At 45.4% G+C, this 115,343-nt stretch carries 90 protein-coding genes, 4 tRNA genes, 1 other RNA gene and 3 pseudogenes (1 of these 98 running past the window's edge); 71 read left to right on the top strand and 27 right to left on the bottom strand.

Features of this window, described 5'->3' with window-relative positions:
- Window positions 1-150: 150 nt before the first annotated feature.
- The 28 genes from KSP24_RS18365 to KSP24_RS18500 all read left to right on the top strand — a co-directional run bounded on the left by KSP24_RS18365 (window position 151) and on the right by KSP24_RS18500 (window position 25,655).
- Window positions 151-223 (top strand) — tRNA-Phe (locus KSP24_RS18365).
- Between the two features lie 9 nt (window positions 224-232).
- A tRNA-Tyr gene (locus tag KSP24_RS18370) sits at window positions 233-318 on the top strand.
- A gap of 7 nt (window positions 319-325) precedes the next feature.
- Window positions 326-398: transfer RNA gene (locus KSP24_RS18375), tRNA-Lys, on the top strand.
- 157 nt (window positions 399-555) lie between these two features.
- On the top strand, window positions 556-1,698 hold the full coding sequence (locus tag KSP24_RS18380; RefSeq protein ID WP_216976162.1) for a PucR family transcriptional regulator: 1,143 nt from the start codon (window positions 556-558) through the stop codon (window positions 1,696-1,698).
- A gap of 103 nt (window positions 1,699-1,801) precedes the next feature.
- The gene (locus tag KSP24_RS18385; RefSeq protein ID WP_019685783.1) at window positions 1,802-2,926 is read left to right on the top strand and encodes an ABC transporter ATP-binding protein; all 1,125 of its coding nucleotides are present in this window, start codon (window positions 1,802-1,804) and stop codon (window positions 2,924-2,926) included.
- 349 nt (window positions 2,927-3,275) lie between these two features.
- A complete protein-coding gene (hprK, locus tag KSP24_RS18390; protein ID WP_013308232.1) occupies window positions 3,276-4,214 on the top strand; it encodes an HPr(Ser) kinase/phosphatase in 939 nt (312 codons plus the stop codon).
- Window positions 4,215-4,257: 43 nt separating this feature from the next.
- On the top strand, window positions 4,258-5,313 hold the full coding sequence (gene lgt, locus KSP24_RS18395; RefSeq protein ID WP_216976164.1) for a prolipoprotein diacylglyceryl transferase: 1,056 nt from the start codon (window positions 4,258-4,260) through the stop codon (window positions 5,311-5,313).
- Window positions 5,310-5,963 (top strand): pyrophosphatase PpaX, encoded by a 654-nt coding sequence (gene ppaX / locus KSP24_RS18400; protein ID WP_013368792.1) that lies wholly within the window; start codon window positions 5,310-5,312, stop codon window positions 5,961-5,963. Before lgt ends, ppaX begins: the two co-directional genes overlap by 4 nt.
- Window positions 5,960-6,457 carry an acyltransferase gene (locus KSP24_RS18405; RefSeq protein ID WP_013368793.1) on the top strand — a complete coding sequence of 166 codons (498 nt, stop codon included), beginning with the start codon at window positions 5,960-5,962 and terminating at the stop codon, window positions 6,455-6,457. The genes ppaX and KSP24_RS18405 overlap by 4 nt, the downstream gene beginning before the upstream one ends.
- A 143-nt stretch (window positions 6,458-6,600) precedes the next feature.
- A complete protein-coding gene (locus KSP24_RS18410) occupies window positions 6,601-7,737 on the top strand; it encodes an acyltransferase (RefSeq protein WP_216976166.1) in 1,137 nt (378 codons plus the stop codon).
- A gap of 241 nt (window positions 7,738-7,978) precedes the next feature.
- Window positions 7,979-9,184 (top strand): ATP phosphoribosyltransferase regulatory subunit, encoded by a 1,206-nt coding sequence (locus tag KSP24_RS18415; RefSeq protein WP_216976167.1) that lies wholly within the window; start codon window positions 7,979-7,981, stop codon window positions 9,182-9,184.
- Window positions 9,181-9,825 carry an ATP phosphoribosyltransferase gene (gene hisG / locus KSP24_RS18420; RefSeq protein WP_013368797.1) on the top strand — a complete coding sequence of 215 codons (645 nt, stop codon included), beginning with the start codon at window positions 9,181-9,183 and terminating at the stop codon, window positions 9,823-9,825. Before KSP24_RS18415 ends, hisG begins: the two co-directional genes overlap by 4 nt.
- A 63-nt stretch (window positions 9,826-9,888) precedes the next feature.
- A complete protein-coding gene (hisD, locus tag KSP24_RS18425) occupies window positions 9,889-11,202 on the top strand; it encodes a histidinol dehydrogenase (protein ID WP_216976169.1) in 1,314 nt (437 codons plus the stop codon).
- Complete coding sequence (gene hisB, locus KSP24_RS18430; protein ID WP_216976274.1) at window positions 11,186-11,794, top strand: imidazoleglycerol-phosphate dehydratase HisB; 609 nt, start codon at window positions 11,186-11,188, stop codon at window positions 11,792-11,794. Before hisD ends, hisB begins: the two co-directional genes overlap by 17 nt.
- 3 nt (window positions 11,795-11,797) lie before the next feature.
- Window positions 11,798-12,427 (top strand): imidazole glycerol phosphate synthase subunit HisH, encoded by a 630-nt coding sequence (gene hisH / locus KSP24_RS18435; protein WP_129548524.1) that lies wholly within the window; start codon window positions 11,798-11,800, stop codon window positions 12,425-12,427.
- A gap of 92 nt (window positions 12,428-12,519) precedes the next feature.
- Window positions 12,520-13,251 (top strand): 1-(5-phosphoribosyl)-5-[(5-phosphoribosylamino)methylideneamino]imidazole-4-carboxamide isomerase, encoded by a 732-nt coding sequence (gene hisA / locus KSP24_RS18440; protein ID WP_216976171.1) that lies wholly within the window; start codon window positions 12,520-12,522, stop codon window positions 13,249-13,251.
- An 11-nt stretch (window positions 13,252-13,262) separates the two neighbouring features.
- Window positions 13,263-14,021, top strand: coding sequence for an imidazole glycerol phosphate synthase subunit HisF (hisF, locus tag KSP24_RS18445; RefSeq protein ID WP_016820119.1), 759 nt, complete (start codon window positions 13,263-13,265; stop codon window positions 14,019-14,021).
- Window positions 14,018-14,758 carry a bifunctional phosphoribosyl-AMP cyclohydrolase/phosphoribosyl-ATP diphosphatase HisIE gene (gene hisIE, locus KSP24_RS18450; RefSeq protein WP_058711444.1) on the top strand — a complete coding sequence of 247 codons (741 nt, stop codon included), beginning with the start codon at window positions 14,018-14,020 and terminating at the stop codon, window positions 14,756-14,758. The genes hisF and hisIE overlap by 4 nt, the downstream gene beginning before the upstream one ends.
- 36 nt (window positions 14,759-14,794) lie before the next feature.
- The gene (hisJ, locus tag KSP24_RS18455) at window positions 14,795-15,619 is read left to right on the top strand and encodes a histidinol-phosphatase HisJ (protein WP_216976173.1); all 825 of its coding nucleotides are present in this window, start codon (window positions 14,795-14,797) and stop codon (window positions 15,617-15,619) included.
- Between the two features lie 224 nt (window positions 15,620-15,843).
- Window positions 15,844-17,613, top strand: coding sequence for a tetratricopeptide repeat protein (locus KSP24_RS18460; protein WP_216976175.1), 1,770 nt, complete (start codon window positions 15,844-15,846; stop codon window positions 17,611-17,613).
- Between the two features lie 39 nt (window positions 17,614-17,652).
- Window positions 17,653-18,606 carry a thioredoxin-disulfide reductase gene (trxB, locus tag KSP24_RS18465; RefSeq protein ID WP_013368806.1) on the top strand — a complete coding sequence of 318 codons (954 nt, stop codon included), beginning with the start codon at window positions 17,653-17,655 and terminating at the stop codon, window positions 18,604-18,606.
- Window positions 18,607-19,012: 406 nt separating this feature from the next.
- On the top strand, window positions 19,013-19,963 hold the full coding sequence (locus tag KSP24_RS18470; RefSeq protein WP_013368807.1) for an ROK family glucokinase: 951 nt from the start codon (window positions 19,013-19,015) through the stop codon (window positions 19,961-19,963).
- Between the two features lie 63 nt (window positions 19,964-20,026).
- Complete coding sequence (rapZ, locus tag KSP24_RS18475) at window positions 20,027-20,926, top strand: RNase adapter RapZ (RefSeq protein ID WP_013368808.1); 900 nt, start codon at window positions 20,027-20,029, stop codon at window positions 20,924-20,926.
- 12 nt (window positions 20,927-20,938) lie between these two features.
- Window positions 20,939-21,925, top strand: coding sequence for a gluconeogenesis factor YvcK family protein (locus tag KSP24_RS18480; protein ID WP_013368809.1), 987 nt, complete (start codon window positions 20,939-20,941; stop codon window positions 21,923-21,925).
- Between the two features lie 5 nt (window positions 21,926-21,930).
- The gene (gene whiA, locus KSP24_RS18485) at window positions 21,931-22,875 is read left to right on the top strand and encodes a DNA-binding protein WhiA (RefSeq protein ID WP_013368810.1); all 945 of its coding nucleotides are present in this window, start codon (window positions 21,931-21,933) and stop codon (window positions 22,873-22,875) included.
- Between the two features lie 135 nt (window positions 22,876-23,010).
- Window positions 23,011-23,280 (top strand): HPr family phosphocarrier protein, encoded by a 270-nt coding sequence (locus KSP24_RS18490; RefSeq protein WP_013368811.1) that lies wholly within the window; start codon window positions 23,011-23,013, stop codon window positions 23,278-23,280.
- A gap of 272 nt (window positions 23,281-23,552) precedes the next feature.
- Entirely contained in the window at window positions 23,553-24,308 is a 756-nt protein-coding gene (locus tag KSP24_RS18495; RefSeq protein ID WP_040102396.1) for an SIMPL domain-containing protein, read from the top strand.
- A gap of 237 nt (window positions 24,309-24,545) precedes the next feature.
- Window positions 24,546-25,655, top strand: a complete 1,110-nt coding sequence (locus KSP24_RS18500) for a PdaC/SigV domain-containing protein (protein ID WP_216976177.1) — start codon at window positions 24,546-24,548, stop codon at window positions 25,653-25,655.
- A 112-nt stretch (window positions 25,656-25,767) separates the two neighbouring features.
- Here the strand turns inward: KSP24_RS18500 and clpP are convergent, their stop codons facing one another.
- Complete coding sequence (gene clpP, locus KSP24_RS18505; RefSeq protein ID WP_013368815.1) at window positions 25,768-26,364, bottom strand: ATP-dependent Clp endopeptidase proteolytic subunit ClpP; 597 nt, start codon at window positions 26,362-26,364, stop codon at window positions 25,768-25,770.
- A 211-nt stretch (window positions 26,365-26,575) separates the two neighbouring features.
- Window positions 26,576-26,647 (bottom strand) — tRNA-Arg (locus tag KSP24_RS18510).
- A 259-nt stretch (window positions 26,648-26,906) separates the two neighbouring features.
- Here KSP24_RS18510 and KSP24_RS18515 point away from each other — a divergent pair.
- The 21 genes and pseudogenes from KSP24_RS18515 (at window position 26,907) to KSP24_RS18615 (ending at window position 49,229) form a co-directional block, all read left to right on the top strand.
- Window positions 26,907-27,944 (top strand): sugar-binding transcriptional regulator, encoded by a 1,038-nt coding sequence (locus KSP24_RS18515; protein WP_013368816.1) that lies wholly within the window; start codon window positions 26,907-26,909, stop codon window positions 27,942-27,944.
- Window positions 27,945-28,036: 92 nt separating this feature from the next.
- Window positions 28,037-29,047: a type I glyceraldehyde-3-phosphate dehydrogenase gene (gene gap, locus KSP24_RS18520; protein WP_013368817.1), complete on the top strand. Its 1,011-nt coding sequence runs from the start codon at window positions 28,037-28,039 to the stop codon at window positions 29,045-29,047.
- A 123-nt stretch (window positions 29,048-29,170) separates the two neighbouring features.
- Window positions 29,171-30,352, top strand: coding sequence for a phosphoglycerate kinase (locus KSP24_RS18525; protein WP_044786793.1), 1,182 nt, complete (start codon window positions 29,171-29,173; stop codon window positions 30,350-30,352).
- A gap of 59 nt (window positions 30,353-30,411) precedes the next feature.
- Window positions 30,412-31,164: a triose-phosphate isomerase gene (tpiA, locus tag KSP24_RS18530; RefSeq protein WP_013308264.1), complete on the top strand. Its 753-nt coding sequence runs from the start codon at window positions 30,412-30,414 to the stop codon at window positions 31,162-31,164.
- A 1-nt stretch (window position 31,165) separates the two neighbouring features.
- Window positions 31,166-32,710 (top strand): 2,3-bisphosphoglycerate-independent phosphoglycerate mutase, encoded by a 1,545-nt coding sequence (gene gpmI / locus KSP24_RS18535; RefSeq protein WP_013368820.1) that lies wholly within the window; start codon window positions 31,166-31,168, stop codon window positions 32,708-32,710.
- A gap of 63 nt (window positions 32,711-32,773) precedes the next feature.
- Window positions 32,774-34,060, top strand: a complete 1,287-nt coding sequence (eno, locus tag KSP24_RS18540; RefSeq protein ID WP_013368821.1) for a phosphopyruvate hydratase — start codon at window positions 32,774-32,776, stop codon at window positions 34,058-34,060.
- A 318-nt stretch (window positions 34,061-34,378) separates the two neighbouring features.
- Complete coding sequence (gene secG, locus KSP24_RS18545) at window positions 34,379-34,612, top strand: preprotein translocase subunit SecG (RefSeq protein ID WP_013368823.1); 234 nt, start codon at window positions 34,379-34,381, stop codon at window positions 34,610-34,612.
- A gap of 188 nt (window positions 34,613-34,800) precedes the next feature.
- A complete protein-coding gene (rnr, locus tag KSP24_RS18550) occupies window positions 34,801-37,410 on the top strand; it encodes a ribonuclease R (protein ID WP_064962680.1) in 2,610 nt (869 codons plus the stop codon).
- Between the two features lie 263 nt (window positions 37,411-37,673).
- Window positions 37,674-38,153 carry an SsrA-binding protein SmpB gene (gene smpB, locus KSP24_RS18555; RefSeq protein ID WP_007428162.1) on the top strand — a complete coding sequence of 160 codons (480 nt, stop codon included), beginning with the start codon at window positions 37,674-37,676 and terminating at the stop codon, window positions 38,151-38,153.
- Between the two features lie 259 nt (window positions 38,154-38,412).
- Window positions 38,413-38,777, top strand: a transfer-messenger RNA (tmRNA) gene (gene ssrA / locus KSP24_RS18560).
- Window positions 38,778-39,398: 621 nt separating this feature from the next.
- Window positions 39,399-40,706, top strand: coding sequence for a DUF6270 domain-containing protein (locus tag KSP24_RS18565; RefSeq protein WP_129548532.1), 1,308 nt, complete (start codon window positions 39,399-39,401; stop codon window positions 40,704-40,706).
- 388 nt (window positions 40,707-41,094) lie between these two features.
- Window positions 41,095-41,586 (top strand): GNAT family N-acetyltransferase, encoded by a 492-nt coding sequence (locus KSP24_RS18570; RefSeq protein WP_064962682.1) that lies wholly within the window; start codon window positions 41,095-41,097, stop codon window positions 41,584-41,586.
- 553 nt (window positions 41,587-42,139) lie between these two features.
- Window positions 42,140-42,814, top strand: coding sequence for a hypothetical protein (locus KSP24_RS18575; RefSeq protein ID WP_040102391.1), 675 nt, complete (start codon window positions 42,140-42,142; stop codon window positions 42,812-42,814).
- Entirely contained in the window at window positions 42,811-44,226 is a 1,416-nt protein-coding gene (locus tag KSP24_RS18580) for a contractile injection system protein, VgrG/Pvc8 family (protein WP_216976179.1), read from the top strand. The genes KSP24_RS18575 and KSP24_RS18580 overlap by 4 nt, the downstream gene beginning before the upstream one ends.
- A gap of 77 nt (window positions 44,227-44,303) precedes the next feature.
- Complete coding sequence (locus KSP24_RS18585) at window positions 44,304-45,554, top strand: pentapeptide repeat-containing protein (RefSeq protein WP_216976181.1); 1,251 nt, start codon at window positions 44,304-44,306, stop codon at window positions 45,552-45,554.
- Between the two features lie 14 nt (window positions 45,555-45,568).
- On the top strand, window positions 45,569-46,090 hold the full coding sequence (locus KSP24_RS18590; RefSeq protein ID WP_025677133.1) for a hypothetical protein: 522 nt from the start codon (window positions 45,569-45,571) through the stop codon (window positions 46,088-46,090).
- Complete coding sequence (locus KSP24_RS18595; protein WP_025677132.1) at window positions 46,091-46,507, top strand: DUF4280 domain-containing protein; 417 nt, start codon at window positions 46,091-46,093, stop codon at window positions 46,505-46,507.
- Window positions 46,508-46,617: 110 nt separating this feature from the next.
- The gene (locus KSP24_RS18600) at window positions 46,618-47,103 is read left to right on the top strand and encodes an antitoxin YezG family protein (RefSeq protein ID WP_216976183.1); all 486 of its coding nucleotides are present in this window, start codon (window positions 46,618-46,620) and stop codon (window positions 47,101-47,103) included.
- A 404-nt stretch (window positions 47,104-47,507) separates the two neighbouring features.
- Entirely contained in the window at window positions 47,508-47,735 is a 228-nt protein-coding gene (locus tag KSP24_RS18605; protein WP_216976184.1) for a DUF896 domain-containing protein, read from the top strand.
- A gap of 69 nt (window positions 47,736-47,804) precedes the next feature.
- Entirely contained in the window at window positions 47,805-48,203 is a 399-nt protein-coding gene (locus KSP24_RS18610) for a DoxX family protein (protein ID WP_013368890.1), read from the top strand.
- Window positions 48,204-48,278: 75 nt separating this feature from the next.
- Window positions 48,279-49,229, top strand: a pseudogene (locus tag KSP24_RS18615) (ring-cleaving dioxygenase).
- Window positions 49,230-49,450: 221 nt separating this feature from the next.
- Here KSP24_RS18615 and KSP24_RS18620 read toward each other — a convergent pair.
- Entirely contained in the window at window positions 49,451-50,602 is a 1,152-nt protein-coding gene (locus KSP24_RS18620) for a glycosyltransferase (protein WP_216976186.1), read from the bottom strand.
- 316 nt (window positions 50,603-50,918) lie between these two features.
- Here KSP24_RS18620 and KSP24_RS18625 point away from each other — a divergent pair, with 316 nt between their 5' ends.
- From KSP24_RS18625 to KSP24_RS18660, 8 genes and pseudogenes are all read left to right on the top strand, one after another.
- Window positions 50,919-51,641 (top strand): GntR family transcriptional regulator, encoded by a 723-nt coding sequence (locus KSP24_RS18625; protein ID WP_013368893.1) that lies wholly within the window; start codon window positions 50,919-50,921, stop codon window positions 51,639-51,641.
- Between the two features lie 303 nt (window positions 51,642-51,944).
- Window positions 51,945-54,329: a phosphoketolase family protein gene (locus KSP24_RS18630; protein ID WP_216976188.1), complete on the top strand. Its 2,385-nt coding sequence runs from the start codon at window positions 51,945-51,947 to the stop codon at window positions 54,327-54,329.
- 280 nt (window positions 54,330-54,609) lie between these two features.
- Window positions 54,610-54,810, top strand: a pseudogene (locus tag KSP24_RS25735) (aldo/keto reductase); the annotation flags it as partial.
- Window positions 54,811-55,140: 330 nt separating this feature from the next.
- The gene (locus KSP24_RS18640) at window positions 55,141-55,800 is read left to right on the top strand and encodes a PspA/IM30 family protein (RefSeq protein ID WP_216976190.1); all 660 of its coding nucleotides are present in this window, start codon (window positions 55,141-55,143) and stop codon (window positions 55,798-55,800) included.
- Between the two features lie 26 nt (window positions 55,801-55,826).
- Complete coding sequence (locus tag KSP24_RS18645) at window positions 55,827-56,861, top strand: TFIIB-type zinc ribbon-containing protein (RefSeq protein WP_216976192.1); 1,035 nt, start codon at window positions 55,827-55,829, stop codon at window positions 56,859-56,861.
- Window positions 56,858-57,652, top strand: a complete 795-nt coding sequence (locus KSP24_RS18650; protein ID WP_129548540.1) for a TPM domain-containing protein — start codon at window positions 56,858-56,860, stop codon at window positions 57,650-57,652. Before KSP24_RS18645 ends, KSP24_RS18650 begins: the two co-directional genes overlap by 4 nt.
- A 21-nt stretch (window positions 57,653-57,673) precedes the next feature.
- The gene (locus KSP24_RS18655; RefSeq protein WP_058831129.1) at window positions 57,674-58,666 is read left to right on the top strand and encodes an SPFH domain-containing protein; all 993 of its coding nucleotides are present in this window, start codon (window positions 57,674-57,676) and stop codon (window positions 58,664-58,666) included.
- Window positions 58,667-58,926: 260 nt separating this feature from the next.
- A complete protein-coding gene (locus tag KSP24_RS18660; protein WP_216976194.1) occupies window positions 58,927-62,667 on the top strand; it encodes an alpha-L-arabinofuranosidase C-terminal domain-containing protein in 3,741 nt (1,246 codons plus the stop codon).
- A gap of 147 nt (window positions 62,668-62,814) precedes the next feature.
- Here KSP24_RS18660 and KSP24_RS18665 read toward each other — a convergent pair whose 3' ends face one another.
- Both KSP24_RS18665 and KSP24_RS18670 read right to left on the bottom strand, forming a co-directional pair.
- Window positions 62,815-64,212 carry a phytase gene (locus KSP24_RS18665; RefSeq protein ID WP_216976195.1) on the bottom strand — a complete coding sequence of 466 codons (1,398 nt, stop codon included), beginning with the start codon at window positions 64,210-64,212 and terminating at the stop codon, window positions 62,815-62,817.
- A gap of 99 nt (window positions 64,213-64,311) precedes the next feature.
- Window positions 64,312-65,187 carry a helix-turn-helix transcriptional regulator gene (locus tag KSP24_RS18670; RefSeq protein ID WP_064962695.1) on the bottom strand — a complete coding sequence of 292 codons (876 nt, stop codon included), beginning with the start codon at window positions 65,185-65,187 and terminating at the stop codon, window positions 64,312-64,314.
- A 193-nt stretch (window positions 65,188-65,380) separates the two neighbouring features.
- On the opposite strand from KSP24_RS18670, the gene KSP24_RS18675 reads away from it, so the two are divergent.
- The 3 genes from KSP24_RS18675 (at window position 65,381) to KSP24_RS18685 (ending at window position 70,390) form a co-directional block, all read left to right on the top strand.
- Entirely contained in the window at window positions 65,381-67,324 is a 1,944-nt protein-coding gene (locus tag KSP24_RS18675) for a glycoside hydrolase family 127 protein (protein WP_216976198.1), read from the top strand.
- 27 nt (window positions 67,325-67,351) lie between these two features.
- Window positions 67,352-68,722 (top strand): glycoside-pentoside-hexuronide (GPH):cation symporter, encoded by a 1,371-nt coding sequence (locus tag KSP24_RS18680; protein WP_025675835.1) that lies wholly within the window; start codon window positions 67,352-67,354, stop codon window positions 68,720-68,722.
- Between the two features lie 276 nt (window positions 68,723-68,998).
- Window positions 68,999-70,390, top strand: a complete 1,392-nt coding sequence (locus KSP24_RS18685) for an MATE family efflux transporter (protein WP_064962697.1) — start codon at window positions 68,999-69,001, stop codon at window positions 70,388-70,390.
- Window positions 70,391-70,476: 86 nt separating this feature from the next.
- On the opposite strand, the gene KSP24_RS18690 is transcribed toward KSP24_RS18685, so the two are convergent.
- Window positions 70,477-71,466 (bottom strand): zinc-binding dehydrogenase, encoded by a 990-nt coding sequence (locus KSP24_RS18690; RefSeq protein ID WP_064962698.1) that lies wholly within the window; start codon window positions 71,464-71,466, stop codon window positions 70,477-70,479.
- Window positions 71,467-71,600: 134 nt separating this feature from the next.
- On the opposite strand from KSP24_RS18690, the gene KSP24_RS18695 reads away from it, so the two are divergent.
- Window positions 71,601-72,473 carry a LysR family transcriptional regulator gene (locus tag KSP24_RS18695; RefSeq protein WP_064962731.1) on the top strand — a complete coding sequence of 291 codons (873 nt, stop codon included), beginning with the start codon at window positions 71,601-71,603 and terminating at the stop codon, window positions 72,471-72,473.
- Window positions 72,451-73,599, top strand: coding sequence for an RDD family protein (locus KSP24_RS18700; protein WP_064962699.1), 1,149 nt, complete (start codon window positions 72,451-72,453; stop codon window positions 73,597-73,599). The genes KSP24_RS18695 and KSP24_RS18700 overlap by 23 nt, the downstream gene beginning before the upstream one ends.
- Window positions 73,600-73,716: 117 nt before the next feature.
- On the opposite strand, the gene KSP24_RS18705 is transcribed toward KSP24_RS18700, so the two are convergent.
- The gene (locus KSP24_RS18705; RefSeq protein ID WP_216976200.1) at window positions 73,717-75,972 is read right to left on the bottom strand and encodes a glycoside hydrolase family 127 protein; all 2,256 of its coding nucleotides are present in this window, start codon (window positions 75,970-75,972) and stop codon (window positions 73,717-73,719) included.
- Between the two features lie 130 nt (window positions 75,973-76,102).
- On the opposite strand from KSP24_RS18705, the gene KSP24_RS18710 reads away from it, so the two are divergent.
- From KSP24_RS18710 to KSP24_RS18725, 4 genes are all read left to right on the top strand, one after another.
- On the top strand, window positions 76,103-76,996 hold the full coding sequence (locus KSP24_RS18710) for a helix-turn-helix transcriptional regulator (RefSeq protein WP_064962701.1): 894 nt from the start codon (window positions 76,103-76,105) through the stop codon (window positions 76,994-76,996).
- A 115-nt stretch (window positions 76,997-77,111) separates the two neighbouring features.
- Window positions 77,112-78,050 (top strand): YwqG family protein, encoded by a 939-nt coding sequence (locus KSP24_RS18715; protein WP_064962702.1) that lies wholly within the window; start codon window positions 77,112-77,114, stop codon window positions 78,048-78,050.
- Window positions 78,051-78,285: 235 nt separating this feature from the next.
- Complete coding sequence (locus KSP24_RS18720) at window positions 78,286-78,804, top strand: RNA polymerase sigma factor (RefSeq protein ID WP_058831139.1); 519 nt, start codon at window positions 78,286-78,288, stop codon at window positions 78,802-78,804.
- The gene (locus KSP24_RS18725; protein ID WP_064962703.1) at window positions 78,788-80,404 is read left to right on the top strand and encodes a DUF4179 domain-containing protein; all 1,617 of its coding nucleotides are present in this window, start codon (window positions 78,788-78,790) and stop codon (window positions 80,402-80,404) included. The genes KSP24_RS18720 and KSP24_RS18725 overlap by 17 nt, the downstream gene beginning before the upstream one ends.
- A gap of 173 nt (window positions 80,405-80,577) precedes the next feature.
- Here KSP24_RS18725 and lacZ read toward each other — a convergent pair whose 3' ends face one another.
- The 8 genes from lacZ to KSP24_RS18765 form a co-directional block, all read right to left on the bottom strand.
- Window positions 80,578-83,622, bottom strand: a complete 3,045-nt coding sequence (gene lacZ, locus KSP24_RS18730; protein ID WP_216976202.1) for a beta-galactosidase, LacZ type — start codon at window positions 83,620-83,622, stop codon at window positions 80,578-80,580.
- Window positions 83,623-83,673: 51 nt separating this feature from the next.
- On the bottom strand, window positions 83,674-84,498 hold the full coding sequence (locus tag KSP24_RS18735; RefSeq protein WP_013368914.1) for a carbohydrate ABC transporter permease: 825 nt from the start codon (window positions 84,496-84,498) through the stop codon (window positions 83,674-83,676).
- Window positions 84,495-85,391 (bottom strand): carbohydrate ABC transporter permease, encoded by an 897-nt coding sequence (locus tag KSP24_RS18740; RefSeq protein WP_013368915.1) that lies wholly within the window; start codon window positions 85,389-85,391, stop codon window positions 84,495-84,497. The genes KSP24_RS18735 and KSP24_RS18740 overlap by 4 nt, the downstream gene beginning before the upstream one ends.
- A 101-nt stretch (window positions 85,392-85,492) precedes the next feature.
- Window positions 85,493-86,782 carry an ABC transporter substrate-binding protein gene (locus tag KSP24_RS18745; RefSeq protein WP_013368916.1) on the bottom strand — a complete coding sequence of 430 codons (1,290 nt, stop codon included), beginning with the start codon at window positions 86,780-86,782 and terminating at the stop codon, window positions 85,493-85,495.
- 293 nt (window positions 86,783-87,075) lie between these two features.
- Complete coding sequence (locus KSP24_RS18750) at window positions 87,076-88,890, bottom strand: cache domain-containing sensor histidine kinase (RefSeq protein ID WP_216976204.1); 1,815 nt, start codon at window positions 88,888-88,890, stop codon at window positions 87,076-87,078.
- A 39-nt stretch (window positions 88,891-88,929) separates the two neighbouring features.
- Window positions 88,930-90,495: a response regulator transcription factor gene (locus KSP24_RS18755; RefSeq protein WP_216976206.1), complete on the bottom strand. Its 1,566-nt coding sequence runs from the start codon at window positions 90,493-90,495 to the stop codon at window positions 88,930-88,932.
- Between the two features lie 236 nt (window positions 90,496-90,731).
- A complete protein-coding gene (gene udk, locus KSP24_RS18760) occupies window positions 90,732-91,367 on the bottom strand; it encodes a uridine kinase (protein WP_013368919.1) in 636 nt (211 codons plus the stop codon).
- Between the two features lie 75 nt (window positions 91,368-91,442).
- Window positions 91,443-91,964: a ClbS/DfsB family four-helix bundle protein gene (locus tag KSP24_RS18765; protein ID WP_216976208.1), complete on the bottom strand. Its 522-nt coding sequence runs from the start codon at window positions 91,962-91,964 to the stop codon at window positions 91,443-91,445.
- Window positions 91,965-92,304: 340 nt separating this feature from the next.
- On the opposite strand from KSP24_RS18765, the gene KSP24_RS18770 reads away from it, so the two are divergent.
- Window positions 92,305-94,398: a pectate lyase family protein gene (locus KSP24_RS18770; protein ID WP_216976210.1), complete on the top strand. Its 2,094-nt coding sequence runs from the start codon at window positions 92,305-92,307 to the stop codon at window positions 94,396-94,398.
- 92 nt (window positions 94,399-94,490) lie between these two features.
- On the opposite strand, the gene KSP24_RS18775 is transcribed toward KSP24_RS18770, so the two are convergent.
- From KSP24_RS18775 to KSP24_RS18815, 9 genes are all read right to left on the bottom strand, one after another.
- Complete coding sequence (locus KSP24_RS18775) at window positions 94,491-94,835, bottom strand: hypothetical protein (RefSeq protein ID WP_016820169.1); 345 nt, start codon at window positions 94,833-94,835, stop codon at window positions 94,491-94,493.
- 147 nt (window positions 94,836-94,982) lie between these two features.
- Window positions 94,983-97,946: a DEAD/DEAH box helicase gene (locus KSP24_RS18780; RefSeq protein WP_216976212.1), complete on the bottom strand. Its 2,964-nt coding sequence runs from the start codon at window positions 97,944-97,946 to the stop codon at window positions 94,983-94,985.
- Window positions 97,943-99,598: an SWIM zinc finger family protein gene (locus KSP24_RS18785; protein WP_025674309.1), complete on the bottom strand. Its 1,656-nt coding sequence runs from the start codon at window positions 99,596-99,598 to the stop codon at window positions 97,943-97,945. The genes KSP24_RS18780 and KSP24_RS18785 overlap by 4 nt, the downstream gene beginning before the upstream one ends.
- A 189-nt stretch (window positions 99,599-99,787) precedes the next feature.
- Window positions 99,788-100,906 (bottom strand): GerAB/ArcD/ProY family transporter, encoded by a 1,119-nt coding sequence (locus KSP24_RS18790; RefSeq protein ID WP_025674310.1) that lies wholly within the window; start codon window positions 100,904-100,906, stop codon window positions 99,788-99,790.
- Window positions 100,907-102,061: a Ger(x)C family spore germination protein gene (locus tag KSP24_RS18795; RefSeq protein ID WP_216976213.1), complete on the bottom strand. Its 1,155-nt coding sequence runs from the start codon at window positions 102,059-102,061 to the stop codon at window positions 100,907-100,909.
- 4 nt (window positions 102,062-102,065) lie between these two features.
- Window positions 102,066-103,544, bottom strand: coding sequence for a spore germination protein (locus KSP24_RS18800; protein WP_216976215.1), 1,479 nt, complete (start codon window positions 103,542-103,544; stop codon window positions 102,066-102,068).
- 165 nt (window positions 103,545-103,709) lie between these two features.
- Window positions 103,710-104,375, bottom strand: coding sequence for a beta-phosphoglucomutase (gene pgmB / locus KSP24_RS18805; protein ID WP_014599390.1), 666 nt, complete (start codon window positions 104,373-104,375; stop codon window positions 103,710-103,712).
- Between the two features lie 24 nt (window positions 104,376-104,399).
- Window positions 104,400-106,682: a glycoside hydrolase family 65 protein gene (locus tag KSP24_RS18810; protein WP_216976216.1), complete on the bottom strand. Its 2,283-nt coding sequence runs from the start codon at window positions 106,680-106,682 to the stop codon at window positions 104,400-104,402.
- A gap of 154 nt (window positions 106,683-106,836) precedes the next feature.
- The gene (locus KSP24_RS18815) at window positions 106,837-107,844 is read right to left on the bottom strand and encodes a LacI family DNA-binding transcriptional regulator (protein WP_013368935.1); all 1,008 of its coding nucleotides are present in this window, start codon (window positions 107,842-107,844) and stop codon (window positions 106,837-106,839) included.
- A gap of 244 nt (window positions 107,845-108,088) precedes the next feature.
- Between KSP24_RS18815 and KSP24_RS18820 the strand changes: the two genes are divergently transcribed.
- The gene (locus KSP24_RS18820; protein WP_058831154.1) at window positions 108,089-109,753 is read left to right on the top strand and encodes a PTS transporter subunit IIBC; all 1,665 of its coding nucleotides are present in this window, start codon (window positions 108,089-108,091) and stop codon (window positions 109,751-109,753) included.
- A gap of 5 nt (window positions 109,754-109,758) precedes the next feature.
- A complete protein-coding gene (locus tag KSP24_RS18825) occupies window positions 109,759-110,580 on the top strand; it encodes an endonuclease/exonuclease/phosphatase family protein (RefSeq protein ID WP_216976218.1) in 822 nt (273 codons plus the stop codon).
- A 25-nt stretch (window positions 110,581-110,605) separates the two neighbouring features.
- On the opposite strand, the pseudogene KSP24_RS18830 reads toward KSP24_RS18825, so the two are convergent.
- Window positions 110,606-111,645: pseudogene (locus KSP24_RS18830) on the bottom strand (MFS transporter).
- Between the two features lie 191 nt (window positions 111,646-111,836).
- Complete coding sequence (locus tag KSP24_RS18835) at window positions 111,837-112,334, bottom strand: DinB family protein (protein ID WP_064962715.1); 498 nt, start codon at window positions 112,332-112,334, stop codon at window positions 111,837-111,839.
- 309 nt (window positions 112,335-112,643) lie between these two features.
- Between KSP24_RS18835 and KSP24_RS18840 the strand changes: the two genes are divergently transcribed.
- Window positions 112,644-114,143, top strand: a complete 1,500-nt coding sequence (locus tag KSP24_RS18840) for a monooxygenase (protein ID WP_216976220.1) — start codon at window positions 112,644-112,646, stop codon at window positions 114,141-114,143.
- A 97-nt stretch (window positions 114,144-114,240) separates the two neighbouring features.
- Window positions 114,241-114,723: a MarR family transcriptional regulator gene (locus KSP24_RS18845; RefSeq protein WP_013368941.1), complete on the top strand. Its 483-nt coding sequence runs from the start codon at window positions 114,241-114,243 to the stop codon at window positions 114,721-114,723.
- Window positions 114,724-114,825: 102 nt separating this feature from the next.
- Here KSP24_RS18845 and KSP24_RS18850 read toward each other — a convergent pair whose 3' ends face one another.
- On the bottom strand, window positions 114,826-115,343 hold the 3' portion of the coding sequence (locus KSP24_RS18850) for a response regulator (protein ID WP_013368942.1). 412 nt of this gene lie beyond the right edge of the window; 518 of the gene's 930 nt are visible here — the last part of the coding sequence; its start codon lies off the right edge, out of view; it ends in the stop codon at window positions 114,826-114,828.

Genomic DNA, 115,343 nt, shown 5'->3' on the forward strand with positions numbered 1-115,343 from the left:
CTGTGGTGTAGAGGCCTAACATGCCTGCCTGTCACGCAGGAGATCGCGGGTTCGAATCCCGTCAGTTCCGCCATTTTTCAGTTTAATATTTTCACCGTACTAAAGTGGGAAGGGGTATCCCTCCGCACTTTATTTTTTTGCAATGGATATGGCTCGGTAGCTCAGTCGGTAGAGCAGAGGACTGAAAATCCTCGTGTCGGCGGTTCGATTCCGTCCCGAGCCACCTTTATATGGAGGATTAGCGAAGTGGCCAAACGCATCAGACTGTAAATCTGCTCCCTTACGGGTTCGGTGGTTCGAATCCATCATCCTCCACCAGTTTTATGAGCCATTAGCTCAGTTGGTAGAGCACCTGACTTTTAATCAGGGTGTCGAAGGTTCGAGTCCTTCATGGCTCATCAGAAGTCATCAACTATAAGTTGATGGCTTTTTTTGTATTGTTTTAAGTTATGTTTTTATATAGCTTTTTGTTTTAAGGTATCGACGGGTTATAATAAGTTCATTATGTTCGCTTAGTGTTTATCTATATTCTAAAAAAAGTGAAGTGGTGATCGCGTGACTTTGGATACAGAGTGGATTCAGCAACAGCTTCAGAATATAATTCAAGCGCCTTTTACCATAGTGCCTTGGTGCCCAGAAATGATGGCAGAAGGAGAAACAACCGATTCAGTCATACCGGATAGATCATTTGTTAGTGAGAATAAATTATATTTTCCGTTTCGTGCATCGGCAGGTGAACTGGCTGCTTTTGCAGTAGAGGCCAGATACTTGTCGGATCGAGAACGGAAGTTGATAGAAGCGCTACTGGGGAACATGGAACAAGTTTGGCACAATGGTCCAAGCTTGCCGGTCAACCGGGCTTATAGCGAGGAAGAGCGGATGAGTCGTTTTGGACAATGGCTCATACAGCAGGCAGCCAACCTAAACAGTAAAGAAGAGGTTCCTGCTGAATTAGAACTTCGTGATCCGCTATCAGCGTGTATGGTGCCTTTTTTGCTAAATGGTGAGGGAACACAGGATGGAGCTATTACCTATACGCAGCTTCATCGATTGTTAGCGAGCTATTTTGGAGGGGATGTGCTGCTTACTCCATTAGACGAACAATCTTGGCTGATTCTCGCTAAAAAGGAGCTTTTATTAGGAGCCGACGATGAACGGGATAAAGATACTGAGACCAGAGAGGCAGATTTTGCGGAACCGCTGGAGGAGGTACTTACGGCTTTTAGCTTGGGGTTATATGAACTTATCGCGAATGAATGGGTCGGTGTATTCCATTTGGCGATTTCCAAGCCCTCGATCCCTTTGCAAAGTCTTCCCCACGAGCTGAATTTATTATGGGAGACGATCCATCTTGGCAAGCTTTTTCATGTAACAGAGCACATTCACCTTTCATGGGAGCTTCATTTGGAGAGACTGTTAAATCGCATTCCCAAGGAGCAGCGTGTGCTATTTTTGGAGCAGGTAATGAAGTCATCTGTCATACTGGAAGACTCAGAAACGATGGCTACATTAGATATCTTTTTTCAACTGGATTGTAATGTGAGTGAGACAGCCAAGCGTCTGTATGTTCACCGAAATACGTTGATTTACCGTTTGGACAAGATTAAACAGGAGACCGGATTGGACGTGAGGACGTTTAATGAGGCGGTTTTGGTCAAACTATATCTGCTATTGTACAAAGTGACAAAAAGGAAATAGCATTTTTGTGCAGTTTGCGAATAGCCATGCTTTGGGTACTAGGGTAAGATACAAGTAGAAAATGTATTCGATTTCAAAACTTGACCTTGGGGAGGCAAAAGCTATGGCTGGCGTACGTTTAGAGCATATTTTTAAGAAATATCCAGGTGCAGAAAAAGCTACGGTTGTTGATGTCAATTTGGACATTCAAGATAAAGAATTTCTCGTATTGGTTGGTCCTTCCGGTTGTGGGAAGTCTACTACACTTCGTATGATTGCTGGTTTGGAGGAAATTTCAGACGGTAAATTGTACATTGGTGATCGTGTTGTGAACGATGTGGCTCCAAAAGACCGCGATATCGCGATGGTATTCCAATCCTATGCCTTGTATCCGCATATGAATGTATACCAAAACATGGCTTTTGGTCTGAAGCTTCGCAAGGTTAAAAAGGAAGAAATTGATAAACGTGTACGTGAAGCGGCTAAAATCCTTGATATTGAGCATCTGCTGGATCGCAAGCCGAAAGCGTTATCAGGCGGTCAGCGTCAGCGTGTTGCCTTGGGTCGTGCGATTGTACGTGATCCACAAGTCTTCTTGATGGATGAGCCACTGTCTAACTTGGATGCTAAGCTGCGTGGTCAGATGCGTGCGGAAATCACGAAGTTGGCTAAGCGTCTGGAAACGACCGTTATCTATGTAACACATGACCAGGTTGAAGCCATGACGATGGGTGATCGGATTGTAGTTATGAAGGATGGTATCATTCAACAAGCTGCATCTCCGGATGAACTGTACAACCGACCAGTGAATCTGTTCGTAGCTGGTTTTATCGGCTCCCCTACGATGAACTTTATCTCGGGTAAGCTGGTTGAAAAAGAAGGTGCATTGCATTTCACAGCACCAGGTCTGGATCTGTTTGTACCTGAAGGTAAGGGACAGATTTTGAAAGCGAAAGGCTACATTGGCAAAGAAGTGATCTTGGGCATTCGTCCTGAGGATATTCATGAAGAGCCTGTATTCTTGGAGGCTTCTCCGAACACGATCTTTACATCCACTGTGGATGTAACGGAAAACCTCGGTCATGAAATGCTGTTGTACCTGAGCGGTGCCGGAAACGACACGATTATTGCCCGTGTAGACGGACGTTCCAATACTCGTGATGGTGTCAAAGCGAAGTTGGCTGTTGATATGAACAAAGTTCATATTTTTGATAAGGAATCGGAATTGAGCATTCTGGTTGGCGAATAAGATCAGCCTCTGGAAGAGAGTCGCAGTTTTCCCCAAGCGGAGAACTGCGACTCTTTTGTATATGATATCCGCTACTAGCTTTGGCATTGCATTCAATGGAAAATTCCGATACGATGGGTGTACAATGGTGCAGGTCTAGACTCAGACAAGGTTCGTTGGCATAAGTCCTAGATTGGGGCTTGGGGGTTCAATTGTCGGGATAGGGATAGCCTGGAATCCTATAGTTAAATCAAGTGAAGTGTGGACTCATTCAGGATAGACTGCGTGGGTTTGTATGGTTAATAGAATAATGCTACATAAATCAAATGGCGTATAGAATCCGGTTTTTGCAGATGAAGGAGAGAATACAATGGCTAAACAGGTAAAGGTATCCGAGCTTGTACAGCAGTTTCAAATGGAGGTTATTTCCGGTGAAAAAGGTCTGCGCAGACTGATCACCGTGGACGATTTGAATCGCCCAGGCCTGGAGATGGCCGGGTATTTTGAATATCATACACAGGAGCGGGTACAGCTTTTGGGAAGGTCTGAGCTGGCTTTTCTGGGTATGCTGCCTCCTGAGGAGCGACGGGATCGGATGGAGCGTTTGTGTACAGAGCTGACTCCATGTATTATCATCACACGTGGCCTGGAGGTACCGGCCGAGTTAGTGGAGGCAAGCGCAGAGCGAGATATTCCTGTACTGCGAACCAATATGGCGACGACGATTTTATCAAGCCGGATCACAGGTTTTCTGGAAAGAAAGCTGGCACCTACGGCGACTATTCATGGTGTACTGTGTGACGTGTATGGCGTGGGAATGCTTATCACTGGCAGTAGTGGAATTGGTAAGAGTGAAACAGCACTGGAACTTGTTAAACGTGGGCATCGCTTGGTAGCAGATGATGCGGTAGAAATCCGGCAAACGTCCGACTTTCAGTTGCATGGAACAGCACCTGAACTAATTCGTCACCTGCTTGAAATTCGTGGCGTGGGCATTATTAATGTGATGACACTGTTTGGTGCTGGTGCAGTTCGTAATAATAAGCGGATTACATTGGTTGTCCGTCTGGAGGCATGGCAACAGGACAAGCAGTATGACCGTCTCGGTCTCGATGAAGAAACCACACGCATTATTGATACAGATGTTCCACTCGTTACGATTCCAGTACGTCCGGGCCGAAATCTGGCTGTTATTATCGAGGTAGCGGCCATGAACTATCGGTTGAAACAAATGGGCGTTAATGCAGCTCTGCAATTTACAAACAAGCTGACTGCGACGATTTCTGAAGATATGGAAGAGATGGATTAAGGTTCGTTCGGTTGCAAGGAAGAACAAGGAGTGAGAGAAACATATGTCAACGGCAACATTACTGCTGAATCCGATTGCTTTTTCAATCGGGGCAATCAAGGTCCATTGGTATGGGCTTATTTTGGGGCTGGCGGCACTTGTGGGTTTATATCTCGCCATCCGTGAGGGAAAAAGATTCGGTATTCCGCAGGAATTCTTTATGGATATGCTGCTTCTGGGTGTTCCATCGGCCATTATTGGAGCGCGTATTTATTATGTAGCCTTCAAATGGGAAGACTACCGAGATAATCTATGGGATGTCTTTAAAATTTGGAACGGCGGTATCGCGATATATGGTGCTTTGATTGGTGCCATTATATGTGCGGTTATTTATTTCCGCTATAAAGGGTATAACTTCTGGCGTATCGCTGATATTTGTGCGCCGGGTCTATTAATCGGTCAAGCGATTGGACGCTGGGGTAATTTTGTCAATCAAGAGGCTTACGGTGGACCAACAGAAGAGACTTTTTTGCGCAATCAGCTACATCTACCAGACTTCATTGTGAATCAGATGAACGTTAACGGGGTGTTTCACCACCCTACGTTCCTGTACGAATCGCTATGGAGTATTGTAGGCGTGATTTTTCTGCTTGTGATTCGCCGGATGAAATTTGTACGTGCAGGTGAAATGTTTGCATTTTACTTCATTTGGTACTCTATTGGTCGCTTTTTCATCGAGCGGGTGCGGACGGACAGCTTGGCCTTTCAGGGACCGGACTGGCTGGCTTCCTTTGTGAATGCTCTGTGGTCCCCTATGGTATGGCTAGGGTTTGAACCGGGGTACTTGGATCCGAATTACGGTAACGTACGGATCTCACAGTTGCTTGCTATTTTCATCATTGTAGCTGCTGTGATTTTCATCTTGGTTCGTCGTCGGAAGGGCTCAGCCGTTGCGAGATATAGCGACCCGATTGTCTCCAGCAAGACAGGGATTGATCAGGTACCTGATGTGACGCCAGAACAGGTGTCCCGTCCTGGACAGGATGCGGTTTCTCCAACTGCCACGGTGGATAAGCTATCTAAGGAAGACACGGATGAGGACAAGAAGGAGCATCTATGATAAATACGATTTTGTTTGATTTAGACGGTACCATTATGGATACGAATGAATTGATTATCAGCACATTTTTACACATTTTGAACCATCCAGATGCTGATCCGCTAACGCGGGAGCATATTATTCCTCATATGGGGGGAACACTGGACGATCAACTCCGTACTTTTACGGGATTAACGGATGTATCTGGGCTAATCAAAGACTACCGTGCTTATAATCAAATTCATCATGATCAAATGGTGAAGCCATTTCCACATGTTATTGAGGTTATTCAGGAGCTGCGCGCACGAGGAATTAAGCTAGGGGTTGTAACAACTAAAATACGACCATCCACGATGCGTGTACTTAACCTGTTTGATCTGACTTCGTCTATGGATTACATTGTGACGGTAGACGATGTGGAACATCCGAAGCCTCACGCGGAGCCAGTGCTTAAGGCCTTGGCAGGTCTGAATGCTGAAGCGGAACATACGTTGATGGTTGGAGATAGCTCCTTTGATATTTTGTCAGCTCAGGCGGCAGGTGTGAAATCTGCGGGAGTGGCCTGGTCGCTCAAGGGTGAGGAAACTCTGCGCGGATATGGACCAGACTACATGCTATATGATATGAGGGATTTGCTGAAGCTGGAGCTTCAAGGTGTCAATGTATCGTGAGAAAGGTGAACCGCTATCCTGTAGAAGGTCCCAATGCGTTGTGGCAAATTTATCGGACGGTGAGCCCTTGGAAAGGCGTTAAGAACTTCATTTTCATACAGATTGCCCGGTATTGTCCTGTGCTTTCTCTGAAAAATGTTATTTACCGCAGAATGCTGGGGATGAAGGTTGGGCAACATGCAGCCTTCGGTCTGATGGTGATGGTGGATGTTTTTTTTCCAGAGCATATTACAATCGGGAACAATTCGGTCATTGGATATAACACGACCATACTGGCTCATGAATACCTTATACAGGAGTATCGCATCGGTAAAGTTGTGATCGGGGATCGTGTGCTGATCGGCGCAAACACAACCATTTTGCCGGGTGTTACCATCGGTGACGGAGCAGTGGTAGCGGCCGGAGCGGTTGTGCATAAAGATGTACCGGCAGGTGCATTTGTAGGCGGTAATCCGTTGCGTGATTTAAGACGCTCTGGTGTGGATGAAAAGTAAATAGCACGATAAGAAAGGCCCCTTATGTATTAAGGGGTCTTTCTTGTGCTGTTTTTCTGTATAATAAGTGGGGTAATGCATATTGGTTATGTTTAAAAATTGATAATAGTTATTTTTGCAAGGCGATATGGGAGCGTGTTGATTTGGTCAAAAAAGAACGTATACCAGAGCTTGATATTTACCGAGGAATATTAATTGCGGCCGTCATTACTATTCATGCAACCTCAATGGCATTGATTGATGCGCGTCATTCTCTATTGTTTTACCCCTTTTTATTTTTAAATATGTTTAGCAGCTTTGCAGTGCCTGTATTTATTTTTGTGAGCGGTTTTGTTTTATTTTACAATTATGTCGATCGGCCACTTCGCGGAAAGAGTATGTTTTTGTTTTTTCGAAAAAGACTGATGTTTATTGTGTTACCCTACGTTTTATTTTCTCTTATGTACTATTTGACCTTGGTGACACGTGGGTTGATGCCGCTTAGTGATCTTCCGCTCGTGCTGCTAACGGGAAAGGCGTATACGCATTTGTATTATGTTATTATTATCATCCAATTTTATTTGGTCTTTCCGCTACTGTTGTGGGGAGTGCAGCGTTTACGTCATTGGATATCGAGTCCACGGAGAGCAGCTTTTGTCATTTTGGCAGTAGGGTTGCTCATTCAATGGGGGTTTGTACTGCTGAACAAATATGTTTGGCAAGAGGAGAGAGGAAGCCTTGCGATTACGTATATCAGTTACTTTGCCTTAGGTGCCGCTGTAGCGATTGGATATGAAGGGTTTAAAAAGTGGCTTTTTCCAGTCCCAGGTACGGTAATGGGTCGCGGCCAGTTGATCAGCTGGTGGGCCTTGTGGGCGGCTTGGTTATTACTCGGGATCGTTTATGTACAAATATGGTTTATAGCCTACCGCAAAGCCATTTATGCGGACTCGCTGGTCTATGAACTGCTACATAATGCATATGCTCTTGTATCTGCATTGGTGCTGTTTCAGTTATCGGTTTTATTATATCGTCATACTAGTGATAGACTGCGAATGTTCATCAGTTGGCTGGGAGCATGTTCTTTCGGTATATATTTACTTCATCCGGCGTTATTACGAGTGTATCGCAAACTGGATTTGCATGGTACACCGATAGAATATGTCTTCTCTGTTGCTGGCGGATGGGTGTTGGCGCTGTTTGGATCATGGCTGATTGTGACGTTGTTTTTTCGATATGTACCATTTTCATGGATCGGTTTGGGTACAGTTCCGAAGTTTCCGTTCCAGAGTAAAGATTAAAGAGGCAAATTGTTAAATATTTTGACTTAGACTGTTGGCTTAAGGCTGACAGTCTTTTTTTTAGGATTCATGCATTTTGCATTGGATAAAATATGGAGAGGGGCAGCGATTGTCTAAGCTGTAAAAATGGGCTGCTTCGTTTGGTTGACGTTCATAAGTAGGGCATGATAATATATCGAATATACTTTAGTTTGTTAGCACTTTACCATGATAAAGATATTGAAATCATGAGGTGATAGAGATGTCTAAGCCAAAAGGATTCGAGATTCCTATAGGGGTTCGGGATTACCTTCCACGTGCAGTGTCGAAGCTGCGGGCCATTGAACTGAATGTACTCGCTTGTATGGAACGTTGGGGTTACCGTCAGATTATGACGCCTACGATGGAATACTACGATACGGTAGGAGTAGCTAGCTCTACTTCTGATCGGAAGCTGTTTAAATTGCTCAACAACCGAGGGACTACGTTGGTACTTCGTTCTGATATGACTGCTCCAATTGCACGGGTGGTATCTTCGTTGCTAAAGGAAGAGGAAGTACCGCTTCGCCTTTCCTATCACGCCAATGTATTTCGAGCGATTGAGGAAGAGGCAGGAAGAGAGGCAGAGTTTTTTCAAACAGGCGTGGAGCTGGTAGGGGATGACTCGCCTGAGGCTGATGCAGAAGTGGTAGCATTGGCCATTGCATCATTGCAGGCAGCGGGTGTTACCTCTTTTAAAATTGCCATGGGACATGTGGGATTTCTGAACGGGTTATTTGAGGAGATCATTCCAGGTCGCCAGGCTGAACAGCAGGCGCTAAAAGAACTGTTGCTCAATCGTGATGTAGTGGGCTACCGAACGGCGATTGAAGCTTTAGGTTTGGCGCCCGAGCATCGCGATAAGCTGGAGGCCATTCTTCGGCTGCGTGGCGGGAAGGAAATTTGCGAGCAGGCTACCCGCCTTAGTGTGGAGCAGCAGACGCTTCAAACCATTGCACATTTGTGCGAGGTGTGGGAAGTCCTGGAGGCATACGGCGTATCTGAGCATGTGTTAATTGACCTTACCATGATCGGGGATTTTTCATATTATACAGGAATGACTTTTGAGGGCTATGCAGCGGAAATCGGGTTCCCGGTATGCAACGGAGGTCGTTATGACAATCTGCTTCAGCAGTTTGGGCGATCTGTACCAGCAACGGGATTCGCATTGAAGACGAACCGAATCGTCGATGGTGTGGATGGTATTGCAATTGAGACGAAGCGTCCTGTACTTATTCGTTATGACGAGCAGGAACGTCGAAAGGCGTTATCTGCAGCGGCACAGCTACGTGCAGAGGGGCTTACTGTGGTGACAGGACTCGCGGGGGGACCGGAAGATCGACGTCGTGAGCAGCAGGATCTGTACGCAGAGGTATACAGCTATACAGCTGAAGAAAGACAGCCCGTACAAAGGAGGGAATTGCCATGACGGAAACATTGAAGGTAGCCATGCCGAAGGGACGGATTTATAAGCAGGCTTCCAAGTTGTTTCGCCAGGCAGGGGTTCCAATTCCACTGGATGTGGACGAAACCCGCAAGCTGGTCATTCCATTGCCTGAACTGGGGATGGAATTTATTATGGCGAAGCCCGTCGATGTTCCTACGTATGTGGAGTACGGTGCAGCTGACATCGGCATTGTAGGTAAGGATGTGTTGCTGGAAGAAAACAAGGATGTATATGAGCTGCTGGATCTGGGGATTGCCCGTTGCCGGATGTCGGTGATTGCTTTACCCGATTGGCAACCAGGTATTCGTCAGCGGGTCGCAACCAAATATCCAAATGTGGCTTCCCAGTATTTTCGGGAGCAAGGTCAGCAGGTGGAGGTCATTAAGCTGAATGGCTCCATCGAGCTGGCGCCGTTAATTGGTCTGGCAGATCGCATTGTAGATATGGTGGAGACGGGGCAGACCTTGCGGGAGAACGGATTGGTTGAGCAGATTAGCATACTGGATATTACCAGTCGTTTGATTGCCAACCGGGTCAGTTACCGGATGAAAAATGGTCCGATTCAGGCATTGTGTGATCGATTGCATCAGGTGATTCCAACTGAAGTAGTACCGAAGGGTTAAAGGAACGGAGCAACGGTTAAGGAGCATTCTGCAAGCAAGCAGCAGGTAAGGGGGAATGAGCAAATGAAGATCGTAGCAGCCCGTGATTTCAATCTCCAACGAGAGGTAGATTACGGAACACCTGAGCAAAACGAGGCTGTGCGTACGATTATTCAATCGGTACGCCAAGAGGGAGATGAGGCTGTCCTGCGGTATACAGAAATGTTTGACGGTGTATCGCTGACAGCGGAGCAGCTTCGTGTGACAGATGGAGAATTAAAGTTGGCCTATGATAAGGTAGAGCCTTCATTTATACAGGCGATTCGAGAAGCGGCCGCTCATATTCGCGCTTTTCATACCAAGCAAAAGCGTAACTCATGGATAGATTTACAATCAGATGGTAGCTTGCTCGGTCAAATCATCCGACCCTTGAAACGTGTAGGCGTGTATGTTCCAGGTGGTAAAGCTGCCTATCCCTCCTCGGTATTGATGAATGTTATTCCAGCTCAAGTGGCTGGAGTACCGGAGATTGTCATGGTGACACCCCCGGCGACAGGCGGCAAGGCAGGGATCGACCCCTATACACTGGTAGCTGCGGCAGAGGCTGGTGTAACGGAAATATACAGGGTTGGCGGAGCGCAGGCTATTGCCTCGCTTGCATACGGGACACATAGTATTGAACCGGTTGATAAAATTTGCGGTCCCGGCAACATTTATGTAGCGCTGGCGAAGCGAGAGGTATACGGTGCAGTGGATATCGACAGTATTGCGGGACCGAGTGAAATTGTCGTATTGGCAGACGACACAGCGAATCCCTCTTATGTAGCGGCCGACCTACTTTCACAGGCGGAACATGACGAAATGGCCTCAGCCATTCTGGTTACGCCTTCGCAACGCTTGGCCGAAGAAGTATCAGCCGAGGTACAGCGCCAATTGGCGGAGTTGCCGCGCAGAGATATCGCTGCTGCATCGTTGGAGGCGTACGGAGCCATCATTGTCGTTGACAATTTGGAAGAGGGCATCCGTATTGTCAACCGGCTTGCGCCAGAGCATTTGGAGATCATGACAGAGCAGCCGATGGAGCATATGGGGCTGATTGAAAATGCGGGAGCTATTTTTCTGGGAGCGTACAGCTCAGAGCCGGTAGGCGATTATTTTGCCGGACCTAATCACATCATTCCGACGAATGGAACAGCACGCTTTTCTTCGCCAGTGGATATTGATGATTTTATCAAGAAGTCGAGTATGATCTATTACAGCAAGGAAGCACTGCTCCGCAATGGAGAGACCATTATGCAGCTTGCCCGGCATGAGGGGCTGGAAGGCCACGCACGGGCGATACAAGTTCGATTGGACAATGAGAAGAAGGCGGTGGATGGCGATGGGGAACGAAAATAACAAAGCAGAGCGTACAGGCAGTGTCAGCCGGAAAACGAACGAAACAGACATTCAGCTGTCATTTGCAGTAGACGGGACAGGGCAGGCCGAGATTGAAACGGATGTTCCTTTTCTGAATCACATGCTGGATTTGTTCACCAAGCACGGACAATTTGATCTAAATGTACAGGCCAGAGGGGATGTGGACATTGACGATCATCATACCGTCGAGGACATTGGTATCTGTCTGGGGCAAACCTTTCTGGAAGCATTGGGTGATAAAAAAGGTATCAAGCGCTATGCCAGCGTTTTTGTACCGATGGATGAGGCACTCGCGCAGGTTATTATTGATCTGAGCAATCGACCTCATTTTGAGTATCGCGCAGAGTACCCGTCTCAGCAGGTAGGCAGCTTCTCGACAGAGCTGGTGCATGAATTTCTATGGAAATTTGCGTTGGAGGCTCGCATGACGCTGCACGTCATTGTTCACTACGGGCAAAATACCCACCATATGATTGAGGCGGTGTTCAAAGCACTGGGGCGTGCTTTGGATGAGGCGACCTCCATTGATCCACGAGTGACAGGAGTGCCTTCAACGAAGGGAGTGCTGTAGTCCATGTCTATTGCCATTGTGGATTACGGCAGAGGGAATCTGCATAGTGTGAGCAGGGCGGTTGAGCGCCTTGGCTATGAGGCTGTAGTGACAGGAGATGCTCAAGTGATTCGTGCCTCTAGCGGTGTAATTTTGCCGGGTGTAGGGGCTTTCGGGGATGCGATGGAACATCTGCGTTCCAGCGGATTGGATCGGGTTATTCAGGAGGTTGCAAGTGCTGGACAACCGCTGCTCGGTGTTTGTTTGGGAATGCAGCTATTATTCACTCGTGGTGAAGAATACGGCAGTCACGAAGGACTTAATATATTACCAGGCGAGGTCGTTCGGTTTGCTCCTGATCTGGGCGTTAAAGTGCCACATATGGGCTGGAATCGTCTACATATCACCCAGCCAGAGCACCCGTTATTGCAGGGCTTGGAGGAAGGGCATGTGTATTTTGTGCATTCCTATCATGCAAAACCGGAGATCGAAAGTGACCTGCTGGCAGTAACCGACTATGGTGGACCTGTAACGGCTATTGTTGGCAGAGGCCATGTATACGGTATGCAGTTCCATCCGGAGAAAAGCGGAGAAATGGGGATGCGTCTGCTTCGTCAGTTTTTGGAATTGGCGGAAGCGGAAAAGCGAGCATAACTACTTGAGCGTTTGTGTTAGTAGGCTCAAATTTGGGCGTTGATGGGTGTGAAGGTATATAGCTGTTGATTAGTTCATAAGGGGGTCATACTTTGTTCACGATATACCCGGCGATTGATATTCGCGATGGCAAATGTGTACGACTGGTACAAGGTGATTATAACCAGGAGACAATATACAACGAAAATCCGGTGGAAGTAGCACGAGAATGGGAGCGCTTGGGCGGCTCCTACATTCATTTGGTTGATTTGGACGGTGCCAAAGCAGGTCAACCGGTGAATGATGCGCTCATTGGACGGATTGCTTCTGCGGTGCAAGTGCCTGTACAAGTGGGCGGCGGCTTACGTACGCTTGAGCATGTGGAGCGGCTGTTGTCGCTGGGCGTGAGCCGGGTGATTTTAGGCACGGCAGCTATTGAGGATCGTGCTTTTACGGAAGCGGTATTGGGTGCCTACGGTGATCGGATCGCCATCGGTCTAGATGCGCGAAATGGCTATGTGGCTACGCGTGGATGGCTCGAAACCTCGGAGGTTCGAGCAGATGAATTGGCTGCTGAACTGGCCTCCAAGGGAGCTGAAACATTTATTTTCACAGATATTTCCCGTGACGGCATGATGCAGGGCCCGAATGTAGAGGCTATTGCAGCGCTTGCCAAAAGCAGTGGACGAACCGTGATTGCATCCGGCGGTGTCAGCAAGATGGATGATCTAATCACACTGAGCACCTATGCGAAAGAAGGCGTAGGTGGTGCAATTGTGGGTAAAGCATTGTATACAGGGAGCATTGATTTACAGGTTGCCGTACAAGCTGTAGCAAAGGCATAGGGGGAGTAGGCATGCTGGCTAAACGTATTATTCCCTGTCTGGATGTAAAGGATGGCAGGGTGGTTAAGGGCGTTAATTTTGTGAACTTGCGCGATGCAGGTGACCCGGTGGAGCTGGCTGCGCTTTATGACCGGGAAGGGGCGGACGAAATCGTATTTCTGGATATTTCCGCTTCGGTTGAAGGTCGTGCCACGATGGAAGAAGTAGTTCGCCAGACAGCCGGAGAAATTGCTATTCCTTTCACCGTAGGTGGCGGGATATCTCATGTCGATGATATGAAACGCATTTTGCGTGCCGGTGCTGATAAAATCGGCGTAAATACGGCGGCTGTCCGCAACCCTCAGCTGATCGCAGAAGGTGCGCGCAGCTTTGGTTCACAATGTATCGTTGTTGCCATCGATGCCAAGTACAATGAGGCGTGGGGCGAATGGGAAGTATACACGCACGGAGGCCGCACGCCATCGGGTATTCGCGCCTTGGCCTGGGCCAAGGAAGCAGAGCAGCTGGGGGCCGGTGAGATTCTGCTGACCAGCATGAATGCAGACGGGACTAAGGATGGCTTTGACCTGCCGCTGACTTCCGCGGTTTCGGATACCGTAGGGATTCCAGTTATTGCTTCCGGCGGAGCAGGCAAACAGGAACATTTCTATGACGTGTTTACGTCAGGTAAGGCGGATGCTGGATTAGCAGCAACGATTTTTCACTATAAAGAAATCGGAATCCCTGAGCTGAAACGGGATTTGAAGCGCAGAGGAGTGGAGATACGATGAGCAACGAATTGAACCAACAGCTATCACTGGAGCAGCTACTGGATAATGTCCGCTGGAACGAGGCGGGGCTTGTCTCGGCGATTGTGCAGGATGATGCTACACTTCAGGTGTTGACGCTGGCCTATATGAACCGCGAGTCGCTGAAACGGTCTTTGGAGTCAGGAGAGACCTGGTTCTGGTCACGTTCCAGACAGGAGCTGTGGCACAAAGGAGCAACTTCTGGGAATACGCAAAAGATCTCCTCCATCCAGCTGGATTGTGACGGCGATGCTCTATTGGTGCGTGTCATTCCGAGCGGTCCGGCCTGTCATACAGGCGCAACGAGTTGCTTTTCTCGTGATATTTCCGTGCCAGGAACAGCTGTAACACCTGTGGCAGGAAAAGCAGGAGCTCAAGTGTCGGTAACTCGTACCGATGCTATTCCCATTGCTTCAGAAGGCCGCTTTGAGGTGCTTGCCCAATTGGAAGCAATTATTAAGGAACGCGAGGAGACGCGTCCTGAAGGAGCCTACACGACCTATCTTTTTGATAAAGGTGTAGACAAAATCCTGAAAAAGGTTGGCGAAGAAGCATCTGAGACCATCATTGCAGCCAAAAATAAAGATAATGAGGAGTTGCGTCTGGAGGTCAGCGACCTGATTTATCACCTGCTGGTGCTGTTGCAGGAGCGCAAGCTACCACTCGATGACGTGCTGGCTGAGCTGAATCGCCGTCATGAACGCCCTCGTCGTGATTAGGACGGCTATTGTAGGATTTGAAAGGGGGAGGGCTGCATGAAAATTGACTATCATACGCATCATTCCCGCTGCGGGCATGCGATAGGAAGTCTGGAGGAGTATGTGCAGCAGGGGATCCGGCTGGGGCTGGATCAGCTCGGCTTATCCGATCATATGCCGCTGCTGCATGTAGAACCAGCCAACTATTATCCAGAAATGGCGATGCCTATGGATGAGCTGCCCCGATACGTGGAAGAATGCTTGGATCTGAAGGAGCGTTATAAAGGGCAAATTGATATTCGTGTTGGTTTGGAAGGCGACTATATCGAGGGCTGGGAACGCGAAATCGAAGATATCGTCCATGCATACCCATGGGATTATGTGATTGGTTCCGTCCACTTTCTCGGTGAGTGGGATGTCACCGACTTCCGTCAGGTACACCATTGGAAAGGTAAAAATGTGTTAGAGGTGTACCGCACATATTATGATGCGGTTTCCAAGGCGGCCGCTACGGGGTTGTATGACATCATGGGTCATTTGGATGTCATTAAGCGTTTCGGCTATCATCCGAAACCAGCGGAAGAGGAGGAGCTGCGTGAATTGGAGCGCTCCGCACTCTCAGCCGTAGCCCGCAGCGGTCGGGCAATGGAACTCAATGCATCAGGGCTTTCCAAGCCCTGTGCCGAAATGTTTCCGAGTCGCCGCATGCTGGAGCAAGCTTTCACGCTAGGTATTCCGTTGACCATCGGCTCGGATGCCCATGATCCAGCGAAGCTGACTGAGCATCTGGAGAAGGCGCGTGCGCTTTTACATGAGGTTGGCTATCGCGAGCTTGCTGTATTTGAGCAACGTGAACGTTCGCAGGTTCCGCTGACGTTATAATAATATATTAAATGTTGTATCCAGTGACTAGCCGAACGCACCTTTCACACAGGGAAAATGCGCTCGGCTATTTAGCGTATTTTTGTATATGTATCTACCGGGGTACGAGCACGAAACCGTTTTTTGGAATAAGGCAGGATCGACTGTCAAGTCGTTTTGAAGTTGTGGTATACTGAAGGGTATGAACATGTCAGTTACTTTTAAAGGAGGTGCCTTGGTTATTTATGAAAGGGAAACATCTGCGAGTTTCGGAACCTAGCCCTAAGATTATTGCTTTGCGTTTCGACGCATCTTTCTTTTTTGAGAAAGCTGTGCGCTCGCTTGATCGCAATCATTATGACAAGGCATTGAAATATTTTCGCAAAGCCGTTGAATATGAACCGGATAATCCGGTGAATCATTGCAATATGGCGGGTATATTATCAGAGATGGGGGATTATGCAGGTTCGAATGAGATCCTGTCCTCTGTTCTGAGTGACGTAGACTCGTCGATGACAGAATGTTATTTCTATATGGCGAATAATTACGCTAATATGGAGCAGTTTGAAGAAGCGGAAAAAGCATTGGTCACGTACCTGGAGGAGGACGAAGAAGGCCAGTTTCTTGATGAAGCCGAGGAAATGATGGAGCTGCTCTATTATGAGCTGGACCGTCCGACGAAGCTGAACCGCATTAAGGCCCGGCAGGGAGTGGTTGAGCATGATCAGGCCCGTGTTCTGCTGGAGGAAGGGAAATTTGCTCAGGCAGCCCAACTGCTCAAGCAAATTTCTGAGGAGCAACCAGACATGTTCGCTGCGCGGAATAATCTGGCGCTAGCGTATTACTACATGGGATTGTTCCAAAATGCTAAGGCTACCATTATTCAAGTGTTGGAGGATGAGCCAGGTAATTTACACGCATTGTGCAACTTGGCGATTTTTTATCAGCACGAAGGCGGCGGTCCGGAATTGGATCGTCTGGTTCAAACCTTGGCGGTCACTATACCGTTTCAGGAGGAGCAGGTATTCAAGCTGGCGACCACTATGGGGATTCTCGGACGTCATGAGGAGGCCTACAGACATTTTCGTAGGTTGCTTCATGGCAATGGAGAGAACAATGCGGACGCTTCTTTGTACCATTACACAGCGGTAGCTGCCAGCAATACAGGAAGATATGCGGAAGCTCGGCGGTTATGGAGTCATTTGCAAAAGCAGGATGCTTCCTCGGAGGTTCCAAGATTTTTCCTGTCCAGATTGGAAGAGCTTCAGCAGGAAGGTACACCGCTGCAAGTGCTCAGCTATCACTATCATCTCCCGTTTGAAGAGCAATTCCGCATGTGGGAGAAGTTTGGTGCTGAGCAGGTGCCTGACAGTATGAAGAAGGACCCGCTAATCCGGTCATCTTTCTTTTGGGCCTTGCGCCACGGAGACCGGGCGACTCAGCTTCAGGTCATTCAGGCGTTAAGCCTGATCGGTGACGATGAGGTGCGTCAGGCGCTGGAGTCCTTCGTAGAAGACCCGGATCAGGAAAGTGAACTCAAACGCCGTGCTTTGCAAGTATTGCAAGAGCTGGCAGAGCAGGAAGCACAGAATACACACGCGGAAACGGAGCATCCTGAGCGGTTGGAGGCTGAGAAAGATCCGTATACAACGGAAGGTGATATCTCTGCTTCGCCAGTTGATCCACAATGGCAGGCTGTGCTGGACAAGGTACTGACCGTCATGAGCAAATCATCCGACCCGGCCATGCAGCATGATTTGAGATCACTTTGGCAGGAGTATCTGGATCGGCTTGCTCCAGAAGTCCCGATGGTTCAGCATACTGAGGGATGGGCAGCTGCGCTGGAATATTTGACAGCCAAAATGCATCATCATTCAGTCACCTATCAGGAAGTAGCCGACCGCTATGGTATTTCCGTATCGACCGTAAGCCGCTACGCACGTCAAATTGACAGCGTGTGTGGTATCAAACAGAAGCTGAAGCAGCCGCTCTCCACGTTTAAAAAGCAGGTCTGAGACCTGCTCCAAACATCACTTAAAGGAGGCAACAAACGTATGTATAAATCCATAATTATTGGTACAGGTCCTGCAGGCTACACAGCCGCTATTTATTTGGCACGCGCCAACATGAATCCGCTGATCATTGAAGGAATGCAGCCCGGTGGGCAGCTTACCACAACGACTGAAATTGAAAATTTCCCGGGTTTTGAGCAAGGTATCCTCGGACCTGAGCTGATGGATAACATGCGCAAGCAGGCCGAACGTTTTGGCGCTGAGTTTACTTCCGGTTGGGTAGAGGAAGTCGATTTCAGCAAGCGCCCTTTTAAAGTGAAGGTAGAGGGTAAAGGCATCATTGAGGCGGAGTCGGTTATTATTGCTACAGGTGCGTCCGCCAAATACCTCGGCATTCCAGGTGAGCAGGACAATGTAGGTCGCGGAGTTAGCACATGCGCAACTTGCGACGGCTTCTTTTTCCGTGGGAAAAAGATTATCGTGGTCGGCGGTGGCGATTCAGCCATGGAGGAAGCGAGCTTCTTGACCCGTTTTGCTTCCAGTGTAACCTTGGTCCATCGTCGTGACGAATTGCGGGCATCTAAAATTATGCAAGACCGCGCACGCGAAAATGAAAAAGTACATTGGGCATTAAACCGGACTCCTCTGGAAGTTGTGACGGGAGAAACTGGCTTAAAGGGCCTGAAAGTACACAATAATGAGACCAACCAGGATGAGCTAATAGAGGCAGATGGCGTGTTCGTGGCGATTGGGCATACACCGAATACAGGCTTCCTGAACGGACAGATCCATACCGATGAACACGGCTATATTGAAGTGAAGCCAGGCACGACGGAAACGAATATCCCGGGTGTTTTTGCCTGTGGGGACGTGCAGGATAACCGTTATCGACAAGCCATTACGGCTGCGGGAACGGGCTGTATGGCGGCTATGGATTGCGAGAAGTATCTTGAAGGCAGCGCTGTCCACGACTGGAGCGAAACACTGGATCAATAAAGGGTGTCTATAATACACAAAGTGGCTAATGTGAGGGGCTAATGGCCCTCTGTTAAGCTCCGTTGTTTGTTCAGGAAGAGAAAGCCTGGTGCGTTTGCACAGGCTTTCTCCTTTTTATGATTATAGTATTTATAAATGTTCAGCGGAGCTGAACAATTCTTTAATCGCAAGGAAAATTTCCGTTAAGCGTGGTCTGGCTTCCTTGAAAGTACGTCATTAGACGTTTTTCTTATGGAGGCATGAGGTTAAAAGTTCAGCTAATCGTACATTTTTCAACAGGCAAGTGTCCTTGACCGTAACGGGGGCTTCAATTATAGTTGGAACGTAGGATTACTATTATGAGGCAGGAATTTTAAGCTATATTTCATACCAGATTTTTAAGTAAACATAAAAGGTGGCTTGGAACATGTCTGAAAGTATCTATGTAGGTGTCGATTTGGGCGGTACCGCGATTAAAGTCGGCATTTGTAATGAAAACGGACAGCTTTTGCACACATATGAGGGACCAACCGAAACCGATAAAGGTGTAGACGTTGTCATTGGTAATATTGAAAAATATGTGCGGCACATTGTTGAGGAATCTCCTTATGAGTGGGATCAACTAAAGGGTGTCGGTGCAGGCGTTGCAGGTTTTACGAATGTTCGTGATGGTATTATTGTCCTCGCTCCTAATATTGGCTTTCGTGACGTACCGATCCGTGCGCTCCTAGAGAACCGGATTGGCAAGCCTGTGAAAATAGACAATGATGCGAATGTTGCTGCGCTGGGTGAGGCTTGGGCTGGTGCAGGCAAAGGCATTGAAAACTGCGTATGCTATACCCTGGGAACAGGCGTAGGTGGCGGTATTATTATAAACGGTAAAATATATCAAGGTTCTTCGGGCATGGCTGGGGAAATTGGCCATATCAGCGTCGTGCCTGATCTGGAGGCTATTCAGTGTGGATGCGGCAAAATGGGTTGCTTGGAAACTGTATCTTCCGCAACAGGCATCATTCGTATGGCCAAGGATGCTGTGGAACGTGGCGACCGGACCTCTCTGGCGCTGGAAGATCACATTGCTGCTAAGGAAGTATTCGATGCTGCTAAAGCCGGGGATGAAGTCGCACTGCGTATCGTGAACCGGGCTGCCTTTTATTTGGGGAAATCGATGGCAGCTGTTGCCGCTGTGCTCAATCCAGAATTGTTTATTATAGGCGGCGGTGTTTCTAAAGCAGGCGACTTTTTGTTTGAAGAGATGCGTCGCGTATACGCCAAGCTGGCTCCTGAACCGCTTCAAAAAGGTGTATATATCGTACCAGCGGTGTTAGGCAATGACGCGGGTATCGTAGGGGCTGCAGGGTTGCTGCTACGCTCCTAATCCACAGGTTGATGATAGGGGTACTGGCATAGAGCGAAGAAGCAAAAGGAGAGGGAAGTCCATATGACAGACAATCTAAAAAATGCTGCGCCGTGGGCAACGCTCATTATTATTACGGGGATGTCAGGCGCAGGGAAGACCATTGCGGTGCAGAGCCTTGAAGACTTGGGCTTCTTCTGCGTTGATAATTTACCCCCTGTGCTGATTCCCAAATTTGCCGAGTTGATTGAGCAGTCTAACGGTAAAATAGGCAAAGTGGCTCTTGTCATTGATTTACGCGGACGAGAATTTTTCACCGCCTTGTCGGAATCGCTTAATTATATTAAAGATCATTTTACGATTCATTGTGAAATTTTATTCTTGAATGCGAATGACGGTGTTCTCGTACAGCGGTACAAAGAAAGCCGTCGACGGCATCCGCTTGCTCCAGATGGTATGCCTTTGGATGGGATTCGTTTGGAGCGTAAGATGTTGGAGGAACTCAAAAGCTCCGCTACACAGGTTATTGATACAAGTACGATGAAGCCCGCAACCTTAAAGGCGAGGATTATTTCGAGATTTTCTCATCTGGAGAGCAGTATGCTGTCCGTGAATATTACTTCTTTTGGCTTCAAATATGGTATTCCCATTGATGCCGATCTTGTATTCGATGTGCGCTTCCTGCCTAATCCCCACTATGTGGACCAGCTACGTCCACACACGGGACAGGATAGCGATGTATATGATTATGTCATGAAGTGGCCGGAGACTCAGGCGTTCCTGACCAAGTTGCTGGATATGTTGCACTTTTTGATTCCGCAGTATCGCAAAGAAGGTAAAAGCCAGGTCATTATCGGTATTGGCTGTACTGGAGGTAAGCATCGTTCAGTTGCAATATCGGAGTATTTAGGAAAAATGCTGGGTGCCAGCGAGACAGAATCCGTTTCTGTTTCGCATCGGGATGCTGATCGGGACCGGCATTAATGAGGTGAAATCATGAAAGAGACCGGATCACAACGGGAGCGCCCACGTATTGTTGTTATGGGCGGCGGAACCGGCTTGTCCGTCATGCTGCGGGGCTTGAAGCAAAAGCCGCTGGATATTACGGCTATTGTTACAGTCGCTGACGATGGCGGAAGCTCCGGGATATTGCGCAGTGAGCTGCAGATGCCCCCTCCAGGGGATATCCGCAATGTGCTGACTGCCTTGGCTGACGTGGAACCAGTAATGTCAGATATGCTAAAATACCGTTTTGGTGCTGGATCAGGGTTGTCAGGCCATAGCTTGGGGAATTTGATCTTAGCAGCGATGACTGATATATCGGGGGATTTTGTAACGGCGGTGCGTGAGCTTAGCCGTGTATTTGCTGTCCGAGGGCGTGTACTACCGGCGGCTGAGGAAGGCGTTGTGCTCAGCGCCGAGATGGAGGATGGCACGGTGATCACCGGGGAGTCCAAAATCCCAGAAGCGGGCGGACGAATCAAACGTGTTTTTCTTGAACCGACTCACGTGGAGCCGTTGCCTGAGGCTGTGGAAGCCATTAATGAAGCCGATGCGATTCTAATTGGTCCCGGCAGTCTATATACCAGCATTTTACCGAATTTGCTTGTACCGAAACTTGCTGAGGCTGTGGTGAAATCAGATGCTATCAAAATATTTGTCTGCAACGTGATGACCCAGCCGGGGGAAACCGATGGCTATACAGTGGGAGATCACCTGCAAGCGATCTATGAGCATGTAGGGCATCATCTGTTCGACTATGTCATTGTAAATAACGGAGAAATTCCACCTCAAGTACAGGAGATGTATGCCGAGCAGGGAGCTAAGCCTGTTCAAGTAGACATGGGCGAGCTGGCTGATCGAGGATATAAAGTAGTGGCAGATACGTTAGTTCTGTTCCGCACGTATTTACGGCATGACGCCGACAAACTGAGCCAGCATATCTACCAATTGGTACAAAACTGGATGTTAAGAAGGAGGTGAGTCCCTTGTCCTTTGCGGCACAAACGAAAAAAGAGCTTACGATGATTGAAAGCCAGCCCTGCTGTGAAAAAGCGGAACTGTCTGCGCTCATACGTATGCTCGGATCCGTACAACTGTCGAATAAAAGGGTGATATTGGACGTGTCCACAGAAAATGCCGCGATTGCAAGGCGGATTTACTCCTTGATCAAAAAGCATTTTCAACTTCACATCGAACTGCTTGTACGGAAAAAAATGCGCTTGAAAAAAAATAATGTGTATATTGTCCGCATTCCTAATGGTGTACAAGAGCTGCTAAAGGAGCTTTATATTGTCTCAGAAGGTTTCTTGTTCACTGACGGGATTAATCGGGATATCATTCGGAAAAACTGTTGTAAGCGGGCTTATCTGCGGGGTGCCTTTATGGCAGGTGGCTCTGTGAATAATCCAGAGGGATCGTCTTACCACCTTGAAATTTCTTCGATGTATGAGGAGCATTGTCAGGCGCTAGTTGATCTCGCTAATGAGTTTCATCTCAATGCCCGCTGTATTGAGCGAAAAAAAGGCTTTATCCTTTACATCAAGGAAGGCGAGAAGATCATTGAGCTGCTCAGTATCATTGGGGCGCACCAAGCCTTGTTCAAATTTGAAGATGTACGTATCATGCGCGATATGCGCAATTCCGTAAACCGTATTGTTAATTGCGAAACAGCTAATTTGAACAAGACGATCGGAGCTGCTGTCCGGCAAATTGAGAATATTAAGTTGCTGGAGAGGGAAGTTGGTTTGGAGACCTTGCCAGATAAACTGCGTGAAGTGGCAGAAATTCGGCTCGCTCATCCCGATTTGAATTTAAAAGAAGTCGGGGAAATGCTCAAAGGGGTCGTGAGTAAATCGGGTGTAAATCATCGACTTCGCAAAATTGATGAGATGGCTGACAAAATCAGGGGGGAAAACGGCCTAATTCCGTAAAAGAGGGTCTGAGGGGCTTTTAGAACCGGTTTTTTTAGTTTTTTTTCTAGTGTCTGTCCCGGGTTAATGTTATAATGTGATAAATAAAATGGAGTAAATAGCGTCCAGATTTATTTGATGAGGGGGTAAGCTGACATGTCAAAACATCCAGTAGTCGTACGCTTGAAAACAGGACTGCACGCCAGACCTGCTGCGTTGTTCGTACAGGAAGCGAATAAATATTCATCTGAAATTTTTGTGGAAAAAGAAGACAAAAAGGTTAATGCCAAGAGCATCATGGGTATTATGAGCCTCGCCATCAGTACAGGTACTGAAATCAATATTAGTGCTGAAGGTGCGGACGCCGAACAGGCTGTAAACGCTTTAGTAAGTCTGGTTAGTAAGGTAGAGCTGGAAAATCAATAAACGAGCATTTGCTTTGTGATATGATGTATGCTCTTAGTGAAAGCCCCCTCGGGGGCTTTTTTTGTATCCAGAAAAAAGCATTCAACCAGCCCCGCCATTAAGCTATTTATGTATATTTATTTGAATATAGCGACCGCGTTAAGTCCAAGCTACAAATAGTTGAAACCCCTAGGTAATGCTCTGTTTCGGAAATTTATACCGCTTGACTGCAACCTTTTCCCGTTTTTTCCGTCTGGAAGGTACAAACATTTTCAAGAAAGAGGCTGACTACAATGAGAGTTTGGACAAAAACAGTAAGCACAGCAATTCTTGCAGGAGCATTATTAGCTGGGGGAATAGCAGGAGGGCTGTGGACGGGAGCTGATCGCGCTTATGCAGCAACGGCGACGACGGCGAATGGTGTAATTAACGTGAGTGGAAGTGGTGAAATAATGGCTAAGCCAGATATCGCTTATCTCTCTATTGGTGTGCAATCGGAAGGAAACACCGCTGCTGCAGCTCAAAAAGCCAATGCTGCGAAAATAAACAAGGTTACACAGCTGTTAAAAGAAAAATGGAGCATTAGTGCAGACGATATTCAGACAAGCCAGTTCTCTGTACAGCCTAACTATACCTATAACGAGAAAGAAGGACAGAAGCTCAAAGGCTACATGGCCAACCATACACTTTCAGTGAAATATCGCAATTTGGATAAAATTGGTCAACTGTTGGATGAGGCTACAAATTCCGGTGCAAACAACGTAGATAATATACAGTTTTCCGTAGAGAATCCTTCCGCTTATGAGGAAGCAGCAATTGCAAAGGCGTTGGATAATGCTCAATCCAAAGCAAGTGCCGTAGCAAAATCAGCTAAACGCGGTTTAGGAGCTCTGGTGAATGTGACAGTAGATGGCGGGGAAGCTCAGGTTTACACACAACGTGAGAATGCCATGTCCAAAGCGCTCATGGATATGAGTGGCGGAACAGAGATACAGTCGGGTCAAGTAACGGTGAAAGTCCAAGTGTCTGCCCAATATGAGATGAACTAGTATAGACCATTAAGCGGAGCCGCAAGCGCCTGCAACATTGCAGGATGACTTGTTGGCTTCTTTTGTCTATTGAAACCGTTTTGTAATGAGTCTGTCATAGCTAATGGCTGTTAGGTGTACAGATTGAAATCAAGGAGTGTACAGATTGTAAACTACATACAATAGGGTATAGATATAATAAGAAAAGTGATCAAAACACATAGATTATACAGATTTGCAATAGGAGGAATACTTACGATGAACAAACATACAAAAAAATGGGGCTCAGCATTGCTGGCAGCGGGAATTTTAGCAGGGGTTGCGGTTATTCCCGTTTCCTATATTGGGGCAGCATCGACCAAACAGCAGCAAGCGACAACACAGCAACCAGGGATCGCCATCCAATGGAATGGTAAAACGTTGGCCTCTAAAGGTATTCAAGTGAACGGGAACACCATGATTCCAGTGGCAGCACTGCGTGACAGCTTGGAAATTCCGGTGAGCTATGACACCAAAGAAGGGACATATACAGTGGGGAGTGGGTACAACAAGCTCTATATCGTGGTCTCCTCCTCGGATGCCTATGTCAATGTGAACGGAATCAACACGCGCAGCATGGATGCCAAAATGATCGCCGGGAAGCTGTACATTCCTATGAGTCTGCTGAAAGACTATCTGGGTATCGATGCTCAGTGGAATGCAGTTCAGAAAACCGTAACATTAAGTAAAAGCCAGCTAAATCCAATCACAATTGCGTCTCAGACGCTTCCAGCTTCGAGTAATGCAAAGGTGTCTTATAAGATTAAGTATCCACAAATCAGCGGCAGCCAGCTGAATCCTGAGGCTCAACAGGCCATTAATAATGTGCTAAAAAAGCATGCAGAGACAGTATTGGCAGCAGGCAAAAAGATGGTGGCAGACGGAGAGGTTACAGCAGAAAGACCGTATGATTTCGAGAATGATTTTGCAATTGCCTATAACAAGGACGGTATTCTAAGTGTGATTATGCAGGACTACTCGTATACAGGTGGCGCACATGGTATGACGGCGCGTAAAGGATACACGTTCTCGCTCGCTGATGGCAAGCTGCTGCAATTGTCTGACGTATTGAAGGCAAATCCGAACTATAAAAAGTTTTTGAATGCTGATTTGAAGAAAAAAATTGATGCGCTCCAGGCTGGCGAAGGTTTTGAAAAATTTAAAGAGTTGGCCGCAGATCAGAATTTTTATGTGACCAATAGTGGACTAACCATCGTGTTTGATTTGTATGATTATGCTCCATACGCGTATGGAATTCCGGAGTTTACTTACTCGTTCGCTCAACTGCTGCCTCAGGGCGGGAAGCCTTTTGCGGGACAAAATCAATAATTTGGTTTAGCTATATATAAAAAATTATAGTAAATAAAAAGGCTGCCTACTGGATACAAAAATCCGAGGCAGCCTTTCTATTTAACAGCTATTCAAAAGTAAACCACTTTTCTTATACACCTTCTGGAGAGGAGCTAGTTAACACTTTATCAATAATACCGTATTCTTTGGCATCATCAGCGGACATGAAATAGTCACGGTCTGTGTCTTTTTCGATGCGTTCCAGTGGTTGACCTGTGCGATCTGCGAGAATGCGGTTCAATTTGTCACGCATTTTCAGAATGCGACGGGCGCGAATTTCGATATCCGTTGCCTGTCCTTGTGCACCGCCCAGTGGTTGGTGAATCATAATTTCACTGTTTGGCAAGGCAAAACGTTTGCCTTTGGCACCTGCATTCAGCAAGAAAGCACCCATGGAAGCAGCCATACCTACACAAATGGTAGATACGTCAGGTTTAATGTATTGCATCGTATCGAAAATGGCCATACCAGCTGTGATGGAACCGCCAGGACTGTTAATATACAAGTGAATGTCTTTTTCAGGATCTTCAGCAGCCAAAAACAGCATTTGTGCAATAATTGAGTTGGCTACAACGTCATTGACGTCCGAGCCCAACAAAATAATGCGATCCTTCAACAGTCTGGAATAAATGTCATAGGCGCGTTCGCCGCGGTTACTTTGTTCTACTACCATAGGAACATAGCTCACGTCAAAAAACCTCCCTTAAATATCGTTAGTGGATTTGGTGGATATGCCGATTACACATCCCTATTTATAAACTGTTACCGTATTAACCACATGATAAACAATTTCAAACAAAAAGTCAAAGAAAGTCAAACTATTAATTAAAAAAAGAGCGCTCAGCGCTCTTTTTGGTTAAAAACATTATATGGAACATTTAGCCAATCATATAAAACGACGCGCCCGCGAGGAATCGAACCTCGATCTCAGGCTCCGGAGGCCTACGTCATATCCGTTGGACCACGGGCGCACAGATGAACATTACAAGCAACTAACTAATTAATTGGAAACAAAGATGATTATATGATATACGGCATTGAATTGCAAGCTTTTATTACGTGCGCATATTCACATAAAAAGTTGAGAAATATAGGTTCAGATAGACTTGCATGTGAAGCAAATATTGGGTAAGATATACGTGGGACTTAAAAAGTTATCCCGGGACATTTTAAGACCAGTTAGAGATATAGCATAGAGACAGAACTTAGAAGTGTGCGGGAGTGGAAAGCATGCGAAAGATATTAGAAATACAGAAGCAGCTTCTGCCCGACCTCATGGATGTTTTGAAAAAAAGGTACACGATCCTGCATCAGATTATGTTGTCCGAAGTTATTGGACGCAGAACACTGGCAGCTTCACTGGATATGACCGAGCGCGTACTGCGCGCTGAGACTGATCTCCTTAAAGCGCAAGGGCTAATTGAGATTGAGAGTGTGGGCATGAAGGTGAGCAAAGCAGGACTGGATCTGCTGGAACAGCTGGAGCCGATTGCGAACAACTTGTTCGGCCTGTCCCAATTGGAGGATCAGATTCGTCAAGCCTACGGTTTGAGGAAGGTGGTTGTCGTTCCAGGGGATTCGGATGCTTCACCGTTAGCGAAGCAGGAACTGGGCCGTGCTGGCGCAAAGGCGCTGCTGAGTGTTATGGATGACGAGGACGTGGTCGCTGTAACAGGTGGCACGACGATTGCAGATGTGGCGGAACAACTGACATTACCTGCTAACGGCCCGCTTAAAGGCGGATGGTTTGTACCGGCACGCGGGGGTTTGGGAGAGAGCATGGAAATGCAGGCAAATACAATTGCCTCCACGATGGCTCGCAAGGTCGGCGCTCAATACCGTCTGCTCCATGTACCGGATTTGCTCAGCAATCATGCTTACAACTCCTTGCTTGAGGATACGAATATTCAGGATATATTGAGCCTGATTCGAGAAAGTCGTATTATCATTCACGGAATAGGCAACGCCATAGCAATGGCCCACAGACGCAAGCTTGACCCTGAAACCTTTGCCCAGATCAGCAATGAGGGCGCGGTTGCCGAATCGTTTGGCTATTATTTTAACGAAGACGGCGTCGTTGTTCACAGAATGCTGACGCTTGGACTCCGTTTGGAGGACATCAGGCGTACGGAGACGGTGTTAGGTGTGGCTGGAGGCAAGAGCAAGGCGGCTGCTATTCATGCGGTATTGCGTTTCGGACAGGAAGACATTCTTGTCACCGACGAAGGCGCTGCTGCCGAGATTGTAAGCCGTTATTTAAGAGATTGATAAGGTTTTTTAATTGTGTTGTCTTGACGGGCTTTCGGGTCTGTCTTGAATATATAAAACTAAACTAAACGAACTTTGGGAGGAACTCACTCATGACAGTTAAAGTTGGTATTAACGGTTTCGGACGTATTGGACGCCTTGCTTTCCGCCGTATTCAAGACGTAGAAGGTATTGAAGTAGTAGCAATTAACGACTTGACAGATTCCAAAATGCTGGCACATCTGTTGAAATATGATACAACACAAGGTACTTTCCAAGGGGAAGTAGAAGTACATGACGGTTTCTTCAAAGTAAACGGTAAAGAAGTTAAAGTTTTGGCTAACCGTAACCCTGAAGAATTGCCTTGGGGAGACCTGGGTGTAGACATCGTTCTGGAATGCACAGGTTTCTTCACAACTAAAGAAGCTGCTGAGAAACATTTGAAAGGCGGCGCTAAAAAGGTTGTTATCTCCGCTCCAGCTACTGGCGACATGAAAACTGTCGTTTACAACGTAAACCATGAAATTCTGGACGGATCTGAAACTGTAATTTCCGGTGCTTCTTGCACAACTAACTGCCTGGCTCCTATGGCTAAAACATTGCAAGACAAATTTGGTATCGTTGAAGGCTTGATGACTACAATTCACGCTTACACTGGCGACCAAAACACTTTGGATGCTCCACATGCTAAAGGTGACTTCCGTCGTGCTCGCGCAGCAGCTGAAAACATCATCCCTAACACTACTGGTGCTGCTAAAGCAATCGGTCTGGTTATCCCTGAGCTGAAAGGTAAATTGGATGGCGCAGCTCAACGTGTTCCAGTACCAACAGGTTCCCTGACTGAGCTGGTAACAGTTCTGGAGAAAAACGTAACTGCTGAAGAAATCAACGCAGCGATGAAAGAAGCTTCCGATCCTGAAACTTACGGATACACTGAAGATCAAATCGTTTCTTCTGACATCAAAGGTCTGACTTTCGGATCCCTGTTTGACGCTACTCAAACTAAAGTTCTGACTGTTGGCGACAAACAACTGGTTAAAACTGTAGCTTGGTACGACAACGAAATGTCCTACACTGCACAATTGATCCGTACGTTGGAATACTTCGCTAAATTGGCTAAATAAGAATTTCCTTATCGAGCAACATCATAGAGCGGAAACAGGTGTTATTGTTTCCGCTCTTTATATATCAAAATGTGCCTTAAATTCCTGTTTCGTAAAATTATAAGGGTGCGGAGGAATATGGAGATGAACAAAAAGAGCGTACGTGATATAGAACTGAATGGAAAACGGGTGTTTGTTCGTGTAGATTTTAACGTTCCGGTTGAGGATGGTAAAATTACAGATGACAAGCGTATTCGCGAAACCTTGCCAACCATTAACTACCTGATTGAAAAAGGTGCAAAAGTTATTTTGGCGAGTCACTTTGGACGTCCAAAGGGTCAAGTCGTTGAATCCATGCGTCTGACTGCTGCTGGTGTACGTTTGTCCGAACTGCTGAAAAAGCCAGTTGTTAAAGTGGACGAAGCAGTTGGTGAAGCTGTTAAAGCGAAAGTGGCTGAACTGCAAAACGGCGATGTGCTATTGCTTGAAAATGTACGCTTCTACCCAGGAGAAGAGAAAAATGATCCTGAACTGGCTAAGCAATTTGCTGAACTGGCTGACATTTTCGTGAATGATGCTTTTGGTGCAGCACACCGTGCTCATGCTTCTACAGAAGGTATCGCGCATTTCCTTCCGGCTGTTTCCGGCTTGCTGATGGAAAAAGAGTTGTCTGTTATTGGTAAAGCCTTGTCGAATCCAGATCGTCCTTTTACAGCCATTATTGGCGGTTCCAAAGTAAAAGACAAAATCGACGTAATCGACAACCTGCTGAACATTGCAGATAACGTAATTATTGGCGGCGGTTTGACTTATACATTCTTCAAAGCTCAAGGTCATGAAGTGGGTCAATCTTTGCTGGATGAATCCAAACTGGACGTAGCTCTTGGATTTATTGAAAAAGCGAAGAAGCTTGGCAAAAACTTCTACCTTCCTGTGGATATCGTTATTTCTGACGATTTCAGCGCTACAGCGAACACGAACATTGTGGACATCGACGGCATTCCTGCAGATTGGGAAGGCGTGGATATCGGACCGAAAACTCGTAAAATCTATGCAGATGTTATCAAAAACTCCAAATTGGTTGTTTGGAATGGACCAATGGGTGTATTTGAAATCGAGCCTTTCGCTGGCGGTACTCGTGAAGTAGCGGAAGCTTGTGCTACAACAGAAGCATACACCATCATTGGTGGCGGTGATTCTGCGGCTGCGGCTGAAAAATTCCACTTGGCTGACAAAATGGATCACATCTCCACTGGCGGCGGCGCATCCCTGGAATTCATGGAAGGCAAAGCACTTCCGGGTGTCGTTGCACTTAACGATAAATAATCAAACGCATTACGCGTAATAAAGGCTTTAGGGCACCTAATAGTTAGGAGTTGAAACCATTGAGAACACCGATTATCGCGGGTAACTGGAAGATGTTCAAAACCGTACCAGAAGCTAAAACCTTCATCGAAGAGATCAAAGGTAAAGCAGAGGTTGCAGGAGTGGAGAGCGTTATATGTGCTCCATTTACAAATCTTCCTGCTCTGGTTGAAGCAGTAAAAGGTACATCTATTAAAATCGGCGCACAAAACCTGCACTTTGCAGAAGATGGCGCATTTACAGGTGAAATCAGCGGCGGAATGCTGAAAGATCTGGGCGTAGACTACGTTGTGATCGGACACTCCGAGCGTCGTGAGTATTTCAACGAAACAGACGAAACGGTGAACAAAAAGGTTCATGCAGCATTCCGTCATGGCCTGACACCAATTGTATGTGTAGGCGAAAAGCTGGAAGACCGTGAAGCAGGTCAAACCAAAGAAGTTGTAAAAGTGCAAACTGTAGCAGCTTTTGCTGGTCTGGCTAAAGATCAAGCAGCGCAAGTCGTAGTTGCTTATGAGCCAATCTGGGCCATCGGAACAGGCAAATCCTCTACTTCGCAGGATGCGAATGAAGTGATTTCCTACATCCGTAGTCTGATTAAAGAGCTGTATGATGAAAATACAGCAAATGCTGTACGTATTCAGTACGGTGGTAGTGTAAAACCTGAAAATGTTACTGAGTACCTGGGTCAAAGCGATATCGACGGCGCGCTCGTGGGCGGTGCCAGTCTTCAACCGGCGTCGTACATCGCGCTTGTTGAGGGGGCGAAGTAAGATGACAGCACCAAAACCGGTAGCTTTAATTATTATGGACGGATTCGGACTGCGTGACACTGTGGAAGGCAATGCGGTTGCACAGGCCAACAAACCGAATTACGACCGGTATTTAAAACAGTATCCACATACCACGTTGACGGCTTCTGGTGAAGCGGTGGGTCTTCCGGAAGGACAAATGGGTAACTCCGAAGTAGGTCACTTGAACATCGGCGCAGGTCGAATTGTATATCAAGATTTGACTCGTATTTCGAAGTCCATCCGTGAAGGCGAGTTCTTCGACAATGAAACATTGGTTAAAGCCGTGCAACATGCGAAGAAGAACAACACTAAACTTCACCTGTACGGACTTCTGTCCGACGGTGGTGTGCATAGTCATATCAGCCATCTGTTCGCTATGCTGGATCTGGCTAAAAAAGAAGGATTAACTGAAGTGTACATTCATGCTTTCATGGATGGACGTGACGTTATGCCTGATAGCGGCGTAGGCTTTATGCAACAACTGGTCGCTAAAATTCAGGAAGTGGGCATTGGCCAAATTGCAACCGTACAAGGGCGCTATTATGCAATGGACCGCGACAAACGTTGGGAACGTGTTGAGAAGTCTTACCGTGCAATCGTATACGGTGAAGGTCCTCAATACACCGATCCACTCGAAGCATTGAAGGAATCGTATGAAAAGTCAGTGTTCGATGAATTCGTGGAACCAACTGTTATTGTGAAGGCTGATGGAAGCCCTGTAGGGCTGGTCGAAAGCAATGACTCTGTCGTATTCCTGAATTTCCGTCCTGACCGTGCGATTCAATTGTCTCAAGTATTTACCAATGAAGATTTCCGTGGTTTTGACCGTGGGCCAAAATGGCCTAAGGATCTGCACTTTGTTTGCCTGACCTTGTTCAGTGAAACGGTTGGAGGCTTTGTTGCCTATGAACCGAAAAACCTGGACAACACGTTTGGCGAGGTGCTGGTACAAAACAACAAAAAGCAATTGCGTATTGCTGAGACAGAAAAGTATCCGCACGTTACTTTCTTTTTCAGTGGCGGACGCGATGTGGAGCTTCCTGGCGAAACTCGTATTTTGATCAATTCGCCTAAAGTGGCTACATATGATCTGCAGCCTGAAATGAGTGCGTATGAAGTAGCGGATGCTGCTGTTAAGGAAATCGAAGCTGACAAGCACGATGCGATTATCCTGAACTTTGCCAATCCGGATATGGTTGGACACTCCGGTATGCTGGAACCAACAATTAAGGCAGTAGAGACGACGGATGAATGTGTTGGACGTGTTGTAGATGCAGTTAAAGCCAAAGGTGGCGTGGTAATTATCATCGCTGACCATGGTAACGCGGATATGGAAATTGATGAGCAGGGACGTCCGTTCACAGCTCACACAACGAATCCGGTTCCGTTCATTTTGACTGACGAAAATATCGTTCTGCGTGAGCATGGAATTCTGGCTGACGTAGCTCCAACGCTTCTGGATTTGATGCAACTTCCGCAACCTGCGGAAATGACAGGAAAATCTATGATTGCATCCCGCAAGTAAGCTTGATTTAATAAGTATAGGCTTGTCCAATAAATTATGAATTACAAAGGAGATTAAGTACAAATGACTATTATTTCTGACGTGTACGCTCGCGAAGTCCTCGACTCCCGTGGTAACCCTACGGTTGAAGTTGAAGTATATCTGGAATCCGGTGCGATTGGTCGCGCTATCGTTCCTTCTGGTGCATCCACAGGCGCTCACGAAGCTGTAGAGCTTCGCGATAACGACAAATCCCGTTACCTGGGTAAAGGCGTTCTGCAAGCTGTTAAAAACGTGAACGAAATTATTGCTCCTGAAGTAATCGGCTTGGATGCTGTGAACCAAGTAGAAATCGATACATTGATGATCAAATTGGACGGTACTCCAAACAAAGGTAAACTGGGTGCGAATGCAATTCTGGCTGTATCCATGGCTGTAGCTCGCGCTGCTGCTGAAGCTCTGGGCTTGCCACTGTACACTTACCTGGGCGGATTCAACGCTAAACAATTACCAGTACCAATGATGAACATCGTTAACGGTGGTGCTCATGCCGACAACAACGTTGACGTACAAGAATTCATGGTTCTGCCTGTAGGCGCTCCTACATTCAAAGAAGCTCTGCGTGTTGGCGCAGAAATCTTCCACAACCTGAAATCCGTACTGAATTCCAAAGGCTTGAACACAGCTGTTGGTGATGAAGGTGGTTTTGCTCCTAACTTCAAATCTAACGAAGAAGCTCTGTCCACTATTATCGAAGCGATCGAAAAAGCTGGTTACAAACCAGGCGTTGACGTATTCCTCGGTATGGACGTTGCTTCCACTGAGTTCTTCAAAGATGGAAAATACACTTTGGAAGGCGAAGGCAAATCCTTCACTTCTGCTGAGTTCGTTGACCTGCTTGCTTCTTGGGTTGATAAATACCCAATCATCACTATTGAAGATGGTTGCTCCGAAGATGACTGGGAAGGTTGGAAATTGCTCACTGAAAAACTGGGCAACAAAATCCAATTGGTTGGTGACGACCTGTTCGTAACTAACACAGAGCGTCTGGCTAAAGGTATCGATGAAAACATCGGTAACTCTATCCTGATCAAAGTAAACCAAATCGGTACGCTGACTGAAACATTCGATGCTATCGAATTGGCTAAACGTGCAGGATACACAGCTGTAATCTCTCACCGTTCCGGTGAATCCGAAGACAGCACAATCGCTGATATCGCTGTTGCAACAAATGCGGGCCAAATCAAAACTGGTGCTCCTTCCCGTACTGACCGTATTGCGAAGTACAACCAATTGCTCCGCATTGAGGATCAACTGGGTGAACTGGCTCAATACCACGGCCTGAAATCTTTCTACAACCTGAAAAAATAATATTGCCAAAAATGCTGGTGGTGCCTCGGGCCTATGATTTATCATAGGGTCAGGACGCTCGACGCTTTTGCGCATGAATAAAACAGATCTGCTTGCGATATGCAAGCAGATCTGTTTTTTTATAAATAATGATCTACAGAAGCTTAATGGCTAAGTGTCTTGCTGTAGCTGTTGTTATCTACTGGAAGCTGTGGTAGAATGAAAATAGTGTTTTGCGTTAATTTCCGGCTATTTAAAGCATGATATGTGCATGTTTTCATAAAAGAGGCTGTGTTGTTTTGCAAAACAGATGTATAAGCTCAGGAGGTGGGATTTTTCATGGAAATCTTTTTGAAAGTGCTGCTCGTTGTGTTCTCGATTGCTGTTATTGCGGTTGTGTTACTGCAAAAGGGGAAAAGCGCAGGTTTGTCCGGTGCCATCTCTGGCGGTGCTGAGCATCTGTTCGGCAAGACCAAAGCTCGCGGTATGGATTTGATTTTACAACGCGTAACTGCTGTTTTGGGTGCATGTTTTATGATCGTTTCCGTTTTGGTTGCATTTTTCGCAAAATAAGATAAATATACACCTTAAGCCTTCGTTTCACGGGAAACGGGGGCTTTTTTGGATTTTGGACAGGCAGGGATGCCGTCGATTAAATTCGTGTATACTAGGGTATGAGTATATAAAGAGCCTTGTATCAGGAACAAGGAACATGCGGATTTATTACTGAAAATTAAAGGTCACCCGAGGTGGACAAAATTATGATAACAGAGCAACAACTACTTGATTTCATGCGCGAGACCGCATACAAGCCTATGACATACCAGGAGCTGGAGCAACATTTTGACATTAAGGATGCAGAAGAGTTTCGTGAATTTCTTAAGCTCTTGAACGCATTGGAGGAAGACGGGAAAATTCTGCTGACCCGCACGAACCGTTATGGTGTTCCAGAACGGATGGATTTGCAGCGCGGGCGTTTGCAGGCCCATGCCAAGGGCTTTGCTTTTTTGATTCCAGAGGACCGGGAGCACCCGGATGTATACATTCATGCTAACGACTTAAAGAGCGCGATGAATGGAGATACGGTACTGGTAAGAGTAACATCAAAGGGACCTGCGGGTGGCCGACTAGAAGGCGAAGTTGTGCGAATCGTGAAGCGCGCAGTGCTTCAGGTAGTCGGTGTGTTTCAGAGCCACGAAGCATACGGTTTTGTTTTGCCGGATGATAAACGTATTAACCGGGACATTTTCATTCCTAAGGACAGCTTTAACGGAGCTGTAAACGGACAAAAGGTCGTCGTGCGTATTGTGAGCTATCCGGAAGGACGTGCAGCGGCAGAAGGCGAAGTGCTGGAGGTGCTGGGTCATAAGGATGATCCGGGCGTTGACATCTTGTCCGTTATTCGCAAGCATCAGCTCCCAGAAGCTTTTCCGGATGAAGTGATGGCGGAAGCGGATGAGGCTCCTGATGCGATTACGGAAGAGGAGATTATACGTCAGGGACGGCGTGATTTGCGCGATAAAATCATTGTTACCATTGACGGGGAGGATGCCAAAGACCTCGATGATGCGGTTAATGTAGAGCGTTTGCCGAACGGAAACTATCGTCTGGGCGTTCATATTGCTGACGTAGGGTATTATGTGCGTGAGAACTCCAAGCTGGATCTGGAGGCATATAACCGCGGTTGTAGTGTGTATTTGGTTGACCGCGTCATTCCGATGCTTCCACATCGACTTTCAAACGGAATTTGTTCATTGAATCCTCAGGTGGATCGACTGACTTTATCCTGTGAGATGGAATTCAATGAGCATATGAAGGTCGTAAAGCATGATATTTTCACCAGCGTGATTAAAACGAAGGAACGGATGACCTATACTAACGTTCGCAAAATCCTCGAAGAGGAAGATGCAGAACTGATGGAACGGTACAAGGACCTGGTTGATGTATTCCGTACGATGAAGGATTTAGCATTGAAGCTGCGTGCGAATCGGATGCGCCGCGGTGCAGTTGATTTTGATTTTGATGAGGCCAAAGTGATTGTAGATGATGAAGGCAAAGCTGTCGATATTGTGAAGAGGGATCGTACGATAGCCGAACAAATTATTGAAGAGTTTATGCTGGCGGCCAATGAAACGGTAGCCGAACATTTTCACTGGCTCAAGGTACCGTTCTTGTACCGGATTCATGAGGACCCCGACCCAGAGAAGCTGCAAAACTTTATGGCTTTTGCAGCTAATTTTGGTCATCAGATCAAAGGTCGAGGAAATTCCATTCATCCGCGAGCACTGCAAACATTGTTAGAAGACATTCAGGGTACGAAGGAGCAAACGGTGCTTAGCACAATGATGCTGCGTTCGATGAAGCAGGCAAAATATGATGCGGAGTCTACAGGACATTTTGGACTGGCTGCGGAGTATTACTCTCATTTTACATCACCGATTCGTCGTTACCCTGACTTGGTAATTCACCGTGTCATTCGTGAGGTATTGGAGAATGGCGGGGCTTTAACAGACGAGCGTCAGGAATATTTGACTGCACGCATGCCAGATATTGCTCAGCAATCCTCCGAGCGTGAACGTGTGGCTGTGGATGCAGAGCGCGACACAGAACAGATGAAAAAGGCTGAATATATGCTGGATAAGGTCGGCGAGGAGTTCGAAGGGATCATCAGCAGTGTAACCAGCTTTGGGATGTTCATTGAGCTGGACAACACAGTCGAGGGCTTAACGCGTCTGAGTGCACTTACGGACGACTATTATCATTTTGACGAGCAGCATATGGCGTTAATCGGAGAACGCACCTCTAAGGTATTCCGCATTGGGGATGAGGTTAAGGTTCGCGTCGCACGTGTGAATATGGAAGATTACACAATTGACTTTGAACTCGTCGATATGAAGCAACGGCAACGTCGTGAACGGACGGGAGGCTCGGGCCAGGGTGGAGATTTTGCACGTGGCGAGGGCCGTGCTAAAGGCAGAGGCCGAGAAGGACGTGATCGTAAGGGCGGTAAGGACAAGGCTGGTAGAGAGCGTAAAGGCGGTCGTGAGGCGGCTGGAAAGCCTAAAGAGGGCGGCAACGGAGGAATCAGCACCGCAGGTCGCGCAGGTCGCGGTGGTGGAAACGGTGTCGGTACAGGCTCGCCAGGCAGCTTCGGCTTTGGTAGTGGCAAGGGCGGATACAATTCGCCAGCAACGGCTGCAAGCAAGCGACGGAAGAAGACGTCTGCCAGCGGGATATTCATTGGTGATGCAGCTACCCCAGGTAGTGATGCCAGACCAGGTGGCGAAGGCGCAGCACGTCGCAAGCGGAAAAAAAAGGGCGCTAACGGCGGGAATAGCACCGCTGGGTTTGTACGGAAAAAGAAAAAGTAGGTTGATATAACTTACTTGTTAGGAGATTGGGGCTTCCGAGAGCAGTGAATGAAGCTTAAGGATGCTTAGAATATGAGCGGTTTCTGTCTGTAGTAATGGATAGAAGCCGCTTGGTTTTAGTGTGCTATAAGTGTAATGAGAAATGTAAAAGGCTTGACCTTTCTTGCTTTTACCCTCCGAAATTTGTTACAATATATTTCTAGGTAGCTCTTTGTAGCAGGAATTCTAGATTGAATCTAAGTTATTCATAAGGAGTGGTATTCATGGGTAAGAAGGCAGACGGGAAAGTGCTCGCCCAGAACAAAAAAGCTTCCCATGACTATTTTATTGAGGACACCTACGAGGCGGGCATGGTGTTAACGGGAACGGAAATTAAGTCTCTGCGGAATGGTCGCTCTAATATAAGCGATGCTTTTGCTACGATCCGTAATGGCGAAATCCATATTCACAATATGCATATCAGCCCTTTTGAACAAGGTAATCGTAACAATCCGACTGATCCGACGCGCACCCGTAAGCTGTTGCTGCATAAAGAGCAGATTCGTAAGCTTATTGGTCTCTCCAAACAGGAAGGCTACACCATCGTGCCGCTCAAGATATATGTTCGCAACGGTTATGCAAAGCTGCTGCTTGGACTGGGTAGAGGTAAAAAGCAGTATGATAAGCGAGAAACAGCTGCCAAACGTGATGCACAGCGTGATATCCAACGTGCTCTGCGCGAGAAGCAAAAAATAGCGAGATAAGCAGTCTGCTTACTCTGTATGGTACAAATTACGTGGATAAGTTACTTGTTCCTGTAATGGTGCTATTTTATCGAGCTAGAATGGCTTCAATCCGTTTCGTTATGACATGTAATATGTTATACTAACAAAGTAGTAAGTTTTCAAAGATCTTGGATTTAACCTGATTCGAGTGTGTGTTGAATCTTAGGATTCAGCTTTTGATATTATGCACTTATGCTCCGGTATTTCCGGATTTATCCGTGGAGCCCTTTTATAATAAGGGGGCGTTTATGGATTCGACGGGGATAGTTCGAGCATGGGTAGCGGGTAGTGGGGACGCGTCCGCTTCATCAACGCTAAAGCCTATTAAACGGCAAACAACAAAACAACTACGCTTTCGCAGCTTAATAACCTGTGAGCGTGCTCCTCTCCTGCATCGCCCATGTGCCGGATGTAGGGGCTAACCTATAGTGGGATACGCTGCCACATCTCCGCCTGGGGTGTGCTGAAGAAGACAATCAGGCTGACCCAACGTATAGCCGGTTACGGGGCGATACTCGGGTGACATCAAAACTGTGACTACACCCGTAGAAGCTTATGTGTCGTTATCTTCGGACAGGGGTTCGACTCCCCTCGCCTCCATATGTAGTATTATGAAAAGCGGCCTTGATGGGTCGCTTTTTTGCTTACTTTAATTTCCCTGTCGCATAGTCCAAAGTGAGGTAAAATAAATGTTGGCAGTCTTATTGTATTTGACTTCTAGCTTGTCAACAGATTGGATATTGAATACTTAGATCCGCATTCCTTAAAAATGAGTTTATGTTAAGGAGTTCTGCTATCTTGAAGGAGTTGTTGGAGTTCTAATAAGATTTGAGGAGCTCTCTATTAAACAAGCATTTATAGATAGCTTGATGATGAATCACTCAAGTTATACCGAAAAGTGATTTGCCTACCACGCCGGACGTGAGGGACGATTCGATATATTAGCGAGTGAGCCAATGTCAATTATTAACCGCCAATTGAGCCATTTCAATCATCGCAGAAATGCAAAGCCGGTTTGTTGAAAATATGAAATGCCATTGCCTCGCATCCAGGCTATTTAAAATGCGTCTAATCTTCCTTGTGTATGCTGCCGATAATCATATTAAGCGTTGAGCTTTGGGATTGACAAGATTGATTCCTAAGGAGGAATAGAGCCATTTATACAGACCATGAATAATTTTCATCGTAGTACCACTATCTATGTAAAACATTGGAGGCTCTTAAATGGTATTGGTAGACGTGCATGGTTCATGCTTAAGCAGAGATATTTTCAACGTTAATAAAGACACTAATATATCAGTTAATAGTTATTTAAGCAGAAATAATATTGTATCTAGTATGATGCCTCCTGCAAATATTTCTACAAGATCTGAAGAGTTGCTTTTTTTTAATAGTGAGTATTCTCATCGTTGTTTACGAAACGGTATTGAAAAAAACACTGTTCCAATCCTTCTGAATTCTAGTGCTGATTTCCTAGTGATTGATTTTTTTGACCTTTGCCAGCCGGTAGCTGTATATAAAAATACGACTTTCTCTACTTATGATTATTCATTTTATAATACGGCAGCCTATAAAAGTGAATCGGAACAATTCCAGTCCATTAATTTCTTGGAAATTCCAAGTTGGTTATGGTATGGATATATAGATCTATATTGGGAGAAAATGATTGAGAAATTTGGAGGAAATATAATACTGGTTAGAACTAGAGGTTGTAATCATTATATATCGAGAGATGGAGAGGTTAAGGATACTCCTCCTGCGATGTTGCATTTTGGAAATGCGATTTATAATAAACAACTTTATGAACTCGAAGAGTATGTTATAAATAAATATAATCCCTATGTTTTAGATGTTTCAAAATATTTTATTGCCGACGAAGAGTATAATCGGGATGTAACACCCGTTCACTTTGAAGAAAACTATGCCATAAGTTCTTGGTCATTGATGCAAAATATTATCCTGAATAAACCGAAACAAAGATACTATGATAACCTTAGGCCGCAGGTGGTTGCCGACCTATTGGGAAGAAGGGTTGATGAGAGAAATTTTGAGGTGATCTGGAGAGAAACAGAGAGTTTTTTTGTTTCAAACGATCTTCTGGATGATATATGTTTAGAAAGTGCTTCAATAGATATTATTCAAAACAGAAAATGGTTAGCCACCCTTTATCAAAAGGTGGATGAAGTATATTCAACCTTCTCTGATATAAACATGGATGAAAAATTAACATTTATAAATGAATTCATCAATGGAATTGAACTATCGGAAGAAGATAATGTGTTTCAACGGTATTATTTAAATAAACTAAAAGAAAAACAGGAGTACTTAAATCTACCTGTTGAGCATTTGGTGGAAAGTTTTACAGAAGCATTAGATAAAAATGACTTAAGATGGGTTCAAATGCTGAATTGTTTGGGTATATTGCTTCCAGAAGATGAAGCGGTTATGTATTATCATTTGCAGTACTCTATCGCTGTTGATAATAAATTGATGATTACTAAGCTTAAGCAACGGCTAAATTGTGTAGAATAAACCCGTATGACTAGTCTCCAGTGGAAGTGATATCTGTCTGTAACTACACCCGTAGAAGCTTATGTTACGTTATCTTCGGACAGGGGTTCGACTCCCCTCGCCTCCATCGATCAAATCCACAACTTTGTAGCTTAAAGATGACTTCTATGTTTTCCTTGTAGCGGTCAGCTTTTATACATAGCCGCCGATGAACTACTTGATCTCAAGATGGTTCCAGCTGGTGATGTGGTCCTGAAAGACAAAAAGCAGCCATCACAGATTTTCTTCTGTTGATGGCTGCTTTTTCTTTTAATAGCTTTTATTCTATTGCATTCACATCCAAAGCTTGTATTTGGCCTATTTTAGATATAATACTTAGATGAAAAATGACAATTTATAAAGTTATAAGATGGAGGGGAAATCTTGCGTAGTTGATACAAAAGAATTTGATAAAAAAATGATAACCGATTTTTTTATTTGTAATTGGGGAACTCCACAAATGGTGATTTCTAGCGGGATCTATCAATGTGATGAGTTAGATGGATTTGCTGTCGTAGATCATAAAGAAAAGATTATGGGATTAATCACTTATGTTATAAGTGATAATGAATGTGAAATCATTTCTTTAGATAGCAAAGATGAAAATAAGGGAATTGGTACTGCGTTATTGAATGAGGTGGAAGCAGTATCAAAAAAGAGCGGATGTTGCAAAATAAAATTAGTAACAACTAATGATAACTTGCATGCTTTTTTATTTTATCAAAAAAAGGGTTATCAAATTGCGAAAATATTCCCAAACTCTGTTGAAAAGGCAAGGATTATAAAACCTAATACACCAAAAATATCAAATAATGGTATTACAATTCGTGATGAAATTCTATTTGAGAAAAGCATATTATGAATATTACAAGGACAATTTGAATTAACTAAAATTATTTTGTGTAGTATTCTTGAATAGAGGTGGTACGGACTTCGCGTTGAATGATGCTTTCGTCGGCACTGGCTTTTTTTTGGTTTGAAGGGCTACTCTCTCATTTAATTGCATTAGTTTCAGTTTAGATCCGTCGCCACTTCTCCGCTCTATGAGCGGGTTTTTGCTTTTTAGTAGGTTCGAATCCGGACCAAGTATAATTTTAACTCAACAATCTCCCATTATCCAAACCACTTGATAAAAATCATTTGTATTATGGTAGCTGCCTTTCCAAGTCATAATACCTGCTTTCATTCTGAGCAAGGATGGATTCAATTCGATCCATAGTCCGTTCCGATCAATCCTCTTATCCATATTGATTTCAGAAATATACATTGAAAATAACGCATGCTATGGTTCTTTCTGTAAACAAAGTCTCGATTCTGGCCGATACATACATAAGATGGGTTATTGTTAAATATGCCCTTTTGCTTTTATATTTTGAATTAAATACTCATCTTTTTAAGAAGAAGGGACTAACCCTATGAACTATATGGACGAGCATATTTTAAGTCTTAAAAATAAGCTTAATTATGATGTTGCATCTAATAACGTAAATACGAGTCTTTCTCAAACTGTTATTTCCGAACAGGATCACTCCGTTTCTGAGAAAAATTTGGCGTTACGGTTAGGTGATGAGCTCATTACGCTCGAATTGAGGGTGATCTTGGACGGACAAATGCAGGTAAGCGTGCCGAAATCTTTTAGTTTGATGCTACTGGAGCAGGCCAAATTTAAGTATCCTTCGGAATATCGTCCAGAGGCCATTTACACCTCAGAGGATGGGACGGTGAATATCACCTTTAGTCGGACAGAATCATTTTTGGCGGACGAGGAACTTCCTGATTTTGTGGAGCAAATGGTGGACACTTTGCGATCTGTACAACCAATCCGTAATTGGCTGGGCACTCAAGTGATCGTAAATCATTCCGGGCTGTCCATTGGGTTGATCCGTTTTGTTGCTGCAGGCGTGGATACGAATTTGTACAACGAAATCCTGCTGTTCACCCATGCAGGACAGGTAATGATGGGAACGTTTAACTGTATGGAATCGGACATGGAGGTATGGCTGCCTGTAGCGGAAAACACAGTACAATCGCTCCATGCAGTCTCTTTGCTTTTACATCCTACGCTTGAGAGAGGAGTGGATTCGCTATGAGTCTGGGCTACGACAATATCCAAATCCATCCCTATGAGTTGGTTGAGCTGGAGCAGCTTACCCTCACGAAGAAAATCAACGAGCATACTCGGCTCTATTTTACAGGGATCATACCGGAAGACATGCAGGACAGCTATGTGGAAACGACGGAAAAGAACACGATTATTGAGGTAAGCCAGCGCAATGAATCGGGTGAAAGTAAGCCGCTATTCAGCGGAATTGCGCTATCGGTCGAAGTGAAGGTTGTGCGGGATGTGTACTATCTGGAGGTAGAGGCCATCTCCCATACTTATCGGATGGATATTCAGCAACGCACCCGTTCTTTTCAATATACCAAAATGACGATTCCTCAGATGCTGGAGCAGATTGGTAAGGATTATGAAGGGTTGGATGTGATTGATGGAGCGACAGGTGGAGAGCCTATCGGACGGATTGCCATCCAGTATCAGGAGACGGATTGGGCTTTTTTAAGACGCATGGCTTCCCGCTATCATACGAGCCTGATGCCTGTGTCGCGTTTTGATAGTCCCAAATTTTATTTTGGCATTGAAGACAGCCCTGCACAGGCAGTACTGGATCATACCCGTTATACGGTACGCAAGCAGATGCTACCTTTCCGCTACTTTCAGGAAAATGAGCAGGCAAAGGTAAACGAAAATGACTTTATTTTTTATGAGGTGGAGACAGATGAGGTGCTGGATTTGGGCGCTCAGTTGACCTTTCAGGGACACAGTTTGTATGTCATGGAGGCTTATACGGAAATGAGACAGGGTCTGTTGCGGCATCAATATGTGCTTGCCTCGTATAAAGGCTTACGGCAGAAAGGCTACTATCAGGAAAAGCTGGCGGGCGCTTCATTAGGCGGAGTAGTCGTGGATGTGCGTCAGGATCAGGTACGTATCCATCTGGATTGCGACGAGAAGCAGGCGGTCAATCAGGCGCATTGGTTCAACTATTCGACGGTATATAGCGGCGGGGGACATACAGGCTGGTACGTAATGCCGGAAAAAGGGGACCCGGTTTCACTCTATTTTCCGGGCAGCCGTGAAGAGGATGGGGTAGCAGGCAGTGCAGTCCGACGTGCAGACAGAGGGAGCGGACATAACAAGCTTTCCAATCCGCAGATGAAAATATGGCGAACACCTCATGGAAAAGAAATTCGTTTGGGACCGGATGAACTGGTCGTGACGGGTAAAGATGGTGCTATTTTTATTAAGCTGGACGACAAGGAAGGCATTCATATTGTGAGCAGTAAACAGGTAATTATCTCGGCGGGTGGTAATCTGAGCTTGTCGGCAGGGAAAACGATGAGTTTGTCGGCAGGCAGCGAGCTGCGTATGGATTGCAATGGCAGTCATATTCAATTGAGTGGATCAGCGGACATGAAGGGCAGTGAAGTAAAGTCGAATTAGGCTATAGGGCAGCGGGTGAATGGCGTCAGCCTGAAGATATGAATTTATGAAGAGCTTTAGGTGGTGGTTGGGTACAAATGGAGAAGTCTATTGATGAGTTAGAACCGCAATGGCAAGCCATTTTGAATCAGGCGTGGTTTCTCATCCGCAGAGACTGGGCGCTGAAGTTCAATGTGACGCAGGAGCAACGGGTTCAGGCTTGTGTCGAAGAGTTCCGGGGATATTGCCAGCACATTCGGCGAGAGCAGCTTCAAGGAAGAAAGGGAAGGATCGGTTATATCACGTACTCCATGCTACGTACCGCATGGCTGGAAGAACGGCCTGCTTATCTCGTAGAGGCTTCCGATGCTTTATGGATGCTTGATCCGCAGCCGATCCGATTGGAATGGGATACAAGCTGGGCATATTCCTACTGGACCGATTTGCAGCGACAATTGCGAAGGGAGGTAGAGAAGCAGCATGTTTCTCTAACGGAGCTTGAATGGGAGCAGGTTATGCTGGAGGCAGCGGTACACATTCATGCGCTCGTTGTGAATGTGGTGCGCTTGGCGATGAAACAGGCGGTGTGCTTACCGGAGTTTCAAGAGCTGGAGCGGGAAGAGACGTTCGAGATTCGTGTGGGTGAATTTTTGGATCATAGTGTGTCAGTATATCGAGAAGATCGCAGAGTCATGGAGGCAAATGATATCCGGTCATGGTTGGAGGAAAAAGAAGAACATGCGTACAGCTATCAGGCGTTGACCCAAGTTCAATTGTCAGATGGGGATTATAGCCTGTTGGATTTTCGTTATACAGCCTTTCGCCAAATCAGGATGGAACATAGTCGTCTGCATGGCTGTATCCTGGTAGGAACGGTGTGGCAGGAAAGTGAGTTAAATGGAATCGATTTGACATACAGCTTGCTTCATGGAGCCAATTTTAGCGGATGCTCGATGAAAGGGGCCATATTGGATGTCGTTATGGGTAACGCCGGATATGGATCAGATGCTTCATTGGATTGGGAGGCATTGGGTTTTGCTGGCGTAGATTTCACAGGGGCGAGCTTGCAGGGAGCCCGTTTTCATGATGCACAGTTACGAGGAGCCATTTTTCAAGAGGCGTTACTACAAAAAGCGTCCTTGGACGGGGCAGACCTCACGGATGCCTGCTTTGTTGGAGCAGATGCGACAGGTGCATCCTTTAAAGGGGCTTGTTTGATCGGAACCGATTTTACGGGTGCAAACGTACAAGGAGTCATTTTTACCGATGAGCAGCGTAGAGGAGCCATTGGTTTGGAGTGGTCTACACAGGTAAGGGATGATGCTAGCAAAAAGGAGTGGCTGCATTGAGATATTTTCGACTGATGATAGACGAGCGGGTAAAACATCGGGTGGAGCCTGCTGCGCTGTCTCCTTTGCAAGTAGAGAAAATCCTGACAGAAGCTGAGGGAGATCAACAGAAGGATGATCCTCTTTTTTTGGCTGTACATAGCGATCCACGAACAGTGTACCCGGATTTTCTGGAATTCCCCCTACCCCTGGTGTCTGATCGGATGAAAGTATTATTGGAGAAATATATGCCGGGACTGAAATGGAAAGCGGCCATCCTTACCGATTTCCAGCAGGCCAGACAGGAGGTATACTGGGTGCTTCGTCCGCCGATGGTGGACTGTTTGTCCGCACAAACGGAATGGTATCCCAATGGTACGTTGAAGCGTTTGATACTGAGACAGGGGGAGATAGAGCCCCCTGTTTTTCGGATTGAGGGACTGATCGAACCTCATATCTATATCCATTTGGCTGTGGCAGAAAGCCTGCTGCGCCGATCTTTTACAGGCATTCGAGTGCAAAGAGTCGAGATGGAAGCACTAAGGAGGATGGGGTAAGTGGAAGAAGCCCAAGTGAAACCGGGAACGGGCGCAAAAAAAAGCTATGTCGTGGCAGGAGCGATCTTAAGTTGTAGTTATGGCACACAACCTACCCGTTTGAAAAGACCTTTTAGCCATGGTGTCTACGTAAAAAACAAAGCACAAATGAACATTGGAGATTACGTTCCAGGAGTGAACATTCAGTCTTTTGGAAATTGCTCCAGTCCTTTAAATCCGGCTGTACAGGCTAGTGAGATGGTGGACATCTATGGCGTGAAAAAGGCTCCGTGTGTTCCAGTTCTGACCATGCCGTGGCTGAATGGGAAAAGTGATGTGAAGATCGAGGGACAGCCGGCCTTGACACAAAACTGTACCCATCAGTGTCTGTATTGTGGTCATATCCAAATTGAAAATGATGGACAGGAGCTGGATTAAGAGTCTGTTTCTCTAGTCCCTGCGAATGGTTTGAAAATATTAATATGGGGAGGGCATTGATATTATGGCAGGAGGACTCAATAAAAAATCAAAACGGGGTTGGTAAGACTATGGAGAAGCAAATGGATCAGTTATATCCTCAAATTGCAGAGCATATTTTAGATATGATACCTGAAGAGGAATGGCATGAGATTTATTTGTATGCTGAAATATTAGATGGCTCTAGTAATGTATACTTTTATTTCAATGCTTCTGAGGACGGAGACTATATATATTCTCATGATATCCCTGATAAATACGGTGTAAGTGGGGAAGTTTATGATGACTTGCTATTAGGATTACAATCCAAATTTGAAAAGCTAAGAAAAATATTTATTGATAATGATCAGGAGGCGTGGACGAATTTAACCTTAGCACTGAAGTATCCTGGTAAATTAAATATTCAGTATAGCTATGAAGATATGATAACTTCAGAATTAACGTCAACCCAACAACAAATAATTTTTGAATATCAACATTTAGGGTTGTTTCCTATAAGTGAGAGAAATATACAATTTTTAGAGGGATATTTAGATAATCAAGATAAGTCCCGGTAGAACCAAGCCCACTTTGACATAATCGTCATTGTGGTTTTTTATTAAGCTATAGCCTCGGGATGAAAGAGCGCTATATATTGGGAAGGAAGTAAGTAAAAAATGACGAAATGAAAAAATAAAACCATTCCAACTTCTAAACTAAAAAAAGGAGCCCTTTATAAAGTCTAAAGAAATATTTAAGGGATGGAACAAACAGGATCTTTGGAAGGGGACTTGCCTCCGTTGAGTATGCAATTATGTTTTCGCGGCTTCTTTTTTCATTCATCTTCAAAGGCAACTCAAGGATTCATTTTCTCCTCTCTTTAATAAAGTGTTGACAAGAACAATGAAATATTATATCTTTATATCAAGATAAATAAATTAAAGATAAAACAACAGCAAATTTTGAATAGGGAGGTATACACATGATTGCGATTTTAGAAAGAATTAACCAGTTGGCAAACAAAGCAAAAGAAGTTGGGTTAACTGAAATTGAAAAAACGGAACAAATGGATCTTCGCAAAGAATACCTTCAAATCTTTCGAGGCTCAATCAAAAGCATACTTTTGAATGCTACGATTTATGATCCGAATGGAGATGATGTTACTCCTGAAAAATTAAGAAAAGAACAGGCTCAAATCGTTAAGCCATGAATTTAATTTTGTCTAATATCTCTAATTTAAAAATCTTTAAATAATAAATATAATATGGAGAGTGATTTTATGTTGGCGAGTGGATTGTTGTTAATACGTTTGGTGGTTGGATTGCTATTCGTGGGGCACGGGGCTCAGAAGCTTTTTGGCTGGTTTGGCGGCTATGGTCCAAAAGGTACCGGTGGTTGGATGGAATCAATCGGGATCAAGCCTGGGGTATTGATGGCTGTGGCCGCTGGATTGATGGAATTGCTGGGAGGGGCTCTATTTACTGTAGGACTGCTCACTCCACTGGCTGCACTGTTGATTACGATGGCGATGCTCGGAGCGATTGTCAAAGTGCATGGTCAAAACGGAATCTGGGCAACCGCTAATGGCTATGAATATCCACTGGTTCTTATTGCTGTCGTAATCGGGATTGCGTTGACAGGTGCAGGTTCATATTCCATTGATGCAATACTTCATTAATACATGAACTTAGATCATTAAAAATTGAACGATAATGGAAAATAAGGATTTCTACGATTTAAAGGAGGGTTTTATATGTCACTTCAAACGACAGGTATCCATCATATTACAGCTTTTGCCGGTAATCCGCAGGCTAATGTCGATTTCTATGCAGGTATTCTTGGACTTCGGTTAGTGAAGAAAACCATCAACTTCGATGCCCCCGAGGTTTACCACTTGTACTTTGGTAACGAGGCAGGGAGCCCAGGAACGATCATTACTTTTTTCCCTGCACCGGGAACTCCCAAAGGGCGAATCGGAGGCGGCCAGGTGGGTATAACCTCGTATGTGGTACCGCTAGGTTCGCTTGATTTTTGGCAGCATCGTTTGAAAAGCTTTGGTATTTAAGTTACGAAAACAAGCCGTTTTAATGAACAATACCTTCAATTCGAGGATAATGAGGGCCTACGTCTTGAGCTTGTTGAACGTGCGGAGGGATCGAACAGTACCTGGTTTTACGATGGCATTTCGGCTGATAAAGCAATCAAGGGGTTCGGAGGTGCAGTGCTATTTAGCGCCAACCCACAGAAAACGATGGATGCATTGGAGAGCATACTCGGATTTACGAAAATCGATGAAGACGCCGAATATGCTCGTTATCAGTCCGCTGGAGAAATCGGCAACATTGTGGATGTTCCGCTCGTCAAAATGGGCTTAGGCTTTGGTGGAGCAGGCACGGTACATCACATTGCATGGCGCGCAAAAGATTTCGAGCAACATGAAGAGTGGAGAAGCGCAGTTCAGCATTATGGCTATCAGCCAACTCCAATCATCGACCGCCAATATTTTAATGCAATATATTTCAGAGAAGCGGGCGGCATACTTTTTGAAATTGCTACAGATCCACCGGGATTTGCTAACGATGAACCTGCAGAATCTTTGGGGCAGAAATTAATGCTGCCAGAGTGGTATGAACCGCAGCGGGCTCAGATCGAGGCAAACCTGCATCCTATTGAAGTGAGAACATTAACAGATAAACAAAAGTAAACGAAATCAAACGAAATAGCTGCTGTTTTGCATCCAGATGAAGTCACATAAATCCACAATCTCATTCGATTGTGGATTTTTCATTTGATAGGTTACCACCTGAAAATGAAATCCTCCGCAATTAACCTATATTTATGATTTGACTAATCTAATATACGACATTATCTATCCAGGACAGAATCTGCTTCCAGGTATGTGTCTCGTGTGCTACCGTCCTCTTGTTATTCCAACAGCTTTTCAGACTTTACCAGCATTTCTCGTAACACGTGGGCGACTCGGCTTTTCCGGTTCTCTGCTTTCTTTTTTATCACCCGTAATGCTTGCTGGTATGCTGGGTTGTTGTTTTGATAATAAAACTGCTTGGCAGCAATGCGTAATGTCCTTCTCAACAACATAGCCGATGAACGTGTTAACCTAGAACGGAGTCCCCTGCGTAATACGCGCAGCGTATTTTTGTAGGTCTCAAAATCCTCGGATGGAGGAATTAGAGCGAATAAATTTAACGAGGAGTCATTGAACCCGTAAGTTTCATACATGATTCTCAGATTTTCCGTATTTAAAACGTTACCTCTAAGATGGGTTGGATGTTCCTGATGATATCCGACCACCTCTTTGATGCAATAAAAAGGGATTTTTAAGCGATGCAGTCTATAGCCCAAGTCCCAGTCTTCGAGTCCGTACAGCACAAACCGTTCATTGAAACCTCCAATACGAATCAAGTGGTTGCGTCTGATGGCTACACAACGAGTTACTAGCATCATCCAGGGAGCTACGTCCGTTGAGGCAAATTGTTTTTGAGTACTGGGCGGAACCCTGGTGGGGCTAACGACTTTAGACAATGCACCCGTTTGATGCAGGACATCATGAGGGGTGATGATCGGGATAATTTCATTCGCTGTTTCAAAGTCGGGATTCCATAAGCCTGATTGTGTAAGTATGCTCCGACAATGTTCTTTTTCTTCCACAGAAAAGTCAGGGTGATAATGGGTAAATGCATCGTCCCACGAGTGAGGAATGCCTGAAAGCACGGATTTGGGATACTTGCGGTGATAACGACTCACGGTTTTAATGAAATGAGGTAGCACCAAAAAGTCAGCGTCGCAGAAAATGATATATATCCCTTTTGCTCGGCGCAGTCCCAAATTTCGAACGGCAGATCGACCGCGTTGTTCCGGGTGTGACACATAAGTAAGAGGATAGGATGCTTTGAAGCCTTCGACCACTTCTTTCGTCCCATCTGTAGAGCCGTCATCAGCTACAATCACTTCGAATAATTGCTTCGGATAGGTTTGTGCTTCAAATGAGGCGAGTGTGAGCAGCAGCTGCTGGGCTCGATTATAGGTTGGAATGATGACGCTGTAGCGGATTGTCAATGTGATCTCCCCCCACCATTCTTATTAGAACACGTTTGAACAAGATAAATAATAACAATGTATTCAAGGATTTTAGCCTGGTCTGGTCAAACACCCCTCAAGGTGCGAAACAGGCTTGGTCATATTGAGGATGTTAAGGTGGAGGTTCTGTAATTTTTGCTATTTTGCAGGTATTTTCAGTGGTGTGATGTATATGTCATGGCAGCATTACGCATAAGGATGTAAAGTAAAAGAGATACAAACAAACATGAGATGAAATGGACATGTTTATGGTAAACTATATGGAGTTATAGAAGACCTGAAAGAGGAGTACTATATGACACAATTTGTCTATAAGCAAATTATTGACGATCTTAAAATGAAAATTTTCGCTGGAAAGTTTGCAGATATGAGATTGCCAGATGAACGTAGTCTTAGTGAGACTTACCAGGTTAGTCGTAGTTCCATTAAACGCGCTCTGACTAAAATGGAGAGTGTCGGAATTATTTTCAAAAAACAAGGCTCCGGGACATTTATTAATCCCTTATACATAAGAAATGAATCTATCTTTAACTATGAAGGCTCTAATCTAGGAGTTACTGATAATTTTCAAATGCATGGCAAAAAGCCAAAAATCAAAGTATTGAGTTTCGAGGTCATTCCACCGACAGAAGAACTACAGCGCGATTTGTTCTTGGATACCCATGATTTTGTTTATAAAATTGTTCGCTTACGCCTGTTTGATGACGATCCCTTTATGATTGAAACGGGCTACATCCCCATTAAAATTGTCCAAGATTTAAATCAGACGATTATTGAGGGTTCCATTTTTAATTATTTGGAAGACTCGCGGAACCTGGCCGTCACCAAATCTTTTTTATCCATTTTTGCAGAACCATCCCAAGAGAATGATCAAAAGCTACTACAATTAAAAGAAAATGAACCGGTAGGCATTATGGAGGGTGTTTTCTTTTTGGATAACGGCACGCCATTTGAATTTTCACATATGCGGTTTCATTACAAATATTTGAAATTTAATACCTTTGTATCGGTACACTAACGAAAAGACTGGAGAATTCTCCGGTCTTTTTTTATGGTTTTAAAAAAGAATTAGAGCCTGCGAACCTTCCATTTATCATGAATTTTATTGGTTTATCTTTCTATATATTTTAATGTAAGAGCTTTTTTACTGTCTTTTTAATTTATATTTCATAGTATGTTCAAAATTTCACAAAATTGGACCGTATCACTTGTGAAAAAGGTTGAATTAATTTAGCGTAGCGTTATGATGTACTTGTAGATGAAATTTCCGGAAATAAATTACAAACCAAATTACAAACCAAATTACTAGGGAGTGGACACCATGGCCTTAACACCCGTGTTAGCAGAATACTCATCTCAAACATATTTGAAAAAACTTGATGCATACTGGCGTGCAACCAACTACATTTCAGTAGGTCAGCTTTATTTAAAAGACAATCCTTTGTTGAGAGAACCTTTGAAAGATTCGGATGTAAAGGTGAAGCCTATTGGACACTGGGGCACGATTCCAGGCCAAAACTTTATTTATGCTCATCTTAATCGTGTTATTAATAAATATGATTTGAACATGCTTTATATTGAAGGTCCTGGTCACGGCGGCCAGGTTATGGTTTCAAATTCATATCTTGATGGAAGCTACACTGAAATCTATCCACAAATCACTCAAGATATCCCAGGCATGAAGAAACTGTTCAAACAATTTTCGTTCCCTGGCGGTATTGCTTCGCATGCTGCTCCTGAAACACCTGGATCTATCCATGAAGGTGGAGAGCTGGGCTATTCCCTTTCTCATGGTGTAGGTGCTATTTTAGATAATCCGAATCTGATTTCGGCTGTTGTTATTGGGGATGGTGAAGCTGAAACGGGACCATTAGCCGCTTCGTGGTTCTCTAACAGATTTATCAATCCAATCACGGATGGCGCAGTGCTGCCAATCTTACACTTGAATGGCTTCAAAATTAGTAACCCAACGATTATGTCTCGCCAATCGAAAGAAGAGTTAACTTCGTTCTTTAAAGGTTTAGGTTGGGAACCGTTTTTTGTTGAAGGTGAAGACCCTGATCACATGCATCCAGAAATGGCGAAAGTATTGGATACTGCCATCGAGAAGATCGAAGCTATCCAGAAGAATGCGCGTGAAAATAATGATCTTACTCGTCCGGCGTGGCCAGTACTTATCTTCCGTTCACCTAAAGGCTGGACGGGTCCAAAGGAATGGGACGGAGTGCCGAATACAAATTCGTTCCGTGCCCATCAGGTTCCAATTCCGGTTGATCAAAAAAATATGCAGCACGCACCTGCCTTATTAGAATGGCTGAATAGCTATAGACCAGAGGAATTGTTCGACGAAAACGGTCGTTTAAAAGCTGAGATTGCTGAAATTCTGCCTACAGGCGAGAAACGAATGGGAATGAACCCTGTTGCGAATGCGGGTAATCTTATTAAAGACTTGAAATTGCCAGATTTCCGTAATTATGCGCTGGATAACTCCACACCTGGTAAAGTGATTGCGCAAGATATGTCGGTTTTGGGCAAATACGTTAAAGATGTGGTTGTATTAAATGAAGAGAATCGCAATTTCAGAATCTTCGGACCTGATGAAACGATGTCTAACCGCTTGGCTCCTGTTTTTGAAGTAACCAAACGCCAATGGATGGATCAAATTATTGAGCCTAATGATGAATTCTTATCATCTTATGGTCGTGTCATTGATTCCCAATTGTCTGAACACCAAGCTGAAGGATTGCTGGAAGGTTATGTGTTAACAGGCCGTCATGGTTTCTTCGCAAGTTACGAAGCCTTCCTGCGTGTGGTTGACTCGATGATCACTCAACACTTCAAATGGTTGCGTAAAGCAACGGATCAAGGATGGCGTGCAGACATCCCATCATTGAATGTTGTAGCTACTTCAACGGTCTTCCAACAGGATCATAATGGGTATACACACCAAGATCCAGGTTTGTTAGGTCATTTGGCTGATAAGAAACCAGAATTTATTCGTGAGTATCTGCCAGCTGACGCCAACTCTCTGCTAGCTGTTTTTGACACTATTTTAAATGATCGTCAAAAGATCAATTTGGTTGTTTCGTCCAAACACCCACGCCCACAATGGTTTTCTGCTGATGAAGCGAAGGAATTGGTGGACAAAGGTTTGAAGATTATTGACTGGGCAAGTACAGATCAAGGTGGAGAGCCTGATATTGTTATCGCTTCTGCCGGTACAGAGCCAACGATTGAAAGCTTAGCTGCGATCTCGATCTTGCATAAAAAACTGCCTGATTTGAAGATTCGTTACATCAACGTAGTAGACTTACTGAAGCTGAGAAGCCAAAAAATAGATCCTCGTGGAATATCTGACGCTGAGTTTGATCAATTTTTCACAAAGGACAAACCAGTCGTGTTCGCTTTCCATGGCTACGAAGGTCTGATCAAAGATCTGTTCTTTGATCGTCACAACCATAACCTGCATGTACATGGTTACCGTGAAAATGGCGATATTACGACACCATTTGATATGCGTGTATTGAATCAAATGGACCGTTTTGATTTAGTGAAGGAAGCTGTTCTAAACTTACCTGACGCTGGAAAGTACGCGAATATTGCGGATGAAATGGATGCAATGGTTAAGAAGCATCATCAATTCATTCGCGAAGAAGGCATTGACTTGCCAGAGGTAGAGAACTGGGTATGGGAAGGCCTGAAATAAAAAAAGTACAGTACATTTCAGCTTTGTGTTGGACAACCAAGCAGTCTAGCATGAAGTGAAATATATGATTTGGTAGCAGAATAGAAGTGCCTGGCCCCTTGACTTCAAGTATGATTTCAACGGGGATCAGGCATTTTTTGATGCAGCACACAGAGAATTTAATAGGGAAGTCACGAGCAAGTGGGTATTAAGTATATGGGGAACTGAATGGTTCGCTGCATTTTGTCTGAATATTGAAGAGGTGTTATGGTATAAGAGAATAGGAGAGGAGGCTGTTAATATGAACCATCCAATTCCGGAGAAGGTATTGAATGATGGCACTAAGGTGCCTGTCATTGGGTTTGGAACTGCTGGATTGAAGGGTGCAGATGGAGTAACAGTGATAGCTAGCGCGATTGATGCAGGTTACCGTCTGATTGACACAGCTTTCAACTATGAAAATGAGGGTGCTGTCGGGAAAGCTGTCCGGCAGAGTTCTGTACTTCCTAAGGCCTCTTCTGTAAAACATCAGACGGAAAACCTGAATATTTTTGATTTTGAGTTGTCGCCTGAGGAAATGAACGTAATCTCGGCACTTAGCAGGGAAGATGGACGGCTATGGGGGCAGGACCCCAATTCCTATGAAGAGCTATAATCTATAAGAATGAATGAGAAGGGTTCAAAAATCTGTGGAAGGTTTTTGAACCCTTCGCTTTTAGTAATAACCGAAAGCATGCGATAGGTCCGTATATAGATATGATGAATGATGAACATTTTTAATCGGATTTGATGTATGATATGGGGGAATGTAGTCCTTTCGAAGGAGGTCATCATGGGGATTTTGTCAAGGTTTAGGGATATTATGAAGATGAATATCAACGCCTTAATGGATAAGGCGAGTGATCCGGAGAAGACGATTGATGATTATATGCAAAATCTAAATAGTGATCTAGGCAAGGTGAAAGCGGAAACGGCCTCAGTGCTGGCTGATGAGAAAAGGGCGAAAAGAACACTGGATGAATGTAGAACTGAGATCAAAAAGTTCCAGCATTATGCAAGTAAGTCTGTGGAAGCTGGCAATGAAGAGGAAGCCCGAAAGTTTTTGGAGCGTAAAGGTTTGCAGGCGGAGAAGTTGGAAACGTTACAGACATCCTATGACTTAGCTTCGGCAAACTCCGTACATATGAAACAAATGCAGGAGAAATTGGTGTCCGATATAGGGCAACTGGAGTTGCGGCGTGCCGAACTTAAAGGGAAGCTGGCGATCGCCAAAGCACAGCAAACCTTGAATTCTATGGGCGACCATGATTCTGTTTTCGAGGCCTTGGAAGAAAAGGTGAACAGGGCATATGATGAAGCGATGGCGATAGCCGAGCTCCGAACAGGAGCGAAGGACGACCTGGATGCGTTATTCGCACAATATGAGAAGAGTACCAATCCAGAAGATGAGCTGGCTGCAATCAAGAAGAAAATCAATCCCAAAGAATCATAATAGTTTCTACATGAAGAGGTGAGCAGATGCCGGTTATTGAATACAAATGCCCCAACTGCGGCAGCGGCATGGTCTTTGACAGTGAGACAGGAATGTTATCTTGCCATAGCTGCGGAAGAGAGGACAACATCGATACGATTCCTGATCCTCTGACTAATCGTATTTTTTCAGAAGATGAAGCCCATGAGTATCATTGCAATAACTGTGGAGCAGTGATTATGACCGAAGTGGAGACGAGTGCAACGGTGTGCAGCTTTTGTGGTTCTGCCGTGGTGCTGGGTGATCGACTGACCGGAGAGCTAGCTCCGGCGCAAGTTATTCCTTTTTCGATCAGCAAGGAAGAAGCCATAGCTGCATTCAAAAAATGGTGCAAGAATGGCCGTCTGACACCGAACCGATTCATGATGGCCGACCGAATCAAGGGAATAACCGGTATGTATGTCCCCTTCTGGTTATATGAATTACATAATCAAATTGAGGTTCAAGGTGAAGGTACCCAAGTGAGAACCTATACGAGTGGAGATTACGAATATACAGAAACGAAGTATTTTGATGTATATCGGAAAATCCGTTTGAATTATGTGAAGGTTCCGATTGATGCTGCGGAGAAAATGAATGACGAGCTGATGGATAAATTGGAGCCTTTTCCCTATGATCAGCTCAAGCCTTTTAAAACGCCATATCTAGCGGGTTATATTGCGGAAAAGTACAGTTATAACGAAGAAGAGCTTTTCCCGCGAGTAAAAGACAAAGTGAAGGAATATATTGATGCTTATATTCAGTCTACGGTGTCAGAGTATACGTCCGTGAGTTACACGGAAAAGCAAATTGATACTACATTAAAACAAGCGGATTATGTCCTGCTCCCGGTATGGGTCATACACTATGACTACAATCAATTGGAGCATACGTTTGCGATGAACGGTCAGACGGGCAAGGTAGTTGGTAAACCTCCGATTAGCAAGTTCAAAGTGACAGCTTGGTTTGCAGGCATTTTTGGCATAACTCTCTTTTCATTAAGGTTAATCACTTGGCTAATCATGGGAGGAGAATTCTATTGAAAAAATATAGAGCCATTGTGGCTGTTTTGTTGTTCTTTGCCGCTTTTCTAGCGGTTCCTATGGAAATGAAGGGCGAAGCAGCAACGACAAAAATGAAGCCATTGATTTTTGATGAGGCGGGGCTGCTTAATCAGGAAGAGTATGATGTGTTGAACACTATGGCTAACCAATACGGAGCCGAAAGAGAAACAGACATTATTGTTTATACGACCAACAACCCCGACAATATGGATGTTATGAAAATGACGCAGGATTTTTATGATGACCATGGCCCGGGGTATGACAGGTCCCATGGGAATGCAGTCATTTTAACGATGGATATGAGGAATAGAGAGGTTTATTTAGCTGGCTTTTACAAAGCAGAACGGTATCTGGATGACGACAGGCTTACTAAAATCCGCCATGAGATTACCCCGGATCTGACGAACGGTAACTATGGGCTTGCATTTCAAAAGTATATTCTGGGCGCGCACAAATATTTGGCCATCCGCCCAGGTGTGAATCCGGACAGCATATTTTTCAAAGGCTGGCTTCATTTGGCGGTTGCGCTGGGATTGGCGTCTATTATTGTAGGTAAGATGGTTTCGAGTTCCGGCGGTCGGGTTACGGTAAATCGGCAGACCTACGAGGATGCAAGCACGTCAGGGGTTCTGGCACATCAAGATCTGTACACTCACACAACGACAACGAAGCGGAAGATTGAAAAGAGCAGTAGCAGCAGCTCATCAGGTGGAGGAGGCGGAACCACCAGCGGCGGTCATTCGCATAGCGGCAGCAGAGGATCATTTTAATGGAAGGGATGGATACAGCACATGGGGTTCTTCAGGAATCAATTTGCAAATGTTGTTGAATGGGAAGAATTTAGGGATGATATGATTTTTTGGAAGTGGAGCAATCGTGAAATTAAAAAAGGCAGTAAATTGATTATTCGCTCCGGTCAGGACGCCATTTTTGTAAATAACGGCAAGATCGAGGGCATTTTTGAGAATGAAGGGTCATATAACATGGACTCGGATATTATTCCATTTCTATCGACATTAAAGGGATTTAAATTCGGCTTTAACAGTGGCATGCGGGTGGAGGTCTTATTCGTTAATACGAAGGAGTTTACGGTCAAATGGGGAACACAAAACCCGGTTTTGATCCCTACTCCCCAACTGCCAGGCGGGATGCCGATTCGTGCCAACGGCACATTTAATTTTAAAGTAAACGATTATGTTACGCTTATTGATAAGATTGCCGGGGTAAAGGACAGTTATCTTGTTGAGGATGTGAAAATACGGATTACTTCGGTGTTGGATCAGTTATTGATGAAGTGGATCAGCCGAGAAGGCAAGGATATGTTTAATCTACAGGCAAATGCTTCTGATATTTCGAAGGGCATTCAGGAAGATCTGGATATGCAAGTGATGGACAACGGTATGACGATTACAGGGTTTCATGTGATGAGTTTCAATTATCCTCAGGAAATCCAGGATATGATTACAAAGACAGCTTCTCATGAAATGATCGGTAATCTACAAAAGTACCAACAAGTGACGATGACCGACGGTATTGCATCGGGGAATGTAAAAGGCGGCGGTGCTGCTTCGGATATGGCGAGTATGATGATGGGCATGAATATAGCGAATGAAATGATGAAAAACTTGAACCCAAGCCAGAAGCCCCCGGCTGAGACTCAGCCTGCATCCGATGCTCCCACTCCTTCTGGTGACGGTAAAAGACCTAATTTTTGTCCGAATTGTGGCACAAAAAACGAGGGAGCTAACTTTTGTCCGAATTGTGGACAGAAATTGAACGGGTAGCCATAGCTAACCGCTGAACTGTTTCCTTTCAGGAAATTGCCGACTGGCTAAGTAATTCTATGAACCAAACAGCAGTTGTTGCAGAGTATTCTCTGTGATGACTGCTTTTTTAATGTAGATTGTTCAAGCATTTTCTTTATAAATCCGATTTATTGGATTGAAAAAGGTACACAAGATAAGGTACTATAACTATATAGTACGTATTTATATTAACTAATTAGGTATTACATTAATAAAATATAGATATAGGAGCCATAAAGATGACCAAATTCCAAGATCAAATCATTGCGCGGTACAAGTTTGATGATGCAGAGAATGTCGGCAAGGATAGCTCTGGACAAGGTAATGACGGGATTGCTTCAGGCACAGCAGCACCTACGATCTCCCATACTACCGGAAGAGCGGCTTTGGCACTTGAGGGAGGTCCCAACGGAACATCTTATATTCAGCTACCTTCTGATCTGTTTAAAGATGTAAGCGATAACACTGGTGTTACAGTGACGGCTTGGGTAAACTTCGGCAGATTCACGGATATGTGGGAACGTGTTTTTGACTTTGGTAAATCCCACACGGGTCCTTATATGTTTATGACACGGAATCTGCGTGGAACTCTTTTCACTGAGGCTGACTTATCCGTAGACCCAGGAAGAGGTTTTGTCAGAGATGAATGGATGCACATAGCCCTGTCTGTAATCGGCACGGAAGGGGGCACATTAAGTAGTGCGGGCCCGGTGGTATATGTCAATGGTGAAGTGGCAGCAGACGGTTCCATCAGCCAAACCTCCAGCGGCAACTATGCCAAGCTGCGCAAATGGTTCGAAACGTTTGCAGATTCGACCAACTATAGCAACAATTTTATTGGTCGTTCCCAACATGTAGCGGATGTTGACTTTGCTGGCTTGGTTTCGGATTTCCGAATTTATAAAGCAGGCTTGACGGCGGATGAAGTCATTGAGGTCATGTGCGATTCATTGACAGATGAGGAGATTGTGAAGCTTGCCCGCGATAAGTACTTATCATTTCCGACGACGATTATAACCAAAGACATATCTCTACCAACGGTTCTGATGGGTGGAAGAGTAGAAGTGACCTGGAAATCCAGCCAACCTAGCATACTCTCTGACAATGGACAGGTTCAGGCGATTACTTCCGCACAGGGGGTCACCGTTACGGCTCTCTTGACCAGAGGTTCAAGCCGGATTGAAGAAAGCTTTGAAGTATCCGTTCTCCCAGAACAATTGCCTCCATACACGCTGACCATTCATGGGAATAAAGAAGTTGTGGATGTCAGCGAAGTGATGTACGGCTTATTCTATGAGGATATCAATAACGCCGCAGATGGCGGGATATATGCAGAACTTGTACAAAATCGCTCATTCGAATCCTTCGAGTTTGATACGTATTCCCATGCTTCGGGTGAATGTGGATGCTCTACAGGACGGAATCGCAATCCGCTGTTCGCCTGGTCTGGTGATACGGACAAGATGACTCCACAACATAGCGGTGGATTGAATGAGTTTTTGGGCGCAAAGGATAAGGATGTGAACTCTTATTATGTGACGGTAGCGGATGGGGCAACGATCCGGAACAAAGGCTTCTCCGATTCTAACCAGAATTGTGCCATGTCCATCCAAGAGGGTGCCAAGTACGAGTTCACCATCTGGGCAAAGGCCGATTCGACGGGTACCATCACACTACAACTTCAAGACTCGAAGGAAAAGGACATCAGTGATTCGGTAACCGTACAGGTGGAAGGTGGCGACACATGGAAAAAGTACGGGGTCGACTCCAAGCTAGTGCTGACAGGTACAGCTACAGTTTTGGGACAACTAGCGCTTACATTTGAAGGTGACATTTCCATTGATATGGTCTCCTTATTCCCACAAGATGTATGGGGGGCAGGAGAGGAAGAGCAATCCCCGTCGGCACACGCCAACTATCAGGGCAATCCGAACTACCGATTGAGAAAAGATCTGGTGAACGCACTGGTTGGCATGCATCCGAAGTTTTTGCGTTTTCCAGGTGGTTGTATTTCCGAAGGATCGTTTATATGGGAAAATGTATACGACTGGAAGGAATCCATTGGGGATATCGAGCTACGCAAGGAAAACTTTAATGTATGGGGCTATATGATGACCATGGGTCTTGGTTATATGGAATACTTCCAGTTGGCAGAAGACCTGAATGCAGCTCCACTTCCGGTTATGGCCTGTGGTGTGCTTTGCCAAGCCCGCTCGGATTATGCTCATCCGGCTGGGGGCGCACTAAGAGAATACTATATCAAGAATTTTACGGATCTGATCGACTTTGCGATCAGCGTTGATTTTGAACATAATGAATGGGCCGCCATGCGTAAAAAAATGGGCCATGCAGCACCGTTCGATCTGCGTTATCTGGGCGTGGGCAACGAAAACTGGGGTACAGAGTTCTTCGCCAACTTTGAGGTGTTCAAGACATCAATTGATGAGTACATGGAGAAAAATTATCCGGGATATGAACTGCATATCATCTCCACGGTTGGCGCTCAAGCAGACGACGATGCTTATCAGCAGGGCTGGAAGTTCCTGAGCGGTAATATGAAGGGCTCAGCCAAGGTTGCTTTTGCAGACGGTAACCAGGTGACGGAAGAGACTGTAACCTGGTATGAAAAGCAAAAAGACTATATGGACACCATTGCCGATGAACACTATTACCGTTCTAATGAGTATCTGTTGAATAATGTGGACCGCTATAATTACTACTATAGAGCTTATAACGCAGATGGCAGTGTCAACTGGAAAGAAACGTCGAAGGTTTTTGTTGGGGAATATGCCTCGACAGATAAAAATACATTGGCAGGCGCAGTAGCAGAAGCAGCAGTGATGACGGGCTTCGAAAATAATGCTGATGTCGTCCGGTTGGCTGCCTATGCGCCGCTGTTTAACAAAGTCCTGACGGACGGAACTTACAGATGGACACCGGATTGTATCTGGTTCGATGACGAAACCGTGTGGTTTACACCAAACTATTATGTGCAGCAAATGTATGCCCAATATTTGGGCGATAAAGTATTGGCCACTTCGTTCTCTACTTACAAAAATGGCAAGCCAATCGACCTCATTCCTCAGGGGGGAATCGAAATCGCGACAGGCAACGCCGAGGTTGTAGTTAAGCGTGTGACCGTTACCTCCAATAAGGACGGCAGTGTACTGCTGGATCAAGATTTTACTAAGGAATTGAATTCATTATGGAAAGTTATTCCTGGTTCCGTAGGATCTACGTTGGAGGAAGGCAAGGGGCTTGTCCTCAAAGCCCAAGATAGCGGTCTGAATGGCTTGTACATCTTGAACGACAGCTGGAACAACTACAAGGTAGAGGTGGTTGCTTCTCGCCTTTCCGGCACGGATGGTTTTTATGTGGGTGCAGGCCTCACGGATATTACCAATGAGAAAAAGAACGTCATCGAATACGCGATTGGCTATGGCGGCAATGCTACCGGCGTGAAGGTTTACAAGCAAGGTATAGAAGGCTATACCATGGGTGACTACTCTTCCAGTACAGCGGCGGGCAACCTGAGAGCGGCGAGCTATGAAGAGTTGGCCGACAACACCGACTACACTATCACGGTGAACTATGGGGGAGAAACGGGCAACAACCTGATTTGCTCCTACACCGACGGCAAAACTACCAGTAAAGTGCTGGACTACAAGCTGGAGTCTTACAACAGAGACGTGTTTAATTCGGTGACCCAAGATGCTGAACATGTATATGTGAAGCTTGTGAATGCCGATAACGTAGATAAGGCAACACAGCTGAATCTGGAGGATTTGAATGTTGAATCCAGTGCCAAGCTGATTACACTAACCGGCGATTCTTCGCTTGTTCATGTACCTAACGTGAATAAGAAAAATGATGAAAAGGTAGTGCCTACCGAACAGCAGGTTACGCTGCATACGGATTCTGTCCTCTTACAATTACCGGCTAACTCGGTAAATGTATTGGTACTGGATCTTAAAGCGTAGGGTACGAGATAGTTAGGGGAAGAATGTTGGAACTTTTTCCCGCTTAAAAAAAGGGGTGTCCCAAGTAGCCGTTTTATGGCTTTTAGGACACCCCTTTTTTCTATGGATCAAGTCAGAATGTTGTTGATTTTATTTCCCTGACGGGCATTACTTCGTGCTTCTGTTCACCAGTTCACGCGGATTGGTGCCATCGTCTATCGTTAGCGGGGTAGCCGCACCTGTAGCAATTCGCTCCCAAGGTACCATTTTAAAGTTCTGATTTAACTTCTTGCCGTTTTGGAGATTTTCGTCATCTTGTGCAACGAAGATACCATGGGGGAAATTCTTGCCTAATCCGTAACCCAGAACATCAATACCGTCTGTGACAGACGTACCATCTACGGTAGGGCTGTCGCCGATTGTGAAGTTGCTTATATACGCATTGTCGCCTTGTCGTTCATAGATTGCATAGCTGCTGTTGCCTTGGCTGGAGGCCATGAGATACCCCTTGCCATCTTTGCCGTAATACAATGTGAGTCCCTCTATGTCATCGTGAAGTCTACGTCCATCTGCAATATCAACACGTCGCAGCGGCTTGGATGAACCGTCTGGCTCGGCACTATATTTCCAAATGGCGTAATCCTCTTCAGCAATATAGAGCGTACCATATTCATCATCAGCGACCATGCCCTCGGATTGCGTAGCCAGCTTAAATTGGCGGACAAGCTTGCCGGCAATTTTACCGTTTCCATTGTCAGTCAGCTCATATTGCTCAAATTCACCCTCTTTGCCCAAAACGAGCGCATAAAACTTATCTGTCTTGAGGCTATGGTACAAACTGAATCCATATACTTCTTTCATGGTTGCTTTAATAGGTTTGTCAACCACATTGGTCAACGTTCCTGATACACCATCAATGGTAAAGATATCGATTGTGTTGTTGGTTCGATTGGTTGCACCTGCGATATCGACTTTTTTACCGCCCAATGTGAAACCGTAACGAAGATCCACGTTGTTCATTTTTCCGACTTTCATGTTTTGCAGTTGCTTGCCATCCAGGTCATAGACTAAAATTCCGCCGCCCTTATTGGTAGCTAAAATTCTGCTTTTATCCGGATCAACCGGATTAAGCCAGATTGCAGGGTCGTCAGCTGCATCTTCTCCATCCTCCACGGCTTCTGTTTCGACAGAGGGGAGCACTTTATAGGTGGGGACTGCGTCCTTGGGATCTGTATATTTGCTGTTCTCTGCTTCAAGCGTAGTAATCACTTTTGTAGGAAGATATACATTTCCATTGATCATCTTAATTTCTCGGTCTGCTTTTCCGCTTTGGCCAGCTAGACGATATTGCTTCTCACCGACGGTAAAGGTTCCGACAATGCCATTTTTCAGCTTGATCAACACTGAATGGTCATCACTGTCCCATGTAATGGTTGCCCCCATTTTATCCGCGTGTGTTCGTAGTGATGCGTACCCGGATGGCTGAATGTCTGCCGCATGGGTCAGTTCTGGTGATACCAGAATCCCTGTTAACATGGTTAATAATGCTAGTTTATTTACCTTCATATGTATGCCCCTTTTCTGAAGCGAAAATGATATAACCGACTCAGTATAAAGTGACAATATCAAAAGAATACAATCAAAATGTAAAAGAGACGTAAACATTCAGTTGGCTGGTTTCCAGTATTGTTGTCTGTAATTTTTCGGCGACATTCCAAATCTCTCCTTGAAACACTTTGAAAAATAGCTGGCTTGAGAAAATCCTGTTTCCTCCGTAATTTGCTGGATGGACCAGTCGGTTTGCAGCAAAAGACTGCGTCCCTGATCCAGACGATAGTCCATCAAATATTCAAGTGGTGTGCGCTGGAAGGTGGCCTTCATGCATCTGGCAAGATAGTTTTGATGTACGTGAAAATGTGCCTCCAGGTCTTTATTCGTGATGGCATTTCTGTAGTTTTGTTTTAAGAATATTTCGATTTGTTCAGCTAACTTGGAGGAACTGCTTTTGTAATTCTCATCATATTCCAAACTCTGAAAAATATTCACAAATGTTTGTTGAGTCTCCCATAGAGCCAGCTTTCGAGTTTTTAAAGTAGAGGCTAGTAAATAGTCCAATTTGGAGAACAGCTCATGGGGATTAATTAGTTTTTGATATTTGGGTAGATGGATGGTGGTATGTTCTGAGTGAAAATGCAGCTCAGGAATGGGGGTGCTAGGGATAATAAGATTCGGCGAGGATTGGGCGCACCACATACTATTAGTTTGAAAATGAAACCAGTAAAAGGAGGTTTGTTCTGTACATGCTTCTATGGGGAAATGGTGCTTATCCGGCTCAAGAATAAGTGCATGATTTTCAGTTATCTTCCACGACTCATCCTCCTCACCGATGTGCAGTAGTCCTTCTTTAATAATAATTACGTCAAAATATCCCAAGTTATAGCGATTCGGATGCCAGTCCCCTTTTTGGTATGTAGTAAAATTCCCCTCAATGAAATAAGGCAATGGAGGGACAAGGAAAGATAGAAAGTCTGTTTTGCTCATGGAAGTCAGCTCCTTTGTGTGTGAAATCGTATAAGTTTTAGTTAAAGATCGCGATTTTTTTTATAAATTCAGGTTGATAAAATAAGGACTGTAGCAAGGGGAGTTCAGGTTAGCTTGTTCGATATTATCATTACTTTATCCTTATTTTTTCAAAAATGAAAGCGTTCTATTTTCAGGAAGGGATGTTTATCCAATGAAAACGGCAAAACCAGTGAAGCATGTCATCGTCGATGATTCATTTTGGAAAAAGTATAAGCAGGTTGTGGCGGAAGAGGTTATTCCTTATCAGTGGAAAGCATTAAATGATGAATTACCAGATACAGAACCCAGCCATGCGATTGAGAACTTTAGAATTGCGGCCGGGGAATCTAGTGGAGAGTATTATGGAACCGTTTTCCAAGATAGTGATCTTGCCAAATGGTTGGAGACGGTTGCTTTTAGTTTAAGGGATCATCCAAATTCTGCGCTTGAAGAGCGGGCTGATGAAGTCATTGATCTATTGGGAAGAGCACAAGCTGAGGATGGATATCTGAATACGTACTATTTGCTGAAGGAACCTGACAATCGTTGGACAAACTTAAGGGACAATCATGAGCTGTATTGTGCGGGACACTTTATAGAAGCGGCTGTTGCTTATTACGAAACGACGGGTAAGACGAAATTCCTCAACATTATGGAGAAATACGTAGACCTGATTCAGCAGATATTTGGTATAGAAGAAGGGAAGCGGAAAGGCTATCCGGGGCATGAAGAAATTGAGTTGGCCTTGATCAAATTATACGACGTAACGGCTAAGGATCAATACCTCAAATTAGCGCAATATTTTATCGAACAGCGGGGACAGCATCCTATTTATTTTGTGGAGGAGCAAGAAAAGAGAAAGCATATTCAAACAGAGCCCACCTGGAATGATGATAACAATATTAATTTTGGCCTAGGCTTCGAATATCAGCAGGCACACCAACCTGTGCGAGAACAAAAAGAGGCCGTTGGTCATGCGGTAAGAGCAGTGTATCTGTATATTGCGATGGCGGACCTAGCTGCAAAAACGGGAGATGCTTCTCTGTTACAAACCTGTGAAACGCTGTGGGATGATGTCACGAACCACAAAATGTACATTACTGCCGGAATCGGATCTACGGTGAACGCGGAAGCATTCACTTGCCATCATGATCTTCCCAATGACAGCATGTACTGCGAAACTTGCGCCTCTGTAGGGCTGGCTTTCTGGGCCAATCGTATGCTGCGCTTAGCGCCGGACCGGAAATATGCCGATGTTCTGGAGCGTGCGCTCTACAATGGAACGATCAGTGGGATGGATCTGGATGGGAAACGGTTCTTCTACGTGAATCCGCTGGAAGTCAATCCTTTTCAAAAATTGAGAAAAGATCAGGAACATGTAAAAACAGAGCGGCAAAAATGGTTCTTCTGCGCCTGCTGTCCACCCAATTTGGCGCGAATGATTGCATCGGTGGAGGACAATATGTACACCCAGACCGAGGATACGTTGTATACGCATCTGTATATTGCCAGCAAGGTGAACATGACTTTATCTGGACAAGAGATTGAAATTACACAAACCCATCATTATCCGTGGGATGCGGATCTTGCTCTTTCGATCCATGTAACAGAGCCAACTGCATTTAAATGGGCACTGCGAATTCCAGGGTGGTGCAAGCAGGCAGAGGTCAAGGTGAATGGGGAAGTCATATCACTAGACCATCTTGAAAAAGGCTATGTCGAGATTCAGCGCACTTGGAAGGATGGCGATATGGTAACTTTGCACTTGGCTATGCCGGTGGAGCGCATTCGGAGCAACCCGCTTGTCTCCATGAACCAGCAGCAAGTTGCTCTTCAACGTGGTCCAGTTGTGTACTGTCTGGAAGAAGCGGATAATGGGGCGAATCTGGCAGGATTAAGATTACCAAAGGATAATCCCGTTACAGAAGAATTTAGCGAAAATCTGCTGGGTGGCATTGTAAAGCTGACCATAGAGGGATATCGGGTAAAAGGTTCAAATGCATTATACAGCTCGGAGCCCCCTGAACTTGTTCCTCAACAAATTACCGCCATTCCTTACTACGCCTGGTGCAACAGGGCCAAAGGGGAAATGCGTGTATGGGTTTATGAATCATAATTCATTCGCATGGGGAGAGGAAAGATCATGAGTACGAGAATTGTGAGTACGGAACCACCCGAAAAAGCAGCCAGTACCGTTCCTTTTCATCGTAAAATCAGCTATTCGTTAACGGATACGGCAGGCAATCTACTATACTGTGTTATTTCCAGTTATCTATTATATTTTTATACGGATGTATTCGGTCTTTCTATCGGGATTGCCGGGACATTACTATTTATCACCCGTTTTATCGATGCCATTGATGCCCCGATCTGGGGCATCCTGATTGACCGAACCAAATCAAAATACGGCCAGAGCAGACCTTATTTTCTATGGCTAGCTGTTCCGTTTGCCGTGTTCATGGTCCTTACGTTTACGACGCCCAATTGGAGTGAATCGGGGAAAATTGCATATGCGGCCATCACTTATATCATAGCGGGTATTTTGTATACGGGAATCAGTACACCGATTACTTCTATTCTGCCTAACCTGAGCACCAACTCCAATGAACGCGTAGTCTTGAACTCTTTCCGTATGGTCGGGGGAAACGTGGGCTTCTTCATCGCCACCACGTTCACCTTACCTCTGGTCGCCTTCTTTGGACAGGGGAATGACCAAAAAGGATTTTCTCTAACGCTCGTTTTATTTGGAATTATGGCGATTATTATGTTTTTCATAGCGTTCGCCGATTTGCGTGAAAATGCGGCAGTGAAAACGAAATCTGTTCCCATTGCTAAAAGCTTTACAGCCATCAAGCGAAACTGGCCCTGGATGCTCGTTGTAGCTGCTAACCTGTGTTACTGGATCGGTTTGAATATTCGTTCTGCCACGCTTATCTTTTATCTGCAATACAATCTGGACAGTAAGGACTTGGTGCCTTTAATCAATGGACTGACCTCTTTGCAATTAATCTCTATGGTTCTGATTCCGTTGTTTGCCAGAAAATTAACTAAAAATACGATCATGATTATCGGATTGATATTAGCTGCACTAGGTCAAGTTGTGATTTTAATGGGAAGTACAAACTTAACCCTTATTATTGCTGGCTGGATCATTGGTGCATTAGGATCAGGCTTTGCGTGTTCTATGCCATTTGCCATGTTGTCCGATACGGTTGATTATGGGGAATGGAAAAATGGAATTCGGGCAAGTGGATTCCTGACTTCTATTGGAAGCGCATTCTGTATTAAAGCAGGTAGCGGAATTGGCGGATTATTGCCAGCATGGGTTATGGGTAGCACGGGCTATATTGCTGGAAAGGTTCAGACCCCGACTGCTTTGTCTGGCATTCAGTTCAGCTTCATCTGGCTGCCGTTTATCGTCTTCTTGATCGGAATTATCCCTATGTTTTTCTATAAGAAATTCGAAAAGAATGAAGCTTCTATTCAACAAGACTTAATTGCGAGAAGATCATAGGTATTCTCTTAACAAGGTGTTATGCATACCTAGGGATGGTGTAATCCTGTTTCAAAACCTGTTCACCGAGCTGAGCAGGTTTTTCACCTTTTTTCTATTCAAATGTGAGCAAACGCATTGACAGAATTTTCTTTTGGAGTGATACTTCTATGTAGAGAAAAGTGTACAGAATCAAGAGCCAGAGACATCTAGCCTTGCAACTTTATACATTTTTTCGCCATGAAAGACTCTTCTGTTGAAGGGTTTTTTTCAATTTTATAAAAAGAATGTGATGATATGAGTCAACTGAGTGTAAGGATGAGAACGCATGGCTTTCTGAATAGACATTTTTCAGGAGAGTCTATTGATTATCGGCAGATGATTGCCTTGTTTATCCCGCTTCTAATTGATCAGGCTTTTATCGTGGGTCTTAATTTGGTGAACACAGCAATGATTAGCTCGTCAGGGATGGCGGCGGTCAGTGCCGTAAATATGATTGATTCATTAAATATTTTCCTAATTAATGTGTTTGTGGCAGTGTCTACCGGGGGTACGGTTGTTGTAGCGCAGTATAAGGGGAGCGGCAACGATCTTATGGTCTCTAAAGCAACATCCGGTACTATATCCTCCGTTTCCTTGCTGGCCTTATGTATCAGTCTGTTTATGATCCTGTTGTACAATCCCATTTTAAGCGTCCTGTTTGGCTCTGCCTCGACTGATGTATTGGCTAACGGCAAGGTGTACCTGCTGGGAAGCTGTATGTCTTTCGTGGGGATTGCGATCGTTGAGGCCGTATGTGGAGCGCTGAGAGGGATCGGCAAGACGAGGGCGTCGCTGGCTCTTTCGCTCATCATGAACCTTTCGTATGTGCTGCTGAATGTCGTATTTATTAACTTGTTAGATATGGGTGTACTGGGCATGACGATTGCAGTCAATGTGTCCAGATATGCAGGGGCTGCCTGCGCGTTGATTTATTTGGTCAGGGTAGATGACGACTTGCGTGTTCAGCTTAGAGATATGCTTTATTTTAATCTAGCCATGCTTAAAAAGATCCTGTTTATTGGTCTTCCTTTTGCAGCGGAACAGATGTTTTTTAATGGAGGTAAAATTTTAACGCAAATCTTCATTGTGAACCTGGGGACCAATGCATTGGCGACGAATGCCATTTGCTCATCCCTAGCTAACGTGTTCCAAATTCCTGCGAATGCTTTGGCTCTTACGATTGTGACCGTGGTTGGTCAATGCATGGGACGGCGAAATGTACACGATGCCCGCAAGTTTACCAAATCGTTTATTTGGCTGTCGTCCGGTTCGTTTATTGTAATGGGGCTAATCCTAATGCCTTTGTTTAAGCCGATGGTGGGGTTGTTTCATCCACCTGCTGAAATTGTAGATGACATTTTTATGGTCATGCTGATTAATACGCTGGCCCAGATTCCACTCTGGTCCATCGCCTTTATTACACCCTCTGCGCTTAGGGCAGCAGGTGATTCCAAATTTACGTCCCTCACCTCGATGCTGTCCATGTGGTTGTGCCGGGTAGTGCTCGGGTATGTTTTGGGCATTGTGTTCAACTTGGGAATTGTTGGTGTCTGGCTGGCCATGGATATTGAATGGGGTGTGCGGGGGATCGTTTTCCTCTGGCGCTTCCGTGGCAACAAATGGGTCCAGCATCGTTTGATCGACTGAATAGGTCCACTACTATAAAATTGACCTCGGGATGAGGCATTTTATAGTAGTGGATTTTTTTCTAGATACATATGGTTACGTACGCCTTATTCTATTCTGATCCCTATATTGCCTAACTGCACTCCCTGCTGCATACGGTAAAAGGCTTGCGCTGTATCTTGTAGAGGGAAGACGCTATCTATAATGGGATGAAGGGAATGGTGCTCCATGAATTGGAGCATATCTGCGAATTCCTCACCGCTCCCCATAGAGGTACCGATGATGCTAATCTGTGGGAAAAATATAGAACGCAGCGGAATCTCTATGTGATCTCCTGAGCTTGCGCCAAATGTAATGATCCGGCCATCCGGTTTGATGACATCCAGATATTTGTCGAACGTAGCGGGTCCGATGCTGTCAAGGATCAGATCCACGGTGTCTCCGTTCATGCTTTCTTTCCAATCACTATCACTGTCGAATGCATGATGAGCGCCATGGGCGAGGGCAGCTTGTTTTTTTGTTTCGCTACGTGATGTGACGCTGACCCGCGCGCCCGCCGCTAAAGCCATTAGCATGGCATACGTGGCTACACCGCCGCCAATACCGGGAATGAGGACATGGTCACCCTGCTGTAATTGGCCTCTAGTGAAGAGAGCGCGGTAAGCGGTCAAGGCAGACAAAGGCAGTACCCCTGCTTCTTCCCAGGACAGGTAAGCTGGCTTGCTGACGGCATTTTGAACGGGAATGATAACCGATTCGGCCAATGTCCCGTCTGAAGGAACACCCAGAATGGCAGGAATCAAGGGAACGTGGTGCGTCTTCTCCCATCCGATACATGGATTGATGATTACGTCAGTGCCTACCAGTGAAGTTGGGACGCCAGCGCCCACAGCCTCGATCACGCCTGCTCCATCCGATCCGAGAATGAGTGGACCATCGTTGGCGGTTCGATCCGCCATGAGGAACAGATCCCGATGGTTCAAGCCTGCGGCTTTGAGTCTGACCTTCACTTCGCTGTGCCCCGGCTGTCTGTCCGTAACGTCCTTATACATCAGGCCCTCAAGGCCGTGTTTGTCGGTATGTATTACAGCTTTCATTTTAATACCTCCTGTGGTCGATTTTAGATGCATTTGCATGTACTTTGAATTGTACAGAGCGGCAAGCATCCGGTAAAATGAACAAAATCGAACGTCAGTATCATAAATGATCATACCAAGCAGGTGATGTATATATGGAAAGCAGTGATTTGAAAATTTTTCGGGCGGTTGCTCGCGAGGGTAGTATCACAAGGGCTGCGCAAGTGTTGAACTATGTACAGTCCAATGTGACCTCACGGATTCAGCAGCTTGAGGCACAATTGAACGTACCGCTATTTCGCAGATCTAATCGCGGAATGACACTAACGTCGGCAGGAGAGAATCTGCTGGAGTATGCGGAATCCATATTGATTTTGCTCGACGAGGCAGAGAAGTCTACTCAATATTCGGACCAGCCTGCGGGACCACTGCGATTGGGCTCGATTGAGACGACTGCGGTTACGCATCTAACGACTTTATTGACGGGATATTACGCTGAATACCCTAATGTGCAGCTATCGCTGATGACCGGGGGGACGCATGCCCTTGTACAAAAGGTATTAAATTACGAATTAGATGGGGCATTCGTCTATGGCCCTGTCGATGATCCGAATATAGAGCATGTTGCGGCGTTTGAAGAGGAGTTGGTGCTTATTTCGGAACCGGGAGAAAGTGATATGAGCAAGTTGCTTGCCAAGCCTATGCTGTTCTTCGATGTAGGCTGCACACATCGGGCAAGAGCGGAAAGTTTTCTGAGCGATGCAGGTGTGGATGCGTATCAGATTATGGAATTCGGAACATTGGAAGTCATTTTAGGCGGTGTAGCCTCTGGTCTGGGGGTGTCCATGCTGCCACACTCGTCAATTGTAAAGGCGAAGAAGGAGGGAAGTATTGCTTCGCATCGTTTACCCGAAACATATCGTAAATTAGAGGTGTGGTTTGTTCATCGGCGGGACTCGGTTTACTCCAGTGCGCTGTCAGGATTGCTCCACTGGATGAAAAAGGATGTTATACTTAACTGGGATTAAATTGACATCAGGGGTGTATCATTTGGAAGAACATAATTTATCGAAAAATCCATCTACAGTAGCTCCGGGAGAATTTGTGAGGAATGGCGGTTATCAACGACGAGAACCAGATAGGATGGCGGTATTATCAGAAACATACGGAGCCTCTATCTTTTTCAGGAGATGGGCCGCCTGGATGATTGACTTCATTCTTATCGTCTTTGGGTATGGTGGGCTTGTCTATTTTATAGCGAAAAAAGTAGCTGAAGCGGAAATCCCAAATATGGGTATGGTAGTGATACTCTTCTTGATTGGCTCTTTCTGCTATTATCTGTTGCTGGAAGGACTTACAGGCTATACGCTGGGCAAGTTTGTACTTCGCATTCAGGTCGTGAATGGAGAAGGAATGCCGCCAGGCATGATTAAATCGTTGATCCGTACGCTCATACATCTGGTGGATACGAACCCGCTGCTTTTCTGGGGGCTGCCCGCCGGTATATGTGTGCTGGTGACACCTCGGAAACAACGAATTGGAGATATGGCCGCCAATACATATGTAGTTAGGACACGGGATTTGGGGAAGGTGAGCAAAAAGAAAACCGGGATTATTGCAGGAGCAATCATCCTGATGACGATCACTTCGATTGTCTTGGCTGTATCCTTAATTTCTACGCTCATTACTCAAATCGTGAAGCCTGAGGTATTTACCAGTAAGGATAATCAGTTTGCAGTTACGGCTCCGTGGAATTGGTCACGAGATAATAGGATTAATGAGGAAGCGGATATTTCCATTAAAAATGAATTTACCGATAGATATTTGATTGTATTGTCTGAACCGAAAAGCGACTTTGACAGCAGTATGACCCTTCAAGAATATAAAGGAATCATTGAGGATCATTTGGTGTCAGGAATTACGGACCCTGAATTGGGGACCGCTTCAGATATGGTGGTGAACGGATATCCTGCCATTGAGTTTACCCTAAAAGGAGAAATAGACGGGAATCTGGCCATGTATAACGTGACCACAATTGAAACACCCTCGCATTATCATCAGGTGCTTGCCTGGACCTACGCCTCGCGATACAGCAGGGCACAGCAAGAGCTGCGCAAGATTAGAGACAGTTTCCGTGAAATGAACATGATGTAAAGTGAACCTGAAGCAATAACGATGATTCAAATTATAAGGTGGTAAGCAGAACAAGCAGACAGCTTATAGAAGCGTCTGCTTGTTGTTATATAGGCGGGAAAGTGCTACGGAATGGTGCTATAGATGACTTTTGATCACTCGCAATCCAGCAACTTTTGCCACCTTCCCTTGTGGCTGGGCTGTGAATCGAATCGTAACTTCATTCTTTTGATTCGTCACAGACAGAGGCAGATCATAGATAAACGTCTCGAACTTATTCATTTCCTCGGATTCCAGCTTGCCTTCTCCTAAATTCTGACCATCGGCAGTGATGTCAAAGTCACGATGAGAGCGTTCGGAGTCCTTCAGATAGGTCACTGCTAATTGGACTGGCTCATCAGGGAGCACCTTCATGACAAAAGAGAACCAGCCCCCAGACCATGTGTCGCGATATTTGCGATTATAAATGGACCCCAGGCCAACGTGCTCTCCAGTGAAGGCATGATCCCGTTCAGGCTGCATTTCGGCAGGCTGCACAACATCCACTGTAAGTCGTTCCAACTCTAGCTGGTACGCTAACGCGGTACGGTATTCTGCCTCTGTTGATACCCATTCCTCCTTGGAAAAGAGATCCCAGTAGACGGTATAAGAACGATCATATATCTGATAAAACGGACGAAGCTGCAAGTCTCCGATATAGCCCAGGTCGTTTAGATGGAATGTATTCGGCTCCTTCTCATCAGCAATCAGCTTGGTTGTCAGGGAATCGGCCGATCCAATCAGAACAGATGCCAGCAGACGTTCCTCGTTGGACTCCTGTACAACAGGACCCAGATCTCCAGCCAGCACAAGTGGGCCGTACATGAATGCAATCCGACGCGGATTATCCGGCATTTCCTCAACTCTTACTGTCATAGGAATATCGTATTCGACCGTATCTCCATCTTTCCATTCCCGTTCAATTACAATATAGCTGGTAGGACAAGCTTCAGCGGCATACTCTTCTCCGTTGATTTTAATCTCCATCCCCTGCTCCGCCCAGTGCGGGCATCTTAGTTTGATCGTGAAGAACTTGGGCTCCTTGCTTATGAGATGAAGCGTTCCACGCCCATTTTGCGGAAAGAGGGTTTCTTGTTTGAGCTGTATGTTCATCTCATCCCATGTCACGGTAGAAGGGACATATTGGTTGACATAGATTGTGTTTGCCGTGTGAAAATAAATCGCCGTGCCGTACATAGAGTGACTCTCCATACCGGACCCGACACAGCATGTAAAATCCTCATATTGAGAATTGAAGGACTTGTGTCCTCCCATTTCCAGCGATACAAAATAGCATACACGTCCATCTACAGGCTGCTGTGAAGCCAGAATATGATTGAACATTGCTCGTTCATAGTAGTCGGCATAGGCTGCGTACGCGTCCCATTCGAACATATGTCTTGTTAATTTCAGCATATTGTAGGTGTTGCAGGTTTCACAGGTGCCTTCGCCCAAACGATCATTCAGCTTGCCGGGTTCGCCAAAATGTTCATTATAGCTATTGCCGCCGATTACGTAGGAATGCTTGTGAACCACCCGATCCCAGAAAAATCGGGAAAGGTCCGCATATAGAGGTTTGCATGTCACTTCGAACTGCCGTGCTGCACCGATGATCTTAGGAATTTGCGTATTAGCATGTCGTCCTGCCAGCGTATCGCGACTGTCTGCCAGATCATTCAGCACCTCTCCATGATAAAAGCGTTCCGCCAGGTTCAAAAAGCGTTTTTCTCCGGAATGTTCCGCCAGATCGGTCAGCACCTCGTTCATACCGCCAAACTCGCAATGGAGTACCTGTTGCACCTGCTCATCGCTCAGTCCTTGGAATACATCCTCCAGCCAGTCGCCGAGTTTGATTTCCATCGCTAAAGCCTTGGGATGATGAGCGAGCAGGTGAGCATCACGCAGGCCTGCGAAGAGCTTGTGCATTGTATATAGCGGAACCCAGCCTCCGTTAAGATCAAAGCCCTGGGAACGAATATCTCCGGCTTTGACTTCTTCAAAAATCTCTTTCCCACGCGGGATGCCGGAAATGTATCCGTTTCCATGACTATTTTGGCATATTTCCAACTCGTCGATCACATAGTTTACTCGTTCCAGTAGTCTTTTGTCGCCTGTGGAGGCAAACATTAGTGCACAACCAGACAGGTAGTGACCAAGTGTATGTCCACTGATGCCGCGTGCCTCCCAGCCCTCATAATGAGCCGCTTTGGGCTCCAATCCCGCATATTCACGAAAACGTGACAATAAACGGTCAGGTTCCAAACTCAGCAGATAGGTCGTATTCAGCTCCATAGCGTGGTAAAGTGGGCCGGAATCAATGCTTACTTTATGCAAGTCAAAAGCTTGTGCTTTCAAAATCATCGCTCCTTAGCTAAGATGAAAGTGTATATTTCTCCACTACATTAGCATTGCAACCGCGGTATGTCAGTAGCTTAACCATACAATAGGTGGACAAATCCGAACATGAATCTAAAGAGGCGATAACATGACCTATCTGAAAGTGAATGTAGATGCTCCGATCCAACTGATCTCGGCAGGCGAGTTCGTTTCCGAGGTGCCATGGAAGCATATGAGCCGTTCCATTGAGAACTTTGAGCTGATCCTTGGTGTCCAAGAGACGGTATATATACGGGAGGAAGAGGAGGATTTTGAAGTAGGGGAAGGAGATATTCTATTGCTGTACCCCGGTCGTACGCATCGAGGATACCGGGAATCGTTGCCTGGGGTTAAATTTTATTGGTTTCATTTCGATGTACCTGCGACCCCGAATGTATTATCTAGTGAGGAAATAAAGCAGGAAACAAGTGCAATGGACGGGCTTGTACAGCGTCATGGCGTGATACGCGATATCTATTTGCCACAAAGTGTACAGGCAGATAACGGAGATCGGATTCATATTATCGTCAATCAAATCTTGCATGTCGCCAACTCGCATTATCTTACGTATCACAGTGCTAATTATTTGTTCACCTCACTGCTGATCGAGATATCCGAACTGGCCCTCAGTCGTTTGATCTCCAATCCTGTTCATTCACAGGGGAATGTGAGTATGAACAAAATTATTGAGTGGACTCGAATTCATGCTGGAGAACCGCTGACCGTGACCGATTTGGCTCAGAAGTTCAATTACAATAAGGATTATATATCCCGTTTGTTCATGCAGAATACGGGCATGCGTCCATTGGAGTTCATTCACAGTATTCGAATCAACAAAGCTAAGGAATTGATTTCCCGTACAGATATGAGCATTAAGCAGGTAGCGGAAGAAGCAGGATACACGGATGAGAAGTATTTTATGCGGTTGTTTAAAAAGAGAGTACATATGACTCCTTCACAGTATCGGAATGCCTATCATAAAACATTTATGAACAATGTCTAGTCCATTTCCGCTTCACGGCAGCATAGCTTATCAGACTATAATTTGATAATCTGATTTAAGAGAGATTGAATGAGAGCAATCAATACATAATACTTTATCAAAAGGGGCGAGTGAGATGCTGCAACCACCATTAAAGGAAGAACTGACTCGAATACTCGAAGAGCATTCACTTGATGATGAGTTAAAAGAAGAGATCTATCAGGAAGCCGAAGCTGCTATACAATTTCAGCTAGAGCATGAGGAAAACTATGAACACGTTGGAAATAGTCGGATCGCCGGCTATCCAGATTTACCTCCTTCGATCGAGTGGCCGTGTAATTCAGATGGAGAATACTATACGTTTATTGCTCAGATCAATTTAAGCGAGTTGCCTTTTTTACCATTTGAGGGATTGCCTCATCAAGGTATACTATACTTTTTTCTTGGGCTGGATGAGCCAGCTTACGATATTGAGCATAAAATCTTTTATTATCACGGCGACAGCAGTGCTTTGCAGAAAACATTACCGCCCGCTGGGTGCGTAGAGGTGTCGGCGGATCAACGGGATTTCACTGCGTATGCAATTTCTTTTCATCCGATCCTGACGCTACCATCGGAGGGTGAGCTAGGAGATATTCTATTAGATCAGTACGAAGAGCTTTATGAGCTTTTATATGAACATAGCGACACGGTGTGGGGACAGCATCAGTCTTTTGCCGGGAACACTCGTCGGGATGCTTATCTGTGCCGTAACGGGCTAAAGGGTCTTCTGTTTAATTGGCATAAGAGTGAGAATCAGATCCATAAGGAAGCCGAGCAAGCTATGCATAGGGGAAGTACGGAGTATGCGGAGCATTTACGATCCGAAGTGCTGCCTCAGTTGCAAGAATACCAGGCGAATCGGGAAAAGCACGATCAAGCTTCGGAAAATTGGCATGTTTTGCTCTCTGTATCATCCTTGAATGAGGTCGGTATGTGCTGGTGGGACGCAGGGTATTTGGAGTTTTTTATAGATCAAAGGGACTTGAAGAACCTTGATTTCTCGCGAACATATGTTAATCTGGCTACAAGCTAGTCGGGTCGCCAGACTCATGTTTATTTTGGAGGCTAATGACAGGGGTTAGAGCAGGGTGTTTTTTTGATTGATAAAAGAAGTGAATTGAGCATGTGGCACAGTATCCGAGCGTTGGGAATTGAACGATCAATAATAGGTGGTCCTATATAGGACTGCCTTTTTTCGATGTAAATGAACGATTGTACTCCGTTAATAGTCTTAATAGATGAGACCACAACAAGGGAGGTGCACGTATATGACTGATCGAGAGCTGTTTGAACTATATAAGGAACAGATATATTATTTTTGTTATTATCTGATGCAAAATCAAGCAGATGCAGAAGATGTTTGCCAGGAGGTATTTGTCAAAGCAATCTTGGCCGACAGGTCCAAAGTACAAAATCTTAAATCATGGATTTTACGAATTGCTTCCAATGAGTGCAGCAATGTGCTTAGAAGGCGAAAAACTGGGCTGATGAAGGAAATACGAACTTTTTTATTGTCACGTCCTCATTCATTTAATCCGGTAGAAGAGAGCTTATATCATCGAGAAACTAAGACAGAGCTACACCAGCTATATAACAAGCTTCCAGATAAAATTCGAATGGTCGTGGTCCTTCGTTATGTAAACGAATTGACTGTGCCGGAGATCTCTAGAGTTATAAATATACCCGAAGGAACAGCTAAATCCAGATTAAATCGAGGGCTTAAACTGCTAAAAAAAATGGTGGTATCCCAAGTAAAGGAGATGAATAGCAGTGAGTCGGTATTTTGAGAAAGAACAGCACATTCCTCAACCCGAATATGATGCAATGTGGGTAAATATAGAACAGGAAGCAACCAAACGAAAAGCAACTCTGCAACAGTCACAGGAAGCACCTATGCATAGAACAAAAATTGTTCCTGCGAGTATTGTATTCTCATGTTTTCTGCTCATTGCCATCCCTGTATTCGCTAGTGTGACTATCAATTGGGATAGAATAGGCGGACGTAGTGTAACCAATGCGATAAATAATGGTATTGGCCAGCGGTATGATCTAAAAGCAACCAATGCAGGCATTACGATGAATTTGAATGGTGTTGTAACAGATGGCGAAAAAATGAAAATGCTCATCTCTCTGGATCCGGGAACCGACCCAAGCAGTTATATTGGGTTTGCTATAGAGAAAACTATGGTAACTAGCAATTCTAATAACAAGGAACGAGCACACGGATATTTGAATTACGATCCTAAAAGCAAGAAACTCCTAGGCATTTATGAAACTGTTGATACATTAAAGGATCGTAAAAAAGATTATACACTTGAGGCACAGAATCTAATTTTTTATCGTAATCAGGATATTCCTTTAAAGACGAATCATCAAGCTGGGGATACCCTCGTTACGGGGACCAAGCAGTATCCTAACATATATATAGAATCCGTTCGACAAACCAATAACAAGACTGTTGTCCGCTTTAGAGTTGCTGCAGCTCCATCCGATTTAGGACGTGGGAACCCGCATTTGGTAATGAAAGTGGGTGACAAAGAAATAGACGCCATCCCAACCATTCTACCTAGTGACAGCCCAGAGTTGCATATTGAGCAGGTATTCAACATGACTGCACAAGATTGGAGAAAGGCAAACCTTCATTTCTGTTACATTGAGGAAGCAAAACGAATTGAAGGTACTTGGAAGTTCGAATTTGAAGCGGATGGAAAAAAAGCAAGTGAAGCGATTTATTCTAAGAAGCTGCATAGCAGCGCTGAATTCCAAGAAAATACAGGCGCTACCTTAGACCAACTGATTATTACCCCCTTGGATATTGAAATTCTAGTAACAGAGCGTGATTCACTTAAAAAAGGAAATGTCCATTATAAAACGGCTCAGTTGGTTATAGGTGATAAAAAAATTAACGGAGGATGGAATCTTAAAGGGGCTGGTCCTGAAAATTATCAACACTTATATCAATTTGAATCCTCAGAGTGGTATAAGGACTGGTCTGATGTTCCAATGAAACTTATATTGAAAGATGCTGTCATCCAGAAACGTGATACTTCCAAGAATTGGATTTCTCTTCATAAACCCAAAGAAGAAAAACAGTTCGCTGAGCTTAATGTAGACGGTTATCAAATTGATTTCACATACTATACAGAGGGAAAAGATTTGATTGTCGAATCGAAATCCGGTTCCCCTGGCTTCAAAGGTGTCAACCAAACAACGATGCGAATTAACGGCAAAGAAGTAGTACCTGAGATCATTGCGAAGGGTATGGTATCCACAGGAGTTAATGTTGACCGTTATAAAGATATTGAATTAGACGGAAAATTGGAACTAAATCCTGGCCTCTACAAGTACAGCGATCCTGGACGTAATATTGAAGTTGTTTTGAAATAGATAGGGCGTTCACCGCTTATTCTACAGGTAAGGTCAATTTAGGATGAGTAGTCCATACGATTAGGATAAGTACAACTATTTGGTACGTAAATACTAAAGCCCTTCCGGCTTTCCATCAGGGGAAGCAGCGGAAGGGCTTTTATTACATATACTTGTCTATACGGAGAGTTTATTTATATCCGCTGCACGGTAAACTCGAATTCCAACTTTTGATCGGCCGGAATTTGATATTCCTCATGTACCGGGGCTCCCCAGCTGTCGTCGCCGCCTACGCCCATTTGCTTGCCAGCTACGGTGACAACGGTGTAATACACATTGGGCAGTTCATACAGATGGCCTGCACTTTCCAGCTCAAACGCTGTATACGGTGAAATATTGCATTCCACTGGTGCGGTAGCAGGTGCGGTAATGCGAATGCCTCGCTGGGAGTCGTCGGTAATATCGACCCGGCGCACGCCTGTACGGTTGCCGGATTCCTGTGACACGACATACCCGGACACATTATCCGCAGCTTCGTTACGGAATACGCCGAGTCTAGCACCAAAGGCTCGGTCGATGTAATTTTCCTCCGGTCCCATCGCATACCAGTCCAGATGGCGATAGTCCGCTGGAACCTTGAACGAAAGGGCAAAGATCGGCAGGTTAGGCAGCCCTGATACACCTTCATAGGTGGATTTTACGTTCAAACTGCCATCCGCCAGGACGGTGTAGGTTACCGTTACCTGTACGTCAGCATGAATGCTTAGGGTGTAGCGGAACGTAATGGTCACACGGTCTGTCTGCTCTTCCGTAACCTCGATATCCACACATTTACGCGTCAGGCTTGCGGCGAACCAACCACCAGCTTCAAAACCCAGTGCCGTTCCCCGATCATTGTCTGTGGTCGCTCGCCAGAACAGCGGGGCAGGAGGCGTAGCGATCATCTCACGTCCAGCGTAGCGAAGTGAAGTCAGGCTGCCTGCTCCTTTGGAGAACATGATGGTGAAATCTGTACCGTAAACGCCAATATTTACATCACCATGCACCACTCGTAGGGCTCCAGCTATTGGAGCTTTCAGCGGATTTGGATCTTCCACAATGAAAATATGTTGCCCAAAGGCCACTTCATGCCCAGCCTCAGCCCAGAGCGTCGCTTCCTTCAATACAAGCGCCGTGTGAATGACATATTCCCCAGGCTTCTCGTCTGTGCTTGGGAACGTCAATGGAATATAGGCTTCGGTCTGAGCCGCCACATCCACATGACTCACATTTCGCGCGATCTCTTGACCTTCATGCAGCAGGCTGTATACCAGTTCATAGTCTCCTGTACCCTCGAACAGGTTTTCGTTGCGAATGGTCACACCTTTGGTATCCGGGATGAGCTTCAGATTTTGGTACAGGAATTTGACCTCCTGCATCTTCGGTGAAACCTTCCGGTCTGCATAGACAATTCCGTCTGTACAGAAACCATAGTCTGTTGGACGGTCGTCAAAGTCGCCGCCGATCGCCAGGTACTCGCGTCCGTAGCGATCTTTTTTCATAACCGCCTGATCGATATAATCCCAAATAAAACCGCCCTGATACAGCTCATATTTGTTCTCCAGCTCGGTATACTTGTGCATGCCGCCTACGGAATTGCCCATTGCATGCATGTATTCGCAACTGATATACGGCTTTTGTGGATTATCGTTTAAGTATTGCTCAATATCTGCGGGCTTGGCGTACATCCGGCTCTCCATATCGCTGGTATCATCGTACGTACGATTGTGAAACACGCCTTCGTAGTGTACCAGACGGCTCGGATCGGTGGACCGGAAATAGTTAGCGACATTGCGCAGCACTTCACCTGCATACGACTCATTTCCGCAAGACCAGATCAGAATGGATGCATGGTTTTTGTCCCGTTCCAGCATGGAAATGGCGCGATCCATAACGATATCCTGCCACTCCGGCAGATTGGCCGGAATATTCCACGAAGGCTCGACTGCGCCGAGTTTTTGCCAGGAACCGTGTGTTTCCAAGTTCATTTCGTCAATCACGTATATCCCGTATTCATCGCAGAGCTCATACCACAGTGTCTGATTCGGGTAATGAGAGGTACGGACAGCGTTCATATTGTTCTGCTTGAGTGTCCGAATATCCCACAGCATATCTTCACGGGAAATCGCACGTCCGGTACGAGCGTTAAATTCATGACGGTTCACACCTTTAAAGACGATGCGCTTGCCGTTCAGATGCATGACCTTGTTGACCATCTCGAATTTGCGGAAGCCGACCTTTTGTGGGATCACCTCGACAAGTGATCCATCAGCATCATAAATTTGAATGAACAACGTGTACAAATAAGGTTTCTCCGCGCTCCAGCGCTCTACTTGCTCCAAGGTTGCCGACAGCGAGGCGATGCCGTCTGTAAAGTCAGCTTTTAAACAAGCTACGACATGACCGGCGGCATCCTTCACATCGACAGTTGTATGGGCCGTTGCCGGTTGTTCCAAAGTCAGTTTCAATTCCAGCAGGCCCTGCGTGTAGGTAGCATCCAGATCCGCCTTGGCATGCAGGTCGCGTACGTGAACAGTAGGGATCGTGTATAGATATACGTCTCTGAAAATGCCGGAAAAACGCCAAAAATCCTGATCCTCCAGCCAAGCTCCTGTACTTCTTTGATATACCTCTACCGCCAGCTTGTTTTCACCAGCTTGCAGGTAGGGTGTTAGCTCAAAGTCAGACGGTGTAAAACTGTCCTCGCTGTAACCGACAAATTGTCCGTTTAGCCATACATAGAAGGCCGACTCGACACCTTGAAAAGAGATGAACACAGGTTGCGCGTCAGAAGCCATATTTTCGGGCAAAACAAATCTTTTGATATAGCTACCGACCGGATTGTGGTCTTCTGGAATATGGGGTGGACGAACGTCCGAATGTCCGTCCCACGGGTACATCGTATTGGCGTACTGCATTTGGCCGAAGCCTTGTGTCTGAATATGACCTGGTACCTGAATATCGCTCCAGCCGCCATACTCAAAGTCAGGGGCATAGAATTCTACTGGGCGAGTGGCCGGATTCGTCGCATAGTTGAACTTCCAGCTCCCATTCAGGCTGTGACGCCAGGCCATATCGGCCTGGTGCTCTGCTTCCTGAAGCGTGGCGTAATACTTATGGTCGGAATAGGCAGGCAAGCGATTTACCGCGAACTTGGTCACATCGGTGAGCCAGTCCAGACTAGGGGTATGAATGGTCAAGGCGAACACTCCTTATTTTTAAATTGAATGAAGACCGTACACACAAATCTATTATTTTACCGAGCCGACCATACCTGCGACAAAGTGCTTCTGCATTAGGAAGAATACCAGTGCAGTCGGCAATGTGGACAGGACAATGGCGATCATGATAACGCCGTAGTCCGGTGCATAGCTGGAGCCGAGGTTCGAGATCAACAGCGGGATGGTTTGATTTTCTGGCGTTTGCAGTACAATCAGAGGCCAGAGGTAGTTGTTCCAGCTGGACATGAACGTGATGATTGCGGCAGCGGCATAGGTTGTTTTCATCGTAGGCATATACACCCGGAAGAACAGACCCAGCTCGGATAATCCATCCATCCGGCCAGCTTCCAGCAGATCCTTGGGAAACATCTTGGTGCTTTGACGGAAAAAGAAGATCAGGAACGCCGTAGTTACAGTCGGAATAACGACAGAAGAGAGCGTATCAATGCCGATCCATGGTATGACATTAGAAATGCTGCCGAACATCCGGTAAAGCGGGATCATGATTGCCGCAAACGGAATCATCATCGACATCAGCAGGATATTGAAGACAACGTCTTTCGCTTTGCTTCTGTAAATTTCAAAGCCATAGCCAGCCAGTGATGCAATGAGCATAGCTAGCAACGTCGTTGAGATGGAAACCTTTGCAGAATTACTGAGTGCAGTAACGATGTCTACTTGTTCCAGCAGATTGTGCATGTTATCCATCAGATGGGAGCCAGGCAGAAGCTTGCCTTTGGTCACATCGACTGACAGGTTCGTGGAGCTGGATAGCATCCACAGGAACGGGAAAATCGAAATGAATGATACAAGAATCAGAAAGGCGTACGTAAATGCTCTTTTTGTTTTCATCATTTTTTCTCACCTGCCACTTTAAACTGGATAATCGACAAGATAATGATCATAATGACGATGGAATAAGATACGGTCGCCGCATAACCAAAGTCGGATGAATACTTGAAGGACAGATTATAGATATATTGCGAAATAGAAGATGTCGCGTTACCGGGCCCACCCTTCGTAATATTCATAATTTCATCGAAGAGCTGGAGTGTACCAATCGTCGATGTAATCGAGGTGAACAGTATAATCGGCTTAAGCAGTGGAACGGTAATGCTGAAAAACTGCCGAATCGGGGAAGCTCCGTCAATGCGGGCTGCTTCGTAGATAGAGCTGTCAATGTTCTGAAGACCCGACAGATAAAAGATCATGTTGTACCCGGTCCAGCGCCATGTGATCGCGATAATAATTGTTACTTTGGCCCAGAAGGGATCTGTAATCCATTGGATTGGCGTACCAATCACATGCAGATTCAGCAACAAGGAGTTTACCAAACCGTCAGATGAGAACAGATACTTGAAAACAACCGAATAGGCTACAAGAGATGTGATACACGGCAAGAAGATGGCGGTGCGGAAAAAGCCCTTGAACTTCAGGTTTTTATCGTTCAACAATACGGAAATGAACAGAGCCAGAATGACCATTAAAGGTACCTGGAAAATTAAGTAGATAAACGTATTCTTTACGGCGGTGATGAACATTTTGTCGGTGAACAGGCGCTTATAGTTATCAATGCCGTTAAAACTCAGATTAGACCCTGTACCCGTTTTAAAGGATAAGATCAGCGCCTGAATCATCGGATAGAAATAAAAAGCGGCAATCATGATCACTGCGATGGATATGAACAACCATCCTGTCATACCTGCTTTGAGACGTGTTGTAGTCATTTTGGGCGCGGCTGTCTTCATACCATTTCAACTCCCTATGCAGCAATAAAACCTTGAACTCGCAAGCCCAAGGTTTTAAGTGCTTATCGTTTTATTGTTTAGCCTTGGCTAGATGGACTGTCTTATTTAAGCTGTGCTTCCGCTTGTCCTTGAGCGTCCTTCAGAACTGTGTCTACATCTTTCCCGTTCAGGTAGTTTTGAATTTCAACGGTCATGATGTCCTCAATGGCATAAGTGTGCAGGCCATAATTGACTTTTGGAACTTGTTTAGTCCAATCAGCAAACTTCTTATACACTTTGTCGCCACCGAAGTAAGCATCTTCCACGTCATAAGCTTTACCGCTGGAAGCAGCGTTCAATGAACCGACAATTCCGATTTTGCTCAGCATATCTTGATACAGCTCTGGATCTGAACCGAATGTTTCTTTCAGAAAATCAGCAGCGGTATCTTGACCGTCCGAGTTGAGGACATACCAGGAGCTGCCGCCGAGGCTGGAAGCATTAACGGATTCAGGTATATTTTTCAGTTTAGGGAAAGGAACTACAGCCCATTTACCGGATTGCGAAGCTTCAGCTTTAATCGAAGGCGTAATCCAGTTACCTGTAGGTACGGAGGCAACTGCACCGCTGTTGAACGCGGCCAAGAATTGACTCCAGTCGGCATTCATTTTAACAATGTTAGCGTCGAACAAGGATTTGTACGTCAAGAGTGCTTCTTTTAGAGCTGGATTACCAGCCAGGTTTGGTGTTTTACCGTCTTCTTTCAGGTACCAAGAACCTGCAGTTTGGATCATGCCACGGATCAGACCCAGGTCATTCGGATCTTGAGTCAGCATATCTTTGCCTGTTTTTTGTTTTACAGCTTTACCGATTTCAATAAATTTGTCCCAATCAATATTGGTCAAGTCCGCTACTTTGTAGCCGGCTTGTTCCAGATAATCCGTTCTTACATACAATCCCATAACGCCGGAGTCAAATGGAACTCCATACTGCTTGCCGTTGTAGCTGGTTGGCCCGATTTTATAATCCGCGAAGTCGGATGCTTTGATCGAATTAGTCATATCATGGAAAGAATCGGGATAGGCTTGCAGGAAGTTCTGTGCCCGGTAATCCTCAATTAGAACCACGTTCGGCAATCCTTTAGTAGAACCGGAGTTGAGGCCGGCATTCATTTTTTGTACGATATCGTTTTGAGCATATTCAACAATGTTTACGGTTACATCTGGATGTTTGGCAACATAGCGATCTTTTGCCAGCTTCAGGGCTGCGATATTAAAGTTCGGGTCCCAAGCCCAAACTGTGATTTCTTTCTTGCCTGAATCTGTAGTCGTAGCTGCTTTTTCAGAATTGCTGGAGCATGCGGAGAGCAAGATCAAGCTTGCAATCAGCAGAAGGAAAGACATTTTTTTCATTTTATTCAACCCCTACTCTTTTTTTATATGTTGCTAACCATGATGTAAAACTTCTTTTGAAAGCGGTTACCTTGTTTATAAATTTAGTTTATCATCCTTGCTTTGCTGGCAGTTAGGAATATCTTTATACAGATTGGTCTTATTATTATGATTTATCTAAAAAGGCACCGCTTACATTTGTACTTTCTTTAGTTTTAGGTACTTTTTATAGACTGAACTAAAGTTCTTCACGAAGCGTCATTCCGCCCGCTCCGTTCTTGTTTCACCTTCTTGTTTAGTTCAGCCTATATTTTTTATGAGGTAGGAGGGGCGGGTTTTATGATCAGTGGTAGGGTCATTCTAACTTTGGTGCCTTCGCCCTTCTTGCTGGAGATGGTCACTCCATAATCTTCTCCATACAGAAGGGTAATGCGATTGTGAACATTCTGGATGCCGATGCCCGTAAATAGTTGGCGTTTGCTCTTAGGATTCGGCAGTCCGTCCTGCGCTGTATGCCCATCCAAATCCATACCGTCTCCATCGTCGACCACCTCACAGATCAATGTATCCTCTGTTTTGGACACCAATATATAGATGTGCCCTGCATTTTTCTCATTAAAGGCATGGAAAAAGGAGTTTTCGATAAAAGGCTGAATGATGAGCTTGGGCACATGGTACTCCAGACAATCGGGGGATACAAAATAATTCACTTGTACCCGCTGCCCGTAACGTACATGATTAATAAATACATAATTTTGCATGTTGTCCATTTCCTGCTCGATGGTGATCGTTTCGCTCACATTGCTGATTGTATTTTGCAGCAGGGAAATGAGCGCATTAATCGTCTCGGCGGCGGTTTCCTTGTTTCCTTTGAGCACTAGCATTTTGATGGAAGCCAATGTATTGTACAGAAAATGTGGATTGATCTGCCGTTGTAGTGCAGCAAGCTCTGCATTTCGTTGGCCTTTTTGCGTTTCTAAAAGCTTATGAATATAATCATTTAGTTCATCGAGCATGTAGTTGTAAGCATGACTTAATTGTCTGACCTCGTAGCTGCCTGTGACCGGGATATAATTATCAAAATTTTTCTCGCGTATCGTCGACATTTGCTTGACCAGCCGAGTCAGTGAACGGATCAGGCGACGGGAAATGAGGAAAACAATCACCAAAGCAATCAGTACGATGGCGATACAGATCCATACAACAGATTTAACGTCAATAATTTGCCCAACCGCCGTTTGTCTATCGATCATGTTCACCAGATAAAAATCAAATGAAGGAATATAGTTGGAAAGAACGATACTCTCCTTATTCATCACATCTGCATTAATATAGTTCAGTCCCTGTTCATTGATTTTGGTGGCATAGCCCAGCAGTTCACTGGAGCGTTGTCCGATCAGGTCCTGGCGGTTGCTTGATACAATCAGTCCTGATTTGTCCAAAATCAGCACATCATTACCATTACTCGTGAAATTGTTATAAAAACGCCGAAATTCCGGCTCTCGGATAGCGATGTAGATCATACCGTACATGGTGCCGCTCGTTCGCTCCATAAATACTTTGGAGGCAATAATATAGGGAGTTGGCTTCTGTGCAGTGCTATTCATTTGTTGATGAAACAACTCCGTATCCATTTGATACATAAGCTGTGCTGGTCGTGCCACGCTTCGGGCTGTAATGGCACTGCTCTTAAGCTGTTCCGCAGTTACAGGCCAATAGGACGAGTCGGAGTAAAAGCTCCGACCGTTCATCCCTGTTACAGCGACACCGACATCATAAGCATCGACGTTCGATTTAATTTGCTTCATTTGCTGTGCCATACCAAAGTAAATCCTTGCCGAGTTAATCGAGTCAGATTGGCCGCCAGTCAAATAGTTTTTGACGGTTCCATTTTCCGAAGCATGGGTTACAGCATTCACGATAGAGTCATTGAAGGATTCAAAGCCGGATTGAATCTGGCTAAGCACCTTGGCATTCGTAATACTGAATGTCTCAGCGAATAGTCGTTCAGACATTCGAATCGTCACCAAAGAGGTCAGCAAGGACACCGCAGTGATGCTGACCACCATAACAATAAAGATTTTGAAGAACAGACCTTGATATTTGATCTTGTGGATATATCTTTTCATATTTAATCTCTTTTCTGCTGGCAGATATGCGCTTGCTCTCTAATGGAGATGCTCCCGGCGGTACTGGCTGGGTGAGTAGCCCTTCACTTTTTTGAACACTTTAGTAAAATAGCTGGGGTCCGAATAACCTACTGTACTACTAATATCTGAAATGGGCAGCGTCCCCGATCGCAGTAATTCAGCAGCCTTCTCAACCCGGATTTTGTTCAGATACTCGCTAAATCCCTCTGTATGGTGTGCCGTAAAATAACTGGACAAATAAGAGGGGTTAAAATGAAAATATTGCCCAAGGGTCGTCAAATTGAGTGTTTCAGCATGATGTTCCTCAATATACTCCAGCAGTTTTTTCATGCTTGCACTACTTCCTTGCTGTGTTTTGGCCAGGATCTGTCGGTTCGCTTCCTCCAAAAAAGTCTCCAGCAACCGCACGGCTTCATGTACATGAGGAGCTTCATTAATTGTTTTGAAATACGAATATTTCGCCGCATCCAGCTCCTTCATATCATACCCCTGATTCCCGAGCAAAATTGTAATGTTGAACACGATATTTCCGAGCAGCGATTTGAATTCAAAAGCGGTAGAGGTATAGTTACCGGACATGGCGGCTACATAGGACCTCAAATCCTGAAAAGCCGTATCAAAATGCTCACGCTTCATCTCTTCCGTAAACTGTTTTAGGTTAAACGAACTATTCACCTGAACAGGCTGAGGGAGTTCATCTTCCATCAGTAGCGCCGTTTCTGGGAAATAAAACCTGTAACTTAGCAGCTTCGGCAGCTCATCCTGATAGACATTGCTAATCTGGTTAAAATCATCAAATAGATGGCTGACCGCCCAGCCTGTCTGTGAATCAATCTGCTTCGTTTCTTGAGCAACTTCCCTAACCGCAGCCATCCAGGCGTCTAATTCCCGTGGCTCCAAATTGGCTAAAAAAACAGCTGTATAGACATCAGATGGCAGTTGTCGCAGAACCATGTGTTCACAAGCAGAGGCTAACCGATCTGTAAGCTTGGAAAATAGGTCCGAAGCAGAGGTAGTAGTAGAGCGCCCCTTATCTTGCTGTACCGACTGTTCTATACCTATGAGCGCAAAACGGGGATAAGGAAATGCTTGCTTCAGCAGTTCAGCGTCATAATCTATGCTATAGCCGGAGATCAATTTTTCGATCACATGGTCTATCGTAATTTGATTACCACCAGCATCTTCTTGATACTGAATGGATGGGATTTTGCGGGCCGTTCGCTGAAGCACTTGAAGCAGCTCATCTGTGTCCAGCTTGGGCTTCAAAATATAGTCAGCCACACCTTGCTGAAAGGTGGAGCGTACGTAATTAAACTCGCCGTAGCTGCTGAGCACAATGACCTCGATATCTGGATAGTTCTGTCTGACTATGCGTGTCAGCTCCTCGCCGTCCATGATCGGCATCACGATATCCGTAATGATAATATGAGGACGTAAGGCTTCAATCAGCTCCAGCGCCTCTTTCCCGTTGGAGGCCTCACCTACAATTCGAAATCCGTATTGTTCCCACGACAAATGATGCTTGATCCCTTGCCGCACCAATATCTCATCATCTACAATCAAAATGTTGCATAGCTCATTCATGACAGCACTCTCCATAATTATATCTATTCAAAAAAGACGCCATTAAGGCGAGGGCCTGATCATCTGACAGACACACTTGATAACGCTTCCAACTTTAACTAAAATCTAAAGCATATAATCTTTACATGCTAACATAAACGACATGGCGATTCCAAAGATAATTTAGTTCCAATGGCATATTAAAGACCAAAAAAGGCTGCCGAGAAGATCTCGACAGCCTGGACAACCGGGATTATTTATACAGTACCCCAGGTCCGATCTCCTGCCAAATATTTTTCAGTCAAAATAGACAGCAGTTGAATGCCAACCTCGTTATGTCCGCCCTCAGGCAGGATCAGGTCGGCGTATTTCTTGGAAGGCTCAATAAATGCTTCGTGCATTGGCTTAACCGTCGTCAAATAGTGGTCATGGATCGAATGGATGGTGCGACCGCGTTCCTCAATATCACGAAGAACCCGACGAAGAATGCGCACATCAGGATCCGTATCCACAAATACCTTAATATCAAGCAGGCTGCGGAGTTTTTCGTCTGACAGTACGTGCAGACCTTCCAACATAACGATATGATTCGGCAAAAGCTCTACCGTCTCGTCCGTGGAGCGGGCATGAACCGTAAAGTCATACACGGGCGCTTGAGTTGCTTGTCCTTTTTTTAGACATTGGAGATGCTCAATCAGCAAGTCGTTGTCAAAGGCAAACGGATGATCATAGTTGACCAAAGCACGTTCGTCATAACTCAGATGTGAATGGTCTTTATAGTAGTTATCCTGAGATATGAAAGTCACTTTATTAGATCCCAGACGCTCAACGACAGCGCGTGCGACTGTCGATTTACCGGAACCTGTACCGCCGGCAATACCAATAATAAGCATGGCGTTTCACTTACCCTTCCCTAAATGTATCCCGATACAACTAAAGTATTGTAGCACAATGCACACTTTTTTTCATCACTGTTGCGCGTTGTATTTCTTCCATTTCCGTATCTTGGCTCTGAATGTTTTAAACGGTGCTACAGAGTTGATGTGAATCCATCTCGCCATAGGCCAGTTCGGATTGGTGCCCGTCCACTTGTGAACGCCCTGGGTGAAGAGTTCTTCATGACTGAGTGTGTCCACCCAATCCAGCCACGTTTGCTCAGCCACCTTGAACATATCTCGTAATTCATTTAGAGAGTGGTGGGAATAGGTCTTGTAGAATGATTGGTATAGTTCGCCTAGTCTATTCCACTTATAATTCGGGGCGGGCATGATGACGGTTTTTCCCTCCCGTTCGTCTCTGTCCCAACTCATGACAAGATGAAGCCATCCGAGCTGGTAGGCAATCATCTCTGCGGGTGTTTTATCGACTTCGTCGATTCGAGTATCCTTGTGGCTTTCGTCGATCTCTTGGAACTCACTGTCAAACCGTAAGTAGGAGGTATGAATGGCTTCTTTTAACTCTGATTTGGAAGCATATTCGTAGCTAGACATCTAATCGCTCCTTTACATGATATGGGTGATACTCACTCCTTTATATGTACCATTCTCAATATGACAACCGTATGTCTTATTCAAAAATAAAAAAATCTCGTTTTTTGTGATTTTATGAAACATCATTTGGTGTGTTCGCGAAAAAGAACGAAAAATTAATAGAAAAATTAAGACAAAAGATAAGTAATTAGACATATTTTAATATTTATTTAAGTGCCTATAATTATTGGAGTATAGCGATTAGGGCCCTCATTGGTGTGTGGATATGATTCCATCCATCAGTACGTTATATACTGTTTGATTTAGTATTCATGAATCTAATTGAGAAGGGAATTGTGATATGAAATCGAGTTTGTTAAAAAAATGTGCAAGTGTAATGTTAAGCAGTACGTTGGCACTGTCTTTATCACTACCGCTTTTAGGCCATGCACAGGCTGATGAGAATGTACAGGTAAGTGATGATTTTGAACAAGGAGAAGCTCAAGGATGGTCTGCAGGTTCAGGGAACTGGTCTGTGGTCAAGGACGGAAATGGTTCTACATACCAACAATCTAGTCGAAGCGAAAGCCATTCCGTTAAAGGCAATACCTCATGGACGAATTATAGTGTGCAAGCAGATGTATATGTAAATGATTTTAATGGCTCTAATCGAGTATATGTGGCAGGTAGATACACAGATTCAAACAATTTCTATGCAGCATCGTTGTACAATAAGAAAGGCGGAGCCCTTGAGATTCGTAAAAAGGTTAAAGGCTCTATGAAGACATTGGCTACCAATAAAAAATACAAACTAGACACCAATACATGGTACAGAGTGAAGCTGGAGCTATCCGATTCGGAAATCAAAATGTATGTTAATGATCAGCTGGAGTTGTCCGCCACAGACACTAGTCTCACTGCTGGAGCTATGGGTCTGGTAACGTCTAAAGCAGTTGCCCAGTTCGACAATGTGATTGTATCGGGTGCTTCTTCAGAAGGGAATGCAAGTACACCACCTGTGAAGCCGACACCGGGTACAGAACAACCAACTCCAGGGATGGACCCCGGTGTAACCTCCAAAAATAATTATAATTTGACTGGCTTTTCGTATGGTAATACAGGTGGTGGGAACATTACCGATACTGATACTAATTACAAAAAGGTGTACAATGCTGTGGATCTCAACGAAGCACTGAAAAAAGGCAGCAAAGTTAAAGTGATTGAAATTATGAACGATCTGGATCTTGGCTGGAATGAAATCCCTAGCGCTGCGAAGGCAATGCCATTTAGCGCCAACAATCCTGTACAAACACATCCTGTTCTGAAAAAGACAGGGGTGAGCAAAGTCTATATCGAGAATATGAATGGAGTTACGATTTTCTCGGCCAATGGTGCGAAAATCAAGCATGCCGGTTTTGTCATCAAACGAAGCTCTAATTTGATTTTCCGTAACCTTGAATTTGATGAACTGTGGGAATGGGATGAAGCAACCAAAGGAAACTATGACAAGAATGACTGGGATTATATTACCATCGAAGGTGCAAGCTCTAAGGTATGGATCGACCATTGTACATTTAACAAAGCCTATGATGGCCTGGTAGATGTGAAAAAGGGCAGTAACGGAGTTACGATTTCCTGGTCCTTGTTCAAAGGAGATGACCGCAGCTCCAACAGCTGGGTAACCCAACAAGTCAATGCCATGGAAGCAGATAGGTCCTCCTATCCTATGTACGCTTATTTGAGAAGCAGTGCAGTGGGCATGAGTAAAGAAGATATCATTGATATTGCAGCAGGACAAAAGAAAGCGCATCTGGTGGGTGCCACGGAAATGGCAGGCGACAATGCGGATTTGGAAGTGACGCTGCATCATAATTACTATCTGGATATTCAAGACCGTATGCCACGTTTGCGCGGTGGTAATGCTCATGCATATAACATCGTTATGGATGATGCCGGATTGGCCAGAGCTAAAAAAAGAATTACGTCCGACATGGCCAAAGCGATCGCTGCCAAAGGGTACCATTTTGACGTCGTGGGTAATGGTGCGATTTCAACAGAAAACGGGGCGGTGTTGCTAGAAAAATCGTATTTAATAGATGTGTTTTCTCCAGTGCGTAATAATCAAAAAGACCCTAACAAAGCGGATTATACAGGTAAAATCAAAGCCGAGGATGTTATCTTTTCGGACAACGGTGCCGTGTTTAGAGGAGGGAGTGACGCTGCGAATAGCCCGGTAGCTCCTTATCCAGCGAAGGCTAAGAGCTTCTCTTGGAATGGGTTCACAACGTTGCCATACAGCTATACAGCCGAAGACCCTGCCAACCTGGTTGCTCAATTGCAGGCCAAGGATGGAGCGGGCGCAGGCAAGCTGAACTGGTCGAGTGAGAACTGGCTCAAAACGGTGTACAATACAGCCGCTACGAAAGACGTACAAGTAGAAGAAGATTCTGAGTAGGTAGGTAGTTTGAAAAAAGCAGTCAGGACAGATACGCTCTGTTCCTGACTGCTTTTTTTGTTAACTACGTCTAGGCTGCGTTCGGTACGAACTTAACCAATAACGACAAATGAGGATACGCCAGCAGGTACGGATCTAACGCGGAATAATACTCCATCATCTCTAAAAGTACGCAGAATATAAGGCTGGTTCGTAGGTGTGCGGACTCTGTTGAATCGGGCAGTACCAAAGCGGTCGAAGCCTGCAGCTTGAACAAAGGTTCCATCTAAACGCCGGAGTGTTGCAAAAAATCCAGACGTGTTAAAAGGTACACCATCATTGTTAGCCCAGATAACTGTAAATCTACGAAGGGTTTGTGTTGGACTCACATTGCGATATCTCGTAACAGGAACCTTTCTGCCCGTAGATTTCAGCGTTTGTGGAGGACGAATGGCCACTTCAAATCAACTCCTTTGTTGTGATGAGATAGTAAATGCACACAAAGGAGCTTTGGACCGTGCTATAAACTACGGCTTCCTAAAAATAGGCATGTAGTGAACTCAAACTGGTACTTCATATACATTATAGTTCGATTTGGGACATCATTATGCCCACTCACGCCGTAGTGTAAAGAGGTCTTTTAACGCGTCTGTAGACAGCTCAGTAATCCAGCCCTCGGTGCTGGTGATAATTTGGTCGCTGAGCTGCTGCTTGCTCTCCAGCATCTCGTCAATGCGTTCCTCTAGCGTACCCAACGAGATAAATTTGTGAACCTGTACATCCTTGGTTTGTCCCATCCGGTAGGCTCGGTCTGTAGCCTGATTTTCAACAGCTGGATTCCACCAGCGATCAAAGTGAAAGACGTGGTTGGCAGCTGTCAGGTTGAGACCCACCCCCCCGGCTTTGAGCGATAAAATAAACACGGACGGCTGCTCGTCAGGAGAGAGCGTATGCGATTGGAATTGGTCAATCATTCGGTCACGTGCAGATTTGGATGTACTGCCATTCAGATAGAGCACAGGTTCTTGGAGCTCCTGAGCGAGTACCTGCTGGAGCATCTGACCCATACCAATATACTGCGTAAAAATAAGGCAGCGCTCGCCCTCTTCCCGCAGCTCCTTGACCATAGCCAATATGCGCTCCAGTTTGGATGAACGGCTAATGACTGCTTCAAGATCGGGCTGACTATAACCAGAAGCTGCTGCATCCAGAAGCGCCCCCTTGGTTAAAAGAGCAGGGTGGTCACAAAGCTGCTTCAACTGGGTCAGAGCTGACAAAATAGCTCCTTTGCGCTCAATCCCCTCCAGCTTCTGCATCCGTTCCATCAGCTCTTTAACAATCTGATCATAGAGCGCACCCTGCTCGGAGGTAAGGTGAATGTATGTTTTCATCTCGTTCTTGTCAGGCAAATCAAGTTGAATCGCAGGGTCCTTCTTTTTGCGCCGCAGCATGAAGGGCTGAACCAGCTTCTGCAAATCCATCGTGCGTTGCTCATTATGTTCTTTTTCAATAGCATTCATAAAGCGATTGCTAAAGGCGCGTGAGCTGCCCAGATAACCTGGATTGATAAAATCATAAATGGACCATAGTTCGGACAACCGATTTTCAATAGGTGTTCCTGTCAACGCGATACGATGACGTGCAGGGAAACTGCGCACAGCTGTGGATTGCTTGGTTTGCGCATTTTTAATGTTTTGCGCTTCATCCAGACAGATCGAATCCCAAGTCATGCTTTGCAGCAGCTCTTGATCCAGAGTTGCTGTAGCGAAGGAGGTCAGGATGACATCGGCCTGCTCGACTTTTTCGCGGAACAAGTCTCCTTGTTCCCGCTTGCTTCCATAGTGCAGCATGACTCTTAATGAAGGAGCGAAGCGGCTGAGCTCTTTCTGCCAGTTGCCCAGCACCGAAGTCGGGCAAATCAGCAACGAACTGGAGCGTACACCCGTCTCAGCGGCAATTTCCTGTAGGTGCAGTAAATAAGTAATAAATTGCACCGTTTTGCCGAGCCCCATATCATCGGCCAGACAGGCGCCCAATCCGAAGCGCCGTAAAAAGGCAAGCCATGCGTATCCGTCCCGCTGATATGTCCGCAGCTCGGCTTGCAGTCCATCCGGCACGTCCAGAGCGGGCCATTCCGATTGCCGTCCGAGCTGGCTGATCAGCTTCAGCAGATGGGCATTCAGCTCTACTTCCAGTCGGAAGCGTGCCGGGTCCTCCGGCTGCTCGCCTGAGGCCTCGCCTTCAGGCTCGTCGGTGTTGCCAAGCAGATGCAGCTGCAGAATGTCCTGAAAGGACAATCCCTGAGCGCTGTCGATTCCGTCCATGGCGAGGCGGATTTGCGCCAGCAGCGCAGGGTCAAGCGCGATCCATTGCCCGCGGAAGCGCACCAAGCGCTCGTTGCGAGCGACCAGCTCGGCGAATTCCGACTCGCTCAGATCGGCATCGCCAATGGCAACGCGCCAATCGAACTGGACAATCGAGTCCAGTCCGAACAGCGAGCTGCCCTTCGAGCGCTCTCCCGCTCCCTCGCCGGGGCGAACCTTGGCCCGCAGCTTTGGCTTCTTGCGGGTGGCTGCCTCCCACCAAGCCGGCAGCAGCACCTGCCAACCACTTTCCAGCAGGCGTTGGCTGTCGGTCGTCAGGAATTGCCACGCTGCTTCGTCAGAGAGCGGGCGACTCAGTATGTCATCGCGGCTTCCGGCACGCTGCCCTGCGGGCAAAATAGCGGTCAAGCGTTCCAGCCATCCGCCTGAGCGCTCACGCACATGCACCGTCCACGCATCGGGCCATGAGCCGGATGCATATCCATCATCGGCGAGCTGTACAGGCACCAGCAAGGCCGGGTCCTGCTTGTCCTGCAACACAAGCTTGAGCTTCCAAGATGGCTCGTCGTCCTCCAGCTCTGGCTCCAGCAGTTGCAGAAGCGGACGAAATGGCGCGGTATCGGCCTTCCATCCAATGGCGATATGCCATGCTTGGGCATCCAGACCCGCCGCGACCTGGCGTTGGGGAGCGAAGAGAATCGGATATTCTCTTCGCAAATCAGCGGCTTCCGCTTCAGTGCCGTACCAGCGCTGAAATACAGCGGCCGAGAACGCCGCTACCAGCCCTTCGCGCTCGTTCTCATCCAGGCTGTCCAGCAAAGCAAGCTCTGCTGGTTGGATGTTTTCCAATGCTTTTGCATCCCACTTCCATTGCAGCTTCCCTGCCTGGAACGACATGAAGTTGGGCACATAGGCTTTCGTTTCAATACAGTGAGCCAATAGAGGGATCAGCCGAAGCCACGGGGCATTGGCCTCGTCCCAGATCCATTCGATATGCTGTAGAAGCTCCTGCTCTGCCAGAAAAGGAATTACTTGCTCCGAGGGCAACACGATAATATCTGTGTCTTGAACATGCTGAATCTCCAGCTCGGTGCCATAAAATGAAGCCTCATGCCAAGCAAACAAACGCTGCTTCAACATTTGACCGGAAATGCTATAGTTCATGGAGGAATCGCCATAGATCAGCGCGTCCCCATAGGTAGTTAATTGAATATGCACCGTAATCGTTTCGGTATATTGGCTCATGATAACAATTTCCCTTTCCGCAATTCCTCCTGCAGCGCCCGCAGGCGGCTGTGACGGCTGGTAAAGGTCGTGAAGAACAGCTCCCAGCGTGTTTCTTGCTTCATTTTCTTGTACAGCTTGAACAATCGCTTTAACAGCTTAACCGCTGCTTTATAGCTAGATCTGTTTTTTTCCAGCACATAACGTTCTACCGCTTGATGGTAAAAGGGCAGCAACAACTCAGGCGCGTTCTTTTCAATCGGTTGCAGCACGCTCACCCGAAAACTTAAAGGTTCACTGCGTATGCTTAGCTGATAGTCGATCCATTGCCGCCATTTTTCATGAGCAAGTAGAGCCTCTTCATACATTCCACCCGCAAATGGAAGCATACCCTTCAGCGTGTCCCACATGTCCTCCTCTGCTTCTGGAAGGTGCTGCGAAACCAGCTCCCAATTACGCATATAATCCTGTAAATGATCATCCCGATGACTGTGAAGGAGGGGGCCGATATGTCGCAGTCCGTCTTTGAGACGTACCCAATCTTCGGCCTGTCGCAACGCATGTAAGAACAACAGCAATTGGCTGGAGGAGATTTTTAGTGGAAAAGCCCGTTCCGCCTCCTGTAGAAGTTCCCAGGCTTTATGATCCTGCGCTTGGTAAACATACATCCAGCTCTGAGCCAGCATCCACGGAAGCCGTGCCAACGTTGCACTATACTCCTCCTCAGCTGCATGTAAATGCTGCAATTCCTCCGTATATATGTTGGAGTCCTGCCTTGCAGGATGCACCCAGTATAGCCAAAACTGATAATACGCGTCTGAAAAATAAGTACCGTTCCGCGACTCTGTCAGCATTTTTCGGCGCAAATAAGCTAAAGTTTCTGCCATACGGGCCTCATGCATCGGTTCATCAGTCAGCTCCAGTGGACTTTCAAAATCACGCTCAATCGCTTCTTTAAGCTCATCTGCGGCAATTTGTGTGTAGTAACCCATATAGGTATGAGTAGGGTAACCTGTCATGGGGGCCTGAGGCACCAGCTTTTCCAGCACATGCAGATGAGCATGCAGTCCATATAGCTGCTGCATGCCGGATGAGAGCGGCGGCTTCACGGCATAGATCGAAGCTAAAGCACTTTGGACATATTGAGAATTTTGGGTGTGTACATGATTAAGGGCGATACACTGATCAAACAGATCATGCCATTCGGAAACAAGCATGTCCGGTATGTTGCTTGCTGTTTTACTGAGAGCATCTCGTGTTGTTTCCTTGTGCTCCAGCGAAAGGTTCGACCGGAAAGCAGTTGGGGTACGGGTGTCTGCTTTTGCAGCCAGCCGAGTGAATCCCGCCGAATGAGCGTTCACTAATGCATGAACGGAACGTTCCTGTTCATTCGCGTAATTCAGCAATACGGCGATCATATGCTTGCAGTTGGTGCGAACAGGGCATGTACATCTGCTAGCAGCAAAAGCACTCAAGTGGAGATCCACTTCGTAGAGCTCATTCCCATCCACGACAGCCGCAATATGGTCAGCATCAGGCATTGCGAATTCTTTTACCTTTCCCTGCTTAAAGTACTGAAAACCTCGTTTGATTGTCACATCATTAAAATGGTCAGCCACGTTTTGAATGAGCTGCTGCCACTGTATATCATCCATAAGATAGGTTGGTTTCATATGCAATAGTCTCCTAAGAGAGAATAGTTGATCTGGAAGTAGCTTAACTCTTCCATTATATCAGTTCACGAATGTAATTGAGTGGAGGGGGAGTTGGAAAATTTCGAGGAATAACCGCTGGCTAAAAAGTAAAACCCCTTACGCTATAGCATAAGGGGGGAGTCATTGGCAAGAGCGAGGAGATACCCTTTACTGTTTTCCATCCGTTTTTTCTGTTCGATGGAAGACCATAGAGATGACAAGAAGCACCGAAGGTACTGCTGCACATACAACAATTCCAACATAACCTATTATTTTATCGAAGTTGCCTATTTCAATAAAATTTTGGGGATACATGCTCAGGCAAAATAATATAATTAACGGGAGATAACAGATATACTTGTTCCACTTCTGGGTGAGCTGGCTGATTCCAGTAACAATATAGAAATAATAATTTGAGGCGGTCATGAAGATTTTGATCGTCCACAAAATGATAAATAATATTTCAAATCGTTCCAGGAACGCACCGGGGAATTCAATTTGCTGTGCAAAAGAAACGACGGGCCACTGCAATCGGGAAACTTCTTCTACTGACATACAGCCAATGACCATCGTTACCATTAAAATATACAAACCCATTGCAATCGAGTAGCCAATCCACCCGGCCTTCCATGCTTTTTGTGGGTGGGTCATCACATTAGTTAATATAAGGATCGATTCAAAACCCATTGTAGAGAAAGGTATAACTTTAAGTGATTCAAAGATCGGACGCCAACCTTTATGAAAAACAGGGCGCAAATTATCAAGATTAAAATGGTTGATATTAAGAATGATCAACAATAAAAAAACAATAAAGGTTAAAGGGAAAAAAAGCTCGATCAATCGCACCATTGCATGGAGACCGCCCCAGGTCAAATACCCAATCAGCAGAAGAAACGGCAAGAGAATCATGCTTATCGGGGTTCTCTCCAGTGCAAGACCTTTGAGGAATTCCGCCATCATTCTACATACAAGAGAGCAGATCATCGTGCAAAATACAATAAATGCGATATTGATCAGAAAGCCGATGAATTTACCTGCAATCACAGGATTGAACTCATAGAACGTCTTCCCTGGAAATCTATGGCACAATTTAACGTGGATAAAAATGACGCCGATCCCAAGCAGAGTTGCCAGCAAAAGTCCCTGCCACACGTCGGGTGTTTGCGTCTTCTCCGCAATGGTTCTTGGTAAACTGACAATACCCACAGCATACACAGTCGAAGTGACGGTGAATAAGGCTTGCAGGGTAGATATTTTCTCCTGTTTCATGGAAGGTATGTTAGACATTTACTCACCCTCTTCCTTTGAATAGGCACCAGTTCGCTCGATCTGTACTTTAGCCTTAACATCGATCGGTATTTGACTGAATGTGTCTTGCCAATTTTCCTTTACCCGATCCCAGTAAGCGGGATAATTTACTTTTACTTTTGTGCCAAAACCGACTACATCTGCTCTCATTTCTTTCTGGAGTGTGTTTAGCGATTGGGATACGGTCTGTTTGATTTCATCCTGCGCCTCTTGTTTGGCGGTTTGGATGAATGATTCCTTCAGGAAGTCTTCAGAATTAACCGTGCTTTCGTTTAGTTTGATATCTGTTTTAATACGAACTGTGAATGAGAGGTCCTGCCCGTTGAGGTGGGGAATAAGTTTTGTATGGACATCCTCAACTTCAAAGACCATAGATTGATTTGACTTTGAGCTCTCAGTTCTAATAATTGAACCCTTCGTTTTTCCCAGCATCCAGTTGATTCCGATGACGTCCTCTTCGTCCAGCCAATAAGCAAATTTCTTCGTTTTGCCGCGGATCAGAGCTGCACCTGAGAAGTGGTTGCCTCCACCGGTTTCTAGGCATTGAATGAGGAAGTCAGCTCCTTGTGAGATATGCGTAGAAATTTCCCCTAATGTTATTCTATAAGGTATTTTTGAATTTAAATTGCTGTTTTTAGCCAATGCTTCAAGGTCAATAGAAGGTATCTCTTGATGTTTGCCCATCTTATTGAGCGCTTCTTTCGCATTGTCTTTTACGATCATAACAAGTGATTTTCGACTTGGTTTATAGGAGCGAGTAAACGTATCTAACAACTGATCGATTCTTCTTTTTTGTATAGCTTGGTCACTAATCAAAATCAAGCGAATAAAACTATATAAAGGAGCACGAGATACCTGCTTAGCCTGTTCCCTGGAAGCAGACTGGATGGAATCTTTATTGAAGGTTGTTACGTTGCGATACATATTTTTTCTGGATTTCTGCGCGATTAAGTGCTGGTAGGTAAGTTCCAGCATATCCTGCTGATCCGTATCAATGGCGACGCCTTGAATAATACTCAAGTTATCGATCTCTCTGCTATCCCAACAACCGGTGAGTAGAGTACACGCGATCCATGCGGCAAAGCATTTTTGTACCCATAGGGTGCGACGAAACAGAAGGCCGTAAGAAATCATAGTTTTACTTCCTTTTCCTGTTAGAGTGTGTTTCGTCCTGTGTTTTTAGCATCATAGGACGTTTTCTGAGATATTTATAAGGAACCCGAACCAAGGTGTCTTGTTGATCTCTTAGCCGAACAGGGGCTAGGGGTGACATGTAAGGAACACCAAAGCTCTTGATCTGGACCATGTGTACACCTAAACAAATAAAGGCTAAAATTACTCCATAAAGCCCAAAAACCCCTGCGATCATCATAATGGGAAAACGAAGAAGCCGAATTCCGATACTGCCGCTGTACTGCGGGCTTGCAAAAGACGCAATGGCAGTAAGACCAACAACAATAATCAGAAAAGCACTTACAACCGCCGCCTCGACAGCTGCTTGTCCAATAACAAGACCGCCTACAATACCGATGACCTGTCCTATCCCTTTGGGTAGCCGCAGACTGGCCTCGCGCAATATTTCCAATGCCAATTCCATAATTAAAGCCTCCACAAAAACGGGAAAAGGGATTCCCTCCCTTGAGGCAACGATAGATATGACCAGCTCAGGCGGGATTAATCCAGGATGGAAAGAAATCAGTGCAACGTACAACGAAGGCAGGAATGTTGCAATGAACAAAGCCATTAAACGAAGCATGCGGAAAAATGTCCCTAAGGGGAAACGCTCATAATAATCTTCTGGCGATTGAGCCAGCATCCAGAAGGTCATGGGAGCAATTAGGACAAAAGGGGTGCCATCTAGCATAATGACAACCCTCCCTGACATTAAGGCCGTTATAGCTTTATCCGAGCGTTCAGAGGCTTGAATCTGGGGAAACGGAGACCATGGATGTTCCTCGATCCATTGCTCAATAACCCCGGTATCGGAAGCATCATCCACATCAATCGTTTCGACTCTTCGCTTAACTTCTTGAACTAGCTCCGGATTTGCGATATCCGATATGTACAAGATTGCTAATTTACGGGAAGATCTCCTTCCTATGGTTATTTTGTCTATTCTGAAACTAATATCTTTGATGTGCCTTCTAACCATTGCCAGGTTGCTTTCCAAATCCTCAATAAAACCTTCCCTTGGTCCTCTAACCAAAGTTTCGGTGCTGGGTTCCTCAACACTTCGCGAAGGAAATTTGCCTGTAGAAGCAAAAAAAACATCATCAGTCCCTTCGATCAGCAGACAAGTATATCCCGATAATACTTTGCTTACACACGTCTCAAGGTCTGTCCCTTCTGTCATATCGATCGTAAATGCTGTCTGCTGTATCAACTCCTCCTTTATTTTGTCAGGATTAACTGGGGAGTGGTTTTCACGGATTCCAGTTAAAATGAGCGGCTTGACGATTTGTTCGTTAATCATACTTGTATCCGCAATACCGGAGAGATAGATCATAATGACATGAATTCCCGTTTGACCCACATTCATTTTTTTGAAGACGACATCAGGAAGATGACCCAGAGTCTTTTCAAGATAATCTAATTTTGCCTCGAGTGATCTTGCCACTGACGTTTCCCCCTTCAAAAAGCTTAAAGCATGATATGCATGTAATATGTGTAAAATAGTGATAAATATTCATTGATCGTTTTTCCCAGAAAAAGCAAAAACGAACACCTCATGGTGTTCGTCTTTAGTCATACATAACGCTATATGAACTTAATCAGAATGGGATCATTTTTTGAACTCGTAAAAATGTTCCTCCAGCATGCTCAAGGAAAGCTCGGCTGTAGTGGCTACCACGATATCTGCACCTTGCATTTGCGAAGGTGTTCCTACACCGACCGCGAACATCCCGGCACCCTTGATCGCCTGTATGCCTGCCTGTGCGTCTTCTATGCCGATACAGTCGGCAGGCTGAACGCCTAGATTCGCAGCTCCGGCGAGGAAAATTTCCGGGTCAGGTTTTCCATGCCGAATGGCAGTAACATCTACCACACTGTCAAAATAGTGCGCTAGCTCCAGCCGATCCAGTATAAACGCTGCATTTTTGCTCGCAGAGGCCAGCGCGATGCCAACTCGGGCTTCACGCAGCTCCTTCAAAAGCGCTTGAATGCCCGGAAGAACGTCTGAGGGAGTCAAGGCTGAGATGAGCCGCTGATACTCGGTGTTTTTTTGTATAGCCAGTTCTTGCTTGCCTTCTTCTGATAACGTATTGGACAGGTTACCGCGTGCCAGTATTTTGTCGAGCGATTCCGTACGGCTGATTCCTTTTAACTGTTCATTAAATTCCCGATCAAAAGGGATGCTGAGCGCTGCTGCCAAGCTACCCCATGCCTGAAAATGATATTCGGCGGTATCTGTAATGACTCCGTCCAGATCAAAAATAACTGCTTTCATTTGCTTTCCCCCTGTCTGGTCCATTTATGAAGCACTGCTCGCCATTAACGACTGCCCACTGGTAATATGCGTTGGCTGTCCATACAGCTCCAGCGTCAGCGGTTCTCCGTCCAGCAGGGTAATGATTACTTCACCCTCCTGTACGAGAATACTTAGCAAGCGGCCGCGATAGTTGATTTTAAACGTATATTTGTTCCAGTCCTTCGGCAGAAAAGGAGAAAAGCTGAGTGTTTCATTATAGGTTCTCATCCCGGCAAATCCCTGTACAATCGCCAGCCAGCTTCCTGTCATGGAGGTGATATGAAGTCCGTCTTCGGTGTCATTATTATAGTTATCCAGATCCAGACGGGCCGTCCGTTTATACATTTCGACTGCCTTATCCTCCATTTTGAGTTCAGCGGCCAGCACGGCATGAATCGAAGGAGACAGACTGGATTCATGAACGGTCATTGGCTCGTAAAATGCAAAATTGCGTGCTTTTTCCTCCAGCGTGAACTGGTCTCCAAAGAAATAGAGCCCTTGCAGTACATCCGCTTGCTTAATGAAGCAGGAACGCAGGATTTTATCCCAAGACCATTTCTGATTAAGTGGTAGATTGCTAGGATGCAAAGTGGATACAGGCTGCAAATCTTTATCCATAAAGGTATCGTGCTGTACGAAGACGCCCCGCTCTTCATCATAAGGATAGTACATGTTGTTAATGATATCTTGCCAATGTGCACGCTCATCAGCTGTTACGGCCAGGCGCTGCGATTTCTCAGTCGAAATTTGAGGCAAGACTGACAAAGTATATTTCAGAACCCACGCAGCCAGCGTATTGGTATACCAGTTGTTATTAACGTTATTTTCGTATTCGTTTGGCCCGGTAACCCCGTGGATCATATACTGCTGACGGCTCTTGGAGAAATGAACTCGATCGGCCCAGAAACGGCTAATTTCGACCAGTACGTCGATCCCGTAGTCATGCAGATAGGTCAAGTCCCCCGTATAATTGGTGTAATTGTAAATGGCATAGGCAATTGCACCGTTACGATGGATTTCTTCGAAGGTAATTTCCCATTCGTTATGGCATTCCACGCCTGTAAAAGTGACCATAGGATACAGTGCCCCGCGAAGCCCTTGCTGGGTTGCGTTATGTTTGGCACCCTCCAGATGTTGATGACGGTACAGCAGCAGATTTCGCGTTACCTCCGGATCGGCAAGCGCCAGATACATAGGTACGGCATATGCCTCTGTATCCCAATAGGTGGCACCGCCATATTTTTCACCCGTAAAGCCCTTCGGTCCGATATTCAGACGGGCATCTTCACCGTAGTACGTAGAGAATAGCTGGAAAATGTTAAAGCGTATTCCCTGTTGGGCCTCCGTATCCCCCTCAATTTCAACATCTGCCTTGTCCCAGCGTCTGGCCCAAGCGTCGATATGATCTTGCTTAAGAGAGGTGTAGCCTTTATTCACAGCTTCTACAGCGATGCGTTCACCTTGCGGAATCAATGCATCCTTTTCCATATCGCGTGAAGTGGTGACGGCTACAATTTTTTGCAGTTGGATACGGTCACCTGGCGAGACGTTGTATTGATAGTGGCGTGCAGCATACAAAAAGCCCTCTTCCGTCGTCTGCTCATCTTGTCCCTCGGTTACAATACCCATGGTAGCGTTTACGGTAAAGCGCGGAATACCGAAGGGATTATCTATCGTCGTTGTGGACAGGCTGATGAATTGCTCTTGAACCTCACGGGCTTCTTCCAGCCAAAATACCTCGTCATAGTTTGTGTCCTCATTTTTCGTATTGCCATCCAAATAAGGAACAAGCTCAATGCTTAAAGGCTGATCGCTTATATTTTCTACCTGATAATCAATCAGGCATAATTCACGTGTAGTAATGCTCAGAAAACGCTCTGTAGTGATACGAACCTGGTCGTTCACAGTACAAGCGCGCCGCAGGATTCCCTGCTTCATGTCCAGTTCCTGCACAAAATCGCTGATCTGTGCCGTAAATAAGTCCACTTCCTCTTGGTTTACAATCAGACGGATGCCGATGAAATTCATGGCATTGATGACCTTGCCAAAATATTCAGGATAGCCGTTCTTCCACCAGCCTACCTTTGTTTTGTCAGGGAACCATATACCGGAGATATACGTCCCCTGATGATGATCCCCTGAATAAGTTTCCTCAAAATTGCCGCGCATGCCCATATATCCGTTGCCTATGGACGTTAAGCTTTCCTGTAATCGCATGTGTGTGCTATGTAGAGTGTGTGTTGTCAGCTTCCAACTATCTACGTCAAATAATCGGTTGTAAACCATGATTGCGTACCCCTCTCGGAAAATGAGATCGTTGTTTTAACGGAACCAATATATGAGCGAGTTCAGTATATAGTGCAACCGTTTGCCCTGTCAACGCAAAAAAACTGATTTTATGAATATCCATAAAATCAGTTCTTGTTCATTTCTTAGAGATTCATAGTGTCTGGCTTGATTTGCGCTCTACAATTCGGTGGGGAACAATGATGTGCTTGGTCAATTCTTTCGGGTCTTCAATTTTTTCGATCAGACTTTTGGCAGCCTGATAACCAAGGCTGAAGATATCAATATCCACGGAAGTAAGTGGGGGATTCATCAGCTCAGCCAGCATCAAGTTATTAAAGCTTACCATGGATAGCTGCTCTGGCATGGATACGCCTAACTGAGCAAGCATTTTCTGTACGGCCATGGCTACAAGGTCGTCGCTAACGATCATCGCAGTAGGCGGCGGGGTAGCCTGCAATAACGTGCGCATGTCCTCCAGATTAAAGGGCTCCCTGACCACGTATTCCTTCGGTAGAGGCAAGCCGGCTTCTCGTAGTGCGTCTTGGTAGCCTCGGAGTCTTTCAAGATTTACGATGTGTTCCTGATCACCGCCAACATAAGCAATGCGCTCATGGTTCAGCCCCGTCAAATAAGTGACCACATCCTTGGCAGCCTGGTAGTTATCGTTGTCTACATGGGTAGTTTCACTGACAAACTGCTGAGGCTTGCCGATGACGGTATAGGGAATTTTCTCTTTATGAAGATACTCCACGATGCTATCCTTTTGCTTGGAGTACAGGACAATGTAGCCGTCAACGCGTCCGGTCCGGGTCATTAGCTTTACGCGGGATAGCAATTCATCACTCGTTTTGCCTGTGACAATCGACAGTGTATAGTTGTGCTCGTTTACCCATTCGCTGATCCCGCGTAGGCTTTCCGGAAAGAAAGGATTCTGAAAGATCGCCACGTCCGATTCAGGCATAATAATGCCTATTGACTGTGTGACACGGTTAGCCAGGCTTTGAGCGGAATAGTTGGGTTCATAGCCAAGCGCCTTCATTTCTTTGCGAACGCGTGCCTTGGTGGCTTCGCTGATTTTGGGGCTGTCTTGAATGACACGGGATACGGTGGAAGTAGCAACTTTAGCACGTTTTGCGACATCTTTGATGGTTACTGCCATCGTCTTCGTCTCCTTTTGCTATCTCAAGCAGAAAATATTATGTTCTATCATACGATATTGCTCCAATTTCAACAAATTAGCGGCTTTTTCGAGTATTTCTATCAGCATTAACCAAGATATTTATAACTAGGGTATTGCCAATAGAAAGCGATATCATTATAATAATCGTGCAACCGATTGCATAATTTTCTTATTGAGCACTACCCATGCTATACATACTATAAGGGATGGAGACTGAACGAGCATGAAAAAACTTCTATCATTTGATTTTTGGCAAAAGCTTGGGAAGGCACTTCTTGTGGTTGTTGCTGTCATGCCAGCAGCCGGGATTATGATTTCACTTGGTAAAGTAGTGGCGATGTTGGCTGGCGATATTCATTTCTGGGTGACTGTCGGCGGGGTCATGGAGAATCTGGGTTGGGGTATTATCAACAACTTACACATCCTGTTTGCCGTGGCGATTGGTGGTTCCTGGGCTAAGGAACGGGCGGGCGGAGCTTTTGCGGCCTTAATTGCTTTTGTTCTCATCAATATATCAACAGGAACGATTTTGGGCGTATCCTCGAAGATGCTAACCCAGGAGGGAGCAACCACTCATACTCTTTTCGGTGCATCGATTCCGGTCAGTGGTTATTTCACCTCTATTTTGGGGGCTCCTGCACTCAATATGGGTGTGTTTGTCGGTATCATCTCCGGCTTTGTCGGGGCCGTGGTGTTTAATAAATACTATAATTATCGCAAGCTCCCCGATGCTCTAGCTTTTTTTAACGGTAAGCGCTTTGTTCCGTTTGTCGTGATTCTCTGGTCTGTGATCGTGAGTTTGATCATGTCTGCTGTCTGGCCATTTGTCCAAGGCGGGATTAACCAATTTGGCGTTTGGTTGGCGACTTCGGGAGAATCGGCTCCTTTTATAGCGCCATTTGTCTATGGTACACTGGAAAGACTGTTGATTCCTTTTGGTCTTCATCATATGCTGACCGTTCCTATTAACTATACTCAACTTGGTGGCGTTTACACGGTACTCACGGGTTCTGGAGCAGGAAGCGTTGTTGCTGGGCAAGACCCGCTGTGGCTGGCTTGGGCTAGTGATCTCAGTGCGCTTCGTGGTACCGATCCGGCAGCCTACAACAGCTTGCTGGGAGGCGTGACGCCTGCCCGTTTCAAGGTAGGACAAATGATCGGCGGAGCGGGCATCCTTATGGGGCTGGCAGTAGCAATGTATCGCCGTGTAGACAAAGATAAACGCGGCAAGTACAAGTCGATGATTTTCTCTGCAGCAGCAGCCGTTTTTTTAACAGGGGTGACGGAGCCGCTGGAATTCATGTTTATGTTCGTGGCGCCTGTATTGTATGTGGTTTATGCTATTCTTACCGGTATTGCTTTCGGAATGGCTGATATTATACATTTGCGTTTACATTCGTTTGGTATGATTGAGCTGCTGACTCGCTTGCCATTGTCTATAAATGCAGGGTTGGTGCAGGATATCATTAACTTTGTGCTGACTTGTGTAGTGTTTGCGGTAGCAACCTACTTTATCGCTTATTTTATGATCGGCAAATTCAAAATGGCTACGCCAGGAAGACTGGGGAATTATACAGATGAAGAGCCTCAAGCGACTTCCGAGGCAGAGAGTACAAAAGCCGATGGTTTGGCAGCGGTTTCAACTAATAATCAATTGGCTGCGGATATCATCAAGACACTTGGGGGTGAGCAGAACATTGTCGAGGTGGATGCTTGCATGACCCGACTGCGTGTGACGGTGAAGGATACAGAAGCCGTTGGGGATGAAAAGACGTGGAAAGCGTTAGGCGCCTTGGGCTTAATTAAAGTAGATAATGGAGTACAGGCGGTTTACGGACCAAAGGCCGATGTGCTTAAATCAGATATACAAGACATACTCAATAGGTGATTAGCTTGAAATTGTTAACCTTAAATGCACATGCTTGGATGGAAGAAAACCAACACGATAAGCTGAAGCAATTAGCTGCTTTTATTGATGAACAGCAGTTTGATGTCATTGCTTTGCAGGAAGTCAACCAGTCCCTAGAAGAGACTCCGTTGACACCGGACGATTTGGGCGCGTACTATAGTGCAGATCCTGAAGTTGTCATTAAATGCGATAACTATGCTTATGTGCTGAACGGTCTATTGTCCGATACTTATCACTGGACGTGGGCTCCCGCGCATATTGGTTTTGCCAAATATGACGAGGGTTTGGCGATTCTGTCCAAAACACCGATTACAGCGACGGTGAACGAATATATTTCCTCAATGCAGGATTATGACAACTACCGCTCGCGTAAAATTGTAGGCATTCAGACTGTGGTGGACGGAGTACAGGCCTGGTTTGTCAGTGGGCATTATAACTGGTGGAATGATGAGGAATCCTTCCGCGGACTATGGGATCGTACAACCGAAGTGCTCGATCCTTTAGCTCCGGCTCCTGTATTTGTGATGGGGGATTTCAACAACGCGGCTGAAGTGCGCGGAGAGGGATACGACTATGTAATGCAATCCGGTTGGTCAGACACCTATTCGAACGCTGCAGTACGTGATGCAGGACACACAGTTATCAAAGCTATTGCTGGCTGGGAAAGTAATGCGGAGCCGCTTCGTATTGACTATATTTTCTCCAGTAAGGCAGCACAGGTTCAATCCTCAGCAGTTGTACTGAATGGGAAAACAGGACCGGTTGTATCCGATCATTTCGGCGTTGCAGTCGAGTTGGAACTGTGATGAACACACAAAGGAGGCCATTTGCTTATGCAATTGGCCTTTTTCTTACGGATTTCGATTTTAATCGAATGGTATATTGAATAACAATCGCAATCAATACCAAAATCATATTGTAATAAAAGGGAGTATTGAGGCTAAAACGGTCCATGAGCGCGCCTGCAATGATTGGAGACACAATGGCCCCCAATTCGGACAAAGATGCGACGTTGCCGATAAATGAGCTTCTATTTTCTTCAGGAATAACATCCCCTAGCTGCGAGTAAAAGGAATCCAGATAGCTGGCTCAAAGGTAGATATGCCGATGATTGTAAAAGCTAAGCTGATTTCTGCTGGACTCCAATGGAGCTTGTAGGTTGCATACACAGAGAAGTATGTTAAAAATATAGCAAATGCACTCATTTCAAGGAAATGAACGGTGGAATAAAGCAGCAACTGTTTTGTTAATATGATTCTTCTTTGCGGTTTTTGAAGGGGGGGATGCTGTTGCTGTGGCTTTAAGGGAGAATTAGCGAAAGTCATTCTTGAAACGGCAATGAAGGATATACATGCAAAAATAGCAACGAAGTAAAACGGTACGGATAAAGAAAAATAGGAAACAATGACTCCACTTATAAGAGGGCCTAAAATCATACCGGCACCTTCACTGCTGCTAATATATCCATTTAGCGTGCCTCGATTCTCTGCGGTGCTCATGTGATTGACCGTGACTCTTACAAAGACGGTTAGCCCTATAGCCACCAAGCCTTGAAGAAGTCTCAGTATGGATAGAATGATGAAGCTTGTTGCAATCGGAAACAGGAGCATACAAGCGATTTCAGCGATGAGTAAGCCTAACCCCAAGCGTTTTGCGCCTATCTTTTCATAGATTCGCCCTGCCATGCCTCCGCCAAGAAATCTTCCCACATAAAACAAAGAAAATAAAATGCTCATGCCAAGTGTAGATATCCCGAATTGCTCTACATAAATAGCAAAGAGTGGAAGGATCATACTTCCACTCATGTTAGCAATAAGGCTGATCACGATCATACAGGCAATATTACGATTTAAATATAAGTTTCTTACCATATCCTCGAAACCTCTCTTTGAGCTTGCATCATGGGGACCGTTTTTTTTCGATGACTCTTTATTATGAATGAACGGCTTCCATTCGAGCTAGTGGGTTCCTTCATAGGATACGCAGGCGTACTCCACGCTGTGCCTAAATCCCAGTGCAATTTTGGAGGTGTGACACGTATGGCAAGGGAGTGGTGTGGCCTTTAAGCAGGGAAGCCGCCTCCTGGGGGTGGCCAAGCTCCATAAATCCGGCGCAGCAGTACGATTTCACCCAAATGATAGGAATTGTGGGAAGCGATATTCCGCAGCAATCCCGCTTTTGTTTCCCCTGGGAAATGAGCCAGTAATTCATCCAGTTGCGCGGTCTCGGCAATTTGCACAGCCCGATCTACGCCCTGTAAAAATTCATTAATGACAGCCTGCCATGCCTCTTCGCTTTGCGGTCCAGTTTCTTCGGGCCAGCTTTCCATGACATTGCCTGGAAGCTGGGGCTTCCGTCCTTCCAAATGCTCCAGCATAAATTGCTGCCAGTAAATCATATGCTTCAGCAGTTGATAAATGCTGTAGGGCATTTCCGCGTTTTTTTTTCCTGCCAGCTCAACGTCAATGTCTGGCAAAGCCCGAGCCACGCGAATATGCCCACGTTCACCGACCAGTGATTTAACCAGTGCTTGAGCGAATAATTGGTTGGCATCCGACATGTATAATCATCCCTTCTATGGAGAGCTTGTTTCTTGCTTAGTCTTATTTAGCAATTATACAATTATATTTTTCAAAATGGAAATAAATGCGTGGTCTAAAGTAAAGGGCAGAAATCATTTTAATAAAGCAGTTGATAATTGTTATCAATTAAATTACAATAATATTGTTTCAAGAGAAACAATAAAAGACATTTGTATGTGTTTTTTAATATATACGGAATTGTTAAGGGGAGCATTCCGTATATTTATATTGTTTCTCTAGAAACAATTAGGTGGTGGGAATAAAGTTTTTAAATAAGGGGTGTGAACATGGATTACGAAGTGATTGTAGTAGGCGGCGGACCTGTTGGGATGTGGTTAGCTGCTGAGTTGGCATTGGCGAGGGTAAGCGTATGTGTAATTGAACGTTTAGAGGAGCCTATTCGCCAGTCGCGTGCGCTTACGCTACATCCACGGACGCTTGAGATGTTTGATATGCGTGGATTAAAGGAGCGGTTTATGAAGCGCGGCAGACCTATACGTACAGGTCACTTTTCAATGCTGAATACCCGCTTGGACTTTTCTGTGCTTGATAGTTCCTCCAATTATACGTTGTTTATTCCACAGGTGATTACAGAGCAAGTGATCGAGGAGCATGCGCTCAAGCTGGGAGTTGTCGTTCACCGTGGTATGGAAGTGGTATCTGTGCGAGAGCAAGAGCAGGGCGTAGAGGTGGTTAGTGTATGTGCATCTGGAGCACAAGCCAATGTATCGGTGATGACTGCTGCCTATGTCGTAGGAGCGGATGGGGCCGGGAGTATCGTGCGCAAACAAGCCGGGATTGCTTTTCCGGGCACGGATACGACTCTGACCGCTGTATTAGCGGATGTAGAGTTAGCCAATCCGCCTGAAAATGGCGTACATTCCGAATATAGTGAACGAGGTGGGGTGATGATTGCCCCTGTGTCTCCAGATATTTATCGGGTTATTTTGACTACACCTCGACTGATAAATGTCCCCAAAGACGTACCTGTGACGCTGGAAGAAGTGCGGACAGAACTGCGCGATCTGCTTGGTACAGATCTTGGCGTAACCAATCCTCGCTGGTTATCCCGATTCGGGAATGCAACGCGGCAAGCGCAGACATATCGAAAAGGGAGAATCCTGCTAGCAGGTGATGCTGCGCATATTCACTTCCCGGCAGGTGGACAGGGAATGAATGTTGGCCTGCAAGAGGCGGCGAATCTGGGATGGAAGCTGGCAGGAGTGATTCGTGGCTGGGCTCCAGACACGCTGCTGAATAGTTATCATGACGAACGTTATCCGGTTAATACGCAGTTTTTACGGAATACCGAGGTTCAGACTCGCTTATTGGATTTTACGCCTGCTGTATTGGCACACCGCCAATTACACGAGGAATGGTTCCGCCATCCGGAAATTAATCGGTCTATGGCAGAGCAGATTAGTGCACTGGATGTATGTTATCCAGTGGCTGGCAATATACCGCAGCATCCGCTGAACGGAAAACGGTTTGCTGATTTTGAATTAAAGTTGCCTGACGGAGTGACATCGTATGCTTACGATCTTCTTCATGAAGGCCGCTTTGTACTTCTCCATCTTGCACAGGATCCTAAGGTATCGAATGAGTTTCGCCATATCTCCCTTTCACATATTTCATATGTGGAGGCCATAGCCGAAGAATTGCCCGTTGGATGGAGAGGTGTGCATACGGTTTTCATCCGTCCCGATGGGTATATCGCCTGGGCCACTTCGGTGGAACAAACGGATATAGCGAGTGTTATTAAGGCTGGCATTGTCACGTTAATATAAAGGAAAAAGGTATGATCATGACCATATTGTTTCCTGTGAAACAAATGTGGGCTATAATGAAAGGAGGAGTATGCCAAAGGAGTGACTACTTGTTCGTATGGAGAAGGCGACATCGGTTCAGCATGTCTATGATTTGCTTATTAAGATGAATCACCAGCTGGAGCAGCATCAGCAGAGAGAGAGCATGACCTTTCTCGAAGAAATCCGTGAGCACTTTGACGGAATGACTTCGCTCAATATGACGGATGTGCACGTTATGGATTGTATTGGGAGGCATGAGCCGATCAATGTTACGACATTAGCGGAACGAATGGAGCTGAGCAAAGGTACCATTTCGAAAGTTAGCACCAAGCTGCTCAAGGAAGGCTGGATTCGCAGAACCCAGCTGAATGACAACAAGAAAGAAATTTATTTTCGGCTAACCCCGTTGGGAAAAAAGCTCTTTCTTGTACATGAGCGGCTGCATGCTAAGGTACAGCATCAGTTATTTCAATTTTTAGATCGTTATAGCTCGGAAGAACTACATGTCTTGAAGCGTCTGCTGTCCGATGGCGTAGGTTTCTTGGAAGCTATGGAGTAGCAGAACAAGAATCTTAATACAAGAGACATTTAAATCATCGACAATGTGCACCTGTTTCATCTCTGTGTGATAGCCACATGGGGAGATGCAGGTGCTTTTCTTTTAATGCAATAGTCGTTTTGCTTCCATATAGAGCACCTGGACGAACTTTTTCGTATTAATGCGGGCTTGGGACAGTGAAGGCTCCACATTGTTTTGCAGCTCCAGCATTTTTTTGCGGATTTCTGTAAAATCAAAAAATTTGGATGCATAATTTTCAAACTTAGGATGGGTATAGTCGGTCAATCCGAGCGATACTATATGGCTTAATGTCTGGAAAATGGCGCGGCGGACACGCTGCTCCGATGCCTTGATTTCCTTGCTCAGCTCTATTGCTGAGGCCGAGTCTCCTAATCGTTTGGACGCTATATTCGCAAATATATCCTTTAGCGAGGGAAACAGATAGGGCGATAGATTGCCGGTTTCTTCCTCATATTGCTCCAGATATTCCAGCATATCCAGTAAATCCACACTTCCGGCTTCGCCGATCATTCCCATCTCGGAGAGCAGAAACTGCCCCGAACTGACAATGTTTCGGGTCGGTTCCAGTGTCGCTGATGGGCTATTCGATGTGAACATCG

It is taken from the genome of Paenibacillus sp. AK121, from assembly GCF_019042715.1.
GTDB lineage: Bacteria > Bacillota > Bacilli > Paenibacillales > Paenibacillaceae > Paenibacillus > Paenibacillus polymyxa_C.

Coding starts and splice junctions, on each gene's coding strand:
- KSP24_RS18385 (WP_019685783.1), top strand. CDS start 1,802: ATGGCTGGCGTACGTTTAGAGCATATTTTTAAGAAATATCCAGGTGCA.
- hprK (WP_013308232.1), top strand. CDS start 3,276: ATGGCTAAACAGGTAAAGGTATCCGAGCTTGTACAGCAGTTTCAAATG.
- lgt (WP_216976164.1), top strand. CDS start 4,258: ATGTCAACGGCAACATTACTGCTGAATCCGATTGCTTTTTCAATCGGG.
- ppaX (WP_013368792.1), top strand. CDS start 5,310: ATGATAAATACGATTTTGTTTGATTTAGACGGTACCATTATGGATACG.
- KSP24_RS18415 (WP_216976167.1), top strand. CDS start 7,979: ATGTCTAAGCCAAAAGGATTCGAGATTCCTATAGGGGTTCGGGATTAC.
- hisG (WP_013368797.1), top strand. CDS start 9,181: ATGACGGAAACATTGAAGGTAGCCATGCCGAAGGGACGGATTTATAAG.
- hisD (WP_216976169.1), top strand. CDS start 9,889: ATGAAGATCGTAGCAGCCCGTGATTTCAATCTCCAACGAGAGGTAGAT.
- hisB (WP_216976274.1), top strand. CDS start 11,186: ATGGGGAACGAAAATAACAAAGCAGAGCGTACAGGCAGTGTCAGCCGG.
- hisH (WP_129548524.1), top strand. CDS start 11,798: ATGTCTATTGCCATTGTGGATTACGGCAGAGGGAATCTGCATAGTGTG.
- hisF (WP_016820119.1), top strand. CDS start 13,263: ATGCTGGCTAAACGTATTATTCCCTGTCTGGATGTAAAGGATGGCAGG.
- hisIE (WP_058711444.1), top strand. CDS start 14,018: ATGAGCAACGAATTGAACCAACAGCTATCACTGGAGCAGCTACTGGAT.
- hisJ (WP_216976173.1), top strand. CDS start 14,795: ATGAAAATTGACTATCATACGCATCATTCCCGCTGCGGGCATGCGATA.
- KSP24_RS18460 (WP_216976175.1), top strand. CDS start 15,844: ATGAAAGGGAAACATCTGCGAGTTTCGGAACCTAGCCCTAAGATTATT.
- trxB (WP_013368806.1), top strand. CDS start 17,653: ATGTATAAATCCATAATTATTGGTACAGGTCCTGCAGGCTACACAGCC.
- KSP24_RS18470 (WP_013368807.1), top strand. CDS start 19,013: ATGTCTGAAAGTATCTATGTAGGTGTCGATTTGGGCGGTACCGCGATT.
- rapZ (WP_013368808.1), top strand. CDS start 20,027: ATGACAGACAATCTAAAAAATGCTGCGCCGTGGGCAACGCTCATTATT.
- KSP24_RS18480 (WP_013368809.1), top strand. CDS start 20,939: ATGAAAGAGACCGGATCACAACGGGAGCGCCCACGTATTGTTGTTATG.
- KSP24_RS18490 (WP_013368811.1), top strand. CDS start 23,011: ATGTCAAAACATCCAGTAGTCGTACGCTTGAAAACAGGACTGCACGCC.
- KSP24_RS18495 (WP_040102396.1), top strand. CDS start 23,553: ATGAGAGTTTGGACAAAAACAGTAAGCACAGCAATTCTTGCAGGAGCA.
- KSP24_RS18500 (WP_216976177.1), top strand. CDS start 24,546: ATGAACAAACATACAAAAAAATGGGGCTCAGCATTGCTGGCAGCGGGA.
- KSP24_RS18515 (WP_013368816.1), top strand. CDS start 26,907: ATGCGAAAGATATTAGAAATACAGAAGCAGCTTCTGCCCGACCTCATG.
- gap (WP_013368817.1), top strand. CDS start 28,037: ATGACAGTTAAAGTTGGTATTAACGGTTTCGGACGTATTGGACGCCTT.
- KSP24_RS18525 (WP_044786793.1), top strand. CDS start 29,171: ATGAACAAAAAGAGCGTACGTGATATAGAACTGAATGGAAAACGGGTG.
- gpmI (WP_013368820.1), top strand. CDS start 31,166: ATGACAGCACCAAAACCGGTAGCTTTAATTATTATGGACGGATTCGGA.
- eno (WP_013368821.1), top strand. CDS start 32,774: ATGACTATTATTTCTGACGTGTACGCTCGCGAAGTCCTCGACTCCCGT.
- secG (WP_013368823.1), top strand. CDS start 34,379: ATGGAAATCTTTTTGAAAGTGCTGCTCGTTGTGTTCTCGATTGCTGTT.
- rnr (WP_064962680.1), top strand. CDS start 34,801: ATGATAACAGAGCAACAACTACTTGATTTCATGCGCGAGACCGCATAC.
- smpB (WP_007428162.1), top strand. CDS start 37,674: ATGGGTAAGAAGGCAGACGGGAAAGTGCTCGCCCAGAACAAAAAAGCT.
- KSP24_RS18565 (WP_129548532.1), top strand. CDS start 39,399: ATGGTATTGGTAGACGTGCATGGTTCATGCTTAAGCAGAGATATTTTC.
- KSP24_RS18570 (WP_064962682.1), top strand. CDS start 41,095: ATGGAGGGGAAATCTTGCGTAGTTGATACAAAAGAATTTGATAAAAAA.
- KSP24_RS18575 (WP_040102391.1), top strand. CDS start 42,140: ATGAACTATATGGACGAGCATATTTTAAGTCTTAAAAATAAGCTTAAT.
- KSP24_RS18580 (WP_216976179.1), top strand. CDS start 42,811: ATGAGTCTGGGCTACGACAATATCCAAATCCATCCCTATGAGTTGGTT.
- KSP24_RS18585 (WP_216976181.1), top strand. CDS start 44,304: ATGGAGAAGTCTATTGATGAGTTAGAACCGCAATGGCAAGCCATTTTG.
- KSP24_RS18590 (WP_025677133.1), top strand. CDS start 45,569: ATGATAGACGAGCGGGTAAAACATCGGGTGGAGCCTGCTGCGCTGTCT.
- KSP24_RS18600 (WP_216976183.1), top strand. CDS start 46,618: ATGGAGAAGCAAATGGATCAGTTATATCCTCAAATTGCAGAGCATATT.
- KSP24_RS18605 (WP_216976184.1), top strand. CDS start 47,508: ATGATTGCGATTTTAGAAAGAATTAACCAGTTGGCAAACAAAGCAAAA.
- KSP24_RS18610 (WP_013368890.1), top strand. CDS start 47,805: ATGTTGGCGAGTGGATTGTTGTTAATACGTTTGGTGGTTGGATTGCTA.
- KSP24_RS18625 (WP_013368893.1), top strand. CDS start 50,919: ATGACACAATTTGTCTATAAGCAAATTATTGACGATCTTAAAATGAAA.
- KSP24_RS18630 (WP_216976188.1), top strand. CDS start 51,945: ATGGCCTTAACACCCGTGTTAGCAGAATACTCATCTCAAACATATTTG.
- KSP24_RS18640 (WP_216976190.1), top strand. CDS start 55,141: ATGGGGATTTTGTCAAGGTTTAGGGATATTATGAAGATGAATATCAAC.
- KSP24_RS18645 (WP_216976192.1), top strand. CDS start 55,827: ATGCCGGTTATTGAATACAAATGCCCCAACTGCGGCAGCGGCATGGTC.
- KSP24_RS18655 (WP_058831129.1), top strand. CDS start 57,674: ATGGGGTTCTTCAGGAATCAATTTGCAAATGTTGTTGAATGGGAAGAA.
- KSP24_RS18660 (WP_216976194.1), top strand. CDS start 58,927: ATGACCAAATTCCAAGATCAAATCATTGCGCGGTACAAGTTTGATGAT.
- KSP24_RS18665 (WP_216976195.1), bottom strand. CDS start 64,212: ATGAAGGTAAATAAACTAGCATTATTAACCATGTTAACAGGGATTCTG.
- KSP24_RS18670 (WP_064962695.1), bottom strand. CDS start 65,187: ATGAGCAAAACAGACTTTCTATCTTTCCTTGTCCCTCCATTGCCTTAT.
- KSP24_RS18675 (WP_216976198.1), top strand. CDS start 65,381: ATGAAAACGGCAAAACCAGTGAAGCATGTCATCGTCGATGATTCATTT.
- KSP24_RS18680 (WP_025675835.1), top strand. CDS start 67,352: ATGAGTACGAGAATTGTGAGTACGGAACCACCCGAAAAAGCAGCCAGT.
- KSP24_RS18685 (WP_064962697.1), top strand. CDS start 68,999: ATGAGTCAACTGAGTGTAAGGATGAGAACGCATGGCTTTCTGAATAGA.
- KSP24_RS18690 (WP_064962698.1), bottom strand. CDS start 71,466: ATGAAAGCTGTAATACATACCGACAAACACGGCCTTGAGGGCCTGATG.
- KSP24_RS18695 (WP_064962731.1), top strand. CDS start 71,601: ATGGAAAGCAGTGATTTGAAAATTTTTCGGGCGGTTGCTCGCGAGGGT.
- KSP24_RS18700 (WP_064962699.1), top strand. CDS start 72,451: ATGTTATACTTAACTGGGATTAAATTGACATCAGGGGTGTATCATTTG.
- KSP24_RS18710 (WP_064962701.1), top strand. CDS start 76,103: ATGACCTATCTGAAAGTGAATGTAGATGCTCCGATCCAACTGATCTCG.
- KSP24_RS18715 (WP_064962702.1), top strand. CDS start 77,112: ATGCTGCAACCACCATTAAAGGAAGAACTGACTCGAATACTCGAAGAG.
- KSP24_RS18720 (WP_058831139.1), top strand. CDS start 78,286: ATGACTGATCGAGAGCTGTTTGAACTATATAAGGAACAGATATATTAT.
- KSP24_RS18735 (WP_013368914.1), bottom strand. CDS start 84,498: ATGATGAAAACAAAAAGAGCATTTACGTACGCCTTTCTGATTCTTGTA.
- KSP24_RS18740 (WP_013368915.1), bottom strand. CDS start 85,391: ATGAAGACAGCCGCGCCCAAAATGACTACAACACGTCTCAAAGCAGGT.
- KSP24_RS18745 (WP_013368916.1), bottom strand. CDS start 86,782: ATGAAAAAAATGTCTTTCCTTCTGCTGATTGCAAGCTTGATCTTGCTC.
- KSP24_RS18750 (WP_216976204.1), bottom strand. CDS start 88,890: ATGAAAAGATATATCCACAAGATCAAATATCAAGGTCTGTTCTTCAAA.
- KSP24_RS18755 (WP_216976206.1), bottom strand. CDS start 90,495: ATGAATGAGCTATGCAACATTTTGATTGTAGATGATGAGATATTGGTG.
- udk (WP_013368919.1), bottom strand. CDS start 91,367: ATGCTTATTATTGGTATTGCCGGCGGTACAGGTTCCGGTAAATCGACA.
- KSP24_RS18765 (WP_216976208.1), bottom strand. CDS start 91,964: ATGTCTAGCTACGAATATGCTTCCAAATCAGAGTTAAAAGAAGCCATT.
- KSP24_RS18770 (WP_216976210.1), top strand. CDS start 92,305: ATGAAATCGAGTTTGTTAAAAAAATGTGCAAGTGTAATGTTAAGCAGT.
- KSP24_RS18780 (WP_216976212.1), bottom strand. CDS start 97,946: ATGAGCCAATATACCGAAACGATTACGGTGCATATTCAATTAACTACC.
- KSP24_RS18785 (WP_025674309.1), bottom strand. CDS start 99,598: ATGAAACCAACCTATCTTATGGATGATATACAGTGGCAGCAGCTCATT.
- KSP24_RS18790 (WP_025674310.1), bottom strand. CDS start 100,906: ATGTCTAACATACCTTCCATGAAACAGGAGAAAATATCTACCCTGCAA.
- KSP24_RS18795 (WP_216976213.1), bottom strand. CDS start 102,061: ATGATTTCTTACGGCCTTCTGTTTCGTCGCACCCTATGGGTACAAAAA.
- pgmB (WP_014599390.1), bottom strand. CDS start 104,375: ATGAAAGCAGTTATTTTTGATCTGGACGGAGTCATTACAGATACCGCC.
- KSP24_RS18810 (WP_216976216.1), bottom strand. CDS start 106,682: ATGGTTTACAACCGATTATTTGACGTAGATAGTTGGAAGCTGACAACA.
- KSP24_RS18815 (WP_013368935.1), bottom strand. CDS start 107,844: ATGGCAGTAACCATCAAAGATGTCGCAAAACGTGCTAAAGTTGCTACT.
- KSP24_RS18820 (WP_058831154.1), top strand. CDS start 108,089: ATGAAAAAACTTCTATCATTTGATTTTTGGCAAAAGCTTGGGAAGGCA.
- KSP24_RS18835 (WP_064962715.1), bottom strand. CDS start 112,334: ATGTCGGATGCCAACCAATTATTCGCTCAAGCACTGGTTAAATCACTG.
- KSP24_RS18840 (WP_216976220.1), top strand. CDS start 112,644: ATGGATTACGAAGTGATTGTAGTAGGCGGCGGACCTGTTGGGATGTGG.
- KSP24_RS18845 (WP_013368941.1), top strand. CDS start 114,241: ATGGAGAAGGCGACATCGGTTCAGCATGTCTATGATTTGCTTATTAAG.